This window comes from Wenxinia saemankumensis (assembly GCF_900141735.1).
In the GTDB taxonomy this organism is placed as follows: domain Bacteria; phylum Pseudomonadota; class Alphaproteobacteria; order Rhodobacterales; family Rhodobacteraceae; genus Wenxinia; species Wenxinia saemankumensis.
Window position 1 is genome coordinate 608497 of record NZ_FQYO01000002.1, and the last position, 112791, is coordinate 721287.

Annotated in this window: 103 protein-coding genes and 1 pseudogene (2 of these 104 cut by a window edge); 51 read left to right on the forward strand and 53 right to left on the reverse strand. The window is 70.8% G+C overall.

Annotated elements, in window-relative coordinates; genetic code table 11:
* A protein-coding gene (locus BUE30_RS06740; protein WP_073327785.1) for a TrkH family potassium uptake protein crosses the window boundary here: on the forward strand, positions 1–1018 show its 3' portion. 431 nt of this gene lie to the left of the window's left edge; only the last 1018 of its 1449 coding nucleotides appear in the window; its start codon lies off the left edge, out of view; the stop codon is at positions 1016–1018.
* A 79-nt stretch (positions 1019–1097) separates the two neighbouring features.
* Here BUE30_RS06740 and BUE30_RS06745 read toward each other — a convergent pair whose 3' ends face one another.
* The 3 genes from BUE30_RS06745 to BUE30_RS06755 are packed head-to-tail and all read right to left on the reverse strand — an operon-like array spanning position 1098 to position 3975.
* A complete protein-coding gene (locus tag BUE30_RS06745) occupies positions 1098–1541 on the reverse strand; it encodes a DUF6869 domain-containing protein (RefSeq protein ID WP_073327297.1) in 444 nt (147 codons plus the stop codon).
* A 40-nt stretch (positions 1542–1581) separates the two neighbouring features.
* A complete protein-coding gene (locus tag BUE30_RS06750) occupies positions 1582–2304 on the reverse strand; it encodes an endonuclease NucS domain-containing protein (protein WP_073327300.1) in 723 nt (240 codons plus the stop codon).
* A gap of 57 nt (positions 2305–2361) precedes the next feature.
* On the reverse strand, positions 2362–3975 hold the full coding sequence (locus BUE30_RS06755) for a peptide chain release factor 3 (protein ID WP_073327788.1): 1614 nt from the start codon (positions 3973–3975) through the stop codon (positions 2362–2364).
* Between the two features lie 172 nt (positions 3976–4147).
* Here BUE30_RS06755 and BUE30_RS06760 point away from each other — a divergent pair, with 172 nt between their 5' ends.
* Together BUE30_RS06760 and BUE30_RS06765 are read left to right on the forward strand one after the other, a co-directional pair.
* A complete protein-coding gene (locus BUE30_RS06760; RefSeq protein WP_073327303.1) occupies positions 4148–4780 on the forward strand; it encodes a HupA family protein in 633 nt (210 codons plus the stop codon).
* 75 nt (positions 4781–4855) lie between these two features.
* The gene (locus tag BUE30_RS06765) at positions 4856–5116 is read left to right on the forward strand and encodes a DUF7218 family protein (protein ID WP_073327306.1); all 261 of its coding nucleotides are present in this window, start codon (positions 4856–4858) and stop codon (positions 5114–5116) included.
* A 282-nt stretch (positions 5117–5398) separates the two neighbouring features.
* Here BUE30_RS06765 and BUE30_RS06770 read toward each other — a convergent pair whose 3' ends face one another.
* On the reverse strand, positions 5399–6430 hold the full coding sequence (locus BUE30_RS06770) for a Hint domain-containing protein (protein WP_073327309.1): 1032 nt from the start codon (positions 6428–6430) through the stop codon (positions 5399–5401).
* A gap of 124 nt (positions 6431–6554) precedes the next feature.
* On the opposite strand from BUE30_RS06770, the gene BUE30_RS06775 reads away from it, so the two are divergent.
* The 5 genes from BUE30_RS06775 (at position 6555) to BUE30_RS06795 (ending at position 10616) form a co-directional block, all read left to right on the forward strand.
* On the forward strand, positions 6555–7331 hold the full coding sequence (locus BUE30_RS06775) for an SDR family oxidoreductase (RefSeq protein ID WP_073327312.1): 777 nt from the start codon (positions 6555–6557) through the stop codon (positions 7329–7331).
* A 289-nt stretch (positions 7332–7620) separates the two neighbouring features.
* Complete coding sequence (locus BUE30_RS06780; protein ID WP_212590708.1) at positions 7621–8067, forward strand: c-type cytochrome; 447 nt, start codon at positions 7621–7623, stop codon at positions 8065–8067.
* A gap of 59 nt (positions 8068–8126) precedes the next feature.
* Entirely contained in the window at positions 8127–9116 is a 990-nt protein-coding gene (locus BUE30_RS06785; protein WP_073327315.1) for an ABC transporter substrate-binding protein, read from the forward strand.
* The gene (locus BUE30_RS06790; protein ID WP_083601198.1) at positions 9106–9924 is read left to right on the forward strand and encodes an ABC transporter permease; all 819 of its coding nucleotides are present in this window, start codon (positions 9106–9108) and stop codon (positions 9922–9924) included. Before BUE30_RS06785 ends, BUE30_RS06790 begins: the two co-directional genes overlap by 11 nt.
* Complete coding sequence (locus BUE30_RS06795) at positions 9903–10616, forward strand: ABC transporter ATP-binding protein (protein WP_073327320.1); 714 nt, start codon at positions 9903–9905, stop codon at positions 10614–10616. Before BUE30_RS06790 ends, BUE30_RS06795 begins: the two co-directional genes overlap by 22 nt.
* Here the strand turns inward: BUE30_RS06795 and BUE30_RS06800 are convergent, their stop codons facing one another.
* From BUE30_RS06800 to BUE30_RS06865, 14 genes are all read right to left on the reverse strand, one after another.
* A complete protein-coding gene (locus BUE30_RS06800; RefSeq protein ID WP_073327322.1) occupies positions 10617–11660 on the reverse strand; it encodes an ABC transporter ATP-binding protein in 1044 nt (347 codons plus the stop codon).
* A 4-nt stretch (positions 11661–11664) separates the two neighbouring features.
* The gene (locus tag BUE30_RS06805; protein ID WP_073327325.1) at positions 11665–12501 is read right to left on the reverse strand and encodes a carbohydrate ABC transporter permease; all 837 of its coding nucleotides are present in this window, start codon (positions 12499–12501) and stop codon (positions 11665–11667) included.
* On the reverse strand, positions 12498–13433 hold the full coding sequence (locus BUE30_RS06810; RefSeq protein ID WP_244526288.1) for a carbohydrate ABC transporter permease: 936 nt from the start codon (positions 13431–13433) through the stop codon (positions 12498–12500). The genes BUE30_RS06805 and BUE30_RS06810 overlap by 4 nt, the downstream gene beginning before the upstream one ends.
* A 4-nt stretch (positions 13434–13437) precedes the next feature.
* A complete protein-coding gene (locus BUE30_RS06815; protein ID WP_073327331.1) occupies positions 13438–14712 on the reverse strand; it encodes an ABC transporter substrate-binding protein in 1275 nt (424 codons plus the stop codon).
* 83 nt (positions 14713–14795) lie between these two features.
* On the reverse strand, positions 14796–15944 hold the full coding sequence (locus BUE30_RS06820) for an aminotransferase class I/II-fold pyridoxal phosphate-dependent enzyme (RefSeq protein WP_073327334.1): 1149 nt from the start codon (positions 15942–15944) through the stop codon (positions 14796–14798).
* Complete coding sequence (locus BUE30_RS06825; RefSeq protein ID WP_139300499.1) at positions 15941–16600, reverse strand: FadR/GntR family transcriptional regulator; 660 nt, start codon at positions 16598–16600, stop codon at positions 15941–15943. Before BUE30_RS06825 ends, BUE30_RS06820 begins: the two co-directional genes overlap by 4 nt.
* A 322-nt stretch (positions 16601–16922) precedes the next feature.
* Positions 16923–17921, reverse strand: coding sequence for an ABC transporter ATP-binding protein (locus BUE30_RS06830; protein WP_073327340.1), 999 nt, complete (start codon positions 17919–17921; stop codon positions 16923–16925).
* On the reverse strand, positions 17918–18898 hold the full coding sequence (locus BUE30_RS06835; RefSeq protein WP_073327343.1) for an ABC transporter ATP-binding protein: 981 nt from the start codon (positions 18896–18898) through the stop codon (positions 17918–17920). Before BUE30_RS06835 ends, BUE30_RS06830 begins: the two co-directional genes overlap by 4 nt.
* Positions 18895–19158, reverse strand: a complete 264-nt coding sequence (locus BUE30_RS06840; RefSeq protein ID WP_073327346.1) for a BrnA antitoxin family protein — start codon at positions 19156–19158, stop codon at positions 18895–18897. Before BUE30_RS06840 ends, BUE30_RS06835 begins: the two co-directional genes overlap by 4 nt.
* Positions 19118–19390, reverse strand: a complete 273-nt coding sequence (locus BUE30_RS06845) for a BrnT family toxin (protein ID WP_073327349.1) — start codon at positions 19388–19390, stop codon at positions 19118–19120. The genes BUE30_RS06840 and BUE30_RS06845 overlap by 41 nt, the downstream gene beginning before the upstream one ends.
* A gap of 41 nt (positions 19391–19431) precedes the next feature.
* On the reverse strand, positions 19432–20340 hold the full coding sequence (locus tag BUE30_RS06850) for an ABC transporter permease subunit (RefSeq protein ID WP_073327351.1): 909 nt from the start codon (positions 20338–20340) through the stop codon (positions 19432–19434).
* A gap of 1 nt (position 20341) precedes the next feature.
* Positions 20342–21349: an ABC transporter permease subunit gene (locus BUE30_RS06855; protein WP_073327354.1), complete on the reverse strand. Its 1008-nt coding sequence runs from the start codon at positions 21347–21349 to the stop codon at positions 20342–20344.
* Positions 21349–22443 (reverse strand): M24 family metallopeptidase, encoded by a 1095-nt coding sequence (locus tag BUE30_RS06860; protein WP_073327357.1) that lies wholly within the window; start codon positions 22441–22443, stop codon positions 21349–21351. The genes BUE30_RS06855 and BUE30_RS06860 overlap by 1 nt, the downstream gene beginning before the upstream one ends.
* A gap of 74 nt (positions 22444–22517) precedes the next feature.
* On the reverse strand, positions 22518–24083 hold the full coding sequence (locus BUE30_RS06865) for an ABC transporter substrate-binding protein (RefSeq protein WP_073327360.1): 1566 nt from the start codon (positions 24081–24083) through the stop codon (positions 22518–22520).
* Between the two features lie 486 nt (positions 24084–24569).
* Here BUE30_RS06865 and BUE30_RS06870 point away from each other — a divergent pair, with 486 nt between their 5' ends.
* Positions 24570–25442 (forward strand): amidohydrolase family protein, encoded by an 873-nt coding sequence (locus BUE30_RS06870; protein WP_073327363.1) that lies wholly within the window; start codon positions 24570–24572, stop codon positions 25440–25442.
* Positions 25443–25455: 13 nt separating this feature from the next.
* On the opposite strand, the gene BUE30_RS06875 is transcribed toward BUE30_RS06870, so the two are convergent.
* Together BUE30_RS06875 and BUE30_RS06880 are read right to left on the reverse strand one after the other, a co-directional pair.
* Positions 25456–26520, reverse strand: a complete 1065-nt coding sequence (locus BUE30_RS06875) for an FAD-binding oxidoreductase (protein ID WP_073327366.1) — start codon at positions 26518–26520, stop codon at positions 25456–25458.
* 8 nt (positions 26521–26528) lie between these two features.
* Positions 26529–27758, reverse strand: a complete 1230-nt coding sequence (locus tag BUE30_RS06880) for an aromatic ring-hydroxylating oxygenase subunit alpha (protein ID WP_073327369.1) — start codon at positions 27756–27758, stop codon at positions 26529–26531.
* A 321-nt stretch (positions 27759–28079) separates the two neighbouring features.
* On the opposite strand from BUE30_RS06880, the gene BUE30_RS06885 reads away from it, so the two are divergent.
* Entirely contained in the window at positions 28080–30119 is a 2040-nt protein-coding gene (locus BUE30_RS06885; RefSeq protein ID WP_073327372.1) for an NADH:flavin oxidoreductase, read from the forward strand.
* Positions 30120–30132: 13 nt separating this feature from the next.
* Here BUE30_RS06885 and BUE30_RS06890 read toward each other — a convergent pair whose 3' ends face one another.
* From BUE30_RS06890 to osmF, 4 genes are read right to left on the reverse strand one after another with little or no spacing between them, the layout of a single operon-like run.
* Positions 30133–30867 carry an ABC transporter permease gene (locus BUE30_RS06890; protein WP_170865620.1) on the reverse strand — a complete coding sequence of 245 codons (735 nt, stop codon included), beginning with the start codon at positions 30865–30867 and terminating at the stop codon, positions 30133–30135.
* Positions 30864–31799, reverse strand: coding sequence for an ABC transporter ATP-binding protein (locus BUE30_RS06895; protein ID WP_073327375.1), 936 nt, complete (start codon positions 31797–31799; stop codon positions 30864–30866). Before BUE30_RS06895 ends, BUE30_RS06890 begins: the two co-directional genes overlap by 4 nt.
* Entirely contained in the window at positions 31799–32980 is a 1182-nt protein-coding gene (locus tag BUE30_RS06900; RefSeq protein ID WP_073327377.1) for an ABC transporter permease, read from the reverse strand. Before BUE30_RS06900 ends, BUE30_RS06895 begins: the two co-directional genes overlap by 1 nt.
* 11 nt (positions 32981–32991) lie before the next feature.
* Positions 32992–33897 carry a glycine betaine ABC transporter substrate-binding protein OsmF gene (gene osmF / locus BUE30_RS06905; RefSeq protein WP_073327380.1) on the reverse strand — a complete coding sequence of 302 codons (906 nt, stop codon included), beginning with the start codon at positions 33895–33897 and terminating at the stop codon, positions 32992–32994.
* 312 nt (positions 33898–34209) lie between these two features.
* Between osmF and BUE30_RS06910 the strand changes: the two genes are divergently transcribed.
* Genes BUE30_RS06910 through glgB form a run of 3 tightly spaced genes read left to right on the forward strand, consistent with a single transcriptional unit; the run spans position 34210 to position 41682 of the window.
* The gene (locus BUE30_RS06910; RefSeq protein WP_073327382.1) at positions 34210–36177 is read left to right on the forward strand and encodes an alpha-1,4-glucan--maltose-1-phosphate maltosyltransferase; all 1968 of its coding nucleotides are present in this window, start codon (positions 34210–34212) and stop codon (positions 36175–36177) included.
* On the forward strand, positions 36174–39461 hold the full coding sequence (treS, locus tag BUE30_RS06915; protein ID WP_073327385.1) for a maltose alpha-D-glucosyltransferase: 3288 nt from the start codon (positions 36174–36176) through the stop codon (positions 39459–39461). Before BUE30_RS06910 ends, treS begins: the two co-directional genes overlap by 4 nt.
* Before the next feature lie 7 nt (positions 39462–39468).
* Entirely contained in the window at positions 39469–41682 is a 2214-nt protein-coding gene (gene glgB, locus BUE30_RS06920; protein WP_073327388.1) for a 1,4-alpha-glucan branching protein GlgB, read from the forward strand.
* 105 nt (positions 41683–41787) lie between these two features.
* Here the strand turns inward: glgB and BUE30_RS06925 are convergent, their stop codons facing one another.
* The 4 genes from BUE30_RS06925 to BUE30_RS06940 form a co-directional block, all read right to left on the reverse strand.
* The gene (locus tag BUE30_RS06925) at positions 41788–43341 is read right to left on the reverse strand and encodes an ABC transporter substrate-binding protein (RefSeq protein WP_073327390.1); all 1554 of its coding nucleotides are present in this window, start codon (positions 43339–43341) and stop codon (positions 41788–41790) included.
* A 115-nt stretch (positions 43342–43456) separates the two neighbouring features.
* Positions 43457–44143, reverse strand: a complete 687-nt coding sequence (locus BUE30_RS06930; protein WP_073327393.1) for a GntR family transcriptional regulator — start codon at positions 44141–44143, stop codon at positions 43457–43459.
* A 231-nt stretch (positions 44144–44374) separates the two neighbouring features.
* Positions 44375–45358 (reverse strand): ABC transporter ATP-binding protein, encoded by a 984-nt coding sequence (locus BUE30_RS06935; protein ID WP_212590709.1) that lies wholly within the window; start codon positions 45356–45358, stop codon positions 44375–44377.
* Positions 45359–45360: 2 nt separating this feature from the next.
* The gene (locus BUE30_RS06940; protein ID WP_139300513.1) at positions 45361–46407 is read right to left on the reverse strand and encodes an ABC transporter ATP-binding protein; all 1047 of its coding nucleotides are present in this window, start codon (positions 46405–46407) and stop codon (positions 45361–45363) included.
* A gap of 259 nt (positions 46408–46666) precedes the next feature.
* Here BUE30_RS06940 and BUE30_RS06945 point away from each other — a divergent pair, with 259 nt between their 5' ends.
* Both BUE30_RS06945 and BUE30_RS06950 read left to right on the forward strand, forming a co-directional pair.
* A complete protein-coding gene (locus BUE30_RS06945) occupies positions 46667–47641 on the forward strand; it encodes an ABC transporter permease (RefSeq protein ID WP_073327399.1) in 975 nt (324 codons plus the stop codon).
* 13 nt (positions 47642–47654) lie between these two features.
* A complete protein-coding gene (locus BUE30_RS06950) occupies positions 47655–48587 on the forward strand; it encodes an ABC transporter permease (protein ID WP_212590710.1) in 933 nt (310 codons plus the stop codon).
* 411 nt (positions 48588–48998) lie between these two features.
* Here the strand turns inward: BUE30_RS06950 and BUE30_RS06955 are convergent, their stop codons facing one another.
* The 8 genes from BUE30_RS06955 to BUE30_RS06990 are packed head-to-tail and all read right to left on the reverse strand — an operon-like array spanning position 48999 to position 58212.
* A complete protein-coding gene (locus tag BUE30_RS06955) occupies positions 48999–50372 on the reverse strand; it encodes a dihydroorotase (RefSeq protein ID WP_073327402.1) in 1374 nt (457 codons plus the stop codon).
* A complete protein-coding gene (locus BUE30_RS06960) occupies positions 50369–51799 on the reverse strand; it encodes a hypothetical protein (RefSeq protein WP_073327406.1) in 1431 nt (476 codons plus the stop codon). The genes BUE30_RS06955 and BUE30_RS06960 overlap by 4 nt, the downstream gene beginning before the upstream one ends.
* Positions 51799–52977, reverse strand: a complete 1179-nt coding sequence (locus tag BUE30_RS06965; RefSeq protein ID WP_073327407.1) for a pyridoxal phosphate-dependent aminotransferase — start codon at positions 52975–52977, stop codon at positions 51799–51801. The genes BUE30_RS06960 and BUE30_RS06965 overlap by 1 nt, the downstream gene beginning before the upstream one ends.
* The gene (locus BUE30_RS06970; protein ID WP_073327408.1) at positions 52977–54200 is read right to left on the reverse strand and encodes a metal-dependent hydrolase family protein; all 1224 of its coding nucleotides are present in this window, start codon (positions 54198–54200) and stop codon (positions 52977–52979) included. The genes BUE30_RS06965 and BUE30_RS06970 overlap by 1 nt, the downstream gene beginning before the upstream one ends.
* 10 nt (positions 54201–54210) lie before the next feature.
* Positions 54211–55368: a M24 family metallopeptidase gene (locus BUE30_RS06975; RefSeq protein WP_083601202.1), complete on the reverse strand. Its 1158-nt coding sequence runs from the start codon at positions 55366–55368 to the stop codon at positions 54211–54213.
* Positions 55365–56471, reverse strand: coding sequence for an Ldh family oxidoreductase (locus tag BUE30_RS06980; RefSeq protein WP_170865621.1), 1107 nt, complete (start codon positions 56469–56471; stop codon positions 55365–55367). Before BUE30_RS06980 ends, BUE30_RS06975 begins: the two co-directional genes overlap by 4 nt.
* Positions 56468–57346, reverse strand: coding sequence for a DUF4438 domain-containing protein (locus BUE30_RS06985; RefSeq protein ID WP_073327410.1), 879 nt, complete (start codon positions 57344–57346; stop codon positions 56468–56470). The genes BUE30_RS06980 and BUE30_RS06985 overlap by 4 nt, the downstream gene beginning before the upstream one ends.
* Complete coding sequence (locus BUE30_RS06990) at positions 57343–58212, reverse strand: DUF4438 domain-containing protein (RefSeq protein WP_073327413.1); 870 nt, start codon at positions 58210–58212, stop codon at positions 57343–57345. Before BUE30_RS06990 ends, BUE30_RS06985 begins: the two co-directional genes overlap by 4 nt.
* Before the next feature lie 185 nt (positions 58213–58397).
* On the opposite strand from BUE30_RS06990, the gene BUE30_RS06995 reads away from it, so the two are divergent.
* The 17 genes from BUE30_RS06995 to mmsB all read left to right on the forward strand — a co-directional run bounded on the left by BUE30_RS06995 (position 58398) and on the right by mmsB (position 74843).
* Positions 58398–59927 (forward strand): carboxypeptidase M32, encoded by a 1530-nt coding sequence (locus BUE30_RS06995; protein ID WP_073327415.1) that lies wholly within the window; start codon positions 58398–58400, stop codon positions 59925–59927.
* 22 nt (positions 59928–59949) lie between these two features.
* Entirely contained in the window at positions 59950–61170 is a 1221-nt protein-coding gene (locus tag BUE30_RS07000; protein ID WP_073327417.1) for a pyridoxal phosphate-dependent aminotransferase, read from the forward strand.
* A gap of 23 nt (positions 61171–61193) precedes the next feature.
* A complete protein-coding gene (locus tag BUE30_RS07005; RefSeq protein ID WP_073327419.1) occupies positions 61194–61679 on the forward strand; it encodes a VOC family protein in 486 nt (161 codons plus the stop codon).
* Complete coding sequence (locus BUE30_RS07010; protein ID WP_073327422.1) at positions 61676–62674, forward strand: succinylglutamate desuccinylase/aspartoacylase family protein; 999 nt, start codon at positions 61676–61678, stop codon at positions 62672–62674. The genes BUE30_RS07005 and BUE30_RS07010 overlap by 4 nt, the downstream gene beginning before the upstream one ends.
* 69 nt (positions 62675–62743) lie before the next feature.
* Positions 62744–63694 (forward strand): polysaccharide deacetylase family protein, encoded by a 951-nt coding sequence (locus BUE30_RS07015; protein ID WP_073327425.1) that lies wholly within the window; start codon positions 62744–62746, stop codon positions 63692–63694.
* A complete protein-coding gene (locus tag BUE30_RS07020; RefSeq protein WP_083601204.1) occupies positions 63691–64245 on the forward strand; it encodes an ureidoglycolate lyase in 555 nt (184 codons plus the stop codon). Before BUE30_RS07015 ends, BUE30_RS07020 begins: the two co-directional genes overlap by 4 nt.
* Entirely contained in the window at positions 64242–65126 is an 885-nt protein-coding gene (locus tag BUE30_RS07025) for a dihydrodipicolinate synthase family protein (protein WP_073327431.1), read from the forward strand. The genes BUE30_RS07020 and BUE30_RS07025 overlap by 4 nt, the downstream gene beginning before the upstream one ends.
* Positions 65126–66019: an NAD-dependent epimerase/dehydratase family protein gene (locus BUE30_RS07030; protein ID WP_073327434.1), complete on the forward strand. Its 894-nt coding sequence runs from the start codon at positions 65126–65128 to the stop codon at positions 66017–66019. Before BUE30_RS07025 ends, BUE30_RS07030 begins: the two co-directional genes overlap by 1 nt.
* Positions 66016–67059: a Gfo/Idh/MocA family protein gene (locus BUE30_RS07035; RefSeq protein WP_244526289.1), complete on the forward strand. Its 1044-nt coding sequence runs from the start codon at positions 66016–66018 to the stop codon at positions 67057–67059. Before BUE30_RS07030 ends, BUE30_RS07035 begins: the two co-directional genes overlap by 4 nt.
* A complete protein-coding gene (locus tag BUE30_RS07040) occupies positions 67056–68138 on the forward strand; it encodes a Gfo/Idh/MocA family protein (RefSeq protein ID WP_073327436.1) in 1083 nt (360 codons plus the stop codon). Before BUE30_RS07035 ends, BUE30_RS07040 begins: the two co-directional genes overlap by 4 nt.
* A complete protein-coding gene (locus BUE30_RS07045) occupies positions 68135–68854 on the forward strand; it encodes an SDR family NAD(P)-dependent oxidoreductase (RefSeq protein ID WP_244526290.1) in 720 nt (239 codons plus the stop codon). Before BUE30_RS07040 ends, BUE30_RS07045 begins: the two co-directional genes overlap by 4 nt.
* A complete protein-coding gene (locus BUE30_RS07050; RefSeq protein ID WP_073327438.1) occupies positions 68851–70245 on the forward strand; it encodes a M20/M25/M40 family metallo-hydrolase in 1395 nt (464 codons plus the stop codon). Before BUE30_RS07045 ends, BUE30_RS07050 begins: the two co-directional genes overlap by 4 nt.
* Before the next feature lie 94 nt (positions 70246–70339).
* The gene (locus BUE30_RS07055) at positions 70340–70804 is read left to right on the forward strand and encodes a MaoC family dehydratase (protein WP_073327441.1); all 465 of its coding nucleotides are present in this window, start codon (positions 70340–70342) and stop codon (positions 70802–70804) included.
* Positions 70801–71688, forward strand: coding sequence for an HpcH/HpaI aldolase/citrate lyase family protein (locus BUE30_RS07060; RefSeq protein WP_073327444.1), 888 nt, complete (start codon positions 70801–70803; stop codon positions 71686–71688). Before BUE30_RS07055 ends, BUE30_RS07060 begins: the two co-directional genes overlap by 4 nt.
* Before the next feature lie 88 nt (positions 71689–71776).
* The gene (locus BUE30_RS07065; protein WP_073327447.1) at positions 71777–72919 is read left to right on the forward strand and encodes an acyl-CoA dehydrogenase family protein; all 1143 of its coding nucleotides are present in this window, start codon (positions 71777–71779) and stop codon (positions 72917–72919) included.
* Complete coding sequence (locus BUE30_RS07070) at positions 72916–73974, forward strand: 3-hydroxyisobutyryl-CoA hydrolase (protein ID WP_073327450.1); 1059 nt, start codon at positions 72916–72918, stop codon at positions 73972–73974. Before BUE30_RS07065 ends, BUE30_RS07070 begins: the two co-directional genes overlap by 4 nt.
* Complete coding sequence (gene mmsB / locus BUE30_RS07075; protein WP_073327453.1) at positions 73971–74843, forward strand: 3-hydroxyisobutyrate dehydrogenase; 873 nt, start codon at positions 73971–73973, stop codon at positions 74841–74843. The genes BUE30_RS07070 and mmsB overlap by 4 nt, the downstream gene beginning before the upstream one ends.
* Here the strand turns inward: mmsB and hpnE are convergent.
* The 3 genes from hpnE to BUE30_RS07090 are packed head-to-tail and all read right to left on the reverse strand — an operon-like array spanning position 74840 to position 77795.
* The gene (gene hpnE / locus BUE30_RS07080) at positions 74840–76084 is read right to left on the reverse strand and encodes a hydroxysqualene dehydroxylase HpnE (RefSeq protein ID WP_083601206.1); all 1245 of its coding nucleotides are present in this window, start codon (positions 76082–76084) and stop codon (positions 74840–74842) included. The two genes, mmsB and hpnE, sit on opposite strands and share 4 nt — an antisense overlap.
* On the reverse strand, positions 76081–76935 hold the full coding sequence (locus tag BUE30_RS07085; protein ID WP_244526291.1) for a squalene/phytoene synthase family protein: 855 nt from the start codon (positions 76933–76935) through the stop codon (positions 76081–76083). Before BUE30_RS07085 ends, hpnE begins: the two co-directional genes overlap by 4 nt.
* Positions 76932–77795 (reverse strand): squalene/phytoene synthase family protein, encoded by an 864-nt coding sequence (locus tag BUE30_RS07090; RefSeq protein WP_073327456.1) that lies wholly within the window; start codon positions 77793–77795, stop codon positions 76932–76934. The genes BUE30_RS07085 and BUE30_RS07090 overlap by 4 nt, the downstream gene beginning before the upstream one ends.
* A gap of 190 nt (positions 77796–77985) precedes the next feature.
* On the opposite strand from BUE30_RS07090, the gene crtI reads away from it, so the two are divergent.
* From crtI to BUE30_RS07110, 4 genes are read left to right on the forward strand one after another with little or no spacing between them, the layout of a single operon-like run.
* Complete coding sequence (gene crtI / locus BUE30_RS07095) at positions 77986–79557, forward strand: phytoene desaturase family protein (protein ID WP_073327820.1); 1572 nt, start codon at positions 77986–77988, stop codon at positions 79555–79557.
* Positions 79554–81089: a phytoene desaturase family protein gene (locus tag BUE30_RS07100; protein ID WP_073327459.1), complete on the forward strand. Its 1536-nt coding sequence runs from the start codon at positions 79554–79556 to the stop codon at positions 81087–81089. The genes crtI and BUE30_RS07100 overlap by 4 nt, the downstream gene beginning before the upstream one ends.
* Positions 81086–81859, forward strand: coding sequence for a lysophospholipid acyltransferase family protein (locus BUE30_RS07105; RefSeq protein ID WP_073327462.1), 774 nt, complete (start codon positions 81086–81088; stop codon positions 81857–81859). Before BUE30_RS07100 ends, BUE30_RS07105 begins: the two co-directional genes overlap by 4 nt.
* Positions 81856–82989: a glycosyltransferase family 2 protein gene (locus BUE30_RS07110; RefSeq protein ID WP_073327465.1), complete on the forward strand. Its 1134-nt coding sequence runs from the start codon at positions 81856–81858 to the stop codon at positions 82987–82989. Before BUE30_RS07105 ends, BUE30_RS07110 begins: the two co-directional genes overlap by 4 nt.
* Before the next feature lie 22 nt (positions 82990–83011).
* Here the strand turns inward: BUE30_RS07110 and BUE30_RS18240 are convergent, their stop codons facing one another.
* The 5 genes and pseudogenes from BUE30_RS18240 to pyrC form a co-directional block, all read right to left on the reverse strand.
* Entirely contained in the window at positions 83012–83479 is a 468-nt protein-coding gene (locus BUE30_RS18240; RefSeq protein WP_244526301.1) for a GNAT family N-acetyltransferase, read from the reverse strand.
* Positions 83477–83860 (reverse strand): annotated as a pseudogene (locus BUE30_RS18245) (VOC family protein); the annotation flags it as partial. The gene BUE30_RS18240 and the pseudogene BUE30_RS18245, both read right to left, overlap by 3 nt.
* A gap of 138 nt (positions 83861–83998) precedes the next feature.
* Positions 83999–85498: a replicative DNA helicase gene (locus BUE30_RS07125; RefSeq protein WP_073327468.1), complete on the reverse strand. Its 1500-nt coding sequence runs from the start codon at positions 85496–85498 to the stop codon at positions 83999–84001.
* A 305-nt stretch (positions 85499–85803) separates the two neighbouring features.
* Positions 85804–86478, reverse strand: a complete 675-nt coding sequence (locus tag BUE30_RS07130; protein ID WP_073327471.1) for an orotate phosphoribosyltransferase — start codon at positions 86476–86478, stop codon at positions 85804–85806.
* Positions 86479–86688: 210 nt separating this feature from the next.
* On the reverse strand, positions 86689–87741 hold the full coding sequence (gene pyrC, locus BUE30_RS07135; protein WP_073327822.1) for a dihydroorotase: 1053 nt from the start codon (positions 87739–87741) through the stop codon (positions 86689–86691).
* Positions 87742–87900: 159 nt separating this feature from the next.
* On the opposite strand from pyrC, the gene BUE30_RS07140 reads away from it, so the two are divergent.
* A complete protein-coding gene (locus tag BUE30_RS07140) occupies positions 87901–88518 on the forward strand; it encodes a hypothetical protein (RefSeq protein ID WP_073327474.1) in 618 nt (205 codons plus the stop codon).
* 27 nt (positions 88519–88545) lie between these two features.
* Here BUE30_RS07140 and BUE30_RS07145 read toward each other — a convergent pair whose 3' ends face one another.
* Positions 88546–89526, reverse strand: a complete 981-nt coding sequence (locus tag BUE30_RS07145; protein WP_073327477.1) for a hypothetical protein — start codon at positions 89524–89526, stop codon at positions 88546–88548.
* Positions 89527–89601: 75 nt separating this feature from the next.
* Entirely contained in the window at positions 89602–90810 is a 1209-nt protein-coding gene (locus tag BUE30_RS07150; RefSeq protein WP_073327480.1) for an acyl-CoA dehydrogenase, read from the reverse strand.
* A gap of 220 nt (positions 90811–91030) precedes the next feature.
* Between BUE30_RS07150 and BUE30_RS07155 the strand changes: the two genes are divergently transcribed.
* The 3 genes from BUE30_RS07155 (at position 91031) to BUE30_RS07165 (ending at position 93953) form a co-directional block, all read left to right on the forward strand.
* A complete protein-coding gene (locus BUE30_RS07155; RefSeq protein ID WP_073327483.1) occupies positions 91031–91924 on the forward strand; it encodes an AAA family ATPase in 894 nt (297 codons plus the stop codon).
* Between the two features lie 204 nt (positions 91925–92128).
* A complete protein-coding gene (locus tag BUE30_RS07160) occupies positions 92129–92596 on the forward strand; it encodes a peptidase S1 (RefSeq protein ID WP_073327486.1) in 468 nt (155 codons plus the stop codon).
* A 16-nt stretch (positions 92597–92612) separates the two neighbouring features.
* Positions 92613–93953, forward strand: a complete 1341-nt coding sequence (locus tag BUE30_RS07165) for a vWA domain-containing protein (RefSeq protein ID WP_083601209.1) — start codon at positions 92613–92615, stop codon at positions 93951–93953.
* 48 nt (positions 93954–94001) lie between these two features.
* Here BUE30_RS07165 and BUE30_RS07170 read toward each other — a convergent pair whose 3' ends face one another.
* A complete protein-coding gene (locus BUE30_RS07170; RefSeq protein WP_073327488.1) occupies positions 94002–95345 on the reverse strand; it encodes an alpha/beta hydrolase family protein in 1344 nt (447 codons plus the stop codon).
* Between the two features lie 183 nt (positions 95346–95528).
* Between BUE30_RS07170 and BUE30_RS07175 the strand changes: the two genes are divergently transcribed.
* Positions 95529–96416, forward strand: coding sequence for an NAD-dependent epimerase/dehydratase family protein (locus tag BUE30_RS07175; protein ID WP_073327489.1), 888 nt, complete (start codon positions 95529–95531; stop codon positions 96414–96416).
* A gap of 79 nt (positions 96417–96495) precedes the next feature.
* Here the strand turns inward: BUE30_RS07175 and tkt are convergent, their stop codons facing one another.
* Positions 96496–98514, reverse strand: a complete 2019-nt coding sequence (gene tkt / locus BUE30_RS07180; RefSeq protein ID WP_073327491.1) for a transketolase — start codon at positions 98512–98514, stop codon at positions 96496–96498.
* A 200-nt stretch (positions 98515–98714) separates the two neighbouring features.
* Here tkt and BUE30_RS07185 point away from each other — a divergent pair, with 200 nt between their 5' ends.
* Genes BUE30_RS07185 through BUE30_RS07195 form a run of 3 tightly spaced genes read left to right on the forward strand, consistent with a single transcriptional unit; the run spans position 98715 to position 99951 of the window.
* On the forward strand, positions 98715–99224 hold the full coding sequence (locus tag BUE30_RS07185; RefSeq protein WP_073327493.1) for a hypothetical protein: 510 nt from the start codon (positions 98715–98717) through the stop codon (positions 99222–99224).
* Positions 99224–99625: a cell division protein ZapA gene (locus BUE30_RS07190; protein WP_073327825.1), complete on the forward strand. Its 402-nt coding sequence runs from the start codon at positions 99224–99226 to the stop codon at positions 99623–99625. Before BUE30_RS07185 ends, BUE30_RS07190 begins: the two co-directional genes overlap by 1 nt.
* Positions 99622–99951, forward strand: coding sequence for an MliC family protein (locus BUE30_RS07195; RefSeq protein WP_083601210.1), 330 nt, complete (start codon positions 99622–99624; stop codon positions 99949–99951). Before BUE30_RS07190 ends, BUE30_RS07195 begins: the two co-directional genes overlap by 4 nt.
* Positions 99952–99972: 21 nt before the next feature.
* On the opposite strand, the gene grxD is transcribed toward BUE30_RS07195, so the two are convergent.
* The 5 genes from grxD to BUE30_RS07220 form a co-directional block, all read right to left on the reverse strand.
* Positions 99973–100347, reverse strand: coding sequence for a Grx4 family monothiol glutaredoxin (grxD, locus tag BUE30_RS07200; RefSeq protein ID WP_073327495.1), 375 nt, complete (start codon positions 100345–100347; stop codon positions 99973–99975).
* Positions 100348–100432: 85 nt separating this feature from the next.
* Positions 100433–100669: a BolA/IbaG family iron-sulfur metabolism protein gene (locus BUE30_RS07205; protein WP_073327496.1), complete on the reverse strand. Its 237-nt coding sequence runs from the start codon at positions 100667–100669 to the stop codon at positions 100433–100435.
* Between the two features lie 52 nt (positions 100670–100721).
* Positions 100722–101159, reverse strand: coding sequence for an SRPBCC family protein (locus BUE30_RS07210; protein ID WP_073327497.1), 438 nt, complete (start codon positions 101157–101159; stop codon positions 100722–100724).
* Positions 101160–101163: 4 nt separating this feature from the next.
* A complete protein-coding gene (purL, locus tag BUE30_RS07215; protein ID WP_073327499.1) occupies positions 101164–103335 on the reverse strand; it encodes a phosphoribosylformylglycinamidine synthase subunit PurL in 2172 nt (723 codons plus the stop codon).
* A gap of 376 nt (positions 103336–103711) precedes the next feature.
* Entirely contained in the window at positions 103712–104620 is a 909-nt protein-coding gene (locus BUE30_RS07220; protein ID WP_073327501.1) for a LysR family transcriptional regulator, read from the reverse strand.
* Between the two features lie 151 nt (positions 104621–104771).
* On the opposite strand from BUE30_RS07220, the gene BUE30_RS07225 reads away from it, so the two are divergent.
* The 7 genes from BUE30_RS07225 to BUE30_RS07255 all read left to right on the forward strand — a co-directional run.
* Complete coding sequence (locus BUE30_RS07225; RefSeq protein ID WP_073327831.1) at positions 104772–108191, forward strand: indolepyruvate ferredoxin oxidoreductase family protein; 3420 nt, start codon at positions 104772–104774, stop codon at positions 108189–108191.
* 136 nt (positions 108192–108327) lie between these two features.
* Positions 108328–109140 carry a glutamate racemase gene (locus BUE30_RS07230; RefSeq protein ID WP_073327511.1) on the forward strand — a complete coding sequence of 271 codons (813 nt, stop codon included), beginning with the start codon at positions 108328–108330 and terminating at the stop codon, positions 109138–109140.
* A 26-nt stretch (positions 109141–109166) separates the two neighbouring features.
* Positions 109167–110192, forward strand: coding sequence for an N-acetyl-gamma-glutamyl-phosphate reductase (argC, locus tag BUE30_RS07235; protein WP_073327513.1), 1026 nt, complete (start codon positions 109167–109169; stop codon positions 110190–110192).
* Positions 110193–110317: 125 nt separating this feature from the next.
* On the forward strand, positions 110318–110785 hold the full coding sequence (ccmE, locus tag BUE30_RS07240; protein ID WP_073327515.1) for a cytochrome c maturation protein CcmE: 468 nt from the start codon (positions 110318–110320) through the stop codon (positions 110783–110785).
* A gap of 45 nt (positions 110786–110830) precedes the next feature.
* A complete protein-coding gene (locus tag BUE30_RS07245; RefSeq protein ID WP_073327833.1) occupies positions 110831–111442 on the forward strand; it encodes a holin-associated N-acetylmuramidase in 612 nt (203 codons plus the stop codon).
* A gap of 1 nt (position 111443) precedes the next feature.
* Positions 111444–112034 (forward strand): holin family protein, encoded by a 591-nt coding sequence (locus tag BUE30_RS07250; protein ID WP_073327518.1) that lies wholly within the window; start codon positions 111444–111446, stop codon positions 112032–112034.
* A 131-nt stretch (positions 112035–112165) separates the two neighbouring features.
* Positions 112166–112791, forward strand: the start of a protein-coding gene (locus BUE30_RS07255; protein WP_073327520.1) for a heme lyase CcmF/NrfE family subunit. It continues 1336 nt past the right edge of the window; 626 of the gene's 1962 nt are visible here — the first part of the coding sequence; its start codon is at positions 112166–112168; its stop codon lies beyond the right edge, outside the window.

The window sequence follows — 112791 nt, forward strand, 5'->3', positions numbered from 1 at the left end:
GATCGTGGCGATGCTGTTCCTGCCGGTGATGCGGGTGGGCGGCATGCAGTTCTTCGCGGCCGAGGGCTTCGACACGCAGGGCAAGATCCTGCCCCGCGCCTTCGACATCGCCTGGGCGCTGATGTACATCTACATCGCGCTGACCATGGCGACCTTCCTCGCCTACTGGCTGCTCGGCATGCCGGCCTTCGACGCGGCCTGCCATGCCTTCGCCACCGTCGCCACCGGCGGGTTCTCCACCACCGACGCCTCCTTCGCCGCCTATCCGGGGCTGGAGCAATATGCGGCGGTGCTGGGCATGATCCTCGCCTCGGTCCCCTTCGTGCGGTTGCTGCAGCTGGCGCGGGGCGAGCCGAAGAGCTTCTTCCGCGACACCCAGATCCGGGCCTACCTCACCTGGATCCTCATCGCGACGCTGCTAATCTTCGCCTACCGGGCACTCCGGCTGGGGCAGCTGGACGAGGACACGTTCCGCAACACGCTCTTCAACACCGTGTCGATCTTCTCGGGCACGGGGTTCGGCGACGGCGACATCGCCGCCTGGGGCGCCTTTCCGATGGTGGTCTTCTTCTGCGTCGGCGCGATCGGGGGCTGCACCTCCTCGACCGGGTGCTCGATCAAGGTGTTCCGCTACCAGATCCTGTTCCGCGCCATCGGCGCGCAGATCCGGCGGTTCCATTCGGCGCATCGCGTCGTGACGATCCGGCTCGACGGGCGGACCGTCCCCGAGGGGGTGGTGGATTCGGTGATCCTGCTCTTCACCCTGTTCATCCTGTCGCTCGGCCTGCTCACGGTGGCGCTGTCGCTGACCGAGCTCAGCTTCTACGCCAGCGTCACCGGCGCCTGGACCGCGATCTTCAACATCGGGCCCGCCTTCGGACCGGAGGTCGCGTCGAGCGGGGCGATCACCGGGTTCCCCGACACGGCCAAGTGGCTGATGATCGTTGGCATGCTGGTCGGCCGGCTGGAGATCATCGCGGTGATCGTCCTGCTGCTGCCGCGCTTCTGGCGCGGCTAGGCGCACGGGCGGGAATGGGGGCCCGGGTCGCTGGCTGGCGGGCCCCGGGGGCCGGCGAATGTCTACCGGGCCGAGAGCGTCACGTGGCGGAGGCGAGCGCCGCGATCCTGGGCCAGACGGCCGGGTCGCGCTCGTGCGGGGGGATGTCGAGCAGGGCGAGCGCGGCGCGCATCGCCGGGTCCGCCCCCGCCTCGAGATCGTCGATCACCGCCGCGCCGTCCGCGAGGACCAGCTCCTCCAGCGCGCCCCCCGCGAGGGCCGCCACCTCCGCTTCGTCCCGTGCACCGGCAAGGATCGCGCGGATCGCCGCGAGCGCCAGCGCGGGATCCGAGGCGATGAGCTGGCCCATCACCGCGTCGGTCCATTGCTCGGGATGGCCCTCGGCCTCCTCCTGCGCCAGGGCGGCGAGGAAGGCGCCGTAATGCTCGGCATAGCGGGGCAGGGGCAGGTCGCCCTCCGGCAGCGCGGCCTCGGGCATGCCGGTCGCCTCCGAGACGAGGGCGCGGGGGATGGTACGGGTCATGGGACGAGGGTAGCCCGATCGGACCCGGCCGCCAATCGGGCTAGAGGAACTCGAACCGGTAGCTGTAGCTTCGAAGCGCGAGGTTCGGGACGGCCTTCGCCGCGAACCGGACCCGGGTGGAATGGCCCGCCCCGACGAGGATGCCCCGCACGTCGGTTCCCTCTTCCTCGCCGATGCAGGCCATGTATCCGAGGATCTGGCTGACCGCCTCCGGCCGGGTCGTCCCGGCCTTCAACTCGATGACGACGGGGAGCCCGTTCGCGTCACGGGCGAGGATGTCGATGAACCCCGCCTCGACCCTGCGCTGATGTCCCCCATCGGCCGGCGTCAGGCCCGGCTCGAGCTGGTCGAGGCTTCCGCGCAGGGCGGTCTCGAGATCCGCCTCGAGCCCGAAGACCGCGCCGTCGCCGGACGCGTCGTCATCCCTCCCGCCCGCGATGTCCGCGGCGGTCGCATCGCCGCCATCCAAGCACTGACGAAAGTTCCGGTAGCTGTTCAGATGGCTTCTGTACCAGGCCAGCTGCGTGCGGATCTCGCCGGAGCCCATGTTCAGCTTCGACGGGTTCGACCGGCCGCGCCGGGCATCCTCGGTGGAGTAGGACAGCGAGTCCATCAGCGCGTCGAGACCATCGGAGTCGTAGGCCTCGTCCAGATCGATGGTGTAGGCTCTCTCCACACGGCGAAGGGCATTGACCCCCATGAATCTTGTCGTGTCGGCCAGGTCCTGCGTGGTCAGCCAGGCGGCAAAGGCATCGTCGCGCATGTCATCAATCTCCCTCCCCCATGGGAGGGCAGAATGCTTAACAAAACCTTGCCGACTTCACACCATCATCTCCTTCGTCGCGCTCAGGCGCACGTCGGGATAGTCGCGTTCGACCCGGTCGATGTCCCATTGCAGGCGGGTGAGGAAGACGATGTCGTCGTCGTTGTCGCGGGCGATGTGCTGCTTGTTGGCGTTGGCGAAGGCCTCGACCTTGTCCTTGGGGCCGTGGACCCAGCGGGCGGAGGTGAACTGCGTCGGCTCCAGCCGGACCGGCAGGCCGTATTCCTGTTCGATCCGGCTCGCCAGCACCTCGAACTGCAGCTGGCCGACCACGCCGACGATGAAGCCCGAGCCGAAGGTCGGCTTGAAGACCTTGGCCGCGCCTTCCTCGGCGAACTGCATCAGCGCCTTCTCCAGATGCTTGGCCTTCATCGGGTCCCCGGCGCGGGCCGATTGCAGCAGCTCGGGCGCGAAGGAGGGGATGCCGGTGACCTTGAGCGCCTCGCCCTCGGTCAGCGTGTCGCCGATGCGCAGCTGCCCGTGGTTCGGAATCCCGATGATGTCGCCGGCCCAGGCCTCTTCGGCCAGCTCGCGGTCGGAGGCGAGGAAGAGGACGGGGTTGGACACCGCCATCGGCTTCTTCGACCGGACATGCTGCAGCTTCATGCCCCGCTCGAAATGGCCCGATGCCAGCCGCACGAAGGCCACCCGGTCGCGGTGCTTGGGATCCATGTTGGCCTGCACCTTGAAGACGAAGCCCGCGACCTTGTCCTCCTCCGGCGCGATCTGGCGCGGCTCGGCCGATTGCGGCTGCGGCTCGGGGGCGTAGGCGCCGATCCCGTCCATCAGCTCGCGCACGCCGAAGGAGTTGATGGCGCTGCCGAACCAGATCGGCGTCATCGTCCCCTCGAGCACGCGGGCTGGATCGAGCGCGGGCAGAAGCTCGCGCGCCATCTCCACCTCCTCGCGCAGCTTGGCCAGCAGATCCGGCGGCACGTGCTGCTCCATCTTCGGATCGTCCAGCCCGTCGATCCGGACCGTCTGCGCGACGCGGTTGCGGTCGGCGCGGTCCATCAGCTCCAGCCGGTCGTTGATGAGGTCGTAGCAGCCGAGGAAGTCGCGCCCGACGCCGATCGGCCAGCTTGCCGGGGTCACGTCGATGGCGAGGTTCTCCTGGATCTCGTCCACGATCTCGAAGACGTCGCGGCTTTCGCGGTCCATCTTGTTGCAGAAGGTCAGGATCGGCAGGTCGCGCAGGCGGCAGACCTCGAACAGCTTGCGGGTCTGGCTCTCGACCCCCTTGGCGCCGTCGATCACCATGACGGCCGCGTCCACGGCCGTCAGCGTGCGGTAGGTGTCCTCGGAGAAATCCGAGTGGCCGGGCGTGTCGACGAGGTTGAACCGGAAGCTGCGGCCGTTGCTGGCGAAGTCGAAGGACATGGCCGAGGCCGAGACCGAGATGCCGCGATCCTTCTCCATCTGCATGAAGTCCGACCGCGTGCGGCGCGCCTCGCCCTTGGCGCGGACCTGGCCGGCCATCTGGATCGCCCCGCCGAAGAGCAGGAACTTCTCGGTCAGCGTCGTCTTGCCCGCATCGGGGTGGCTGATGATCGCGAAGGTGCGGCGACGCGCGATCTCGGGCGGAAGGGCGGGGCGGTTGGTCTGGCTCATGCGCCCGGACATAAGAGGGGGCGGTGCCGGGCGCAATCGAGGCCGGCGGAGGCAGGGCCGCCATGTGCCGCGGTGCGCGCACGGATCGCTGCGGAACAAGATGCTTGCCGCACCTCCGCCCGCACCGCAGAGAGGCGGGGCGGGGCCGTGGGGCCCCATTCGGGGAATCACCATGCGTCTCGTCGTCGTCACCATCCTGTCCGGTCTTCCCTTCCTGTCCGCCTGCGGGGGAGGCGGCGGCGCGGGCAGCGCGCCGCCCTCGGATACCGCGCTCTTCGACGCGCGCGTGGCGGATCTGCGGGCCTTCGAAACCGGCATCGGCGCGCGCCTGCCGACCACGATGGCCAATCTGCCCGAGAGCGGCGCCGCCACCTATACGGGCACCGCGCTGCTGGGCCTGGACAGGGACGGGACCCAGCCCGCCTATCTGGGGCGCGCCGCGGTCACCGCGGATTTCGCCGCCGGCGTCCTGTCGGGCCGGGTGGACGATTACGTCTATGCCGCCGACAGCGACGATGACGGCGCGATCGGCCCCGTCCGGCCGGTGGAGGGCGCGCTGACCCTGACGGGCGGCAATTTCGCGCCGGGTCCGGCCGGGCCGGGCGGCGCACGGCCCGCCGGGTTCGACGCCAATGTCGCGGGCACGCTGACCGGCGGGGCGCAGGCGGTGGTGGTCGACCAGGACCTGATCGGATCGTTCCTCGGCAATCCCGGGCCGGTCGGCATCGCCGCCGCGGGCGCGGGGACGGCGGTCGTGAACGGCGTCGAGGAGCAATCCGTCTTCGCCCTCGGTCTGCGCCGCTGAGCCTGCACGGGCGGCAGCCCGGAACCCGGCGGCCTGCCGGCGGGTTCCGGAAGCAGTCAGACGGGAGAAAGAGCCATGACCAAGGATCACGGATCGAGCATCAAGGACGACAAGCTCTACGAGGACCTGCGCGACGAGGGGTACGACAAGGGCAAGGCGGCGGCGATCGCGAACGCCAAGGCCAATCCCGACCAGCATCCCAGCGAGAAGGGCGGCAAGTCCCCGCCCTACGAGGACTGGACGAAGGACGAGCTCTACGAGCGGGCGCAGGAGCTCGACATCGAGGGGCGGTCCGACATGGACAAGGACGAGCTCATCCGGGCGCTCCGGGGCTGATCCACCGGACGGGCGCCAGGTCTGCGCGATCCGGTCGCGTGTCACGGCGACGTGAGCCGAGGCCGGGTATGCGATCGAAGGGGGCGCGACCAGCCGGGCGCCACCCACAAGCCCGGTCGAAGGGCGGCCCGACCGATCCGGGAGAGCATCGTGCCCGGTGTTCAGGCCTCTGCTGACACGGTGGATCTCAGCGACGCCTTGGGTCGGCGACGGTGCGCCCTGAGAGAGCGTTTCGACTCATTCGCAGCGGCCCCACCAGGAGCCGCCCATGCCGCGCCCGCTTCAGCCCGAGGTCGCGCGGCGGAGGAGGGCGGCGGGGTCCGTGCTCGCCTCGAGCTGGGCCTTGCGCAACTCGTAATCGTGGTGCCGGCGGCGGGCATGAATGCGGGCGCCCGCCTCGGGTGGGAGCGCTGCGCGCGTGCGCGGGTCGATCAGCAGGCTCTCGGCGGCGATCCCCTCGGCATAGATGATCTGATGCTCGTCGAAGAGCAGCTGGAAGTAGTCGACGAACCCGCCCTCCCGCTGCACGACGCTCGTGCCGTTCACGAGATGGCGCACCTTGACCAGCACCTCGGCGCGGCCGGCGCCGAGCGTATCCTGCCGCTGCCAGACGAAGATCCTGTGATCGGGGCTGACGACGAGATCGTTCTCGTTGTGCAGCGTGCCCTTGCGGATCACGATGGGCGAGAAGTCCCCGACCGCGCGCAGCGTGGTCTGGCCGATCCAGCGGATCGCCTGCGGGCCGTCGTCCCGGGTCAGGACCTTGTCGCCGACCCGCAGGTCCTCGATCGGGCGCTGCTCGCCGCTGGCCATGGTGATGTGGGTGCCGCGGGTGAAGGACACGCAGGCCACCTCGGCGAGGCGTGTCACCGCGCTGTCCCGGTCCGCGCCCACCAGTCGGTAATCGGCCCCCGGCGCCAGCGGGGCGAGGGGCAGCAGATGGATGTCGGCCACCCCGCCGTCCTCGACCTCGACGAGGACCAGCGCCTCGAGCGTGGTGCCGTCCGGCGCCATGAGCGTCAGGCAGCAATCGAGATGCACGGCACGGCCGGCGGCGCCGCGGCGGGAGCCCTCGGCCACGACGAAGCTTCCGGGCCCGCCCCCCGCGCCTGCGCCGTCCGCCGCGGCGAGAAGCGTCAGGGGGTGCCGGACCGCGCCCTGCCGCAGCTGGTACACGTCGTCCATCACCAGCTCGTCCGCGAAGGAGATCGCGTCCCCCTCGGCCACGCCTTCCACCGCGAAGAAATCCTCGCCCGCATGCACGGCGAGGGTCTGGCGCGTGGCGGCCTGGTCGGGCAGGGTCGGGTCGGACATCGAGGAACAGGTCCCGGGGCGGGCGGTATCGCGACGCTTGTCGGCCGGGAATGCGGCGGGGGCAAGGCGACGATCCGGCAGCCGCCGGACGATTGTTTCCCGGACGCGAGGGAAAGGACGAAGCATGGATCTGGGTATCGCAGGCAGGCGGGCGCTCGTGACGGCGGCCTCGAAGGGGCTCGGCCGGGGCTGCGCCCTGGCCCTGGCGGAGGCGGGGGTCCACCTGACGATCAACGCCCGCACGAAGGGCCCGCTGGAGGAGACGGCGCAGGCGCTGCGGGACATGGGGGTCGAGGTGACGGCCGTCGCCGCCGACATCACCACCGAATCCGGCCGGGCCGAGGTCCTGGACGCGGCAGGGGCGGTCGACATCCTGGTCACCAATGCGGGCGGCCCGCCCCCCGGCCTGTGGTCGGAGTGGAGCCGGGACGACTTCATCGCCGCGCTCGACGCCAACATGCTGACGCCCGTCGCGCTGATGCAGGCCTGCCTGCCGGGGATGATGGAGCGGGGCTGGGGTCGGGTGGTCAACATCACCTCGCAATCCGTGCGCGCGCCGATCCCGCAGCTCGGCCTGTCGAACGCGGCGCGGACCGGCCTGACCGGCTTCGTCGCCGGAACGGCGCGGCAGGTCGCGCCGAAGGGCGTGACGATCAACAACCTGCTGCCCGGCATCCACGACACCGACCGCGCGGTTTCGCTCGACGGCGGCGCGGCCAAGGCCGAGGGCATCACCCCCGAGGAGGCGCGAACCCGCCGCGAGGGCACGATCCCCGCGCGCCGCTACGGCACGGCCGAGGAATTCGGGCGGACCTGCGCCTTCCTCTGCTCGGTCCATGCCGGCTTCATCGTCGGGCAGAACCTGCTCGCCGATGGCGGGGCGACGAACCTGACGATGTGAGGGCCGGGATGCTTGCCTGCCGCCCGAAGGCGGGCCGGCATCCTGGCCCGCCCGGTCCCGTGCCGGGCGCCTGCCGGGCCGGAACGGTCGCCCGCCCCGCAGCGGGGCTCCGCCGCCGGATCGGGGCGGCCGGGAGCGGTGCCCTCCGCGCGCCGGCCGGGCCGCGCCGTCCGCGCCGCCCCGTCCGCGCCGCCCGGCCGGCCGCCGACGCTACCCCCGGCAGGACGCGCATCCTCTGCGTCCTGATTGCCCCGAAGCCCGTTCGCCCGAAACAGGAGGTCCGCACCCCGTGATCCCGATCCGCCATGCCGCCGCCGCGCTTCTCTCCGCGTTCCTCCTTCCCGCCGTCGCCGGGGCCCAGTCCGGCGCAGGAGGCGAGGCCGCCGCCGACCCGGCACAGGTCGAGGCCGGCGAGGCCGTCTTCCGCCGCTGCGCCGCCTGCCACATGGTCGGGGCGGGGGCGGAGCCCCGCGTCGGGCCGGCGCTGAACGGCATCCTCGGCCGGCGGGCCGGCACGCAGGCCTTCCGCTATTCCCCCGCGCTCGTCGCGGCGGGGGCGGACGGGCTGGTCTGGACGGTGGGGGCGTTGGACGCGTATCTCGAGGACCCGAGGGGCTACCTGCCCGGCACCCGGATGACCTTCGCCGGCCTGGACCGGGCGGAGGACAGGGCGGCGGTGATCGCCTATCTGGCGTCCTTTCAGGCCGGGGAGGGGGACGCGGAGCCCGAAGACTAGCGAACGCGGCGGCGCCCCGATCCGGCGCGGACCGCCCGCCCGAACCGACAGGACAGACGATGAGATTCCCCACCCAGATCCGAGCCGCCGTCGCGGCTATCCTGACGGCCCTCTCCGCCCCGGTGGCGGCGCAGGACCTGCCCGAGATCCGGGTCGGCATCCTCGCCTACGGCACCGCCCAGTGGGAGATGGCGGTGATCGAGTCCCGCGGTCTCGATACCCGAAACGGCGTCGATCTGGTGGTACGCGACCTCGGCAACGACCAGGCGGGGGACATCGCGCTGCTGTCGGGCGCGGTCGACTTAATCCTGTCGGATCTGCTCTGGGTGTCCGCGCAACGGGCGGCGGGCAATCCGGTGACCATGGTGCCCCATTCGCGCGCCGTCGGCGGGCTGATGGTGAACCCGGCCGCCGGGATCGGTGCGCTCGGGGACCTGCCGGGCCATCGCCTCGGCGTCGCGGGCGGCCCGACGGACAAGAGCTGGATCCTGCTGCAGGCCCTCTGGGCCGAAACGCAGGCGACGGCGCTGGACGAGGCGGTCGAGACGCGCTTCGCCGCGCCGCCGCTGGCGAACGAGCTGCTCGTCTCGGGCGAGCTCGATGCCGCGTTGAACTACTGGCACTGGAACGCCCGCGCCCGGGCGGCGGGCATGGTCGAGCTCGTCTCGGTCGTGGACATGCTGGCCGAGCTGGGGATCGAGGACCCGGTCCCGCTGCTCGGCTGGACCTTCCGCGAGGAAACGGCGGCGGACAGGGGTGCGGCGCTGCAGGGCTTCCTCGACGCCTCCGCCGAGGCGAAGCGGCTGCTGCTGGAGGACGACGCGGTGTGGGAGGACCTGCGCGGCCCGATGGGGGCCGAGGGGGACGACGCGCTCTTCGCCGCCTTGCGGGACGATTATCGCGCCGGGATCATCGCCGCCCCGGACCCGGCGCAGCGCCGCGCGGCCGAGGCGCTGTTCGCGCTGCTCGCCGGGCAGGGCGGAGCCGACCTGGTGGGCGGGGCCGAGGCGCTGTCCGAGGGGACGATCCGGGACGGCCATGACGGATAGGACGGCCCCGGGGGGCGGTGCGCCCCCCGGACGGGCGGCGACGGACGGCGTGGCGGGGCGCCTGCGGGGCCGGACGGACCTCGCCTCGCTGCCGCTGCTGCTGGCGATCTGGGCGGCCCTCGCCTGGATTGCGGACGACCGGCTGCTGCCCGGACCCGGGGCGGTCGGGGCCGAGCTGGTCGAGCTGGCCCTGCGCGGCCCGCTCCTCGCCGATTTCGCCCGGACCCTGGCGCGGGTCGCGATCGCCTTCGCGGTGGCGATGGCGCTCGGCACCGCGATCGGGGTCGCGCTGGGCCGGTGGCGCGCGGCGGACGGGCTCTTCTCCGCCTGGGTGGTGATCGGCCTCAACATTCCCGCCCTGGTGACGGCCATCGCCTGCTACATCTGGATCGGCCTGACCGAGACCGCGCTGATCGTCGCCGTCGTCATCAACAAGACGCCGCTGGTCGCCACCACGATGCGCGAGGGGGTGCGGGCGCTTTCGCCCGATTACGCCGAGCTGGCGGCGGCCTACCGGATGGGCCCGGCGCGGCGGCTGCGGCTGATCGCACTGCCGCAGCTCATGCCCTACCTTCTGACCGCGGCGCGGACCGGCCTCAGCCTGATCTGGAAGATCGTGCTCGTCTTCGAGGTGCTGGGCAGCGATGGCGGGGTCGGGTTCCGCTTCGGCATCTTCTTCGGCTTCTTCGACATGACGGCGATCCTCGCCTACACGCTGGCCTTCGTGGCGGTGGTGCTGACGGTGGAATACGGCGCGATGCGCCCGCTGGAGCGGAGGGTGCTAGGATGGCGCGCAGCGCGGGGGTGAGGCTGGCGGGGCTGGGCAAGGCCTATACCGGGGGCCCGCTGTTCCACGACCTGACGCTGGATGTCGTGCCCGGAACGGTGGTCGCCCTTACCGGCCCGTCGGGCGTGGGCAAGTCGACGCTGCTGCGGATCGTCGCCGGGATCGAGCCGGCGGAGGGCGTGGTGCAGGTCGGGGGACGGCCGGCCGGCCGCGCCCCGGCGCCCGGCATGGTCTTCCAGGATCCCCGCTTGCTGCCTTGGCTCGGCGCGCGGGCCAACCTGATGGCCGTGGCGCCCGGGCTGGACGCCGAAGGGGCCGAGGCGCTGCTGGCCGAGGTGGGGCTGGCGGGGCAGGGGGAGGCGCGTCCGGGCGCGCTGTCGGGCGGGATGCAGCGGCGCGTGGCGCTGGCCCGGGCGATGGCGGCGCGGCCGGGGCTGCTGCTGCTGGACGAGCCCTTCGTCTCGCTCGACGCGGATCTCGCCACCGGGATGCGCGCCCTGCTGCTGCGGCTGATCGCGCGGGACCGGCCGACGGTCCTTCTGGTGACGCATGACGGGATCGACGCGGCAACGCTCGCCGACCGGATCGTCCGGCTGGAGGGGCGGCCGGCGCGGATCGTGGGGGACCTGGTTCCGGACGTGCCGCCGGCCGCGCGCGGGGCGGCCGACATCGCCGGGATCGCCCGGCGGATCGCGCCCCGGGACGACGGCTGATCAGCCGCCGGTCCGGACGCCCTGCGCGTCGAACGGGTGCAGCCGGTCCGGCCGGGGCGACAGAGACAGGGGCGCCCCGGCAGAGAGGTCGACATTGCCCGGCACCCGCGCGAGGACCGTGCCGATGCCCGGCACCTCGCAGAAGAGGTTGGTATCCGATCCGAGCCGTTCGATCACGGTCAGCTCCGCCTCCAGCGGGGGCAGGCCGGTCGGCTCGAGCGACAGGTGCTCGGGCCGGATGCCGAGCGTCGTCGTCCCCGGCGGGGCCGGCCAGACGGCCGAGCCGATCCGCAGCCCGCCCTCCGCCGGCGTCCCGTCCAGCAGGTTCATCTTCGGCGAGCCGATGAACCCCGCGACGAAGGCGTTGGCGGGCCGGTCGTAGAGTTCCATCGGGGTGCCGACCTGCTGGATGAGGCCGCCTTCCATCACCACGATGCGGTCGGCCATGGTCATCGCCTCCACCTGGTCGTGGGTGACGTAGACTGTGGTCGTGCCGAGCCGCTTGCGCAGGCGCGCGATCTCGAGCCGCATCTCGACGCGCAGCGCCGCGTCGAGGTTCGACAGCGGCTCGTCGAAGAGGAAGGCGACGGGGTCGCGCACGATGGCGCGGCCCATCGCGACGCGCTGGCGCTGCCCGCCCGACAGGGCGCGGGGCAGGCGGTCCAGCAGCTTCGTCAGGCCCAGCGTCTCGGCCGCGCCGCGGACCGGGCCTTCGCGCTCGGCCTTCGGGGCCTTCGCGATCTCCATCGGAAAGCCCATGTTCCGCTCGACGCTCATATGGGGGTAGAGCGCGTAGGACTGGAACACCATCGCGATGTCCCGGTCGCGGGGGCGCACGTCGTTCATCAGCTGGCCCCCGATGCGGAACTCGCCCGTCGAGATCGGCTCGAGCCCCGCGATCATCCGCAGGAGGGTGGACTTGCCGCAGCCCGAGGGGCCCACCAGCACGACGAACTCGCCGTCCGCCACGTCGAGGTTCACGTCCCGCAGCACCTCGGTCCGGCCGAAGCTCTTGCCCACGTCGCGGAATGTCATGTCTGCCATGGGATCAGCCCTTCACGGCGCCGCTGGTGAGCCCCTGCACCAGATAGCGCTGAATGAATGCGAAGAAGAGGCAGGAGGGGATCAGGGCCAGCACCCCCGCGGCCATCATCTGCCCCCAGTCGACCGAGAACTTCGATACGAAGGAGAGCAGGCCCACCGGGAAGGTCATCCGGTCGTCCGCGCGGATCAGCATGAGCGCGAACAGGATCTCCGACCAGGCGGCGGTGAAGACGAAGCCCAGCGTCGCGCCGAGGCCGGGCAGGGTGAGCGGCAGGATCACCTTGCGCAGGGCCTGAAGGCGCGTGCAGCCGTCGATCATCGCGGCCTCTTCCAGATCCTTGGGGATCCCGTCGAAGAAGCTCTGCATCAGGAAGGTGGCGAAGGCGACGTTGAAGGCGGTGTAGACGACGATCAGCGAGGTCAGCGTGTTGAGCAGGCCGAGCGCGGCGACGATCCGGTAGATCGGCGCGATGATCATCAGGAGCGGGAACATCTGCGTCAGCAGCAGAAGGGCCATGACCCAACGCTTCCCCCGGAAGGCGAAGCGCGAGAAGCAATAGCCCGCCGCCGCCGCGACGAGGGCGGTTGCGACCGCGGTCGAGAGCGAGACGATCACCGAGTTGCGGAAGAACAGCATGAAGTCGCTGCTCAGGACTGCCGCGAAGTTGTCCCAGGTCGCGGCGGAGGGCCACATCCGCGTGCCCTCGGAATAGATCAGCCGCTCCGGCGTCACCGCGATCTTGACCAGCCAGTAGAGCGGGAACAGCGCGAAGACGACGTAGAACGCGACGGCCGCGTATTTCAGCACGCCGAGGACGGGATTGCGGGCCCGGACGCTCATGTCTTCACCAGTCTGCTGCGGATGGTCAGCAGGATCGCCGAATAGATCATCAGAAGGATCAGCAGAGCGACCGCGATGGCCGAGGCATGCCCGAAATCGAGCTGTCGGAAGGCGGTGGTGAAGATGTAGCTGGACAGGATCTGCGTGGAATTGGCCGGCCCGCCGCCGGTCATCACGTAGATGAGGTCCGCGAAGTTCGCGATCCAGATGGCGCGCAGCATGACGGTGATCGCGATCATGGGCCCGAGGAAGGGCAGGGTGATCTTGACGAAGGCCTGCCAGGGCGAGGCGCCGTCGATCTCGGCCGCCTCGTAGAGCTCGCCCGGAATCGACGAGAGGGCGGCCAGCAGCGTGATCGCGAAGAACGGCACGCCGTACCAGACATTCGCGAGAACGGGGCCGTAGAGCGCCGTGTCGGGATTGCCGAGGATGTTGTAGGGCTCCTCGATCATTCCCAGCGCATACATCCAGTGCGGCAGCGGCCCGATGATCGGATTGAAGAGCCACTGGAAGTTGAGGCCGATCAGGAAGGTCGGCACCGCCCAGGGAAGGAAGACGACCGCCTGCACGACGCGCCGCCCCCTGAAGCCGTTGTTCAGCAGCAGCGCGAGGCCGAGACCGAGGAAGAACTGGAAGAACAGGCTCACGCCGGTCCAGACGAAGGTGTTCTTCAGCGTCCGCCAGAACTTCGCATCGCCCCAGATGTCGCGGTAGTTCTCGAAGCCCACCCATTCCGCGGCGCCCGGCCGCAGCAGCGTGAATTCGCGGAAGGAATAGCCGATCCCGATCGCCAGCGGCACCAGGATGACGAGGCCGACGAGCAGCAGCGCGGGCAGCAGGTAGAGCCAGGGCTCGGCCACCATCCGGGCATAGCCGCCCGAGAGCCGCCCCCGGATCGCTCCGGGGGCGGGGATTTCATGGTTCGCGGTCACCCCGTCACTGCGCCTGCGCGGCCTGATAGGCGGCGTATTCGTCCGTCAGGTACTGCGCCCATTGATCGGCCAGCTCCTCTGCGGTGAGGTCGCCCAGCAGCGCCTCCTGCCCGGTCTCGATCGACAGGCTGTCGGCGAAATAGCCGTAGCCTTCGAGATAGGCGGGCGGCAGCAGCGGGATGTAGGTGTCCGGGTTGTTCAGGGTCTCGAACCAGCCGGCGAACTGCTCGGTCTGGAAATAGGGATCCTGGTCGGCCCCCTCGTGGATCGGGATCACGCCGACGAACTGCGCCCAGGTGGCGTTGTTCTCGGGGTTGGACAGATGCCCGACGAGGTCCATCGCCGCCTCGGGCGACTCGGTCGTGTTGAAGACCGACCAGCCGGCGAAGCCGATGGTCGGGTAGGCGTGGCCGCCGGGTCCGACGGGCATCGGCATGACGGCGAAGCTCTCGGCGTCCATCCGGTCGCTGATGCCGATCAGCGCGTCGGGATCCTGGTCGAGGAAGGCACAGGTGCCCGAGTAGAAGCCGGCGACGATCTCGTTGAAGCCCCAGTTGACGCTGTCGCGGGGTGCGGCGCCCGACTGGTAGAGGTCGATCATCATCTGCAGGCCCGCGACCGATCCCTCGGAATCCATCGTCGAGTTGCCCTCGGCGTCGAAGAACTCGGCGCTGTCGTTCATCGCGGCCGCGAACATCAGCCAGCCGCCGGTCCCGCCGGGTCCGCCGCGCAGGCAGTAGCCGGACTTGCCCTCGAGCTCGCTGACGGCCTGGGCCGCGGCCACGAACTCCTCCATCGTGCCGGGGGGCGTGTCGATGCCCGCCTCGGCCAGCAGGTCCTTGTTGTAGAACATGGCCCGCAGGTAGAAGCCGTAGGGGATCATCTCGAGCCGGCCGCCGGCCGACATCGAGCCCATGTTGACCGTCTGCTCGGTCAGGGTGCCGTAATCCTCCCAGCTGTCCTGCAGCGGGGCGAGATCCATCAGCTGGCCCGCGCCGGAATAGAGCGCCATCCAGCGCTCGGGCATCTCGACGATGTCGGGGATGTCGCCGCCCGCCACCATCGTGGCCAGCGTCTCGAAGGCCTGGCCCCAGGGCAGGCTCACGATCTCGACATTGTGGCCGGTCTCCTCCTCCCAGGCGGAGACGATGCCTTCCAGCACCTCGGTCCGCTCGGGCGAGGTGATGACCTCGACCAGGGTCAGATCGTCGGCGGCCGCGCCGCCCGCGATCAGCGCCAGCGCCGAGGCGCCGGCCAGGGTTGTCAGTCTGCGTGTCATGGTCACTCCCTTTCGCTTGGTGATGCGGCCTCTTGGCGGGCCTTGGTGATCCGGTGCGGCGCCGTGCGGGCGCCGATCGTGTCTCAGCCGGTGGCGGCGGCCAGCGCCCCCTCGAAATCGGTCCAGAGCTCCTCGGCGTCCTCCAGCCCCAGCGACAGTCGGACGAGCCGGGGGGAGACGCCGAAGCGCTGGGCGGCGTTCTTCTCGCCCGATTGCCTCAGGCTGATCGAGGCGGGCACGATCAGGCTCTCGAAGCCGCCCCAGCTGACGCCGAGGCGGAAATGCCTCAAGCCGTCGGCGAGGCGGGGGATGTCGACCCCGTCCGCCAGTTCGATCGAGAGCAGGCCGGACCGGCCGGTGATCCCCGGCACGACGTTCGGCCCCGGGGAGCGCACCCGCGTCACCTGCCGCAGCCCGGCCAGGCGGTCGACGAAGAGGTTCGCCGTCGCCTCGTGCATCCGCATCCGGGGCACCAGCGTGCGCAGACCCCGGATCAGCAGCCAGGCCTCGAACGGGGCCAGCTTGGCGCCCAGCATCGGCAGGGTCAGGTCGCGCAGCTTCGCCACCAGCGAGGCGGAGGCGACGACCACACCGGCCACGGTGTCCGAATGGCCCGAGATGTATTTCGACGCCGAATGCACCACGACATCGATCCCCAGCTCCAGCGGGCGCTGATGCAGCGGGGTGGCCCAGGAATTGTCGTGGATCGTGAGGCAGCCCGCCGCCTTGGCCACGCGGGCGATGGCGCCCAGATCCGCGACATCCAGCGTCATCGAGGTCGGGCTTTCCAGATAAGCCACGTCGTAGCCATCCAGCGCACCGGGTTCCGTCATCGCGTCGACGGGCATGTACTCGACCGTCACCCCGGCGGGGGCCATCATCCGCTCGAGCAGGCGGTAGGCGTCGGGATAGACATGCTCGACGCAGGCCACCCGCATGCCGGGTCGGATCAGCGCCATGATCGCGGCCGAGATCGCGCCCATGCCGGAGGCGAAGGCGACGGCCGCCTCGCCCCCTTCGAGATCCGCCATCATCCGCTCGAACTCGGAGACGGTGGGGTTCTGCACGCGGGTATAGAGGGGCTCGTCCGTCTCGCCCGCCATCCGCGCCTCGAAGGCGGCGTAATCGTCGAAGGTGAAGAGCGAGGTCTGGTGGATCGGCGGCGTCACCGGGCCGGAGGGGGACCCCCAAGGCCGGGCGAGGCGCGTCGCGACGGAGGGGCGGTCGGTCATGTCAGGCTCTCCACCACGGCGCGCGCGGCGCGCCGGGTCTCGTCGAGGATGCGGGTGATCGCCGCGACACCGCCCTCCGCATCGCCGGAGGCGACGGCCTCGGCGAGATCGCGGTGCAGCGGGATCGTGTCCGAGCCGAGCTGCGGCATGCCGAAGGGGGCCGAATAGACCTCCTCGAAGGTGCGCTGGAGCTGCTGGATCAGCTGCCCGAAGAGCGGGTTGCCGGTCGCGTCGTGGATCGCGGCATGAAAGGCGTGGTCCGCCCCGCGCCAGTCCTCGCCGGCCTCGTAGCTTTCCATCAGGGCCAGCATCCGGGCGCGGATCCGGTCGCGCGCCTCGGGCGTGGCGTCGCGGGCGGCGAGGCGTACGGCCTCGATCTCGAGCGGGCGGCGCACGGCCAGCATCCGCAGCAGGCTCTCGGCCTCGAGGCTGATGGCGAGCGGAATCGCCATGGTGCGGCCCGCTACCGGCGCGGTGAGGATGGTGCCGCCGCCGCGGTTGCGGCGGACGATGCCCATCCGGCTCCACGCCGTCATCGCCTCGCGCAGCTTGGCGCGGCTGACGCCGAGCCGGCGGGCGATCTCCACCTCCGGCGGCAGGCGGTCGCCGGGGGAGAGGCCCGCCTCGACGACCAGTTCCGCCAGATCGTCGGCCACGTCCCGGGTCCGGGGGGCCGGGCCGGCGGCGGGGCGCGGGGAAGTCGCATGAACGGGCATGACGCGATGGAAGCCTCAATGTCAGACAAAGTCAATCGCTTTGTCCGACATTGCGGCGGATCGCGAGGCGGCCAGCGCGAAGGCACCCGGAAGGCCCGCCGCTGCCGGCATCCTACTGGGGGTATCCGGGATCCGTGCGAAGGGGATGGCGGGTGGCGCCGTGCCCCGCGGCGCCGCTGCGCGGCGGGCGCCGCGGGGGGCCGGGGGCGGTGCCGTCCCGAACGGACCTTCCGCGCGCGGGGGCGCGGCGGGCGGCGGCGCCTCAGGCGGTCGCGGGCTCGGCGCGGCCGGCGGCGCCCGGCTGGGGCGCCTCGGGGAAGTGGCAGGCCACGGGTTGGGGGCCCCCGTCCAGCCGGGGCCGGTCGCGGCGGCACTTGTCCTCGGCCTTCCAGCAGCGCGGCGCGAAGGGGCAGCCGGGCGGCACGTTCAGCGGCGAGGGCAGCTCGCCCGACAGGCGGATGCGGCCACGCTCCGCCCGGGGATCGGCCTTCGGCGTCGCCGAGAGGAGGGCGCGGGTATAGGGGTGGCGCGGGGCGGTGAAGACGTCGTCCTTGCTCCCCTTCTCGACCATCCGGCCGAGATACATCACCGCGACGTCGTCCGCGACGTGGCGCACCACGGACAGGTCGTGGCTGATGAAGAGATAGGCCAGGTCGAGCCGCTCCTGCAGATCCAGCAGCAGGTTCAGGATCTGGCTCTGGATCGACAGGTCCAGCGCCGAGACCGGCTCGTCCAGCACCAGCAGCTTCGGCTCGAGCATCAGCGCGCGGCCGACCGCGATCCGCTGGCGCTGCCCGCCGGAGAACATGTGCGGGTAGCGGTCGATGTATTCCTCGCGCAGGCCGACGAGGCGCATCATCTCGCGCGCCTTCTCGCGCCGCTCCTTCGCGCCGATCTCCGGTCGGTTGATCTTCAGCGGCTCCTCCAGGATCTGGCCGACGCGCTGGCGCAGGTTGAGCGATCCGTAGGGGTCCTGGAAGACGATCTGGATGTCGGTGCGCAGGTCGGACCACTTCTCCGGCGTCACCTCCGTCCCGGCGAGAGTGAACGAGCCGCCGGTCGGCGCCTCGATCATGGTGACCAGCCGGGCGAGGGTGGACTTGCCGCAGCCGCTCTCGCCGACGACGGCGAGCGTCTTTCCGGCCTGCACCTCGAAGGACACGTCGGCGACGGCGCGCACGATGCCGGGCTTGGAGAACAGGCCCCCGCCCACCTCGTAGTCGCGGGAGAGATCCGTGGCCTTCAGGACGGTCTGGTTCATGCGGTCTCCTCCCCGGCGGGCACGGCGAGCGGGTAGTGGCAGCGGGCGAGGCCGATCGCGGGCGGCTGGACGGGCGGCGGCACGGTGCGGCAGCGTTCGTCCGCGAACTTGCAGCGCGGCGAGAAGAGGCAGCCCTCGGGCCGGTCGTGCAGGCCGGGCACGACGCCCGGAATGGTCGGCAGGCGCCGCTCGGTCGCCCGTTCGGGCAGGGCGGCGAGCAGGGCGGCGGTATAGGGATGGTGCGGCGTCTCGAAGAGCTGCGCGACCTGCTGCTCCTCGACCTTCTGGCCGGCATACTGCACGGCGACGCGCTCCGCCGTCTCGGCCACGACGCCCATGTCGTGGGTGATGAGGATGAGGCCCATCCCCGTCTCCTTCTGCAGCCCCGTCAGCAGGTCGAGGATCTGCGCCTGGATCGTCACGTCGAGCGCGGTCGTCGGCTCGTCCGCGATCAGCAGACGCGGCCGGCAGGCGATGGCCATGGCGATCATCGCCCGCTGGTTCATCCCCCCCGAGAGCTGGTGGGGAAACGCGCCGAGCCGGCGTTCGGGGTCGGGGATGCCGACCATCTCGAACAGCTCGATGCAGCGGGCGTGCCGGCCCTTGCGGTCGAGGTCGGTATGCTGGCGCAGCGCCTCGCGGATCTGCATCCCCACGGTGAAGCAGGGATTGAGCGAGGACATCGGTTCCTGGAAGATCATCGAGATGTCCTTGCCGATGATCCGGCGCCGGGCGCGGGCGGACATCGACCGCAGGTCCTGCCCGTCGAAGCTCATCTCGTCGGCGGTGATCCCGGCCGTCCAGGGCAGCAGGCCCATCACGGCGAGCATCGAGACCGACTTGCCGGACCCGCTCTCGCCCACGATTGCGAGGATCTCGCCGGGTTCCACGGACACGTCGACGCCGTCCACGGCGCGCAGCAACCCGCCGCCGGTCTGGAAGGTCACGGAGAGATTGCGGACGTTGAGGAGACTCATAGACCCGCCGCCTTGCGCAGGGCGTCGTTCATCCGGGTCTGCCAACCGGGACCGTCCGCCTTGAAGCTGTCGACCACCTCCGGATCAAGACGCAGGGTCGTCTGTACCTTGGGACTGGCCGCGCGGGGGCGGCCCCGGCGCAGGGGGGCGGCGTCGAAACGGCTGGCCCAGGGCTCATCCGCCAGGTCGGGAATGATCTCGTCATCCCTGTCCAAGCCGTCAGCAGAGACGCGGGCCGAAGCGGTTCTGTTCTCGGTCATTCGCCTTCCTCATCGAGATGACGCGGCGCCGGGCGCCGCGCATGGTCCATATGAGGACCACCATTCTTCCATCGAGCAGTCCGATCGTGATCGTCCTGAACTCGCCGTAGTCGCGCCGGTCGTCCGGCTGGCTGATCGTCGGGCCGTCGAACACCTCGCCCGCCCTCGCCATGTCCGGGCCGCGCGCCTTCCGGGACGCCTGCCGCTTCTCCTCGTCATACTCGACCGCCATTTTATGTAGTTACGGAAAATCGGCCGGTCAACGCTCCACAATCAACTCCGCCGCAGCTTCGGATCCAGCGCGTCGCGCAGCCCGTCGCCCATCAGGTTGATCGCCAGCACCGTGACGAGGATGCACAGGCCCGGCAGGGTCACGACCCACCAGGCGCGCAGGATGAACTCGCGGCTGTCGGCGAGCATCGTGCCCCATTCCGGGGTCGGGGGCTGCGCGCCCATGCCGAGGAAGCCGAGCGCCGCGGCGTCGAGGATCGCGGTCGAGAAGGACAGCGCCGCCTGCACGATGATCGGCCCCAGGCAGTTCGGCAGGACGGTCACGAACATCTGCCGCGGCCATTTGGCCCCCGCGACCCGGGCGGCGATGACGTAGTCCTTCGTCCGCTCGTTCAGCACGCTGGCCCGGGTCAGGCGCACGTAATGGGGCTGCAGCACCAGCGCGATGGCGATCATCGCGTTCAGCAGCGACGGGCCCAGGATCGCCACCAGCACCAACGCGAGCAGGAGGGAGGGGAAGGCGAGGATGATGTCCATCAGCCGCATGATGAGGGTGTCGAGCCATTTCGGCGCGAAACCCGCGATCAGGCCGATCACGATGCCGCCCGTCGCGGCGATCACCACGACGACGATCCCGACGAAGAACGAGTAGCGCGCGCCGTGCAGCAGTCGGCTCAGCATGTCGCGCCCCACCGCGTCGGTACCGAGCGGGAACTGCCACTGACCGCCCTCCTGCCAGGCGGGGGGCTGGAGCGTGTTGCCCCGGAACTGGACCGTGGGATCGTAGGGCGCGATCAGGGGGGCGAAGATCGCGATCAGCACGAAGACCGCGAAGACCCACAGGCCCATCACGGCGCCGCGGTTCTCCTTGAAGTAGCCCCAGAACTCCTTCAGGCGGCCGGGGCGGCCCGTGGGGACCGAGCGGGCGGTCGCGGAGGAGGCGTCGGACATCTCAGCGGCTCCGGATCTTGGGGTTGATGAGGCCGTAGAGCACGTCGACGGTCAGGTTCACGAGCATGACGATCACCGCGATCAGCAGCAGGGCGCCCTGCACGACGGGGTAGTCGCGGCGGAAGATCGAATCGACCATCCATTTGCCGATGCCCGGCCAGGAGAAGATCGTCTCGGTCAGGATGGCGCCGGCGAGCAGCGTGCCGACGCTGAGGCCGATCACCGTGACCACCGGGATGAGCGCGTTGCGCAGCGCGTGCACGCCGTTGACCCGGCGCGGGCCGAGGCCCTTGGCGCGGGCGGTGCGGATGTAGTCCTCGCTCAGCACCTCGAGCATGGCCGAGCGGGTCTGCCGGGCGATGACCGCCAGCGGGATCGTCCCCAGCACGATCGTCGGCAGGATCAGGTGGCTGAGGGCGCTGGCGAAGGCGCCGTCCTGTCCCGAGAGGAGGCTGTCGATCGTCATGAAGCCGGTCACGTCGTCGAAGAAGTACATCAGCCCGATCCGCCCCGAGACCGGCGTCCAGCCCAGCCATCCCGAAACCACGACGATCAGCAGCAGCGCCCACCAGAAGATCGGCATCGAATAACCGATCAGCGCGCCCGACATCAGGAACCGGTCGAAGAACTTGCCCCGGTTCACCGCCGCGATGACGCCGGCCGGCAGGCCGATGGCGACGGCGAAGATGATGGCGCAGAGCGAAAGCTCCAGCGTCGCGGGGAAGAGGGTGAAGAATTCGTCCCAGACCGGGCGGTTGGTGACGAAGCTGTTGCCGAGATCGCCCTGGAAGATGCCCGTCAGGTAGTCCCAGAACTGGACGTAGATCGGCCGGTCGAAGCCGAACTGCTGCTGGAGGGCAGCATAGCGCTCCTCGCTGAGGCCCCGCTCGCCGGCCATGACGACGATCGGGTCGCCCGGCAGGACGCGAATGAAGCCGAAGGAGATGACCGCCACGCCGATGAAGGTCGGGATGAAGGTGAACAGGCGCGAGAGCGCGAACTTGAGCATCAGCCGACCACCCTGAGATCGCGGGGAAAGGAGGTGAGGGAGCGGTTGCCGCCCTCCGTCACCAGCAGGTCGTCCTCGATCCTGACGCCGAACCTGCCGGCGATCAGGAGGGACGGCTCGTTGGTGAAGACCATCCCCGGCTCGAGCACCTGATGGTTGCCGCGCATGATGTAGGGCGCCTCGTGGACGTCGCGCCCCAGCCCGTGTCCGGTCTTGGACCCGATGTGATCCGCGTAGGGGCTGGCCTCCAGCACCTGCATCACCGCATCGTCGACATCGTGGGCGGTCGCGCCGGCCTTCGTCACCTCGTGGCCGACCGCGTTGGCGCGCCGGACCAGGTCGTAGACCTCGCGCGCCTCGTCCGTGGCGTGGCCGACGAAGAAGGTGCGGGTGATGTCGGCGTTGAGGCCCCCCCAGACCGCGCCGAAATCGACCAGCAGCGCGTCGCCGTCCTGCAGGGCGTAATCGGCCCTGGCATGGCCGTGGGCGCGGGCGGAATTGTCGGCGGCGAGGACGATCGGGCCGAAGGCGTTCCCCTCGGCCCCGTGGGCGAAGAGCGCGGCGATCAGGCGGGCGCGGATCTCGGCCTCGGTCTGGCCGATGCGCACGCCGTCCAGCACCTCGCCGAGCGCGGCCTCGGAAATCTCGTTGGCGCGGAGGAGGGCGGCAACCTCCTCTTCGGTCTTGTGCAGGCGCAGGCCCGCGATCTGCGTCTCGGCATCGACGAGGCGCAGCCCCGGATGCGCCCGGGCCAGCGCGTGATGGACGAAGACGCGCATCACCTGGCCCTCGACGGCGAGGGAGCGCAGCGGCATCGCCCGGGCGAGCGCCTCGAAGGCGCCCGTGTATCCGGTCTGGTCGCGCCAGTCGAAGACCTCGCCCTCGAAGCCGGTCAGCGCCCAGGATTGCAGTTCCAGCTGGGGGACGATCGCCGCGGGGGCGCCGTCGACCGGCACGATCACCACGAGGGGGCGTTCGTTGGTGCCGAAGGACTGGCCCATCACCCTGGTGAAGGTCGCGCCCGGCACGAGGGCCACGGCCTCGACGTCGAGGTCCCGGGCCACCTGCCGGAGCGGGGCGTAACGGTCTGTCATGGAAAGCTTCCCGGAAATGTCCGGCGGGGCCGCAAGGGGCCCCGCCGGTGTCGCGTGTCAGAGCGGGCCGCGGATCACTCCGCGAGGCCGACCTCGTGGAAGATGTGGCCGCCGAGCGGGTGCACGACGTAGTTCTCCACCTCCGGGCGCATCGGCATGAAGACGACCGAATGCGCGATGGTCGCCCACGGGGCCTGCTCCTTGAAGATGACCTGGGCCTCTTCGTAGAGCGGCGTGCGCTCTTCCTGCGTCGGCAGGGTCTTGGCCTCGTCGATCAGCTCCTGGAAGGGCTCGTGGCACCACTGGGCGCGGTTCGAGGCGCCGACGCCGTCGCAGCCCAGCAGCACGGCCAGGAAGTTGTCCGGATCGCCGTTGTCGCCGGTCCAGCCCAGCAGCACCGCGCCGTCACGGTCGACGGCCGAGGACCGCTCGAGATACTCGCCCCACTCGTAGGAGACGATCTCGACGTCGACGCCGATCTCGGAGAAATCCTCCTGGATCAGCTCGGCCATGCGGCGGGCGTTCGGGTTGTAGGGACGCTGCACCGGCATCGCCCAGATCCGCATCGACAGATCCTCGACGCCCGCATCGGCGAGCATCTGGCGCGCCGCCTCGGGATCGTAGGGGTCGTCCTCGATGCTCTCGTTGTACGACCACATGGTCGGCGGGATCGGGTTGGTCGCGGCCTGGCCGGAGCCCTGGAAGACCACGTCGATGATCGCCTGCTTGTCGATCGCCATGTTCAGCGCGCGGCGGACATCCGGATTGTCGAACGGCGCCTGCTGCGTGTTGTAGGCGAGGTAGCCGACGTTCAGGCCTTCCTGCTCCATCACGACGATGTTCTCGTCCGCCTGCATCGCCTCGACATCGGCCGGGGCGGGGTAGGGCATGACGTGGCACTCGCCGGCCTGCAGGCGCTGGTAGCGCACGGAGGCGTCGGGCGTGATCGCGAAGACCAGGTTCTCGACCCGCGGCACGCCCTCGACGAAGTAGTCCTCGTTCGCGGCGTAGCGGATCACGGCGTCGGTCTGGTAGTCGACGAATTCGAACGGCCCGGTGCCGATGGGCTGCTGGTTGACCATCTCGGGCGTGCCGGCCTCTTCCATCGCCTGGGCGTATTCGGCCGAGACGATCGAGGCGAAGTCCATCGCCATGTTGGCGATGAAGGGCGCCTCGGGGCGGGTCAGGTTGAAGACGACGGTCAGGTCGTCCGGCGCTTCCATCGATTCGATGAGATCGCCCATGCCCATGGACTGGAAGTATTCCCAGGTGCCCTCGGTATCGATCTGGCGCTGGAACGAGTAGATCACGTCCTCGGCCGTCAGGTCACGCGACGGGGTGAACATGTCGTTGGAGTGGAACTTGACCCCTTCACGCAGATTGAAGGTGTAGGTCATCCCGTCCTCCGACACCTCCCAGCTCTCGGCCAGGCCGGGGACGACGTTAGTCGTGCCGGTCTCGAACTCGACGAGGTGGTCGTAGACGGTGTGCGACGAGGCGTCGAACGTCGTGCCGGAGGTGTAGAGCGCCGGATCGAACCCCTCGGGGCTCGCCTCGGAGCAGTAGACCAGCGTCTGGGCCGAGGCGGCGCCGGCGAGGCACAGCACCGACAGCGCGGTCGTGGTGAAAAGCTTCGTCATCGAAGTCTCCCTGTGTGTCGTGGACCCCGCACCCTTGCCGGGCGTCGGGGCAGGCCGGTCCCTCGCGGAACCGCACCCGTTTGTGAACGCCACGCTAGGCGAGACATCGGGGAACCTCAAGCGCGCGCAGGGCCGGACGGGAGTGACGTGGCTGCGGGACCCCCGGCCCGCACGGGCGGCGGGGCAGGCCGGGCGCGGTCACCGGAGGGGGGCGGGGGCCTTGCCGACAGGGGCCGGGAATGCCGGCATGGGCGGGCCGGGCGGCCGCGGCCCGGGATTGGCCGCGCTCCCGGCCGGACCGGCGTGGGTCCCCCGGCCGCGGCCGTCCGCCTTTCGTCCTGCGCTGGCGACGGGCGTCTCGCCCGCGTGCGGCGGGCGGCGGGCACCGGCACGGACGCCGGCCCGCGCCCCGCCGGCCGCGCCCCTTGAGACCCCGTGCCGGACCGGAGAGACTGGATGCCAGACGAAGGAAGCAGGCAGGCACCGGTGATCGACTTCTCCAAGGTCCGCGCGATCGACATCCACACTCACGCCGAAGAGCCCTGCGGCTGCCACGCCGACGACGGCTACGACGAGCTGCAGACCACCATGGCGCGGTATTTCGGCGCGCCCTGGACCCATCCGCCGACCATTCCCGAGACCGCCGCCCATTACCGGGCGCAGAACATCGCCGCCGTGATCTTCCCCGTCGATGCCGAGCGCGAGACGGGCTACCGCCGCTACGACAACGACGAGGTGCTGGAGCTGGTGGCGCGGGAGGACGACATCCTCATCCCCTTCGTCTCGATCGACCCCTGGAAGGGCAGGATGGCCGTGCGCGAGGCGCGGCGCCTGATCGAGGAGCACGGGATCCGCGGATTCAAGTTTCACCCCACGCTGCAGGGCTTCTTCCCCAACGACCGGATGGCCTACCCGTTCTACGAGGTGCTGGCCGAGCACGGCTGCATCGGCCTGTTCCATACCGGCCAGACCGGGGTCGGATCGGGCATGCGGGGCGGCAACGGGATGCGCCTGAAATATTCGGACCCGATGCATCTCGACGACGTGGCCGTCGATTTCCCGGACATGCCGATCATCGCCGCCCATCCCAGCTTTCCCTGGCAGGAAGAGGCGCTGGCCGTCGCCCTGCACAAGCCGAACGTCTATATCGACCTCTCCGGCTGGTCGCCGAAATACTTCCCGCCGATCCTCGTGCGCTACGCCAATTCGCTGCTGCGTACCAAGATGCTGTTCGGCTCGGACTGGCCGATGATCGCGCCCGAGAAATGGCTCGACGCCTTCGGCCGGGCGGAGTTCAAGGACGAGGTCCGCCCGCTCATCCTCAAGGAGAACGCGATGCGCCTCCTCGGCGCGACGTGAGGGGTGCGCCCCCTCACGCCTCGATCACGACCCGGCCGAGCGGATTCGAGCAGCAGGCGAGGATGTAGCCCTCGGCGATGTCCTCCTCGGTGATGCCGCCGTTATGGACCATGTGGACCTGCCCCTCGGTCTTGCGGACCTTGCAGGTGCCGCAGACGCCGAAGGTGCAGCCCGAGGGGATGACCAGCCCCGCGCCCCGCGCGGCGGCCAGCAGCGTCTCGGTCTCGGCGCAGCGGATCGTCCGGCCGGAGACCGCGAACTCCACCTCGGCCTGCGCGTCCTCGTCCAGGATCACCCCCTCCGGCACGTCGCCGGTCCGGCCGACCGGGGCCTGGAAGCTCTCCTGGTGGTAGCGGTCCATGTCGTAGCCGAGGCCCGCCAGCGCCTCGCGCACGGCGGTCATGAAGGCCTCGGGCCCGCAGCAGAACACCTCGCGCTCGAGATAGTCGGGCGCGGCGAGGCCCAGCAGCAGCTGGTTGAACCGTCCCCGGTAACCGGTCCAGGGCTGGTACGGGTCGGTCTGGGCGACGACCCAGGCCAGCTCGATCCCCGTGATCCGCGAGGCCATCATCTCCATCCGCTGGCGGAAGAGGATCTCGGACGGGCGGCGGGCGCAGTTGATGAAGACGATGTCGGGATCGCGCCCCGCATCGTACATGTGGGTCACCATCGACACCATCGGCGTGATCCCGGACCCGGCCGAGATGAAGAGGTACTTCCGCGCCGGGTGGTCGAGATGCGAGAAGGTCCCGCCCGGCCCCGTCGCCTTCAGCCGCATGCCCGGCTGCAGGCGGTCCAGCATCCAGCGCGTGCCGATCGAATCCGGCTGCGCCCGGACCGTGATCGTCAGCGAGGTCGGTCGCGAGGGCGAGGAGCTGATCGTGTAGGTCCGGTGCAGCGGCCCGCCCGGCACCGGCAGCTCCAGCGTGATGAACTGGCCGGGGCGGTAGCGGAACAGCGCGCCGGACGGCGCCTGGAAGGTGAAGGTGACGGTGTTCGGCGCCTCGGGCAGGCGCGATACGCATTCCAGCGGCTCGTCGTCGGACCAGAAGGCGAGGGTCGGGGCGATCGCGTTCACGGGATCGTCTACTCCGCCGCGACGGTCTGCGGGGCGACGCGGCGGCGCATGCTCGCCAGGTACCAGTCGACGAACTGCACCACGCCGTCCTCCATCACCGGGCTGTAGGGGCCGGGCGTGTAGGCGGGCGAGTTGATGCCGAGCTGGTTGGCCTCGACGATCTCGCGATCCTCGTCGTTCGTGGCGAGCCAGACCTCGGTCAGGCGATTGAGGTCGTAATCGACGCCCTCGACCGCGTCCCGGTCGACCAGCCAGGTCGTCGTCACCTCGGTCTCGGTCGGCGAGATCGGCATGACGCGGAAGGTCAGCGAGATGTCGGGCAGGAAGTGGTTCCAGGTGCTGGGATAGTGGAACTTCAGCAGTGTGCCGGCATCGGGCAGCGCGACCCGGCCCAGCGGACGACGCGACGCGGGGGCGAGGTCCATCGTGTAGCTCAGCGCCTTGTCCTGCAGCGGCATGCGCGCCAGCCGGTACTGCCCGGCGAAGCCCCCCATGCGGAAGGCGGCGGGCGCGCCGGCCGCCTCGCAGCGGTCGAAATGGGCCTGCAGCTGCGGCGGGACGGACCCGTCCGCCGACACGCCGGCCACCGCGGGGTCGAGCGGGAAGGACCGGCAGAGCGCGGGATGGGTGCCCGCGCAGTGATAGCATTCGCGGTTGTTCTCCCAGACCAGCTTCCAGTTGCCCTTCTCCACGATGGTCGAGGAATGGGCGACCCTGGCCCGGTGCAGGTCGTGGACCTGCAGGTAGGGGAGGGCCATCGCGGCGAAGGCGTCGAAATCGGGCGGATCCTCGGCGAGGCAGATGTAGATCAGCCCGGCGAGGTCGCGCAGCGCGACGGGGCGCAGGTTGTGCTGCGCGGGGTCGAAATCCGGCCCCATGTCGCGGGCCCAGATCAGCCGCCCGTCGAGGTCGTAGGTCCACTGGTGGTAGGGGCAGACCAGCTTGGCCACCTGCCCGCCATCGGCCTTGCACAGGACCGAGCCGCGGTGCCGGCAGGAATTGTGGAAGGCCCGGATCTCGCCGTCGGCGCCGCGCACGATCACCACGTTGTAGGCCCCGACCTGCATCCGCGCATAGGCGCCGGTCTTCGTCAGCTGCGCCGCCGGGATGGCGAAGAGCCAGTCGCGGTAGAAGATCGCCTGCAGGTCGGCCTCGTAGAGGTCGGGGTCCGTATAGAACGGCCGCGCGAGCGAATGGCCGGGCCGGTGGGCGGCGAGGAGACGGGGCAGGTCGGTCATGGGCGGCTCTCGGGCAGGGGGGCGGCACTCGCGCCGACCTTCCGCGCGAAGGGGGCCCCCCGGTCGTCGGATCGCGCCCCTCGCCGCGCCGAAAACGACCTCGGCCCGCCGCCGCCGCGCGGGACCGCCCGTCCCTTATCTTGCCCGAAATACTCCGGGGGTCCGGGGGCGGCGCCCCCGGCCGCCGGGCCGGGCGTGCCGTCCGGGGATCCGGGCGCCCGATCCGGCCGGGGTCGCATTGGCCCGGGAACGGGTCGCCCGGGCCGTTGACGGGGCCGGCTGCCGCGTGGATCGCTGCCCCCGACCCGAAGGGAGACGTCCATGTCCGCCGATCCGCTCCTCCAGCCCTACCGGCTGAAGCATCTCGACCTGAAGAACCGGCTGATGATCACCAGCCACGAGCCGGCCTATCCCGAGGACGGCATGCCCAAGGCGCGTTACCGCGCCTATCATGTCGAACGGGCGAAGGCGGGCGTGGCCCTGACGATGACGGCGGGCTCGGCCAGCGTCTCGCGCGACAGCCCGCCGGTCTTCAACAACGTGCTGGTGTGGCGCGACGAGGTCGTCGGCTGGATGCGGGACCTGACCGACGCGTGCCACGAGCATGGCTGCGCGGTGATGATCCAGCTGACGCATCTCGGCCGGCGCACCCGCTGGGACAAGGCCGACTGGCTGCCCGTCGTCTCGGCCGGACACGCCCGCGAGGTGGCGCACCGCGCCTTTCCCAAGAAGGCCGAGGACTGGGACATCGCCCGCATCATCGCCGATTACGCGGACGCGGCGGAGCGGATGCAGGCGGCCGGCCTCGACGGGATCGAGCTCGAGGCCTACGGTCACCTGATGGAGCAGTTCGTCTCGCCGCTGACGAACGAGCTGGACGGGCCCTACGGCGCGGGCAGCCTCGACACCCGGCTGCGCTTCATGACGGACACGCTGGCCGCGATCCGCGAGCGGGTGGGCGCCGACTTCATCGTCGGCGTGCGCTACGCGGGCGACGAGATGCAGGCCGGCGGCATCGACAAGGCCGAGGGGATGGAGATCTCGCGCCGCCTGCGCGACAGCGGCCATGTCGATTTCCTGAACGTGGTGAAGGGGCATATCGACACCGATCCCGGCCTGACCGACCTCATCCCGGTCCAGGGCATGGCGAGCGCGCCGCATCTCGACTTCGCGGGCGAGATCCGGGCGGCGACGAACTTCCCCACCTTCCACGCGGCCAAGATCCAGGATGTCGCCACCGCGCGCCATGCGATCGCGTCGGGCAAGCTCGACATGGTCGGCATGACCCGCGCCCACATGGCCGATCCCCATATCGTGGCCAAGATCCTCCGCGGCGAGGAGGATCGCATCCGGCCCTGCATCGGCGCCAACTACTGCCTCGACCGGATCTACCAGGGGGGCATGGCGCTCTGCCTGCACAACCCGGCCACGGGGCGCGAGCTGGAGCAGCCGCACGTCATCCCGAAGGCCGTCGAGCGGCGGAAGGTCGTGATCGTCGGCGCGGGCCCCGCGGGGATCGAGGCGGCGCGGGTCTGCGCCGAGCGCGGCCACGAGGTGATCGTCCACGAGGCGGCGGACGCGCCCGGCGGACAGGTCCGCCTGACCGCGCTCACGCCCCGCCGGGCGGAGATGATGCAGCTGATCCAGTGGCGCCAGGCCGAATGCGAGCGGCTGGGCGTCACCTTCCGCTACAATTCCTTCGCCGGGGTCGAGGAGGTCCTGGCCGACGCCCCCGACGTGGTGGTGATCGCGACGGGCGGCCTGCCCCATTCCGAGGTGCTGGAGGAGGGGAACGAGCTCGTCGTCTCGGCCTGGGACATCCTGTCGGGGGATGCGCGGCCGGGGACCGACGTCCTCGTCTACGACGATGCCGGCGACTACGCGGCGCTGCAGGCCGCCGAGGCGCTGGCCGCGACCGGCGCGAAGGTCGAGGTGATGACCCGCGACAGGACCTTCGCGCCCGAGGTGATGGCGATGTCGCTGACCCCCTCGATGCGCGAGCTGCAGAAGCGCGACGTGACCTTCACCGTGACGTGGAAGCTGGACGCCGTTCGCCGCGACGGCAACGCGCTCAGCGCCCTGGTCGGCAGCGATTACGGCGGCGTCCGGCGCGAGCGGCGGGTCGATCAGGTGGTGGTGAATCACGGCACGCGGCCGCTCGACGATCTCTATTTCGAGCTGCGGGAGGGCTCGGCCAATCTCGGCGAGGTCGATTACGGCGCCTTCATCGACGGCCGCGCGCAGGAGGTCGTGCGGAACCCGGACGGGGCCTACCGCCTCTACCGGATCGGCGACGCCGTCGCGGCGCGCAATACCCATGCGGCGATCTACGACGCGCTGCGGCTGTGCAAGGCGGTGTGAGGCGGCGGCGGGCTCAGGACGAGGTCTGGCGCGATAGCCGCTTTTCCAGCTGGACGAGGGCGTCGTAGATCAGCACGGCGAAGAGGCCGACGATCAGCCCGCCCTGCAGGACGTAGGCCGTGTTGCTGGTCAGGAGGCCCGCGATGATGACCTCGCCCAGCGTGCGCGCCGCGACGGTGGAGCCGATCGTCGCGGTGCCGAGCGAGATCACCGCCGAGAGGCGGATGCCGGTCAGCATCACCGGCAGGGCCAGCGGCAGCTCGACCTGCCAGAGGCGCTGCCGGCGGTTCAGGCCCATGCCGCGCGCCGCCTCCATCGTGGCGGGCGGCAGCGAGGTGAGCGCGGCGACCGAATTCTCGAAGATCGGCAGGAGGCCGTAGAGGAACAGCGCCACCAGCGTCGGCCCCGCGCCAAAGCCGAGCGCGGGCACGGCGAGGGCCAGCACCGCGACGGGCGGAAAGGTCTGGCCCATGTTGGTGATCGTGCGCGAGAGCGGCCGGAACGCCGCCCCGGCCGGGCGCGTCACGAGGATCGCCAGCGAGACCGCGATCAGGGTCGCGGCCGCCGTCGCTGCCGCGACGAGGCCGAGATGGCTGAGCGAGAGCGACAGAAGCGAGCTGCGCGCATAGATCACCGGCCCCCCGACGGGGGCGAGCGGGGCGAAGAGCGGCACGAACCAGTCCGGCCGCAGCACCAGCGCCAGCAGCAGCAGGACCAGGGCGGGTCGCAGGAAGGTGCCGATCCTCACTCCGGCAGCTCCGCGCGGGCGCGGATCGCGGCCAGCGTGGCGCGGCCCGGTCCGCCCTCCTCGCGCTGCACCGGCACCGCCTCGCGGCCGGTCCGCAGGCAGGCCGACAGCGCGTCGCGCAGGCTGGCATTCCGGGGCAGGGCCTCGCCTTCGGCCGCGCCGTCCTCGGCCACCTCGGCGGCGGGGATCAGCGACAGCAGGCGCAGCGGCCGGTCCACGTCGCCCACCATGTCGGCGACGAACGGGGTGGCGGGCCGGGCCACGATCTCGGCCGGGGGGGCGTATTGCACCAGCCGGCCGCCATCCATCACCGCGACATGGTCGCCGAGGCGGATCGCCTCCTCCATGTCGTGGGTCACGAGCATGATCGTCGAGCCGAGCGTGCGCTGGATGCGCCGCAGATCGTCCTGCGCGCGGGCCCGGATGATCGGGTCGAGCGCGCCGAAGGGTTCGTCCATCAGCAGCAGGTCGGGCCGCGAGGCCAGCGCGCGCGCCACGCCGACCCGCTGCTGCTGGCCGCCCGACAATTCGGCCGGGTAGCGGTCGCGGAACTCGGCGGGATCGAGCGAGAAGAGGTCCAGCAGCTCGTCCACGCGGGCGCGGATCTTCTCGCGCGGCCAGCCCAGGAGGCGCGGGACCGCCCCGATGTTGCGTCCCACCGTGTGATGGGGGAACAGCCCGTGCCCCTGGATCGCGTAGCCGATCCGGCGCCGCAGCACGTAGGGCTTCACGTCCGTCGTCGTCTCGCCGTTGATCCGGACCTCGCCCGAGGTCGGCTCCTCGAGCCGGTTGATCATCCGCAGGAGCGTCGTCTTGCCCGAGCCGGACGTGCCGACGATCGCGGTGATCGTCCCGCTCTGCGCCGTCAGGGTCACGTCGTCGACCGCGGTTGCGCTGCCGTAGACCTTGGTCAGGTGGTCGATCTCGATCATCAGGCGCTTCCTTGCGCGGGGCTGGCCAGCTCGACGAGGATGTCCATCGCGATGGCCGAGGCCAGGGCGAGCGCCACGGTCGGCAGCGCGCCCAGAAGGATGAGGTCGGTCGCGGTCTGGTTCAGCCCCTGGAAGACGAAGGTCCCGTAGCCGCCGCCGCCGATCAGTCCCGCCACGACGGCGAGGCCGATATTCTGCACCAGCACGATCCGCAGGCCCGTGAGGATGACCGGCAGGCCGAGCGGCATCTCCACCCGCCAGAGGCGCTGGGCCGGGGTCATGCCCATGCCCCGGGCCGCCTCGACCGCGGCGGGTGGCGCGGCGTCGAGGCCGGCGACCGTGTTCCCCACGACCGGCAGCAGCGAGTAGAGGACGAGCGCCAGGAACGCGGGGGCGAAGCCGATCCCCGCGATGCCGATGGCCTGCGCGCCGGGGACCGAGGTGCCGACCCAGGCGAGGATCGGGATCATCAGGCCGAACATCGCTAGCGACGGGATCGTCTGGAGGAAGCTGAGGACGGGCAGGGTGGTGCCGCGCAGGCCCGCTCGGCGGTGGCAGGCGATGCCGAGGGGGAAACCGATCGCCACCGCCACCGCCACCGATCCGAAGGCGAGGCCGAGATGCCGGATCGTGGCATCGGCGAAGGCATCGGCGCGGCTGGAATATTCCTGCATCACCGACAGCCGATCGAGCGCGCCGGACCACAGGATCGCCCCGAGGGCGGCGGCGACGGCCGCCAGCAGCGCCGCCCGCGCGCCGGCACCGGGCGTCCGCTCGGCCAGCGCATCGGCCAGCAGCAGCGACAGGATCACCAGCAGGCACCAGAACCCGGCGGCGGGCGAGACGCGGGCGTAATCACCTGCTCCGTCCAGCAGGGCCGGCGCCCCGCGCACCAGCAGCCAGAGCAGGGCGGACAGGCCGAGCAGCGCCCCCGCCATCCGGGCGAAGGGGCGCCCGGCGGGCACGCCGAGCGCGAGACCCGCGATGAGGGCGGCGAGACCCGGACCCCAGGTCGCGGGGCCGGCCAGGACCCAGACCGCGATGCCGTCTCCCGCGACGATGCGGTTCGCGGCGATGGTCATGAAGGGCATCGCCAGTGCCGCCGCGCCCAGCACCGCAAAGAGCAGGCCGGGCGGATGGAGGCCCGTGAGGGGCCCGGGAACGACCCGGCCGGCCTGCATGGTCCCGGCGATCAGTCCAGGATTCCGGCTTCGGTGAGGTAGTCGCGGGCCACCGCCTCGGCCGGCTCGCCGCCGACCTGGATGCGGCCGTTCAGCTCCTGCAGGGTCTGCATGTCGAGCTCGGCGAAGATCGGGTTCAGCACGTCGGGGATCGAGGGATATTCCTCGAGCACCTCGGCCCGGACGATGGGGGCGGGCTCGTAGACCGGCTGTACGCCCTGGTCGTCCTCCATCACGACGAGGCCGGTCGCGCCGACGCCGCCATCGGTGCCGTAGACCATCGCCGCGTTCACGCCGGACGTGCCGCGCGCCGCCGCCTGGATCGTCGCGGCGGTATCGCCGCCGGACAGGATCACCAGCTGGTCGTCGGCCATCTCGAAGCCGTAGGTCTCCTGCATGGCGGGCAGGACGGCGGGGGAGGAGACGAATTCGGTCGAGGCGGCAAGGGTCACGTCGCCGCCGCCCGCGACCCACTCACCGAAATCGGACATGGTGACGAGGCCGTTCTCCTCGGCGACCGGGCCGGTGACGGCGATCGCCCAGGTGTTGTTCGCCGGCGCGCTGTCGAGCCAGACGATGTCGTTCGCCTCGAGGTCCAGCTCTGCCGCGCGGGCCTGCGCCGCCTCGGCATCCTTCCAGGTGTCGGCCTCGGCCTCGTTGAAGAAGAAGGCCGCGTTGCCCGTGTATTCGGGGTAGATGTCGATCTGGTCGGCGATGATCGCCTCGCGCACGACCTGCGTGCCGCCGAGTTGCAGGCGCCGCTCGACCGGCAGACCCGACTCCTCGAGCGCGAGGGCGATGATGTTGCCCAGCAGGCCGCCTTCGGTGTCGATCTTGGACGAGACGACGATGTCGGCCTGCGCGGCGGTGGCGAGGGTGCCGGCGATCGCGGCGGCGAGGGAAAGGGAGGCTCTCATGGCGTATGGGCTCCTGTTGGGCGTGAACGTGGGGTTCGGATCTTCGGCTCGGGGAGGGATGTAAGGGGGGGTGCCCCTTCGCCAAGGCATTTTCCCCGTTTTCCTCTCCCGGGCGCCCGCAATCGGTTCCCCAGCGTCACCGGCGGGCGCCGTGCCGCGATCCGTGCGCCCTGCCGGCGTCCCCGGGCCCGCGAGGGGCTGCAAGGGGCCGCCGACACGATTCGAGGGGACCGGGGAGGGACCCGATACGGACCCGGCGTGTTATGGATCGAACGCCCCTGCCATCGCGCACCCTGAAAGTCGGGAGACGTCATGAGAGCAGCCAAGAAGAAGACAGCCCCCTCGCGGATCGAAGGCCTCGCCGCCTCGCGTCTCGCGATCGAGAACATCTCGCACGAGATCGACGGCGGCCGCTTCGCCGCCAAGGCGGTGGCCGGCAAGCCGCTGCGCATCGAGGCCGACCTCTACGGCGACGGGCACGAGACCTTCGGCGCCGCGCTCGTCCTGCCGGACGGGACGGAGGCGCCGATGAGCCGCGTCGCCAACGACCGATGGGCGGCCGAGCTGGTCTTCGAGGAGGCGGGGCCGACATCCTTCGGCGTGATCGCCTGGCGCGATCTCTGGCGGACCTGGTCGCGCGACACCGCCAAGAAGCGCGATGCCGGGCAGGACCTGTCGGTCGAACTGCAGGAGGGGCGCCTTCTCCTCGACCGCGTGTCGCCGGGGAAGGGCGACGCGGCGGCGGTCAAGGCGCTGGCGAAGGCGGCCGAGAAGGGCGACATCGACCGCCTGCTGTCCGACGAGGCCGGCGCCCTGATGGCGCGGATCGGGCCGCGGGGCGACCAGACCCGCTATCCCCGCGACATCCCGCTCTGGGTCGACCGCGAGCGGGCCGCGTTCTCCGCCTGGTACGAGCTATTCCCCCGGTCCATGGGCGAGCCGGGGCGGCACGGCACGTTCCGGGACGTGATCGCGCATCTGCCCTATGTGCGCGACCTGGGCTTCGATGTTCTCTATTTCCCGCCGATCCACCCCATCGGGCGCACCAACCGGAAGGGGAAGAACAATTCGCTGACCGCCGGCCCGGACGACGTGGGCTCGCCCTACGCCATCGGCTCGCCCGAGGGCGGAATGGATGCGGTGCATCCCGAACTCGGCACGATGGCGGATTTCGATGCGCTCGTCGCGGCGGCCAGGGAGCACGACCTGGAGATCGCGCTCGACATCGCGCTCAATGCCTCTCCCGACCATCCGTGGATCACCGAGCATCCCGACTGGTTCGAGCGGCGGCCGGACGGCACCATTAAGTATGCCGAGAATCCGCCGAAGAAGTACGAGGATATCGTCAACTTCCGCTACTACCTCGGCAACGGCGAGGCCAATGCCCCCTTCTGGGAGGCGATCCGCGACCTGTTTCTGTTCTGGGCGGATCACGGGGTGAAATGTTTCCGCGTCGACAACCCGCACACAAAGCCATTCCCCTTCTGGGAGTGGATCATCGACGAGGTGCGGGCAAGCCATCCGGACGCGATCTTCCTGTCCGAAGCCTTCACCCGGCCCAAGATCATGAAACGGCTCGCCAAGCTCGGCTTCAACCAGAGCTACACATACTACACCTGGCGCAACACGGCGGGCGAGTTGACGGAGTACCTGACCGAGCTGACGACCGAGGAATGCCGGCTCTACATGCGGCCGAACTTTTTCACCAACACGCCGGACATCAATCCGTACTTCAACCACGACAGCGGGCGTCCGGGCTTCCGCACGCGGGCGATCATGGCCGGCTCGCTCTCGGGGAACTGGGGCATGTATTCTGGGTTCGAGCTGTGCGAGGCGGACTGGCTGCCGCCCAAGGACGAATACCTGAACAGCGAGAAATACGAGCTGAAGCACCGGGACTTCGACAGCCCGGCCAGCATCGCCTCGGACATCCGGCTCATCAACCACATCCGCCGCGACAATCCCGCGATGAAGGACTTCACCAATCTGAAATTCTTCCGCGTGCATGACGAGCGGGTGCTCTATTACGGGCGCTTCGATGCCGAGAGCCGGAACTACCTGCTCTTCCATGTCCTGATCGACCCGCACAGCCCCTCGGAATTCGGCTTCGAGGTGCCGCTCTGGGAGTTCGGCCTGCCCGACGACGCCTCGATCGAGGTGGAGGACGCGATCCACGGGAACAGGTTCACCTGGCACGGCAAGGACCACCGGCTCTCGCTCGATCCGCATCAGCGGCCCTACGCCATTTGGAAACTGCACCCGCCGGGAGGGGCGCGATGACCCTGCAAGACAAGACCATGCTCGCGGCCGATCCGGCGGTGACCCCGCCGGACTGGTACAAGGACGCGATCATCTACCAGATCCACGTCAAGGCCTACCAGGACAGCAACGGCGACGGAATCGGCGATTTCGCCGGCCTGATGCAGCGGCTCGACCACGTGCAGGAACTGGGCGCGACGGCGGTCTGGCTGCTGCCCTTCTATCCCTCGCCGCTGCGCGACGACGGCTACGACATCGGCGAGTACAAGGCGATCAACCCGTCCTACGGCGACATGGACGACTTCCAGGCCTTCGTGGACGAGGCGCACCGCCGGGGCCTGAAGGTCATCACCGAGCTGGTCATCAACCACACCAGCGACCAGCACGAATGGTTCCAGCGCGCGCGCCGCGCCCCGAAGGGCAGCCCCGAACGCGACTTCTACGTCTGGTCGGACGACCCGACCAAGTGGATGGACAAGACGCGCGTCATCTTCAACGACACCCATGACAGCAACTGGTCCTGGGACCCGGTGGCCGAGCAGTTCTACTGGCACCGCTTCTTCGATCACCAGCCGGACCTGAACTTCGACAATCCCGAAGTGCTGAAGGAAGTGCTCGACGTGATGCACTTCTGGCTCGACAAGGGCGTGGACGGCCTTCGGCTCGACGCGATCCCCTACCTGGTGGAACGGGACGGAACCAACAACGAGAACCTGCCCGAGACCCACGAGGTGCTGAAGGCGATCCGCGCCGATCTCGACAGGCACTATACCGGCAAGATGCTTCTGGCCGAGGCCAACCAGTGGCCCGAGGACACGCGCCCCTATTTCGGCGAGGAAGGCGAGGAATGCCACATGGGCTTCCACTTCCCGCTGATGCCACGGATGTACATGGCCGTGGCGCAGGAGGATCGCTACCCGATCACCGACATCATCCGCCAGACCCCCGCGATCCCCGAGCAGTCGCAATGGGCGATCTTCCTGCGCAACCATGACGAGCTGACGCTGGAAATGGTGACGGACCGCGAGCGGGACTACCTGTGGAACTTCTACGCCAGCGACAAGCGGGCGCGGATCAACATGGGGATCCGCCGCCGGCTCGCGCCGCTGCTGCAGAACGACCGGCGCAAGATCGAGCTGCTGAATTCGCTGCTCTTCTCGATGCCGGGCACGCCGGTCGTCTATTACGGCGACGAGATCGGGATGGGCGACAATTACTACCTCGGCGACCGCGACGGGGTGCGCACCCCGATGCAATGGTCCGCCGACCGCAATGCCGGCTTCTCCCGCGCCAATCCGCAGGCGCTCTACCTTCCGACGATCCAGGATCCGGTCCACGGCTACGAGGCGATCAACGTCGAGGCGCAGCTCCATTCGCCCTCGTCCCTGCTGAACTGGATGAAGCGGATGATCGCGGTGCGGCAGCGGCACGACGTCTTCGGCCGCGGCGAGATCGAGATCCTCTATCCCCGCAACCGCAAGGTGCTGGCCTTCCTCCGCCGGAACGAGCGCGAGACGATCCTCTGCGTCGCCAATGTCAGCCGGCAGGCGCAGGCGGCGGAGATCGACCTCTCCGCCTTTGCCGGTAGGGTGCCGATCGAGCTGACGGGGCAATCCCCCTTTCCGCCGGTGGGCGAACTGCCCTACCTGCTGACGCTGCCCGCCTACGGCTTCTACTGGTTCCTGCTCGCCGACGAGGAGGAGGCGCCCGCATGGCATACCCCCTACACCCAGATGCTGCCTGACTTCATCACGCTGACGACCCGCGACGGCAGCCTTGCCTCGGCGCTGGGCGACCGCTCGGCCGCGCAGTTCGAGAGCCAGACCCTGCGGGACTACCTGCCGCTGCAACGCTGGTTCGGTGCCAAGGACAGCCGCATCGACCGGATCGGGCTGCGGCGTCTGGGCGATTTCGGCGACGGCCGGCACATGCTGTCGGTCGTGGACGTCACCGTCGCCGGGTCGGAGCAGAGCTACTTCCTGCCGCTTTCCGCCGTGTGGGGCGAGGACGCCCTGACGCTGGGGCCGCGCCTGCCCGCGACGCTGGCGAAGCTGCGGCGCGCCAATCAGGTCGGCGCGGTGCTCGACGGCGCGGTCGACGAGCACATGGCCCAGGCCATGCTCGCCGCGCTGCGCGAGGGCGCGACCATCGAGGGGCAGGGCGGACGGATCGAGTTCCGCCCGCTTTCCGGCCTTGCCGGCATCCCCGACGAGACGGGCGAGCCGCGCCTTCTCTCGGCGGAGCAGTCGAACGCCTCGATCGCCTTCGGCGACACCGTGATCCTCAAGATCTACCGCCGCCTCAACGCCGGGGTTCAGCCCGACATCGAAGTCGGCCGGTTCCTCACCGAGGAGACGGAGTTCGAGGCGACGCCCGACCTGCTGGGCACGATCGACTGGGTGGCCGAGGACGGGACCGTCACCACGCTCGCCGCCGCGTCCGAGTTCGTCCGCAACCAGGGCGATGCCTGGACCTACGTGACCGAGGCGCTCGACCGCGACATGGAGCGCCTCTCGATGGCCGAGGGCGCCGAGGAGGACGAGCCCGTCATGGGCGGTCCGCTCGATCTCGGGCGGGTTCTGGGGCAGCGCACGGCGCAGATGCACCGCGCCCTCGCGTCGGGCGGGGCCGATAGCGGCTTTGCCGAGGCCCCGATGACCGGCGAGGACCTCGCGGGTCTGATCGACACGGTCGAGGCCGAGCTGTCGGATCAGCTGGACCGGCTCGCCGCTCGCATGGACGGTCTGGACGGCGACGCGCTGGCCCTTGCCCGCGACGTGCTGGACCGGCGCGATGCGCTGGAACGGCGACTCGGATCGCTGCGGGGGCGCAAGCCCTCGGGCGGGCAGAGCCGGATCCACGGCGACTACCATCTCGGCCAGGTCCTCGTCGTGCAGACCGACGTGATGATCATCGACTTCGAGGGCGAGCCCGCCCGTCCGCTGGCCGAGCGGGTCGCCCGCACCTCGCCGCTCCGCGACGTGGCGGGGATGCTGCGCAGCTTCGACTACGCGCTGTGGTCGACGATGCGGCGCCGCGTCGATCTCGGCGCGGATGCCGAGCGCACGATGGCCGGGGTCGAGGATTGGCGGCAGGCGACGCAGACCGCGTTCCTCGACGCCTACCGCGAGACCATGGCCGGCAGCAGCGTCCACCCGGACGACCGCGCCTTCGAGGACGACCTGCTGACGCTCTTCCTCATTCACAAGGCCGCTTACGAGCTCGGCTACGAGCTGGCGATGCGTCCCGACTGGGTCGACATTCCGCTGCGCGGCCTCCTCGCCCTGACCGAAGGGAGCGATTGATCCGCTCATGACCACACAGACCGACATTCAGGGGACCGCCCCCCCGCATTCCGAGATCGAGGCCATCCTGCGCGGCCGCCACGGCGATCCGTTCCGGCAGCTGGGCATGCACCGGGTCGGCGAGGACGGACCGCTCGTCGTGAACGTCTTCGCGCCCGATGCCACCGAAGTGACGGTGACCGACACGAAGGGCGGCGAGATCGCCCGCCTCGAGCTGATCGACCGCGAGGGGTTCTTCCACGGCCGGGTGGGGCGCGACGCGCCCTTCGCCTACCGGCTGAAATACCGGAACCATTCGGGCCACGAATGGTCGGGCGCCGATCCCTATTCCTTCGGCCCCGTCCTCGGCGAGATGGACGAACACCTCCTCGCCGAAGGACGGCACGAGGAGCTCTACCGCCGCCTCGGCGCGCATCCGATGGTGCATGGCGGGGTCGAGGGCACGGCCTTCGCCGTATGGGCGCCGAATGCCCGGCGTGTCTCGGTGGTCGGCCATTTCAACGCCTGGGACGGCCGCCGCCATGCGATGCGCCGGCGGGGCGCCACCGGCGTGTGGGAGATCTTCGTTCCCGGGATCGGGCAGGGGGAGATCTACAAGTTCGAGATCCTTGGCGCCTACGGGCAGGTCCAGCCGCTGAAGGCGGATCCGGTCGGTTTCGCCGCCGAGGTGCCGCCGGCCCAGGCCTCGGTCGTGCACGGGCTGCCCCGGCACGAATGGACCGATGACGGCTGGATCGCGGCGCGCGGCGGCGACATGACGACGAAGCCCGTCTCGGTCTACGAGGTGCATCTGGCCAGCTGGCGGCGCACGCTCGAGAACGGGATGCTGGATTACGGCGAGATCGCCCGCCAGCTGATCGACTACGTCACCGAGATGGGCTTCACCCATGTCGAGTTCCTGCCGGTGACGGAGCATCCGTTCTCGGGCTCGTGGGGCTACCAGCCCGTCGGCATGTTCGCCCCCACCTCGCGCTTCGGCTCGCCCGAGGATTTCGCGGGGCTGGTCGACAGCCTGCACGGGGCGGGGATCGGGGTCATCGTCGACTGGGTGCCCGCGCATTTCCCGACCGACGCGCACGGCCTCGGCCAGTTCGACGGCACCGCCCTCTACGAACATGCCGATCCCCGGCAGGGCTTCCACAAGGACTGGAACACGCTGATCTACAACTTCGGCCGGGCGGAGGTCGCGAACTTCCTGCGCGCCTCGGCGACCTACTGGCTGAAGGAGTTCCACGTCGACGCGCTGCGGGTCGATGCGGTCGCCTCGATGCTCTACCTCGACTATTCGCGCAATGACGGGGAGTGGATCCCGAACCGCTATGGCGGGCGCGAGAATCTCGACGCGATCGAGTTCCTCAAGCGGACCAACCAGGTGGCCCGCGACTACGCGCCCGGCGCCCTGACGATCGCCGAGGAGAGCACCGCCTGGCCGGGCGTGAGCCGGCCGGTGGACGAGGGCGGGCTCGGCTTCGACTTCAAGTGGAACATGGGCTGGATGAACGACACCCTCCGCTACATGGCCGAGGATCCGATCAACCGGAAATACCACCACGACAAGATGACGTTCGGCCTGCACTACGCCTTCAGCGAGAATTTCATCCTGCCGATCAGCCATGACGAGGTCGTTCACGGCAAGGGATCGATGCTGGGCAAGATGCCGGGCGACGACTGGCAGCGCTTCGCCAACCTGCGGGCCTATTACGGCTTCATGTGGGGGCACCCCGGCAAGAAGCTGCTCTTCATGGGGTCCGAGTTCGGCCAGGGCCGTGAGTGGAACCATGACCAGTCCCTCGACTGGCACCTGCTGGACGATGCCCGGCACGAGGGGGTGCGGGCGCTGGTGCGCGATCTCAACGCGCTCTACCGGGATCTGCCCGCGCTGCATCAGCGCGACTGCCGCCCCGACGGCTTCCGCTGGATCGAGGGCGGGGATGCCGAGGGCAGCGTCTTCTCGTTCCTGCGGATGGGCGAGGACGGAACGCCCCCGGTCGCGGTCATCAGCAACATGACCCCCGTCGTGCGCGAGCGCTTCCGCCTCGGCCTGCCGCAGGCGGGAAGCTGGCAGGAGCGGCTGAACAGCGACGCGGCCGTCTATGGCGGGTCGGGCGTGACGAACGAGGGCGGAATCGAGGCGGACGAGAGCCAGCCAATGCACGGGCTGCCTGCCTCGGCCGAGATCGACCTGCCGCCGCTGGCGACGGTGTTCCTGACCCCGGCCTGAGATGCGGGGCGAGGCCGGGATTTTTCCCCCGGCCCCGTTTCCCCTGTCAGCAAAAGAAACGGGGGCCGGATCGCCGGCCCCCGTCCTCGTTCCGGTCTGCGCGGATCACTCGGCGAGCGTCGCGTTCCAGAGATAGACCTTCTCGTCGGCACGGGGCTGCCAGTCGACGCGGTTCGACACGCCGTAGAAGTCGGGCTGGAAGTAGAGATGCAGCCAGGGGCCGTCGTCGTAGAAGACCTGCAGCATCTCGTCGATGATCACGCGGCGCTCTTCCTCGGTTTCGGCCGCGTTGATGTCGTCCCAGCGGTCGAACCAGCGCGGATCGTCCCAATGGGTGTAGTTCGTGCCCGCATCCACGGCCGACAGGTCCGCCATGTCGTAGAGCGGCGACCACAGCGCCCCGCCCGAGCCGATGAAGTAGAGCGGGCCGGCATTCCGCTCGCGGATGAGCGGGATGTAGACGCTCGCCCATTCCATCGTGTCGAGTTCCACGTCGAGGCCGACATCGCCGAGATACTGCGCGATCGCCTGGATGACCGAGGCGTCGTTCAGATAGCGGCCCGGACCGGCCTGGAACCGGATCGGGAAGCGGGTGCCGTCCTCGCCGCGGGGCCAGCCGGCCTCGTCCAGCATCTGCTCGGCCATCTCGGGATCGTAGGGATAGGGCTCGAGGCTCTGGTTCGCGTTGGGCGGGTTCACCAGGCCGGTCATCCGCTCGCATTCGAACTGCAGCAGCTGGGCGCAGATCGTCGGCACGTCGACGGCGTATTGCAGCGCGCGGCGCACCATCGGATCCTGGATCGCCTCGCCGCCCGGCTCCTGCGCCATCTCGTCGGACAGGTTGAAGCCGACATACATCCGGCGCGTGCCCTGGATCGGCTCCACCATCGCGTTACCGCGCGAGTTGATGGCCTCCATCTGGTCGGGCGCGACGTTGGTGATGATGTCCACGTTGCCCGCGATCAGCTCGGCCGAGCGGGTCGAGGCCTCGGGGATGATCCGCCAGACGATCGTCTCGAACCCGGCCTCGGGATCGACGCGGTTCAGCACGATCTCGGAGCCGCGGGTCCATTCCGCCATCTCGTAGGGGCCCGAGCCGATCGGGTTGGCGCTGGCCTCGTCGAGGGTCATCGCCTCGTAGCTGTCCATGCAGTGGATGAACACCTCGTCGATCAGGCCGAAGGCGATCGGGTTGGGGCTGCCGAGATTGATGTCGACCGTCAGCTCGTCCACGGCTTCCGCATCCTGGAAGTCGATCGAGGAGAAGACGAAGCCGGGCGTGTTGCCGGTGAAACCGTTCTCGGGATCGGCCGCGCGGTTGAAGGAATAGGCCACGTCCTCGGCCGTCAGAGCCTCGCCGTCATGGCAGGTCAGGCCCTCCTGAAGGGTGTAGGTGTAGGTCATCCCGTCCTCGGACACCTCGTAGGAGGTGGCGAGGTCCGGCTGTTCGACGCCGTCGCCGTCGATGCTGAAGAGCGTGCCGAAGATGTGCCGCGCGACGTTCGAATTATCGCGCGAGGAGATCGCGGCGGGGTCCATCGTCGTGATGTCGGCGGAGAGACCGACGACGATCGTGTCGTCCGCCGGCTGCGCCAGCGCGGTGGAACCGAGCAGCGCGGCGGCGGCGCCGATCCCGGCAAGTCGTGTGATGGCAGGCATGGTGGTCGTTCCCTTGTCCTGTTGGGGTTGGGTGAGCCGCCCCGTTGTTGCTCTTGTCGGGCGGCGGTACGGACCGGCGCCTGCCACGCGGAAGAAGGCGCGACCGGGCCGGGCGTCAGGTGTCCGCGATGGTCTGCGGGTCGATCTCTTCGAGGTTGCGGGTGTGGTCCGAGATCAGCTTCACCGCCCGGTCCATGTCCCGCGCGACCAGCGCGTCGACGATGGGCGGATGGTTGGCGGCGATCTGCGGCAGTTCGGGGCGGCGGCGCATGCGCAGCGCCATGATCTGGTGGATGCGCAGGTAGAGGCTCCGCCAGGAGGCGAGCAGCAGGTCGTGGTCCGCGATCTGGATCAGCGTCCGGTGGAACGCCTCGTCGGCGGCGGTCAGCGCCTCGAGATCGTCGGCCGCGGCGGCGCGGTTCATGTCCTCGCACGGGCCGCGCAGCGGAGAGGCATCGGCACCGCGCTCGATGATGCGGCGCACGGCCATCACCTCGTAGGCCTCGCGCAGGGAATAGATCTCCTCGACCTCGCGGGCGGTCAGCGGCTTCACCCGCTTGCCCTTGTAGGCGATGGTCTCGACGAGGCCGTCATTCTCGAGGATCTGGATCGCCTCGCGGATCGGGGCCCGGCTGACTGTCATCTGTTCGGCCAGGGCGGTCTCGACCAGCGGCTCGCCCGGTTTCAGCCGGCCCGACAGGATCGCGGTGCGGATGCGGTCGGCCACCTGCACGCGCAGCGGCACGTTCTCGATCGGGCCCATGCCGTCGGACGGGACGGCGGTCATCCCCGAAGGGGTCATACGTTCTCTCCTCACCAATACGCGCTGCCGCCGCGTCAGCGGCACCGATCGCGTCGTCTTACACCCACGCGGCGTCCGGCGAGCAAGGACATTCGACTGTCTTATTGCCGATTGCAGACAATCCGCCAGAACGTCATCCGGCCGTCGGTTGTAATCTGCATGTTGTCGACAATCCATAAGGTGACAATGGGCAAGCGGGAAGCGCGCTGTCAAGTCAAAGCTGCATCCGTGTCAGGTGGTCTTGATGCAGGCGCTGAAATGGCCGGCACCGACCCGCGCGAGCGGCGGCACGATCTCGGCGCATTCGGCGCTCGCCATCGGGCAGCGGCTGCGGAAGACGCAGCCCGAGGGCGGGTCGATGGGGGAGGGGATGTCCCCCTTCAGCAGGATGCGGTCGCGCCGGCGGCCGGGTTTCGGCTTCGGCACGGCGGAGAGAAGCGCCTGCGTGTAGGGGTGGTTCGGCCGGGCATAGAGGTCCTCGGACCGGCCCGTCTCGACGATCCGGCCGAGATACATCACGATCACCCGGTCGCAGAAATGCTCCACAACGCCGAGGTCGTGGGCGATGAACAGCATCGTCAGGCCGAGATCGTCGCAGAGGTCGTCCAGCAGATTGATGACCTGCGCCTGGATCGACACGTCGAGCGCGCTGACGGGCTCGTCCGCGACGATGAAATCGGGCTCCACCGCCAGCGCGCGGGCGATCCCGATCCGCTGTCGCTGCCCGCCCGAGAATTCGTGCGGAAACCGGTCGAGGCTGTCGCGCCCGAGGCCGACCTTCTCGAGCAGCTCCGCCGCGCGGTCGGGCCGGTCGGAGGCCGTGCCGATCCCGTGCAGGCGCAGCGGATGGGTCAGGATCTCGCGCACCTTCTCGCGCGGGTTGAGGCTCGCGAAGGGGTCCTGGAAGATGATCTGCATCCGCCGCCGCATCCGCCGCATCCCGTCCGCACTCAGCGTGGTGAGGTCGGTGCCGTCGAACCGGATCTCGCCCGAGGTCGGCTCCTCCAGACGCAGCAGGGTGCGGCCGGCCGTGGTCTTGCCCGATCCCGATTCCCCGACGAGGCCGACCACCTCGCCCCGGCCGATCTCGAAGGAGATGTCGTTGACCGCCTTCACCTCGGCCAGCACCCGGCCGAGCAGGCCGCCGCGGATCCCGAAGGACTTGCGCAGGTTGCGGACCTGCAGGAGGGGCTCGGGCGAAATCGTGTCGCGCATGGTCATTCGGTCCCCATCAGGTCGAGCGTGATGTCCCGCCAGCGGGCGCAGCGCACGAGGTGGCCGGGCCCGGCCTCCTCCAGCACGGGCGGCGCGGCGCGGCAGATGTCGGTGGCGTGGTCGCAGCGCGGGTTGAACCGGCACCCGGCGGGGAGTTCGGTCAGCGGCGGGACGGTGCCCCGGATCGCCTTGAGCCGCTGGCCCCGATGCGCCCCGTCGAGACGGGGGATCGAGTTCATGAGCCCGCCCGTATAGGGCATCCGCGGCGCCTCGAAGATCTGGTGGACGGTCCCGCTCTCGACGACCTGGCCGGCATACATCACGACAACGCGGTCCGCGACCTCGGCCACCACGCCCAGATCGTGGGTGATGAAGACGATCGCCATGCCCATCCGGTCCTGCAGATCCTGCATCAGTTCCAGCATCTGCGCCTGGATCGTCACGTCGAGCGCGGTGGTCGGCTCGTCCGCGATCAGGATGCGCGGCTCGCAGGACAGGGCCATCGCGATCATCGCGCGCTGGCGCATCCCGCCGGAAAGCTGGTGCGGGTAGTTCCGCGCGCGGCGCCTGGGCTCGGGGATGCCGACGAGGTCCAGCATCTCGACCGCGCGGTCCATCGCGGCGCGCTTCGACAGGCCGCGGTGACGGATCACCATCTCGGAGATCTGCTTCCCGACCGTGTGGACCGGGTTGAGCGAGGTCATCGGCTCCTGGAAGATCATGCCGATCTGCTGGCCGCGGATGTCGCGCATCGCCGCCTCCGGCAGGTCGCGCAGCTCGCGCCCCTCGAGTCGCATCGAGCCGCCCGTGACGCGGCCCGATTCCCTCGGCAGCAGACCCATCAGCGAAAGCGAGGTGACCGACTTGCCGGACCCGCTCTCGCCCACGATGGCCAGCGTCTCGCCGGGGCCGAGGTCGAAGCTGACCCCGTCCACCGCCCGGACGCTGCCGCCACCGCCCGTCCGGAACGAGGTCTGCAGGTCACGCACCACGAGCAGCGGATGGCGGGAGGCAGGGGCGGTCTCGCCCTGCGGCAGCTCTTGCATCATCGTCACGGGGGCCCCTCGGAACTCTTGTCTGGGCGGGGCCGCGACCGGCCCCCCTTCGCTTCGGCACTTGACGGCAAGTCGACCCGGGTGGTCTATTGTCGACAGTATGCGACTGACCCTCCCGCCGGACGACGCCGTTGTCAAGCGCCGCGGCGCGGAGGGAAAGAGACCGGCTCCGCAGAGGAAGGGAATTCCGCCCGTGATCGACCCGAACGCCCGCCGATCCATCGCCGCCGCCTCCGGACGGGGCTGACGCGCGATGTGGACCTTCCTGATCCGCCGACTCTGGCAGAGCCTCATCGTCATCATCGGGGTGACGCTGATCAGCTTCATCTCGCTCCAGATGGGGGGCGATCCGACCTATCTCTTCGTCTCCGAGAACGCGAGCGCGGAGGAGATCCAGCGCGCCCGCGAGGCGCTGGGCTTCGACGCGCCGCTGCACATCCAGTACCTGACCTACATCTGGAACGCCGCGCATCTCGATTTCGGCAATTCGCTCAGCTACCGGCAGCCCGCGATGGGGGTCGTGCTCGAGGCGATGCCCGCGACGATCGAGCTGACCTTCTTCTCGCTGGTCCTCGCGATCGCGCTGTCGATCCCACTCGGCATCTACTCGGCGCTGAAGCGGGGCACGCCGGCGGATGGCGCGATCATGACCTTCGCCATGCTGGGCCAGTCGATTCCCAACTTCTGGATGGGGATCATGATGATCATGTTCTTCGGCCTCTATCTGGGCTGGCTGCCGATCTCGGGCCACGTGCCCTTCCTCGAGCCGCTCTTCGAGGGCAACTTCGCCGAGGCCTTCGGCAACCTGCCCGGCAGCCTCTACTACATGATCATGCCCGCCATCGCCGTGGGCTCGTACACGCTGGCCCGGAACGCCCGCCTGATCCGGTCCTCGATGCTCGAGGTGCTGAGCCAGGATTTCGTGCGGACCGCCCGGTCCAAGGGCATCCGCGAGCGGCAGGTGATCGTGCATCACGCGCTGCGCAACGCGTGGCTTCCGGTGGTGACGATGATTGGTCTGGAATTCGGCTTCCTGCTCGGCGGGGTCGTCGTGGTCGAGACGGTCTTCTCCTATCCCGGGATCGGGCGGCTGGTCTTCAACGCGATCAACCAGCGCGACATTCCCGTCGTGCAGGCCTCGGTGATCCTGCTGGCGCTCGTCTTCATCGCGCTGAACCTGATCGTCGACCTGATCTACTCGCGGCTCGATCCGCGCGTGAAACTCTGAAGGACGCCCCGACATGGCAAACATCGACAGCGACGCGCGGCTCGACCTGCAGACGCCCGTGCCGGCCCCGAGCTATCGCCGGCGCGAGGCCGCCCGCGCGATGCGCAGCCTGGTGGCGAGCCGCTGGGCGCTGGTGGGCCTGATCGTCCTGCTCGTGGCCGTCTTCGTCGCGGTGTTCGGGCCGTGGCTGGCGCCCTTCGACCCCAACCGGCAGAACATCATGGCCCGCCTGCTGCCGCCGGGGGCCGAGGGGCAGGGCGGGGCGGTCTACTGGCTGGGCAGCGACCACCTGGGCCGCGACGTGCTGAGCCGCCTGCTCTACGGGGCGCGGGTCTCGCTCACCGTGGGGATCGCCTCGATCCTCGTCGGCGGGACGATCGGCACGCTGCTGGGATTGGTCTCGGGCTATTTCCGGGGCTGGGTCGACGACGTCATCATGCGGCTCGGGGACATCCAGCTGGCCTTTCCGTTCATCCTGCTGGCGATCATGTTCCTCGTCGTGCTGGGGCCGGGGCTGATGAACATCATCCTCGTCCTCGGGATCGGACAGTGGATCACCTATGCGCGGATCGTGCGGGCGCAGACCCTGTCGCTGCGCGAGAAGGAATATGTCGAGGCGGCCCGCGCGATGGGCGACGGCACGGCGTCGATCCTGTTCCGCACGATCCTGCCCAACATCGTGGCGCCGCTGACCGTCATCGCCTCGTTCAACGTGGCCAGCGTGATCCTGTCCGAGGCGGCGCTGTCCTTCCTCGGCCTCGGCGTGCCGCCGGACGTGCCGACCTGGGGCTCGATGCTGTCCGAGAGCCGCGACCACCTGCTGAGCAACAAGTGGTGGATGGCCGTCTTTCCCGGCCTCGCCATCGTTTTCGTGGTGCTGGCCTTCAACATCATTGGCGACTGGCTGCGCGACTTCCTCGATCCCCGGCTGAAGGAGCGGGGGTAGGCGGCGAGCCGGCGAACCAACCTCGGTCCGCGGAGGTCCGGCAAGGTCAGACGACGGGCTGACCCACGCAGCGGACGGCATGATCCCCACGAAAGGCGCATCGGCGGCGCGCGCGGCGGCGATCCATCCGGCGAGCCTGGCGCTTTGACCCTGCCAGAACCGGATGACCCCCGAGCCGAGCGCCGACATTCCCCGGATCGCCGCCGCGTAGGGGCGCGCCGGCGCTGCGCGGGAGGCCCTGCGGCCCCTGTTCCGCGCGGGGCGGGATCGGATGGGGGATCCTCGAGGTGGCGGGGGACCCCCTCTTGGCCTGAGAGGCCCGCAGGCGTGCCGAGGCAGGGAGAGGGCGCCGCAATCGGCGACCCACCGGATCGCGGACCCACGCCGTGAGCGGAGGCGCGCGGTTCCGGCTCAGGGCCGGACGAACCGGCCCGCGCCCTCCGCGCCCGTCACCTCGGCCCCGTCCCAGACGGTCCTCCCGGCCAGCAGGGTCCGCGCGACCCGGCCCCGGAACACGCGTCCGTCCCACAGGTGCGCGACGTCCCGGGCGTGGCTGACCAGCCCGCCGCGCCGTACCTGCGTCTCGCCCGCAAGGTCCACCAGCGCCATGTCGGCATCCGCACCGGGGAGCAGCGTGCCCTTGCGGGGCGCCAGGCCGTAGAGCCGCGCGCCGTTCGCGCAGCACAGGTCGTGCGCCTGTTTCAGCGTCAGCCGGGCCGCCGCCACGGCGTCCAGCATGGCGGGCAGCAGGGTCTCGATCCCGGGACTGCCGGGGGGCGCGGCGAAGAAGTCGCCCGCGGCCGCGTTCTTCTCGTCGAAGGCGAAGGGGGCGTGGTCGGTCGTGACATGGGTGATGATCCCGTCCGCGATGGCCTGCCAGAGCGCGTCCTGATCCGTCCGCGTCCGGATCGGCGGGTTCACCTTGGCGAAGACACCTGCGCGGTCCACGTCGTCTTCCGTGGCGAAGAGGTATTGCGGGCAGGTCTCGGCCGTGAAGTCCGACGTCCCTGCGAAGGCGCGAAGGACGGCGACGGTCTCGGCGCTGGTGACATGGGCGATGTGCAGCTTCGCCCCGGCCCGGATGTTCATGGCGAGCAGCTTCGCCACGGCGACGCTCTCGCAGACCGCCGGGCGGGCGGCGTTGTGGGTGTAGCCCGAGGCGGGGTCGCGCGTGGCGCGGGCCGCCGCCTCGAAATGCGCCAGCAACGACGCGCTCTCGGCGTGGACGACTACGGGCCGCCCGGTGCCCGCCAGCAGTTCCAGCGCGCGAAGCTGGTCGGCCTCGCCCGGAAAGGCGAGGCCGTCGAATTCGTCGCCCCGGCCCGGCGGGGCCGGGGTGGTGAAGATCTTGAAGGCGATGGCGCCCAGGTCGAGGAAGCGGTCGCGCGTCGCCTCGGTCATGTCGCCGGGCGCGGCGTAGAGGCCGAAATCGACCACCGCGTGCTCGGCGAAATGGGCGCGCCTGTCCTCGAAGATCCCGGGCGTGGCGCAGCAGGGCTTGGAAATCGGCATCTCGAACAGCGTGGTGACCCCGCCGGCCGCCGCCGCCCGCGTCTCGGACAGGACCGTGCCGCGCTCGGGGTAGGCGGGGGCGCGGACGTGGAAGTGGATGTCGACGATGCCGGGCAGGACGGTGAGGCCGGTGGCGTTCACCGTCTCGGGCGCGGGGGGCGCGGTGCCGGGGGCGTGCAGGCCCTGCACCCGGCCGCCCGCGACCGAGACATCGACCCACGCGGGTCCGTCCGGCAACAGCACCTCGCCCCCGGTGACGACGAGGTCGGTCATTTGAGGCCCAGCTCTTCCAACGCCGTCGCGACGCCGTCGAGATTGGTCAGCTTCATCGAGGCGTAGTTGGGCGACAGAACGACCCCGTGCCCGCCCGCGCGGTAGGTCGCCATGACCGAGCGGTAGGCGATGTCGGGCGTGCAGACCGCCTGGTCCTCGCGGACCCGCGGCGCGTCGATGCCGAGACCCATGTAGACCTTGGCCCCTCCATGCACGCCGCGCAGCGCGTCGGCACATTGCCCGCCGACATAGGTATCGGGGTCCATCCCCTCCTGCACCGCGCTGGCGAGCGGCGGCGCGCCGAGGCCGAGCATCCTCGATAGGACGGCGGCGGCCTCGCCCGCGTCGAAGTCGCGCAGGATCGACTTGTGCAGGAAGCCGAACTCCTTGTGCCAGATCTCGCCCGACTGGTGCTGGTAGGTGATCGGCTTGACCCAGTCGGCATACATCGTCTGCTCGGCCCAGGGCCATTGCGCGCGGCGGAAGATGTTGAAGTGGTTGCGGTTCCAGACGTTCAGCCCGAAGGACAGGCCCGGCTTGCACCACTTGACCAGCCCGTGGATCTCGCGGTCGAGATCCTTGTTCCGCTCCAGCCAGAACCGCTCCCAGATCAGGATCTCGGGGTGGCGCATCAGGGTGCGCAGGAACTCGATGAAGGCGCCGTCGTCGAACGCCTCGCCCGCCCTGGCGGACGTGCAGAATTCGTGCAGCGCGATCATCGCGCGGCGGCAGCCTTCCGTATCCACGCCCCGGCGCCGCGCCTCGTCCAGCGTCGCCTCCGAGAAGTCGCCCGGCGCCTGGCCCTGGATGCACTGGTCCAGAGGCGAGTTGCGCTCGTTGCACCACATCAGCCCGTCGATGTCGTAGCGCCGCACCTGATCCTCGATCATCGAGAGCATCCAGCGCCGGTAATCGGGATTGGAGGTCGAGGGCTCGTCCTTCAGCCGGCCGTAACAGTCGGTCTCCATCACCTGCGGCAGGTTCGGCACCTCGATCGTGTTGGCGCTCCCGTGACCCGCATACTTGAAGAAGGGCTCCATCAGTTCGGGGAACACCTTCATCCCCCGCTCGTGCGCGGCCGGAATGACGAGGTCGAGGATGTCGATCCCCGCCATTTCGGGATCCGTCGCGCGGAAGTCCTTGATCATCGTGTTGGCATAGAAGCGCGGGTCCGGCTCGAAATAGGCGCCGCCCTTCATGGTGAAGGGCTCGGGCACGCCGTGATCGGGCCAGCCGTCCAGCTTGTGGCTGATCGAGCGGCCGGTCTTCAGCCCCAGCCAGGACACGGTGCCCAGCATCAGGACATTGACGCCCACGCGGTCCTTCAGCGTGTCGAGGACGGTGTCCACCCCCTCGTCGATGAAGGAGATGGGAGAGACCTGGATGCCGACGAACTTCTCGGACGGGTCGGGTTTCGCGAAATCCATCACGCCGCCTCCTTCCGCCTGGCCACGAAGCCCGCGATGCGGTCCATCGCCTCGCGGATCAGGGGCAGGGGTTGCAGGTACGAGATGCGGATGAAGTCGCTGTCGGGCTCTCCGAACATGTCGCCGGGAAAGACCATCACGCCGGTCTCGCGCAGCAGCGCCTCGCAGAACGGCTTCGCCTTCATGCCCGTCGAGGAGATGTCGGTATAGACGTAGAACGCGCCCCCCGGCGCGCCGTAGCGCAGCCCGGCGTCGTCCAGCGCGCCGGTCAGCCAGTCGCGGCGTTCGGCGTAATCGGCGAACATGCGCTCCATCTCGTCCTGCGGGCCGGTCAGCGCGGCGAGGGCCGCGTGCTGGCTGATCGTGCAGGTGTTGATCGACAGCGTGTGGCGCGGCTCGGTCACCTTCTCCACGAAATCCTTCGGCGCGGCCATGTAGCCGACGCGCCAGCCGGTCATGGCGTAGGTCTTGGAGAAGCCGTTCAGCGTGACCGTCCGCTCCTTCATGCCGGGCAGCGTGGCGATGGAGAGGTGCTCGTGCCCGTCGTAGATCAGCTTGGCGTAGATCTCGTCGGCGACGATGAGGATGTCGTGCCTCACCGCGAGGTCCGCGATCCGCCGGATCACGTCGGGCGGGGTCACGGCGCCGGTGGGGTTGTTCGGGCTGACGAGCACGAACATGCGGGTCCGGTCCGTGATCCGGGCCTCGATCTCGGCCGGGTCGAGCGCGAAATCGTCCTTCAGATGCGTCGGCACCGGGATCGGCGTGCCGCCGCACAGGTGCACGGCCGTGTCGTAGGTGGTGAAGCGGGGCGAGGTGATCAGCACCTCGTCGCCCGGCGCCACGAGGCCCAGCATCAGGAGCATGATGCTTTCCTGCACGCCGGCCGTGACGACGATCTCGTCCGCCGCGTAGTCGAGGCCGTATTCGGCCGCCAGGTTCGCGGCGATGGCCTCGCGCAGCTGGGGCAGGCCGGTCGGGCCGGTATAGTGGTGGGCGTTCGCGTCGAGCGCGGCCTTCGCGGCGTCGACGATGTGCTGGGGCGTGTGGAAGTCGGGATCGCCGCGGCCGAGGGCGACGACGTCGTCCATCCCGGCGGCGATGCTCAGCATCCTCGTGCGGAAGGCGCCGTCCTCCTCGACGATGCGGGGGGCGAGGCGGTCGTGAAGCAGGGACATCAGTGCATCCTCTTTCCGTCGATATAGGTCTGGGTGACCCGCTCCAGCGCGGTCAGGTCCTGGTCGGGCTTGCCGTCGACGACGATCAGGTCAGCCAGCTTGCCGGCCTCAAGAGTGCCGAGCGTGTCGCCGTAGCCGTTCAGGACGGCGGCGCGGGCGGTGATGGCCCGCAGCGCGTCGAGGTTGTCCGGGCAGACGCCGACCTCGACCATGAACTTCAGCTCCGGCACGATGCGGTCGTGCTCGACCGCCGGGGAGCCTGCATCGGTGCCGAACACGATCGGCACGCCCGCCTTCGCCGCGCGCAGCAGCCCGTCGAAGCGGGACTTGTCGGCGACCGCCTTCTGCCGCTCGGCGATCTTCCATTCGGGGATGCCGAAGGCGCGGGCGATCTCGGGATCGGCCTGGATCACCAGCGCCGAGAAGGTCGTGACGATGGGCAGCTTGCGGTCCAGCAGCAGCTGGATCGTGGCGTCGGACATCGAGCCGCCATGCTCGATGCAGTCGATCCCGAACTCGGCCACCCGGGCGATGCAGGCATCGTAGGTGGCGTGGGCGGTGATCGGCAGGCGATTGCGATGTGCCTCGTCGATGACGGCGTGCAGCTCGTCGTCGGTGAATTCCAGCGTGTCGTGGCAGGCCATGACCTTGATGAGGTCGGCGCCTCGTTTCACCTGGTCGCGGACGGCGCGGCGCATCTCGTCCGCGCCGGACGCCTCGCGGCAGACCCAGTAGGTGTGGCCCCCGGTCTGTATGATGCTCTCGCCCGAGACGAGCAGGCGGGGTCCGGGAAAGATGCCTTGCGCCACGGCCTGCTTGGTGAAGAGATTGGCGTCGTGCACGCCGAGGTCGCGCACCAGCGTGATCCCGGCGCGCAGGCTCTTCAGCATGTTGCCCGCGGCCTTGTAGGCGCGGATCTCGGGCGCGTCGTACATCGACTGCTGGCTCAGTTCGTGGATGCCGTCCCAGGACAGGTGCGCGTGGGAGTTCATCATGCCGGGCATCAGCGTGCCGCCGGTCTCGACACTGTCCGCGACGGTGGGCGCACCGGCCCGTTCGCCCACGCCCGCGATCTTGCCGCCCCGGAGATGGACGTAGCCGTCCTCGATCACCTCGTCGCCGACCGCGGTGATGACGCGCCCGAACAGCAGGCGGTCGACACCGGGTTCGTCGAACATGCGCTTGGTGATCTTCTGGTAATGCCAGGCGGCTGGTTCGGGCATGTCTCTCTCCTCAGATGGCGATGACGCGGGCGTCGATGGGGGTGTCGGACTGGAAGCGGGAGGGGATCTCGGTCGCCCCGTCCGTCGCGATCAGCGTGTTGATCGTGCGGTATCCGTCCCGGCCGGGGCGGTAGACGCCCGGCTCGGACGAGAAGACCATGCCGGACGCGGTGGGGGTGGCATCGCCGGGGGCGAGCCAGGGGGCCTCGTGCCCCTCCAGCCCCATTCCGTGCCCGATCCGGTGGCGGATGGCCTCGCCGAGACCCGCCGCGCGCAGCGCGTCCAGCGCGGCGCGGTTGACGGCGTCGCAGGGCAGGCGACGGTCCAGCGCCTCTCGCGCGGCTTCGTCGCAGGCCTCCATCGCCCGCATGATGCGGACCTGTTCCTCCGATGCCGCGCCCAGGGTCAAGGTCACGCCGCTCTCGGCATGGTAGCCGCCGAGAGAGGCGCCGATCCCGGCGATCAGCGTCTCGCCGGGCTGCGGCACGCGCGGCAGGACCGCGCCGTGGGGCAGGGCGGCGCGGGGCCCGGAATGGACGGAGGCGGTGATGCCCAGGGGCGTGCCGGCGAAGGCGTCCCGGTGCTTCGTCAGGAGAGCGCCCCGCGCATGGGCCATGGCGTCGGCCATCAGGTCCTGCTCGGTCCCGCCCTGCCGGACGATGTCCGCGCCCTCGGCGTGGAGGCGCCGCAGGAAGAGGTCGGCGAAGGACGCCGCCTCGCGGATCAGGGCCAGCTCCTCGGGGCGCTTGACCGCCCGCTCGCGCATCGCGTGGTCGGTGAGGTCGAGCGCGGCAGTCCGCTCCCGCGCCGCGTCCAGAAGCCGCGCCTCCAGCGCGTCGATCCCGATCCGGGCGGGGCCGATCTCGTCCAGCATCCACAGGATCGGCGGCACGTCGCCCGGAAACTCGTCGTAGAGGCGCAGGTCCGCGATGCCGGTGCCTTCCGCGTTCTCGCGCTCCAGCCCCGGCATGAACAGCACCGGCTCGCCCGTCACGGGCAGCCAGACGGCCATCGGGCGCTCGTTGGCCGAGAGGAACAGGCCGCTCGCGTAGGCGATGTTGGGGGCGCGCGTCAGCAGCAGCCCGTCCAGCCCCGCCGCCTCGGCCCGGGCCCGCAGGCGGTCCCGCGCTGCGGCGTGGAAAGACGCGGGCAGGGGGGCGAAGCTCACAGGATGTCGCCGCGATAGGGGCCGAGAGTGGTCAGCTCGGCACCGATCCCGAGCTCGGTCCTGAGCCGCGCGAAATCCTCGAGCACCGAATCCGCGACGGGCACGCCGTTCTCGGACTTGGCCGCCTCGCGCCGGGCCTCCTGCTCGCCCGGCACCATGATCTCGGAGAAGCCGGGCCGCAGGGCCCGGCTCTTGGCCATGTCGACGAACTCGCCCATCCGGGCGGCGTAATCGGCCGGGTCCATGAACCACGCGATGTCGATGGCGGTGAACATGTGGCTCACGTCCATCTTCGCGGGATCGGCATAGGGAACCAGCCCGAAGCCGCCGCCCGAGAGCACGCCGGTCAGCGCCTCGGTCATGAAGGCGAGGCCGTAGCCCTTGTGCCCGCCGATCGCGAGAAGGGGCCCCTTCATCGCCGCCGCCGGATCGTCCGTCTCCTCGCCGTCGGGGGTCAGAGCCCAGTCGCGGGGCATCTTCTTCCCCTCCTTGAGGTACCAGTTCATCATCCCCTTGCCGGCGGTGGTCAGGGCGATGTCGAGCACGGTGGGAAAGCCCTTGTCCGAGGGCGCGGCGATCGACCAGGGATTGGTCCCGGTGACCCCCTCGCGTCCGCCCCAGGGGGCCATCTCGGGCCCGGCATTGGTGAAGGCGATGCCGATGCAGCCCTGCTCCAGCGCCTGGCAGGCATGGACCGCGCTCGACCCGTAATGCGTCGAGTTCCGCACGACGACCGTGCCGATCCCGTTCTTCTTGGCCTTACTCACCGCCAGGCGCATGGCCTTGGCCGCCGCGACGGTGCCGATGCCGTTATGGGCGTCGACCAGCGCGAGGCTGGGCGCCTCCTTAACGACGGTCCAGTCCGCGCGGGGATCGACCTCGCCGTTGCCGATCCGCTCGGCGTAGCGGCGCAGGCGCATGACCCCCTGGCCCTGTCCGGGGTGGAAGCGCAGTTCGGAGAAGATCAGCGCCCCGGCGAAGATCGCGGCGTCCTCGGCCGTCAGGCCCAGCTTCTCGAACCCCTCGGTCACGAAGGCGCGCAGGCTCTCCTTCTCGACATTGGTCATCGCGGTGGCGCGGGCGGGTGTGGTCTCGGTGGTCATGCGCGCAACTCCAGGATGTCGGCGATATTGGTGCCGGGCGCGTCGAAGGCGCCGAGCGCCCCTCCCGGGGCGGTCATCACGATCGTCATGCCGGGGCCGTAGCCTGCGCGCGGCCCGTCGGTCTGGCCGACGATGCCGATGGACATCGCGCCCCGCAGGTAGCCGTGATTGTAGCGGCTGTCGGTGTCCTGAATGGCGATCACGTCGCCGAGGCGCAGCCGGTCCAGCCCGTGGGCCGCCAGCTCCGCCCGGTCGGTCGATTGCATGTGCAGCGAGCCGCCCTCGGATGTCAGGCCCGCGCCCGCGCCGACCATGTGGGGCGGGACGGTTGCGACGACGCCGATCCTCAGCACGCCGTCCTCGACCCGCTTGGGCAGCGCATCGAAGAGGGACGGGGAAAGCGACTTGATCGCGACGGCAGGATGATCGGGCAGGGCGAGGCCGACGCCCTCGGCCATGACCGTCACCGCGTCGTCGACGGCCATCGCCTCGCGTGTGGCCATGTCGAAATGCACGATCACCTGGTCGGAGAAGCGGCCGGACTTGCCGGTGACCGTTCCGGTCGCGCCCTTTGCCGCGCCGCTCGTCACCATCGCGCGGTTGCCCACGCAGGCAAAGACGTTGAGACCCCGGTTCTTGTTCGCGTCCGGATGGGCGATGCTGACCGCAGGGTGGACGCAATCGCCCGACCAGCCGAAGGCGCTGTCGCCGACGCTGACGTTGTAGACGATGCCGCCGAAGGTCGGCCACAGGAAGGCCTTCCCGTCCGCGTCCAGGCGGTACGGCTCGGCCGGCAGGCCCGAGAAGGCGGGATTGGCGACGCGGCCCTGGCACGAGACGGCGACGATGTCGGCGGCGTTGGTGGCGACGCTCATTGGGCGGCTCCGAGGTTCAGAAGGTCCGAGAGGTTGGCGGCGGGGTCGATCGTGAAGTCGATCTCTCCCTGCCGCGCGGTGATGAGGGTCAGGATCCCGGGCCCGTGCCCGGTCATGATCGAATCGCCGTGGATGCAGAGCGCGATGCTGACCGCGCCCTCGCGGTAGGACCGGCCGAAATGGTGGTCGGCATGGCGGATCGCGATCAGGTCGCCGAGGCGCATCCGGTCGATGCCGAGATCGGCCATCAGCGGGCGGTCGCCGCTCATCAGGTCCTGGTCGACATATTCGGCGTTCAGCTCGGCCCCGGAGCCCATGATGCGGATCGGCAGTTCCATCGCGACCCGCACCTGCAGCCGGCCGTCCTCGACGCGCAGCCCCATCGCCTCGAAGAGGCGGGGCGACATCTTCTTCATCTCGATGCCCGGAAGATCGGCGAAGGCGAGGCCGCGCCCCTCGGTCAGCACCTGGATGCGGTCGCCGGGGGCGATGAGGCGGTGCGTCTCGTCGTCGAACTGGCAGAGGATGCGGGCATGTTCGCCGATCACCACCCCCCGCGCCCCCGCCGCCATGCCGGAGGTCACGACGCAGTCGTTGCCGATGCAGGTCAGGTAATGCAGCGCGTGGTGGCGCCCGCCATCCGCGTCGTCGTCGATGGAAACGCCCGGCTCGACATGGTCGCCCGCCCAGCCGAAGGCGCGGTCGCCGCAGCGCACGTTGTAGGTGACGCCGAACATGCCCGGCAGCACCGCCGCCCGCCCGTTCGGATGGGGGATGTACTGGCCGGGTCGGACCGACGGCGTGGTCACCGAGCCCGCCACGGCCATCCGCACGAGGCTGCTCCTGTTCGTTGCTGGTTCTGCCATGATCGGGCGGTCCCTCCGGCGCCGGTTTCGCCCGGCTTTGCGGTTGACAAGCTTCCGGGACATTGCAACCAGTAGATTGTCGACATTCTGCGAGGAATGGGAACCACGCCCGGTCCGGCCTGTCAAGCGCCGCCGCCGGACGCCCCCCGCAGGACCGGCACGGGAACGAAGACAGGAGCCGCCCCATGAGCCTCGACCGGATGCTGACCCTCGCGGGCCAGGTGAACGACCTGCTGAACGCCAGCTCGGTGCTGTCCTGGGACGCGCGTACGATGATGCCCCATGGCGGCAGCGCGACGCGGGCCAAGCAGATGGCGACCCTGACCGTCGCGGCCCGCGACCTGCTCTGCTCGGACGAGATGAAGCGCGCGCTGGACGGCGCCGCGGGCGAGGTGCAGGGCCGCGCGGACGACGACCCCGAGGCGCGGATGGTGTCGCAGGTGCGCGAGGCCATCGACTACCACGAGCGCATCCCGTCCGAGCTGCTGCGCCGCAAGACCGAGCTCAGCGGCATCGGCCACGACAGCTGGGCCGAGGCGCGGGAGAAGGCCGATTTCTCGATCTTCGCCCCCGCGCTCAAGGACATCGTCGCCGTCAGCCGCGAGATGGCCGAGGCGATCGGTTACGAGGATCACCCCTACGACGCGCTGATGTACCGGTTCGAGCCGGGCACCACGACGAAGGAGCTGATCCCGCTCTTCGCGCGCCTGCGCGAGGGGATGCAGCCGCTGGTCGACAGGATCGCGCAGGCCGAGCAGCCACGCGCGGACTTCATAACGCGCGAATACCCGGCCGACACCCAGATGGCCTTTGCCCTGAAGATGGCCGAGCGGGTGGGCTACGACCTGCATCGGGGCCGGCTCGACACCACGGTGCACCCGTTCGAGATCAGCTTCACCCGCAACGACGTGCGCATCACGACGCGGGTCAATCCGCGCTACATGCCGATGTCGCTGTTCGGCGCGCTGCACGAGGCGGGGCACGCGATGTACGAGCAGGGGGCCGACCCGGCCTATGTCCGCACCCCGCTCGCAACCGATCTCGTCGGGCTCTACGCCGTGTCGGGCGTCAGTTTCGGCGCGCATGAGAGCCAGTCGCGCCTGTGGGAGAACCACGTCGGCCGGTCGCGCGCCTTCTGGCGCAACCATTTCGGCGACCTGCAGGCCGCCTATCCCGGCACGCTCGACGACGTGGACGCCGAGGAATTCTACCGCGCGATCAACCGTTCGCGCCCCTCGCTGATCCGCGTCGAATCGGACGAGCTGACCTACGACTTCCACATCATGCTGCGGGTCGAGATCGAGCGTCGGATGATCGACGGATCGCTGGACGTGGACGACCTGCCGGAGGCCTGGAACGCCGAGATGAAGCGCAGCCTCGGCATCGACGTACCGGACGACGCGCAGGGCGTGCTGCAGGACGTGCACTGGTCCTCCGGCCAGATCGGCACCTTCTGCAACTACACGATCGGCAACGTCATGGCCGCGCAGCTGTTCGAGACCGCGACCTCCGAGCAGCCCGGCATCCGCGACGCGCTGGAGGCGGCCGATTACGGGCCGCTCAAGGACTGGCTGGACGAGCATGTCTGCCGCCACGGCCGCCGCTTCACCCGCGACGAACTGCTGGAGCGGGCGACGGGCCGCGCGCTCGATCCCGAGCCGTATCTGCGGCACCTGAACGCCAAGTATTCCGAGATCTACGGGCTCGCGGCCTGACCCCGCGGGAGGAGGACAAGACATGAGCAACACCAACCGCCTCGCCTCGCGCGTGAAGCTGTCGGAAGAGCATCTGATCACGCGGATGCTGAACATCGCCGACGGCCTCGACGACGTCATCAAGCTCGGCCGCGGCGATCCCGACCTCGACACGCCCGAACATATCGTCAGGGCCGGGCAGGAGGCGCTGGGCAGCGGCGCGACCCACTACACGCACCCCGCCGGTATCCTGCCGCTGCGCGAGGCGATCGCGGCGCAGATCAAGGCGCATGGCGGGGCGGACTATGCCCCCGACGAGATCCTCGTCACGCCGGGCGGCCAGCACGGCATGTTCGTCATCGCGCTGACGCTGCTGAACCCCGGCGACGAGATCATCGTGCCGTGCCCTGGCTACAATCCCTACCAGCAGGCCGCCGAACTCGCCGACGCCACAGTCGTCAAGGTGCCGATGGGGATGGAGACGAACTTCACCCTGACGGCCGAGATGATCCGTCCGCACATCACCGGGAAGTCGAAGATCCTCGTCCTCATCAACCCGAACAACCCCACCGGCACCGTCACGCCGCCCGACGAGGTGGCGAAGATCGCCGAGCTGGCGGCGGAGCACGACCTGATCGTCATCTCGGACGAGATTTATTCGCGCCTCACCTTCGGCAACAACCGCGTGCAATCGGTCGCCGCCCTGCCGGGGATGCGCGAGCGCACCATCACGCTCAGCGGCTTCTCCAAGGCCTACGCGATGACCGGCTGGCGGGTCGGCTACCTGGCGGGTCCGAAGGATCTCATCACCCCCATGACCGAGATCAACCACGCCTTCGCGATCTCCGTCGCGGGCGTCAGCCAGCACGCGGCGCTGGCCGCCGCGACCGGCCCGCAGGACTGCGTCGACGAGATGCGGGCCGAGTACGACGCCCGGCGGCGCGCCATGCTCAAGGGTCTAGACGCGATGGGCATGGCGTATGCCGAGCCGCAGGGCGGGTTCTACGTCTATGGCGACGTCGCCTCGCTGAGCCTCGGGATCGGGGCCGGCGCCTTCTGCGAACGGCTTTTGGCCGACGGCCGGGTGATGATGTATCCCGGCACGATCTACGGCGACCACACGGATGATTTCGTCCGCATGTCGATGACCCAGCCGGTTCCCCGCATCGAGGAGGCGATGGCGCGGATGCGATCCGTCGTCGAGGCCATCCGCGCCGAATCCGGGGCCGAATCCGGGGCCGAAGCGACCGCCCCCGCCCACTGACATCCGACCAGAGGACCAAACCGATGAGAAGCGACAATCCCAACGTGCAGGGTATCAAGCACATGGCCTTCGCCGTCCGCGACGCCGAGGCCGCGCTGGAGGCCTATTCCAAGTACCTGCATGTCCCCGCCGATACCGAGATCACCCATTTCCCCAAATCGGGGAACAAGGTCGCGCTCTTCTACCTCGGCGGGATCGAGTACCAGCTTTGCCAGTCCACGGCCGAGGGCGGGCGCTTCGACGCCTGGATCAAGGAGCGGGGCGCCGAGGGGCTGCACCACATCTGCTATGCGGTCGACGACATCGACGCGGCGCTGGCCCACGCCCAGGCGCAGGGCGCGTCGCTGCGGGAGTGCAAGGCCTGCAAGAAGACCGGCAGCCACGCCCATCCCGAGGGCTGGGTCGCCTTCCTCGACAACGACGCGGGCGGGATCGAGATCGAGTTCATGCAGGTCTACACCCCCGAGCAGCTCAAGGCCTGGGAAGAGGGCGGGGCGGAAGCGGTATGAGCACGGGACAGAACGAGAGCCTGACCGTCGGCACCGCGACGGCCGTCCCCGGCGAGGTCGCGCGTGGCCATATAGAGGTCGGCACGCTGGCGGGCGGGATCGAGGTGAAGATCCCCGTCATCGTCATCAACGGGGCCGGGCCTGGACGGACCTTCTGGGTCAACGGCGCGATCCACGGCGACGAGCCCGAGGGGCCGCGCGCCTGCCATCTCGCGCAGGAGCGGATCGACGCGGCCGAGCTGCAGGGCGCGGTTGTGCTGGTGCCCGTGGTGAACCCCATGGCCTTCTCGGCGATGGAGCGGGGCAATCCGCTCGACACCTTCACCTACGACATGAACCGCTGCTACCCCGGCAAGCCGGACGGCTACTACACCGACCGCGTGGCGCACGCCCACTGGACCGCGATGAAGGACGTCGCGGATCTGGAGATCTCGATCCATTCGGGCGGCGCGCATTCCTTCCTCGACAAGGCGATCTTCTGCGACGAGCGCCCCGAGAGCGTCGAGCTCGCCAAGGCGATGGGAGAGGGGTGGGGCTGCATCATGTCCAACTTCTCGACCACCGGCAGCCCGATGGCGATGCTGAACCAGACCGGCGGCACCGCGATCACGGTCGAGCTGGGCGGCCGCTCGGCCACCTCGCCCGAGAGGTTCCGCTGGGTGGCGGACGAGCTGGCCAAGTCCATCGTCAACATCTGCCGTCACTACGGGATGCTGGAGGGCGAGGCGGTCTATCCCGATCCCTGCTGGAAGGGATCGCAGCAGGCGCTGCTCGCCCCCGCCTCGGGCATCTTCCTGCCGGCCGAGGGGATCGACTTCCTCACCATGATGAAGAAGGGCGATCCCATCGCCCGGATCGTCGACGTCTGGGGCGACGAGGTCGGCACGCTGGAGGCGCCGGCCGACGGCATGTTCTTCGGCCTGCGCGCGCTCGCCAACGTGCAGGAGGGCGACTGGTGCTGCTTCTTCAACAAGGTGGAGGGCCGCCGTGACTGACCGCGTGACTGAACGGGTGACGCGGCGCAGGACCAGGCGCCTGACCGGGCGGGCCCCCGCGGGAGCGGCATGATGGAGCGCGACCTGCGCGGATACGGCAGCGCGCCCCCCGCCCACCGCTGGCCGGGCGGGGCCGGGCTGGCCGTGAACTTCGTCCTCAATGTCGAGGAGGGGTCGGAATACGCCGTCGAGCACGGCGACGGCCGATCCGAGGCCGCGCTGCTCGAGGTGCGCGCCCCGCGCGTCCCCCCGGGAGAGCGCGACCTCGCCGCCGAGAGCATGTACGAATACGGCCAGCGCGTCGGCTTCTGGCGGATCCACGACCTCTTCCGCGAGCGGGGATTGCCGCTGACGATCTTTGCCTCGGCGCAATCGCTGGAGCGATCGCCCGAGATCGCGGCCGCCATCCGCGCCGCCGGCTGGGACATCTGCGCCCATGGCTGGCGCTGGGTGGAGCATTACCGTCTGGACCGCGAGACCGAGGCCGAGCACATCGCCCGCGCCTGGGACAGCATCAAGGCGACCACCGGCCGGGCCCCGGCGGGCTGGTACTGCCGCTACGCGCCCTCGATCCACACGCGCGAGCTGGTCGTCGCGCATGGCGGTTACCGCTACGACAGCGACGCCTACAACGACGAGGTGCCCTACTGGACGAACGTCTCGGGCAAGTCCCACCTCGTCCTGCCCTATTCGCTGGTGACGAACGACGCCAAATTCTTGTCGGGCGACGTCTACCGTCCGGCCGATTTCGCCGACCTGCTGATCGACAGCTTCGACGTGCTGCGCGCCGAGTCGGCGGGCCGGGCGCGGATGATGAACGTCGGGCTGCACAGCCGCATCGTCGGCCATCCCGGGCGGCTGGCGGGTCTGACGCGCTTTCTCGACCATATCGCGGACGCGGACGGCGTGTGGGTCGCCGGACGCGAGGAGATCGCGGCCGCCTGGGCGGACATGGCGGCCGGCGATGCCCGGGGGGATGCGGGCCGGGACGCGGGCGGGTCGCGGATGGCCGCCCGATGAGCCGGACACCCCCGGCAGGCAGCTTTGCCGCGCGGGCGGAGGGCGCCGCAAAGGCGAACGGTGCCGCGCCGCGTGCAGTGCGGCTGCTGCCCCCCGACCCGGCGGCCTTCGCCCCCTACGGCGAGTTCGTCGAGCCGCCCTCGGGAGAGGATCGCCGCCGCTTCTACTCGGCCCATTTCGATCCGCCGCCCGGCCAGTCCGCGCCGGTGCTGCACACCAACCGCGTGCCCGCCGCGTCGCTGCCGCTCGTCTGCGACCTCGTCGAGCGGCACCCCCATGCCGCGCAGGTCTTCCTGCCGCTCGACGTGGCCCGCTACGCGGTGCTCGTCATGCCCGCGGACGAGGACGGCGCGCCGGTACCCTCGCGCGCCTGCGGTTTCCTGGTGCCCGGCACCCGCGGCGTCGTCTACCGCCCGGGCACCTGGCACATGGGCGCGACCGCGTTGGACCGCGACGGCCATTTCGCGGTGCTGATGTGGCGCGGCGGCCCGCGCGCCGACGACGAGTTCCGGCCCGTTCCCCCGATCACCCTGACCGAAGGCCCCCCATGACGCCCGAGCTCTACGTTCCCGCCATCACGCCCTTCGCCGCCGATCTCTCGGTCGATACCGGCCGGCTCGTCGATCATGCGCAGGCGCTGCTCGCGGCCGGGGCCCACGGTCTCGCCCCGTTCGGCACGACGAGCGAGGCAAACTCGCTGAGCGTGGAGGAGCGGATTGAGGGGCTCGAGGCGCTGCTCGGCGCGGGGATCGACCCCGCCCGCATCATTCCCGGCACCGGCTGCGCCGCGCTGCCCGACACGATCCGTCTGACGCGCCACGCGTGGGAGGCAGGCTGCAAGGGTGCGCTGATGCTGCCGCCCTTCTACTACAAGGGCGTGCCCGAGGCCGGCCTGGCCGACGCCTTCTCCCGCGCGATCGAGGGCGCGGGGGAGGGGGCCGTCTATCTCTACCACATCCCCCAGATGTCGGGCGTGCCGATCACGGCCGGCCTGATCGAGACGCTGATCGGCCGCTTCGGCGGGGCGATCGCGGGCCTCAAGGACAGTTCGGGCGACTGGGCCGGGACGGAGGCGCTGATCCGTGCCTTCCCGGGGCTCGCCATCTACTCGGCCTCGGAATCGCTGATCCCGCGCAACGTCGCGGCGGGCGGGGCGGGCTGCATCAGCGCCTCGGCCAACGTCAATCCCGAAGGGATCCGGCGCCTGATCGACGCGCTTGGCACGGCGGACGAGGGGGCGGCGCTGGAGCAGGTCTCGGCCGTGAGGCGCATCTTCGAGGGGCTGCCGCTGATCCCGTCGATCAAGGCCGCCGTCGCCGCCCAGAGGGGCGATGCGGCCTATGCACGGGTGCGTCCGCCCTTCCGTCCCGCCGATCCGGCAGGCGAGGGGGTCCGGCGCGCGGTGGCCGCCGCGGCGGGCGTGCCGGCCTGATGCCCCATGTCGCGATCACCGGTGGCGGCGGTTTCGTCTGCAGCGCGCTCGCCCGCGCCTTCGCCGCGCGCGGCTGGCAGGTGAGCGCGCTGGACCGGGCCTTCGACGCGCCGGTGGAGGGGGTCCGGCAGGTGACCTGCGACCTGCTCGACGCTGCGGGCGCGCTCGCGTCGTTGCGCCCCGACGCGGTCGTGCACGGGGCCGCGCTGACCGTCGCGCCCGAGAAGGCCGGTCTGACCCGGGCGGCGCATCTGGTCGTCAACACCGACCTCGCGACGCGCGCGCTGAGCGAGGCGCGGTCGGGCGGCGCCGGTGCCTTCCTCTTCCTCAGTTCGACGGGCGTGTTCGACCGCCTCGACGGGCTCGGTGCGGGGCGCCTCACCGAGGATGTGGTCCCGACGGGGCGGGGGCCCTACGCCGCCGCGAAGAGGGCCGGGGAGGAGATCGTCGCGGCCGCGGCCGAGCCGGGCTTCGCCACGCTGTCGGTCCGTCTGGGCAACGTCTTCGGCCCCGGCGAGGGCACGCGCCCCTCGCGTCCGCATCGCAGCCTGCCGCATCGCATGGCGGCGGAAGCGGCGGCGGGGCGCCCGCTGACCGGCGTCGAGGGCGCCCTCCGCGACTGGGCCTGGCTGCCGGACCTTGCGGCGGGGATCGTGCGCACGGTCGAGGCGCTGCCCGGCATCGGGCCCGGCACGATCCATGCGGGCGAGCCGCCGGCGATGCGGGACGAGGATCTGGCCGCGCTGGTCGCGCCCGGCGCGCCCGTCGATCTGGCCCCCGGCCCGCTGCGCCCGCCGATGGGATCGGCGCGCCCCTCCCCGATGGCGCAGATCGCCTGGACCCCGGTCGCCGAGGGGCTGGCCCGGCTCGGCCTCGCCGCGGTGACGGCGTGACGGGCCGGCTGCGGATCGCGGTGATCGGCCTCGGCGCGCGGTCGCGCACCTGGCTTAAGGTGCTGTCCGCCCATCCCGGCGTCATCGTGACCGGCCTCGCCGACCCGTCGGCCGAGGCCCGGCACGCGGCCGGGGTCCTCTTCCCCGACGCGGCAACCGCGCCGGACGCGGCGGCCCTTGCCCGGACCGCGCAGGCCGATGCCGCGATCCTCGTGACGCCGCCCGGCGGGCGCGCGGCCCAGATCGACGCCTGCCTCGCCGCCGGCTGGGACATCTTGGCGGAGAAGCCGCTCGCCGACAGCGTGGCCGAGGCCGCGCGCTTCGTCGCCCGGGCCGAGGCGGCGGGACGGCAGCTCCTGGTCGGGCTCAACTTCCGCTACCTGCCGGTGACGCGGGCCTACCGCGCCGCGCTGGACGAGGGCCGCGTCGGCGCGCCGGAATTCGGCCGTTTCCTCTACGAGCGCTGGCGCGACGGGCGGCTGCCGCATCTCAACCGCTATCCGCTGCAGATGGATCACCCGATGCTCTGGGAGCAGTCGGTCCACCATTTCGACCTGATGCGCCATGTCTACCGGCGCGAGCCGCTGCGTATCGACGCGCGCACCTGGAACCCGTCCTGGTCGATGTATCGCGGCCACGCCAACGTCTCTGCCCTGATCGAGTTCGAGGGCGGGATGCACGTGACCTACCAGGGCACCTGGGCGGGCGGGGTGGACAGGCTCGACTTCGACTGGCGGACCGATTGCACGAACGGCGTGCTGATCCAGCGCGAGATGATGGGGGGCCTCGTCGCCGCGACCCGGCAGGGGGAATTCGCCCCGGTCGAGACAGCGGCGCACGAGCCCTGGATCACCGACGCCGCCGCCCTTCTCGACATGGCCGTCCGCGCCTTCACCGGGACCGGGCCGGCGGAATGCACCGGGCGCGACCATCTCAGCTCGCTCCTCATGCTCGAGGCCTGCATCCGGTCCTCGGACCGGGGCGGCCCGGTCGAGCTGGCCGAGCTTCACGACGAGACGACATCGGAGGAACACGCATGATCCGCACCGCCATCATCGGGGCGAGCTTCGCCCGCGACGCCTACCTGCCCGCGCTGGCCCATGTGGAGGGGGCAGAGGCCGTGGCCCTCGCCTCGCACAGGTTGGAGAGCGCGAAGGCAGCGGCCGAGCCGCACGGCATCCCCCTCGTCACCGACGACTGGCGCGCGATGCTGGCCGAGGCGTCGCCCGACCTCGTCCTGATCGCGACGCCGACCGATACCCATGCCGAGATGGTGCAGGCCGCGCTGGAGGCGGGCGCCCATGTCCTGTGCGAGAAGCCGACCGCGATGAACGCGGGCGAGGCGCGGGCGATGCTGGATGCGGCGAGGGCGGCCGGAAAGCTGCACATGATCGACCACGAGCTGCGGTTCAATCCGAACCGCGCCCGCGTGCAGGAGATGATCGCCAATGGCGATCTGGGCGAGATCCGGCACGTGAACGTGACCAATATCGGCGCCTCCTGGAACGACCCCGCAGGCCGGCCGAAAGGCGACTGGTGGTCCGACGCGGCGCGCGGCGGCGGCCGGCTGGGGGCCAACGGCTCGCACCAGGTCGACATGCTGCGCTGGTGGCTGGGCGAGCCCGCCTCCGTCGTCGGTCAGGCGCTGACGATGGTGCCGGACCGGGTGGACCCGAAGACGGGCGAGAGCTGGACCGCCACGGCGGACGACCTGTCCCACCTGACGCTGCAGATGCCCTCGGGCGCGGTGGCGCAGGTCTTCATGTGCGGGGTCGCGGCGGCGAACATGGGCAACGAGACGCAGGTCTTCGGCAGCAAGGGCACGATCACCCTGTCCAATTCGGACGAGAAGCTCTGGTTCGCGCGCGGCAGGGACGGGTTCGAGGAGATCACCGTCGAGGATCCCACCAGGGATCTGCCGGGCCTCAACAAGGGGATCTGGAACGTCTCGGTCGTGAACGTCCTGCGCGAGCTCTGCGCCGCCATCGCCGAGGGGCGCGAGCTGCGGCGCGGCGCCACCTTCGTCGACGGGCTGCGCAACCAGATGGTGCTCGACGCGGTGCACCGCTCGACGGCGGAGCGGCGCTGGATCGACCTCGACCTCGGTTCCGCGTCGTGAGCCTCGAGGGACACCGCGTCGCCGTCACCGGGGCGGCGCAGGGGCTGGGCGCGGCGGTGGCGCGGGCCTTCGCCGATGCCGGTGCCCAGGTGCTCGCGCTCGACCGCGATGCGGACGGCCTCGCCCGGCTGGCGGAGGAGACGGGCGCCGCCGCGCTGCCCTGCGACCTCGCCGCCCGCGAGGGGCAGGACACGGCGGCCGGGCGGCTCGCCGCCTTCGCGCCGGCGACCCTGGTCCACAATGCCGCGATCCTGAAGCCGGCCCCCTTCGCCGAGACCGGCCCCGACCTCTGGGACGCCACGATGGGGGTGGGCATCGGCGCGGGCTACCGTCTCGCCCGCGCCTGCTGGCCCGCCATGGACGCGGCGGGAGGCGGGGCGCTGATCTTCGTATCCTCGCGGTCGGGGATCGAGGGCTTTGCCGAAGAAAGCGCCTATTGCGCGGCCAAGCACGCGCTGGAGGGGCTGTCCAAGTGCCTCGCCCTGGAAGGGGCGGACAGGGGCATCCTGTCCTGCACGATCACCCCCGGCATGTACATGAGGACGCCCATGTCCGAGGCGAACTACCCGCCCGAGCTGAAGGCGAAATGGGTGGAGCCGTCGCGCCTCGCCCCCGCCTTCCTTCATATCGCCACCACCCGCGACCCGGCCCTGTCAGGCCAGCGCCTCGACGCGTGGTCCCTTTCGCAATCGCTTTCGCAGGAGATCGCCCGATGACCGAGCAGTCCGACCTTCACGCCCCCAGCCCCGAGATGCAGGCCATCTACGACTGGATCGACGCGCATGCCGACGAGTTCGTCGCCGACCTGCAGGCGTTCGTGCAGCAGCCCTCCGTCTCGGCGCAGGATATCGGACTGCGGGACTGCGCGACGCTGATCCGCGACATGATGCACCGCGACGGCCTGCCGGCCGAGTTCCACGAACTCGCCGAGGGGCCGCCCGTCGTCTTCGGGCACCTTCCCTCGAACAGCTCGAAGAAGAACCTGCTCTGCTATTCGCATTACGACGTGCAGCCGGTCGAGCCGGTGGAGGCCTGGAGCCATGGCGGCCCCTATTCGGGCGAGATCGTGGACGGGATCCTCTACGGGCGCGGGGCCACGGATAACAAGTCCGGCGTGCTCGCCTTCAACAAGGCGGCCAAGGCCTTTCTCGCCGTGCGGGGCGAGGTGCCGGTGGGGCTGAAGCTGCTGATCGAGGGCGAGGAGGAGATCGGCTCGCCCAATCTCGGCCCCTGGGCCGAGCGGAACAAGGAGCTGCTGGAAGCGGACGGGATGCATTGCCTCGACGGCTCGCTCGAGATCGGGGTCGAGGTGCCGGACGTGTCTCTCGGCCTCAAGTCCGTGCTCTTCTGCGAGCTGGTGGCGAAGGGACCGCGCACCGATGTCCATTCGCTGAACGCCCCGCTCGTGCCCAACCCGGTCTGGGACCTGATCCACTGCATGGCCACGATCATGGACCGCGACCGCAACATCCTGATCCCCGACTGGGCGGAGGGGATCTACGTCCCCGACGAGGATCACGAGGGCTTCCTCGCCGACAAGGCGGCGCGCATCGACTTCGACGCCTGGCGCGAGGAGCTGGGGGTGAAGGAATTCGCCAAGGGCCGCGACGGGATCGACGCGGTGCGCGCGCGCACCTACGAGCCGACGGCGAACATCCAGGGGATCATCGGCGGCTATACCGGCAAGGGCACCAAGACGATCGTCCCGTCCGAGGCGCGGGTGCGGATGGATTTCCGCCTGATCCCCAACATCCAGCCCGACGTTGCGGCGCGCAAGCTGCGCGAGCACGTGAAGGCGCAGGGCTTCGACAACATCGAGGTACGGACCTTCGAGCGGGCGGAGGAGCCCTACAAGATCTCGGCCAAGGAGGACATCAGCCAGGCGATCATCTCCGCCGCGCACGAGGTCTACGGCGAGCCGCCCATCGTCAACGGCGTCTCGGCCGAGGGCGCGATCCTGCGCCATGTCTGGATCCCCTGCGTGCTGACGGGCTTCGCCAATCCGGGATGCAACCTGCACGCCCCGGACGAGAACATCCACGTCGACAAGTACATCAAGGGCATCAAGTACGCCGCCGCGATCATGGAGCATTTCGGGCGGAGCTGACACCCCGGCGCCGGCCCCGATGTGCAAGCGCCGGGGTCTGCGCTAGGCTGTCCCCCAGCCGGGGGCCGTGGCCCGCGAAGGGGAGGGGACTGCAATGGCGGGGCGCTGGTTCGAGGGGTTCACGATCGGCGAGGTGATCGAGCACGAGATCCGCCGGACGGTGACCGAAGGCGACAACGTCACCTTCAGCACCGCGACGATGAATCCCGCCGCCCTGCATCTCGACTACGAGGCCTGCGCCGAAACCGAATTCGGCCGGCCGCTCGTCAACTCGATCTTCACGCTCGGCCTCGTCATCGGCCTGTCGGTGGCGGACACGACGCTCGGCACCACGATCGCCAATCTGGGGATGAGCGAGACGCGCTTTCCCGCGCCGGTCTTCTACGGCGACACGATCCGCGCCGCGACCGAGGTGATGGACAAGCGCGCCTCGCGCTCGCGCCCCGGCCAGGGCATCGTCACCTTCCGGCATCTGGGACGCAACCAGCGGGGCGAGGTGGTCTGCGACTGCACCCGCGCCGCGCTGATCCGGATGGATCCGGCGGGGGCCGGGGCATGAGCGCCCCGCCGCGCCTGACCTCGCTTCTCTTCGTCCCGGCGGATTCGCCGCGCAAGTTCGACAGGGCGCGTGGGGCGGGCGCCTCGGCGCTGATCCTCGACCTCGAGGATTCCGTCGCCCCGGCGCGCAAGGCGGAGGCGCGCGACGGGCTGGCCGCTCAGATCGCCGCGGCGGAAGGGGCGCGGGACTGGAGCCTCTGGGTGCGGGTCAATCCCTTCGGCACGGGCCTGACGGAGGCCGACCTTGCCGCCGTGATCCGCCCCGGCCTCGACGGAATCGTCCTGCCCAAGGCCGAGGGCGGCGCCGACATCGCGCGGCTCGCCGCGCTGATGGACGGGGCGGAGGCGGCGGCCGGCCTCGATCCGGGGCACCTGCGCATCCTCGCCATCGCGACCGAGACGCCGGCCGCGATGTTCGCCCTCGGCAGCTACGCCCCCGCCCATCCGCGCCTCGCCGCGCTGACCTGGGGGGCGGAGGATCTGTCGGCCGAGCTCGGCGCCACGACGAACCGCGACGCCGAGGGGGGCTGGACCGACCCCTACCGTCTCGCCCGGTCGCTCTGCCTCTATGCCGCGGCGCATGCCGGAGTGGCGGCGATCGAGACGCTGCACGCCGATTACCGCGACGCGGCGGGGCTGGCCGCCACCAGCCGCGCGGCGCGGCGCGACGGCTTCGCCGGGCGGCTCGCGATCCATCCGGCGCAGGTCGCGCCGATCGAGGACGCCTTTGCCCCGACCGGGGACGAGCTCGCCGAGGCGCGCGCCATCGTCGCCGCCTTCGAGGCCGATCCGGGGCTGGGGACGGTCGGGATCGAGGGGCGGATGGTCGACATCCCGCATCTGCGCCGCGCCCGCCGGATCCTCGCGTCGCGGCCGGAGGAATAGGCGCGGGCGGGTGTTGCGCAGCAGCGCGCGGGGGGCCACGCTGGGCCCCGGATCCCCGCACAAGGCGGGGCAGGAAGGGGGACGCCGCATGGATTTCGCGCTGGGCGAGGAAAGCCGGGCCATCCTCGACATGGCCCGCGCCATCGGCGAGACCGAGATCGCGCCCCATGCCCGCGACTGGGAGGCCGAGGGCACGATCCCGCGCGCGCTCTGGCCGAAGCTGGCGGAGCTGGGTTTCGGCGGGCTCTACGTCCGGGAGGAGGCGGGGGGATCGGGGCTGAGCCGCCTCGACGGAACGCTCGTCTTCGAGGCGCTGTCGCGCTCCTGCGCCTCGGTCGCGGCCTTCCTCTCCATCCACAACATGTGCGCCCGGATGATCGACCAGTCCGGATCGGACGAGCTGCGGGGGCGCGTCCTGCCGGGCGCGCTGCGGATGGAGACGATCCTCTCCTATTGCCTGACCGAGCCGGGATCGGGCTCGGACGCCGCGGCCCTGCGCACCCGCGCCGTCCGCGACGGGGCGGACTGGGTGCTGGACGGGACCAAGGCCTTCATCTCGGGCGCCGGCTATTCGGACTCCTATGTCGTGATGGCCCGCACGGGGGGCGAAGGCCCCTCCGGCATCTCGGCCCTCGTCGTCGAGGACGGCACGCCGGGCCTGTCCTTCGGTGCGCTCGAGGACAAGATGGGCTGGCGCTCGCAGCCGACGCGGCAGGTGCAGCTCGACGGCTGCCGGGTGCCGGCCGGCAACCTGCTGGGCGAGGAGGGGCAGGGCTTCCGCTACGCGATGGCGGGGCTCGACGGGGGGCGACTGAACATCGCGGCCTGCTCTCTCGGGGCGGCGCAGGCCGCGCTCGACGCGACGCTGGGCTACATGGCCGGGCGGACGGCCTTCGGCCGCAGCCTCGACAGCTTCCAGGCGCTCCAGTTCCGCTTGGCCGAGATGGAGATCGAGCTCTCGGCCGCGCGCGTCTTCCTGAGGCAGGCGGCCTGGACGCTCGACCAGGGGGGGCCGGGCGCGACGACGGCCTGCGCGATGGCCAAGGCCTTCGTCACCGAGGCCGGCTTGCGGGTCGCGGACGAGTGCCTCCAGATGCATGGCGGCTACGGCTATCTCGCCGATTACGGGATCGAGAAGATCGTCCGCGACCTGCGCGTCCACCGCATCCTCGAGGGCACGAACGAGATCATGCGCCTGATCGTGGCGCGGCAGATGCTGACCGGGGCATGAGCAGCGCGGCCGGGGACGAGGTGCTGATCCGCCGCGAGGGGCGTGCGGGCCGGATCACGCTGAACCGCCCTGGCGCGCTGAACGCGTTGACACATGACATGGTCCGGCGGATCGACACCGCCCTCGTCGACTGGGCCGGCGATCCCGCCGTCGAGCTGGTCCTGATCGACGCGGCGGGGGCGAAGGCGTTCTGCGCGGGGGGCGACATCGCCGAGCTCTACCGCGCGGGCCGCACCGGCGATTTCGGGACCGGACGGCGATTCTGGCGCGACGAGTACCGGATGAACGCCCGGCTGGCGGAATTCCCGAAACCCGTCATCGCTTTCCTGCACGGCTTCGTCATGGGTGGCGGCGTCGGGGTGGGCTGCCACGCCTCGCACCGGATCGTGGGCGAGAGCGCGCGGATCGCGATGCCCGAATGCGGCATCGGCCTCGTCCCCGACGTGGGCGGCTCGTGGCTGCTGGCGCGGGCGCCGGGGCGGCTGGGGGCCTGGCTGGCGCTGACGACGGCCCGGATGACCGATGCCGACGCGATCCTCTGCGGCTTCGCCGATCACGCCGTGCCCGAAGCGGCGTGGGACGCGCTCAAGGCAGAGCTTGTGCGGACCGGGCAGGCCGGGGTGGTGGCGCGCGCCGCGCTGCCGGCCCCGCAGGCGCCGCTGGCGGAGATGCGGGGCGGGATCGACCGGCTCTTCGCCCCCGGGACACTGGCCGATCTGGTGGACCGGCTGGAGGCCGAGGAGGGCGAGGTCGCCCGCACCGCCCTGTCGCGGCTGCGCCGCAACGATCCCCTCGCCATGGCGGTCACGCTGGAGCTGCTGCGCCGGCAGGCCGGGGCGCCGGACATCCGCGCCGCGCTGGAACTGGAATACCGCGCCACGTCGCGCGCGATGGAGCGGGGCAACTTCCTCGAGGGGATCCGCGCCGCGATCATCGACCGCGACGGCGCGCCGGACTGGCCCCTCGGCCTGCGCGAGGTTCCGCCGGAGGCGGTCGAGGCGATGCTCGCCCCGCCGGGGGACGCGGAACTGACCTTCGAGGGGAGAGAGACATGAGGATCGGGTTCGTCGGGCTGGGCAACATGGGGGCGCCGATGGCGGCGAACCTCGTCCGGGCCGGTCACGAGGTCGCGGGGTTCGACCTGGCCGGGCCGTGGGTCGAGGGCGTGACCCCGGCGGGCAGCGCCGCCGCCGCGGCCGAGGGGGCCGAGGTGGTGGTCACCATGCTTCCGGGCGGCGCGATCCTGCGCGAGGTCGCGTCCGCGGTGCTGCCGTCGATGGGGCGGGGGGCGATCCTGCTCGACTGTTCGACCGTCGAGGTGGCGGCGGCGCGGGAGGTCGCCGCGCAGGCGGCAGCGGCCGGGATCGGCTGTCTCGACGCGCCGGTCTCGGGCGGGACCGGCGGGGCGGCTGCGGGCACGCTCACCTTCATGGTCGGCGGCGACGAGGACGCCTTCGCCACCTGCCGCCCGCTCTTCGATGCGATGGGCGCCCGGGCGGTGCATTGCGGTGCGGCGGGGAACGGACAGGCGGCGAAGATCTGCAACAACATGATCCTCGGGGTGACGATGCTCGCCACCTGCGAGGCCTTCGCCCTCGCCGACCGGCTGGGCCTGTCGCGCGAGGCGATGTTCGACGTCGTCTCGACCTCCTCGGGGCAGAGCTGGTCGCTCACCACCTATTGCCCCGCGCCCGGGATCGGGCCGTCCAGCCCGGCGGATGACGGGTACCGCCCCGGCTTCGCGGCCGAGCTGATGCTCAAGGATCTGCGCCTCGCGCAGCAGGCGGCCGAGGGGGCGGGCGCCGACACGCCGATGGGGCAGCGGGCCGCGGCCCTCTACGAGACCTTCGTCGAGCGGGAGGGCGGACGCGGCCGGGACTTCTCGGCCGTGCTCCCCTGGCTCGCGGAGCGCGGCCGGGGCTAGATCGCCCGCGCCGCCGCCCGGCCGGAGCGCAGCGCGCCCTCGATCGTCGCGGGCAGGGGACCGGCGACGTGATCGCCGGCAAGGACGACGTTCGGCCAGCGGGTCCGCATCGGCAGTCGGGCCGCCATCGCGGCGGGCGTGGCGGCGAAGGTCGCCGCGTGCTCGGTCAGCAGGCGGGCGGCGACCGGCGCGAGGGGCGCGCCGAGCGCGGTCTCCACCTCGCCCCGCAGCTGTGCCAGCACCTCGCCCGGCGGGCGGGCCGCCGCCGCATCGGCGGCCGAGACCGTCACCGACAGCACGTCGCCGCGCCTGAAGACCCACTGCGCGAGCCCGCCCGTCAGGCCGAGGATCGGCGGGGAGAGGGACGCGGCCTCCGCCGGCAGGCGGAAATGGGCGTTGAGGATCGGCCTTCCCGCGCCCGGTCCGGGTCCGCCCAGGATCCGGGCCGCCGCCTCTGCGGGCAGGGCGAGGATCGCCGCGTCCCCGGGGGCGATCGGCACCTCGCCCCCCCGGAAGACCAGCGCCTCGGCCGGGCGACCGGGATCGCCGCGCAGGCCGGTCAGCCGCCGGCCCGTCCGCAGAGCCGCCCCGCGCCGCTGCAGCAGGTCCCGCGCCGGATCCACCAGCGTCGGGCCGAGACCGGAGGGCATGGTCACCGGCCGCGATGCCCTGCCCCCGCGCAGGGCCGAGCGCAGCAGCACGGCCCGCAGGGCGGCGGCGGCCCCCTCGCCCGGCGGGGCGTTGAGGACGGCGAGGCTCAGCGGCTCCCACAGCAGGCGCATGGCGGGGTGGTCGGGCGCGCGGCCCAGCGCCCGCGCCACGGTCGCCGCCCGACCCGCGGCCAGCAGCCGGGCCAGGTCGCGGGCAAGGCCCGCGCCCGTCCCCGGCGGCACCGCCCATGTCCCGGCGAAGAGGTCGGCCGGCCCGTCCGGCAGGCGCAGCGTCCAGCGCGCGCCGGTGGCGAGATCGACGAAGGGCAGGGCAGCCGTTTCCGCCAGCTCGAGCAGGTCGACCGTCCCGATCCGCCGCGCATGGTCGAACACGGCCCGGTTGCCGGAGAGGACGAGGTGATTGCCGTTGTCGACCAGCGTGCCGAGGCGGCGATCCTCGAAGCTTCGGACCCGCCCCCCGGCGCGCGAGGTCGCCTCGTGCAGCTGAACCGACAGGTCCGGGCGCTCGACGAGGTCCAGCGCGGCGGCGAGCCCGGCCAGTCCCATCCCGACGACGTGGACGCGCCTCACCGGCCGGACTTTCCACCCCGGAGGATGCAGGCGATCCCGTCCGCCGCCTTGGCCCAGCGCGGCCGGGCCCGCGGCGGGCGGGTCGGGTCGGCCTCGATCGCCGCGAGCAGGCGGTCATAGGGGCCCATCATCATCAGCGCGGGGGCGATCCGCAGCCGCGGCAGGCGGCGCGCGGCCTCGGCCGCCGCGCGGAACTCGGCCCGCGCCTCGGCCGCGAGGGTCCGGCGCAGGGCCGGCAGGCCGGGCGCGGCGGGCAGGGTCGCCGGATCGTCGGCGATGCCGTGCGCGCGGAGGAGGTCGGCGGGAAGGTAGATCCGCCCGATCGCCGCGTCCTCCTCGACGTCGCGCAGGATGTTCGTCAGCTGCAGCGCGCGGGCCAGGGCGAGCGCGAACCTCTCGGACCGGGGGCCGCGCCAGGCGCCGAAGATCCGGATCGAGAGCAGCCCGACCGCCCCGGCGACCCTGCGGATATAGGCGTCGAGCGTGTCGCGGTCCGGTGCGCGTACGCCCGACACGTCCATCCGCATCCCCTCGATCACCAGCAGGAACTCGTCCAGCGGCAGGTCGTGGCGCGTCATCGCCCGGGCGAGGTCGCGCCCGACCGGCGTCCGGGCGTCGCCGGTGGCGGCGAGCCGGATCTCGGCCTCCCAGGCGTCGAGGGCCCGGGCCTTGGCCGGGGCGGGGCCGGGCTCGTCCGCGATGTCGTCCACCGCCCGGCAGAAGGCGTAGAGCGCGAGGATCGCCTCGCGGCGCCCGCGCGGCAGGAGCCGCATTCCCGCGCGGAAGCTGCTGCCGGCCCCTTCCACGATGATGCGGGCGGGCAGGTGCATGGCGGGATCGTAGGCGTTCACGGGCGCCGCCGCGGCGCGGCGAGCGCCGTCAGCCCCGCGAGGGCGGCCCGGGCCCGGTCCCCGCGCCCCGGCGCGACGCGCCCGGCCAGCGGGTCCTGCCGCCGCAGCCGCCGTGCCAGCGCGCGGGCGAGCAGGTGAATCGCCCGCGCCTCGGCCGCGAGGCGGCGCGAGCGCAGCAGGGACGGCAGGACCGCGGCGCGCGCCAGCCGCGCCTCGGCGAGGTCCAGCGCCCGGTCCACCGCCCGCCGCAGCCCCGGGGACAGGCGGGGCGCCCCGAGATCCGCGCGCGCGGCGCCGGCCTCCGCGATCCAGTCCAGAGGCAAGTAGAGCCGGCCGAGGTCGCGGTGATCCTCGCCGAGATCCTGCAGATGATTCAGGATCTGCAACGCGGTTGAGAGCGCGTCCGCCGCCTGTCCCGCCGCTTCGGCGTCCTCGCCGTGGAGGTCGAGCAGGAACCGCCCGACCGGATCGGCCGAGAGCCGGCAGGAGGCGATCAGATCCGCCTCGTCCCGGCAGAGGGTTCCCGCCGCGTCCGCCGCGAAGGCCCGCATCATTGTCCGGGCGTGCCGCAGGGCGGCGGGCCGTCCGATCGCGGCCAGTTCCCGGGCGAGATCCGCCGCGAGCGGATGCGTCCCGGCCCCGGCGAGCGCCGCGTCGAGCGCGGCGATTTGACGCGCCTTCGCCGCAGCCGGCAGGTCCGGGGAATCCGCGATGTCGTCGGCCGCCCGCACCACGCGGTAGAAGGCCATGACGGCGGGCCGCAGCCGCGCCGCGACGAGGCGCGAGGCGACGGGAAAGTTCTCGGCCTCCGGCCCGCGCGGGCGCGGGGCGCCGGGGCGACCGGCGTCCTCCGGAGGCATCGCGAGATTTTTAATGGCCTCGGCCAAGGTCGGACTACCTACCGTTTCGAACACGCCGATCCATAACGCATCGGTGCTGGATCGGGACGATGGTAGGGACCGCGCGCGCCATGACAATCAGGAACCGGACACGCCGTTGCGACGGCGCCACGAAAGCGGCGGGGGGCAGGCGATGAAGGATGGCAGCTTCGTGAGCGACGCCGCGCCCCTCGTCCCGCAATCCCGGCGCGGTGCCGCCGGGCGCCGCGTGGTCGTGGTCGGCGCCGGCCCGGGCGGGCTCGCCTCGGCCATGCTGCTGGCCGCCGCGGGCGCCGACGTGACCCTGATCGAGAAGGAGGACCGGGTCGGCGGCCGGACCGGCGCGATCGCCGAGGACGGCTTCACCTTCGACATCGGCCCGACCTTCTTTCTCTATCCCGAGGTGCTGCGCGAGATCTTCGCCGCCTGCGGCCGCGAGTTGGACGATTACGTCGAGCTGCGCCGGCTCGACCCGATGTACCGCCTGCAGTTCGAGGATGGCCGCCGGATCGACGCGACCCACGATCCCGAGCGCCTCGCCGCCGAGGTGGCGAGGATCGACGCGGGCGACGCGGGGCGCATCCAGGCCTATCTCGACGAGAACCGGCGCAAGTTCGACAGCTTCCGCCCGATCCTGCAACGCCCCTTCCTGGGTCCACGGGACCTGACGCGCGGCGACATGCTGAAGGCGCTGCCGAAGCTGCGGCCCTGGGCGACCGTCGATACCGAGCTCGGCCGCTGGTTCCGGAACCCGGACGTGCGGGTCGCCTTCTCGTTCCAGTCGAAATACCTCGGCATGTCGCCGTTCAAATGCCCGTCGCTCTACACGATCATCGCGCATATCGAGTACGGCTTCGGCGTCTGGCACCCGGTGGGGGGCTGCAACGCCCTGACGGGCGCGATGGCGCGCGCCGCGCGCGAGATGGGGGTCGAGATCCGCCTCTCCGAACCCGTCACCCGCGTGATGCTGGACGGCCGCCGCGCGACCGGGGTCGAGACGGCCGAAGGCCGCTACGAGGCCGATGCCGTGGTGATGAACGCCGACTTCGCCCACGCGATGCGGCATCTCGTTCCCGATGGCGCGCGCCGCCGCTGGACCGACAGGAAGATCGCCGCCAAGAGCTATTCCTGTTCGACCTTCATGCTGTGGCTGGGCATCGAGGGGCGGCTCGATCACATGGCCCATCACACGATCGGTTTCTCGGGCGATTACCAGCGCAACGTGGCCGAGATCGATGCCGGGCAGGCGCCGGAAGATCCCACCATCTACGTCCAGAATGCCGGCATCACCGACGACACGCTGGCGCCCGAGGGGCATTCGACGCTCTACGTCCTCGCCCCCGTCGGCAACCTGACGGGCGGGGTGGACTGGGCCGACCTGGCGCCGTCCTACCGCGAGAAGGTGCTGGACCGGCTGTCCCGCCTCGCCGGCGAGGACATCCGTCCCCGCATCCGCTACGAGAAGATGTTCACCCCGAACGACTGGGAGACGAAGATGGCGGTGCACGAGGGCGCGACCTTCAACCTCGCCCACAACCTGGGACAGATGCTGCACCGCCGGCCGCGCAACCGGTTCGAGGATCTCGACGGCGTCTACCTGACGGGGGGCGGCACGCATCCCGGATCGGGCCTGCCGACCATCTTCGAGAGCGCGCGCATCTCGTCCCGGCTGCTGGCCGAGGATCTGGGCCTGCCCGGGGCGGGACATCTTGGAACCGAACTGGCGCAGGAGGCCGCGGAATGAGCGACACGGTCATCATCGGGGGCGGCCTCGGCGGGCTCGCCGCCGCGGTCACGCTGGCGGCGCGGGGCCACAAGGTCACGCTGCTGGAGAAGAACGACTGGCTCGGCGGCAAGGCCGCCGTGCTGGAGGAGGGCGGCTACCGCTTCGACATGGGGCCGACGATCCTGACCATGCCGCGCGTGCTCGAGCGCATCTTCGGCGAGGCGGGGCGGGACCTGCATGCCGAGCTCGACCTGCGCCGGCTCGACCCGCAATGGCGCTGCTTCTACGACGACGGCTCCGTCCTTGACCTCGCGGACGATCCGGCCAGGGCCGCAGAGGCGATCGGCCGCCTCTCGCCCCCCGACCGGGAGGGATTCGAGAAGTTCATGGAGGTGGCGAAGCGCCTCTCCGACGTGTCCGACCGGTTCTTCTTCTGGAAGAGCGTCGAGGATCTGAAGGATACGATGGACCTCAAGGGGTCGTTCAACCTGTCCACCCTGTCCGACGTGATGTCGCTGCGGATGCACCGCACCGTGGCCGGGCAGATCAAGCGCGACGTGCAGGATCACCGGGTCCGGCAGATGCTGGAGCATTTCATCCAGTATGTCGGCTCGTCCCCGCTCGCCTCGCCCGCCGTGCTCTGCGGCATCGCGCAGATGCAGCAGGGCGAGGGCGTCTGGTACCCGATGGGCGGCACCCGCGCCGTGCCGACGGCTCTCGAGCGGCTGGCCGGGCAGCTCGGCGTCGACATCCGCACCGGCACGGGCGTGTCGAAGATCGTGGTCGAGAACGGGCGGGCGACCGGCGTGGTGACCGATACCGGCGAGCGGATCGCGGCCGGAACGGTCGTCTCGAACATGGACAGCGTGCGCACCTACCGCGAGCTGGTGGGCGGCGCCGAGGGCGCGGCCTTCGAGAAGGGGCGCAAGCGCGAGGCGGCCTGTTCGGGCGTCGTGCTCTATCTCGGCCTGCGCGAGGCCTACGAGCACATCGCCCACCACAACTTCGTCTTCTCGCGCGACCCCGAGGAGGAATTCGCCGCGATCTACGACCGGGGCGAGCCGGCGCCGGACCCGACCGCCTACATCGCCGCCCCCGCGCGGACCGAGCCGGGCGTCGCGCCCGAGGGGGGCGAAGCGCTCTACATCCTCGTCCACACGCCGTATCTGCGGCCCGGCCAGGACTGGACGAAGATGCTGCCGGGCTACCGCCGGACGATCCTGGAAAAGCTCGCCCGCACGGCCGGGATGGGCGACATCGAGGAGAGGATCGCGGTGGAGCGCACGTTGACCCCGCAGGACATCCACGAGCGCTATAACGTGCTGAACGGCGCGATCTACGGTCTCGCCAGCCACGGCAAGGTGCTGGGCGCGTTCAAGCCGGGCAACCGGTCGCGCCAGGTGAAGGGGCTCTACCTCGCCGGCGGCTCGGCCCATCCGGGGCCGGGCATGCCGATGGCGCTGATGTCGGGCTGGATCGCCGCCGACGCGCTCGACGGCGATGCCGGCGGCGTGGCGATGCCCCGGGCGGAGGAGATCGCCGCCGAATGAGCGGCGGCGCCGGTCCCGATGACGATCCGGCCGCCCTGCGGTCGGAAGCCGCGTGCCGCTTCTTCGCGGCGGTGATGCGGCGCGAGCTGCGGCGCGGCTTCCGCGCCGTCCGCCTGGCCCGGCCGGGGCTGCCGGACCTGCCCCCGGACCGCCCGGTCATGGTGCTTTCGACCCATCCCTCCTGGTGGGATCCCGCGCTCTTCATCGCGCTGCACGACCGGTTCTTTCCCGGGCGCATCGGCTTCGGCCCGATGGATGCCCGTATGGTCCGGAAGTTCCGCTTCATGGCCCGGATCGGGGTCTTCGGCGTGCCGCAGGACGCGGGTGCCCGGGGCGCGGCGGTATTCCTCCGGCGTGCGCGGCCCATTCTCTCGGCCCCCGACCGGGTCCTCTGGATCACGCCGCAGGGCCGGTTCGTCGATCCGCGCGAACGCCCGCTCGGCCTCCGGCCGGGGGCGGCGCATCTGCTGGTCAGGATGCCGCAGGTCCTCGCCCTGCCGCTGGCCCTCGACTACCCGTTCTGGGACGAGAAGCGGCCGGAGGCGCTGATGGCCTTCGGCGCCCCCGTCGAGGCGCGACCGGGGGAGGGCGCGGCGGCGCTGAACGACAGGCTGGAGGCGGCGCTGGCGGACACGGCGGACAGGCTCGCCGCGCGAGCCGTCGCTCGCGATCCCGCCCCCTTCGAGACGCTGCTCGGCGGAGCGGAGGGGACGGGCGGCATCTACGGGGTCTGGCAGCGGCTGCGCGGGCGGGGCAGGGTGCCGGCATGATCCTCGACCTCTCGATCCTGGGCCTCGCCCTCGCCGCGCTCTTCGCCCTCATGGTTATGGCCAACCTCATCGCCCTGCAGCCGCCCCCCCGGCCCGGCGGCCGGCTGCCCGGCGTCTCGATCCTGATCCCGGCCCGGGACGAGGCGGGCAATATCGGCGCGGCCCTCGACGCGGCCCTTGGCCAGCAGGGGGTGGAGGCAGAGGTCATCGTGCTCGACGACGGCTCGACCGACGGCACCGACCGCGTCGTGGCCGAGCGGGCGGCCGACGATCCGCGGCTGCGCCTGATCCGGGGGGCGGACCTTCCGGCGGGCTGGATCGGCAAGACCCATGCCTGCGCCCAGCTCGGCCGGGCGGCGACGCGGCCGGTGCTGCTCTTCGTCGATGCCGACGTACGGCTGACCCCCGATGCCGCCGCGCGCCTCCTCGCGGCGATGGAAGCTGGCTGGCTCGACCTCGTCTCGGGGTTTCCGCGCCAGATCACCGGAACGTTCTGGGAAAAGGTGGCGATCCCGCAGATCTTCACCACGCTGCTCGGCTACCTGCCGATCCCGATGTCGCGGCTGCGGCCCGAACCCGCCTTCGGCGCCGGCTGCGGTCAGCTGCTTGCCGTGCGACGTGCTGCCTATGACGCGGCGGGGGGGCATGCCGCCTTTGCCGGGCAGATGCATGACGGGATCCTGCTGCCCCGGAACGTCCGCGCGAGCGGCGGGCGGACGGACCTGATCGACGCGACCGCGATCGCCGCGACGCGGATGTACGACAGCCTGCCGAAGATCTGGAGCGGCTTTCTCAAGAACGCGGCCGAGGGGATGGCCACCCCCCGCGCCCTGCCGATCTGGACGCTGCTGCTGTTCGGCGGACACGTCCTGCCCTGGCTGACGCTGGCCGCGGCGCTGGGGGCCGGGTCCGCCGGGGCGGCGCAGCTGTCGGCATTGGCCATCGCGTTGGTCACGGCGGCCCGCGCCGCGATGGCCCTCCGGCTGCGCGGCACCGCGCTCGGCGTCGCGCTGCACCCCGTCGGCATCCTGCTCCTGCTCGCGATCCAGTACACCGCCCTCTGGCGCAGCCTGCGGGGCCGCCCGGCGACATGGCGGGGGCGCAGCTACCTCGCCGGGGGCGGCGACTGAAGGGGCGGGGCTCGGTCGGGGCTCAGTCCAGGCGTTTGCGAAAGCTCGGATCCCCGGCCCGCTCCTCGTAGCCGAGCGCGCGGTAGAGCGCGTGGGCGAGGACGTTGGACCGCGCCGCCCCGATCCGCACGTAGCAGCCCCCCTCCTGCCGCGCCCGCGCCTCGACCGCGGCGACCAGCGCCCGGCCCAGCCCGTGGCCCCGTGCCCCGGGCGCGACGAAGAGGTGATGCAGGTCGAGCCCGCGTCGCCCGGACTGCGCCTGTCCCGCCGGCAGGGCGAGCGCATAGCCCGCGACCGCGCCGCCGTGGCAGGCCACCCAGGCCCGGTAGAGCGGGGCGGGGTCGAAGATGTCGCGCTCCAGCGCCGCCGCATCCGCCACAGCCGGATCGCCATGATGCGCGGCGAGGCCCCCGACGAGGGCGGCGAGGGCGGGCAGGTCCTCCGGTCGCGCGCGCCGCACGGGGCCGTCCTCGTCCCCGATCACCCGCACGCCGCCCTCGGGACGCGCCCGGTAATGCGCGAGCCGGTGCTCGATCCCGCCGCGATGCAGCTCGAGCCGGTGCCCGTCCGGGTCGAGCACGTAGACCGACGCGCCCTCGGAGCGGTTCTCCTGCCAGGACGGCGCGCCCTTGCGCAGCCGCTCGGCAAGGGCCTCGAACGCCCCCTCGGCGGCCGAGAGGGCGACATGTGTATAATCCTGCCGCTGCGTCACCGGCCCGACCGAGAGGCAGAGCCAGAGCGTGCCCAGCTCGAGATAGGCACCCCGGTCCCAGATGGCCCGGACCCGGCCACCGAGCAGGCCCTCGTAGAAGGCGAGCGCGCGGTCCAGATCGGACACGGCAAGGGTCAGGTGATTGATCCCGCTGATCATTTCCGTCTCCGCGCGGCGCCTTGCCCAGGCCCCGCGATGGCCCGCGATCCCGGTCCGGTCCCGTGCGAGCCGCCGCTCCGGCCCGCCGGATCCCGACGGGGAGGGCGCTGGGGATAAGTCCGGGGACAGTCGCCCCGGCTAGAACGAGTCCTCGCCGCCCTGCTGCCAGGGCTTCACGAGGTTGCCGAACCGGGTGAATCGCCCTTCGAAGCTCAGGTCGACCGTGCCGATCGGCCCATGCCGCTGCTTGCCGATGATGACCTCGGCCTTGGCGTGGAGGCGTTCCATCTCCTCCTGCCAGGCGGCCATCTTCTCCATCTCGTGCTCGCCCGGCTTCTCGCGCTCCTTATAGTATTCTTCGCGGAACACGAACATCACCACGTCGGCGTCCTGCTCGATCGAGCCCGATTCCCGCAGGTCCGACAGCTGCGGCCGCTTGTCCTCGCGGTTCTCCACCTGGCGCGAGAGCTGCGAGAGCGCGACGACCGGGATCTCGAGCTCCTTTGCGATGGCCTTCAGGCCCATCGAGATCTCGGCGATCTCGTTCACCCGGTTGTCGGTCTTGCCGGTCCCCCGCACGAGCTGGAGGTAATCGACGAACAGCGCGTCGAGCCCGTGCGTCCGCTTCAGCCGCCGCGCGCGGGCGGCGAGCTGGCTGATCGGCAGGGCCGGCGTGTCGTCGATGTAGAGCGGGCAGGCCTCCAGCGCCTTGGCCGCCTCGACGAAGCGGCGGAACTCGGCCTCGGTCATGTCGCCGCGGCGGATCTGTTCGCTCGGCACCTCCGAGGCCTCGGACAGGATCCGCGCCGCCAGCTGCTCGGCGCTCATCTCGAGGGAGTAGAAGCCCACGACCCCGCCATTCACCGCACCTTCCGAGCCGTCGGGCAGGGTGCCGCGCTTGTAGGCCTTGGCGATGTTGAAGGCGATGTTGGTGGCGAGCGACGTCTTCCCCATCGACGGGCGCCCGGCCAGGATCAGCAGGTCCGACTTGTGCAGGCCTCCCAGCTTCTTGTCGAGATCGACGAGTCCCGTGGACACGCCCGCCAGCCCCCCGTCCCGCTGATAGGCCGCGTTCGCCACCTGCACGGCCGAGATCGTCGCCTGCAGGAAGGACTGGAAGCCGCTTTCGGTCTGGCCCTGCTCGGCCAGCTTGTAGAGCGCCTGCTCGGCCTCGACGATCTGCTCCTTCGGCTCGGAGGCGACGTCGACCTTGCGCGCCTTGGCCGCGATGTCCTCGCCAAGGCGCATCAGCTCGCGCCGGATGGCAAGGTCGTAGATGATCTGCGCGTAGTCCCGCGCGGCGAAGGCGCTGATCGCGGCCCCCGCGAGCCGGACCAGATAGGCCGGGCCGCCCAGCTCCTTCAGCCCCTCGTCCTCCTCGAGGAAGGCCTTGAGCGTGACCGGCGAGGCGAGCGCGTTCTTGGCGATGCGCGCGCCGGCAGTCTCGAAGATCCGGGCATGGACGGGCTCGTAGAAATGCTGCGGCTTCAGCAGCATCGAAACGCGGTCGAACACCTCGTTGTTGGTCAGGATCGCGCCGAGCAGCTGCTGCTCGGCCTCGATCGAATGGGGCAGTCGGTCCGACCCGCCGGTCTCGGCCGGCGTGCCGTTCGGATTGAAGACGCTGAGATCGTTCATCGTGACTGCTCCCCGTTGATCTGGCCTGCCCGCGGATCCTGCGCGCCCGCGGCTTCGCGGCCGATGGCCGGCGCGGGCGATCTCGCCCGCATCCACCCCGCGCCCCGACCCCGTCCTAGCCGCTCGCCGCCCGCCGCGCAAAGCCGCCGGCGGGGAAGGATCGGGGGATAAGTCGGGGGCAATCCCGGCCGCGCCGCCGATCCTCCCGCAGGGACAGGGACTTCGCCGCCGATCGGCGACAAGTCGCCTGCCGTGGCGTCAGCGGCGCGCGGGGGGCGCCCCGCGCTTCTGCAGGCGAGGGCGGGTCACGCGCCTTTCGGCCGCCACTCCGACGGCGCGCGCAGGAAGCGGTCGACCTCGTCCAGAGTCGCCGCGTCGAAGGCGCCGGTCTCGCGCGCCGCGGCCAGCACGTCCCACCAGGTGCAGAGGGAATGGAGCGTGACGCCCTCGGCGCCCAGGCTGTCCTCCACGCCCTCGTGGATCCCGTAATAGAAGATCACCGCCGTATGGGCGCAGCTGGCCCCGGTCTCGCGGATCGCCTGCACGAAGGACAGTTTCGAGCCGCCATCGGTCGTCAGGTCCTCGACCAGCAGCACCCGCTGCCCCTCGGACATCGCGCCCTCGATCCGGGCATTGCGCCCGTAGCCCTTGGGCTTCTTGCGCACGTAGCTCATCGGGAGCGCCATGCGCTCGGCCACGAAGGCGGCGAAGGGGATCCCGGCCGTCTCCCCGCCCGCGACGTTGTCGAAGGCCTCGACCCCCGCGCCGCGCATCACCGTCACGCAGAGGAAATCCATCAGCACCGAGCGGATCCGGGGATACGAGATCAGCCGCCGGCAATCGACATAGGTCGGCGCCTTCTTCCCGCTGGCATGGGTGAAGGGCTGCTCGGCGTTGAAGGACACCGCCCCCACCTCCAGCAGCATCCGGGCGGTGAGGCGCGCGATCTCGTCGGCGGGCGGAAAGGCGGAGGGGATCATGGCGGGCTCCTGTCGGGACATCGCGCGAGCCATGCCGCAATCCCTGCCGGAGGGGAAGGCCGCGCGCCCGGCCCCGGCCCTTCCGGCCCCCATCCCGGACCCGCCCCCCGCCGGGGAAGGGGCGCCGCGCCGCCCCCTTCGCAGGGGATCAAATACCGCGGGGTCCGGGGCAGCGCCCCGGGGGGCGGGGCCGGGCGACCCGCCGGGCGGTCAGACCACCCGCCAGTGCAGCCTGAATCCTGGATCGAAGACGGTGATCGGCCCGTCCCCGCTCTCGATCCGCGCGGGATGATCGACGGGCCCGCCCTTCTCGAGCGTGATGCGTTCCTCGTTCGGGGGAAGGCGGTAGTATTGCGGCCCGTTCAGGGACGCGAAAGCCTCGAGCTGGCGCAGCGCGCCCGCCGCGTCGAAGACCTCGGCCAGGATCGACATCGTGTTGGTGGCGGTGAAGATCCCGGCGCAACCGCAGGGCTCGAGCTTGCGGGCGTCGACATGGGGCGCGCTGTCGGTGCCGAGGAAGAAGCGCCTGTCCCCCGAGACCGCGGCCTGGACCAGCGCGACGCGGTGCTTCTCGCGCTTGGCCACCGGCAGGCAGTAATTGTGCGGCCGGATGCCGCCCGCGAGGATCGCGTTCCGGTTGATGACGAGGTGATGGGTGGTGATCGTCGCGGCGAGGTTGCGCGGCGTGTCGCGGACATAGTCGACCGCGTCCGAGGTGGTGACGTGCTCCATCACGATCCTGAGGTCCGGCACCTTCTTTCGCAGCGGCTTCAGCACCTTGTCGATGAAGACCGCCTCGCGGTCGAAGATGTCGACGGACGGGTCCGTCACCTCGCCGTGGACGCAGAGCGGCATGCCGATCTCGGCCATCCGCTCCAGCACCGGGCGCACCCTGTCGAAATCCCGCACCCCGGAGGCGGAATTGGTGGTCGCGCCGGCGGGGTAGAGCTTGACCGCCGTCGCGATCCCCTCCGCATGGGCGCGGGCGACGTCGTCCGGATCGGTCTCCTCGGTGAGGTAGAGCGTCATCAGCGGCGTGAACCGCGCCCCTTCCGGAAGGGCCGCGAGGATCCGGTCGCGATAGGCGGCGGCCTCGGCCCCCGTCACCACGGGGGGCACGAGGTTCGGCATGACGATGGCCCGGGCGAAGTGACGGGCGGTCTCGGGCAGGACGGCCCGCAGCACCGCGCCGTCGCGCAGGTGCAGGTGCCAGTCGTCGGGGCGGCGGAGCGTCAGGCGCGTCGTGTCGGGGCGTTGGGGCATGGCGCGACATTGCCGCATCGCCGCGCCGAGGGCCAGCGGCAAGCGCCGCCGCGTGGCAGTCGGGCGAGGCCGGGGGCGCCGGGGGGAAACCTGTCCTTGCGGAAACCCGGCCTCGCCGGGCAGGATCGCGGCAGGTCGACAGGAGGAGGGAATCCGTTCATGACATTCGCCAGAGCCGCCGCGCTGACCGGCCTCGTCGCGCTGGCCCCGGGATGGGCCGCCGCCCAGTGCTACACCGCAGCGGATCTCGCGCGCGGGATCGAGGTGGAATTCGAGGGCGGGGACGTGACCTCGCATCGCCGTCTCGGCGACGGCTCGATCGAGGTGATCGAGCGCTTCGCCGACGGCAGCGACCCGATCGAGTTCCGCGCCAACCGGGGAGTCTACTTCACCTCCGAATGGTCGATCGATCCGTCCGGTGCGCCGATCCCGGACTCGCGTCTGGACATCGAGTTTCCGGTCGACCCCGCGCGCCTTCCCGAACCCGTGCCGGGGGCGAGCTGGACCGGCCGGACGGTGAACGCCTTCGAGGACGGCACCCGAAGGGAAGAGACGACGAGCGTCGAATTCGCAGAGGCGCCGCCGACCACGCTGTCGGGCTGCGACTACGAGACGGTCGAGGCGCGGATCCGCTACGATTGGGGCGACGAGGGCGGGCTGAGCCTCGTCTACGACTACCTGCCGGCCCTCGGCACGGCGATCCTGCGATCGAACCAGTTCGACGGCGACACGCTCAACGAGACCGCGCCGGTCGCCATCGCGCCGATGACGAAATAGGGCGGTCGCGGGCGGTCCGGTGGGGCCTCAGGCCGGTTCGGGCCGGGCCGCCGACGCGCCGGCACGGGGCGGGGCGAGATCGACGCCCAGGGCCCGCGCCCGCGCGGCATAGAGCGGCGCGTCCCGCGTCGTCAGGCCGAAGCGGCAGGTTCGCGCCACGAGGGCGGGGCGCCCGGCCGCCTCGGCGCGTTTCAGCACCAGCCGCGGGAAGGTCAGCGTTTCGCGCCGAGCCCTCCAGAGCCGGCCCCAATCCGCAGGGGTCAGGCTTCCCCGCGCTGCGGCGCGGAGCAGCGGCATCAGCGTGCCGGTCTGTTCCAGCATCGGCAGCAGCCGCGTGCCCGCCATCGGGGCGCGCAGGCCGATCGTCTGGGGCCGGCGGAAGAGCGCGGCATGCATCGCGTCCAGCGGGTGGAGCGGATCGCTCACCGTCCAGACCCGGCGGGCGGCGTCGGTCATGTCGGGGCCGAAACCGTAGCGCGAGGCGAAGTCGAGCCGCCGCGCCCCCATCGCCCGTCGGTCCCAGGACGCGACCGCGGGGTCGAGGCTGGCCACCGGGCGCAGCAGCAGCACGTTGCAGCCCGGCGCGCAGACGGAATAGGCGGCCGCCCCGTAGGCGCCCATATGGTGCCCGAAGAACAGGACCCGGTCGAAATCCTCGAAGAAACCGTCATCGACCTGTCGGTCGAAGAAGGCGGTCACGGCCGGGCTGCGGAACCAGGTCTCGCCCTCGGCCAGCAGCGTGAGGACCGACCAGCCCTCCGACGCCGCGAGGTCGAGCCCGACCGGGCGGCCGCGGGGGCGGGCCATTGCCTCCTCCACCGTCTCGAAGGTAACGAGAAGCGTGCGCCCCGCATCGACGAACAGCGCCGAATGGTCCGCGCCGACGGGCAGGAAATAACCGTGTTCCTCGCCGAGCGCGTCGATCCGGTCGCGCCAGGCTTCGGGCGTCAGCCCGCCGAGATCGGCGTCGAGCCGTGCCGCAGTCCCGCCGAGGCCGTCGTCGAGCATTCCCGCCCTCCTCTCGCGCGGCCCCGGGAGACCCCGGGCCGGAGGGTCCGGGGCCGGCCGCGCGGGAGCGCCGGTTCAGAAGAACGCCTGGAGGCCCGTTTGCGCCCGGCCGAGGATCAGCGCGTGCACGTCGTGGGTGCCCTCGTAGGTGTTCACCGTCTCGAGATTAATCATGTGCCGGATCACTTGGAAATCCTCGGCAATCCCATTTCCGCCAAACATGTCCCTCGATTCGCGTGCAATCTGCAGCGCTTTGCCGCAATTGTTTCGTTTTACGAGACTGATCGCCTCCGGCGCCGCCGTCCCCGCGTCGAGCATCCGTCCGACGGCCAGCGATCCTTGCAACCCAAGGGCGATCTCGGTCTGCATGTCTGCAAGTTTACGTTGAAATAGCTGGGTTTGCGCGAGCGGGCGCCCGAACTGCCTGCGGTCGAGCCCGTATTGTCGGGCAGCGTGCCAGCAGGCCTCCGCCGCGCCCATCACCCCCCAGGAAATGCCGTAGCGGGCCCGGTTGAGGCAGCCGAAGGGGCCCTTCATCCCGGAAACATGTGGCAGGATTGCGTCCTCGCCCACTTCGACGTCCTGCATCACGATCTGACCCGTGACCGAGGCGCGAAGGCTGAGCTTGCCCTCGATCTTCGGCGCGCTCAGGCCCTTCGTTCCCTTCTCGAGGACGAAGCCGCGGACCTTGCCGCCATCCTCGTCGGACTTCGCCCAGACGACGAAGACATCGGCGATCGGCGCGTTAGAGATCCAGGTCTTCGTCCCGTTCAGGACGTAGCCGGTCGCGGTCCGGCGGGCGGTGGTCTTCATGCCGCCGGGATCGGACCCGGCATCGGGTTCGGTCAGGCCGAAGCAGCCGACCCATTCCCCGGTCGAGAGCTTCGGCAGGTATTTCGCGCGCTGCGTCTCGGACCCGTAGGCATGGATCGGATACATCACGAGGGAGGACTGCACGCTCATCTTCGAGCGGTAGCCGCTGTCCACCCGCTCCACCTCGCGGGCGATCAGGCCGTAGGTGACGTAGCCCTGGCCGAGCCCGCCGTATTCCTCGGGGATCGTCGCACCGAGAAGGCCGGCCTCGCCCATCAGGGGGAAGAGGTCGCGGTCGACCTTCTCCTCGCGGTAGGCGGCGGTGACGCGCGGCTGCATCACCGATTGCGCGAAGTCGCGGGCGGCGTCGCGCAGCATCCGCTCGTCCTCGGTCAGCTGGTCCTCCAGCCGGAAGGGATCGGCCCAGTCGAAGGCGGCGAGGTCCGGCCCGTGGCCGTCGAGGTCTTTCATGGCGGGATTCCCTGTTCCGGTTGCGCCCCGCAAGATAGGCCCCCCGGAATGGCGGCGGAAGGGCGCCGCGCCGGCAGCCCCCCGGCCCCCGCGGGCGGGGAAGGAACGGCCGCCGGGGCCGAGCGGCCGGATCGGGGCGCCGGTCCCAAGGCGCGACCTTCGTCCCCTTGACCGCCGCGCGTGGCGCCTGTCCCTTCCATCGGCAAGGGAGGACCGGCGAATGGACATCCAAAGCATCGACGAGGTGCAGCGCCTGCTCGCGGCAGAGGATTACGTCTGCGACCGCGCGCTCGGCACGGTCGCCTTCCTGTCGCTGCGGCTGGGCAGGCCGCTCTTCCTCGAGGGCGAGGCGGGCACCGGCAAGACCGAGATCGCCAAGGCGCTCGCCGCCGCGCTGGGCCGGCGGCTGATCCGGCTGCAATGCTACGAGGGGCTGGGCGCCGCCGAGGCGGTGGCCGAGTGGAACTTCGCCGCCCAGATGGTCGAGATCCGCGCGGCCGAGGGCCGGGGCGGCGCCGCGCGGTCGGACCTCTTCTCGGAGGAGTTCCTCATCGAACGCCCCCTGCTGGCGGCCATGCGCCCGCAGCCGGGCGGCGCGCCGGTCCTGCTGATCGACGAGGTGGACCGGACCGACGAGCCGTTCGAGGCCTTCCTCCTCGAGGCGCTGTCCGATTTCCAGGTGACGATCCCCGAGCTCGGCACGATCCGGGCGCCCGAGCCGCCGATCGTCGTGCTGACCTCGAACCGCACGCGCGAGGTGCACGACGCGCTGAAGCGCCGCTGCATTTATCACTGGGTCGATTACCCCGCCTTCGACCGCGAGATGGCGATCCTGCGCGCCCGCGTGCCGGAAGCGGCCGAAACGCTCAGCCGCGAGGTCGTGGCCTTCGTGCAGCAGCTCCGGACGGAGGACCTGTTCAAGCGCCCCGGAGTCGCCGAGACGATCGACTGGGCGAAGTGCCTGCTGGCGCTCGACGTCGTCGCGCTGTCGCCCGAGGTGATCTCGGACACGCTCGGCGCGATCCTGAAATACCAGGACGACATCCAGCGGATCGAGGGGGAGGCGGCGGCCCGGGTGCTGGAAGAGGCGCGGGTCCGCGCGGGCAACGGCTGACCGGCTTCCGCCCGCCCGCCCGCGGGAAGGGCGGCAGCAGACCGGACGGGGCGCAACATTCGCGGTCCGGGATCGGATTTCCCCTCTCCTAATCGTGACCTGATACGTGCTAGCGTCTTTCCCATGCGGAACCCCGGTCCCTTGCCGGCTCCGCCACAGCGATCGCGGCCGGGGAAGGGCCGCGCAGAACGGGAGAGACTTCGTATGTTCCTCAAGACCTTGATCGCCGCCGCCGGGGTCGCGGCAGCCCTCGCCGCGCCGGCGGCCGCCTGCCCCGACTGGCGGGGCGCGCCCTATTTCGGGCAGATCCAGCTCAGCGCCGGCTTCCAGCCCGATCCCTATGTCCGCAACATCACCGCCGGCGGGACCAACACGCTGACCGGATGTCTCGGCCAGAACTGGGCCGGCTTCGTCACCACCCGCCCGGATTTCGACCTGTACTGGAACGGCACTTCCTCGCAGCTGACGATCGCGGTGGAATCCTACGCCGATGCCGTCCTGCTGGTGAACGCGCCGGACGGGACGTGGTTCTACAACGACGATTACCGGGGCACGAACCCGGCGATCACGATCCGCAATCCCCAGCAGGGGCTCTACGACATCTGGATCGGCAGCTACGACGGCTCGCGCCGCAATCCGGGCCGGCTTATCTTCACCGAATACAATTACTGACCTATCCTGGGGCGGCATGGAGACCCTGCCGCCCCTCGACATCCCCGAAGACGGCCGACTGGCCGAGAACGTCGTCTGGTTCGCCCGCGCCCTGCGCAAGGCCGGCCTTCCGATCGGGCCCGGTCGAACCGCCGAGGCGATCCGCGCGCTGGAGGCGGTGGGCTTCACCTCGCGCACCGATTTCTACTGGACGCTGCACGCCCTCTTCGTCAGCCGGCCCGAGCACCGGGCCGTCTTCGCGCAGGTCTTCCGGCTGTTCTGGCGCGATCCCCGCTATCTCGAGCACATGATGTCGATGCTGCTGCCCAGCGTGCGCGGCACGCAGGACGAGCGGCCCGCCCGTGCGGCCGAGAGGCGCGCGGCAGAGGCGCTGCTGGAGGACCGCCCTCCGCCCGAACCGCAGGAGAGCCCGCAAGAGGACGAGGTGCGGATCGAGGTCGACGCCTCGCGGACCATGGCCGAGGAGGAACGGCTCCGCAGCCTCGATTTCGAGCAGATGTCCGCCGCCGAGATGGCCGAGGCGCGGCGCCTGCTCGCGCGGATCGAGCTGCCGGTGCCCCCCATGCGGACCCGCCGCCGGTCGCCCGGGGCGGGCCGGCACGTCGATGCCCGCCGGACGCTGCGCGCCTCGCTGCGCACCGGGGGCGAGACCCTGTCGCTTGCCACGCGCGCACCCGGCACGCGGCACCCGAACCTCGTCGTGCTCTGCGACATATCGGGGTCGATGTCGGCCTACAGCCGCGCGGTGCTGCATTTCATCCACTCGATCGCGAACCGGCCCCCGCGGGAGGGCGGGCAGGCCTGGGGACGGGTCCATGCCTTCACCTTCGGCACGCGCCTGACCAACATCACCCGGCACATGGCCGCCCGCGACGTGGACGCCGCGCTCGCCGCCGCGGGGGCCGAGGCGCAGGACTGGTCCGGCGGCACCCGCATCGCGGGGGCGCTGCGCGCCTTCAACCGGGACTGGTCGCGCCGGGTGCTGGGGCAGGGGGCGGTCGTGCTCCTGATCACCGACGGGCTCGACCGCGATCCGGGCGAATCGCTCGGTCGCGAGATGGAGCGGCTGCGCCTCTCGGCCCGGTCGGTGATCTGGCTGAACCCGCTGCTGCGCTGGGACGGTTTCACGCCGAAGGCCAGGGGCGTGCTGCAGATCCTGCCGCACGTGACGCATCTGCGGGCCGGCAATTCGGTCGCCTCGCTCGCCGGGCTGGCACAGGCCCTGTCCGATCCCCGTTCGGGCGGCGATCTTGCGCGGATCCGCGCGCTGCTCGACGTGCCGGAGGATGCGCCGCCCGCGCGGATCCGCAGCGCGGCGCTGGCCGCGCCCGCGCTTCGCGGGACGCGGCGGGGCTAGGGGCTGGCCGGCCGAAGGGGCCGACGCCTCCCCGGCCGTCATCCGGGTCTATTCGCCCGCCGCCCGCGTCTCGAAGCGCAGGCCTGCCGCCGTGCGCTCGGGGAAGCCCAGCCAGTAGGTATGCGCCCCGGTCCTGAGCCCGTCCTCGGTCACCGACCACACGCCGTCCGCGGCGACCGGGACGAGGTCGAGATAGAGGTCCGTCTCGGCCCCCTTCAGCTCGCGGTCGAGGAAGGCGCTGACGAAATGCGCCGCGATGTTGTTCATCCGCACGCTGTCCCAGACCGGGTCGGCGTAATGCTCGAACGGGGGCCAGCCGAGCGTCTCGGACCAGGCCCAGCTCTCGGCCGGGGCGGGCATCGGGGCGCCGGCATTGTGGTTGGCGTTCTCGAAGGTGAGCAGCGCGCGGTCCGTCCCCGTCGTGGAATCGAAGATGCCGCGGATCGCCTCGTAGCCCGAGACGTCGTCGGCGCTGCCGGCGATCAGCAGGAGCGGGATGTCGATTCCGGCCAGCCCCTCCGCATCGAAGAAGCCGGCATTGTTGCCCCAGGGGGCGAAGGCGACGGCCGCCTTCAGTCGCGGATCGTCGAGCTCGGCCCGTGCCTCGGTCCCTGCCTGGTTGGCGGCGAGCAGGCCGCCCGGCGGCGCGTAGTCGAACGTGGTGCTCGCCTCGGTCACTCCGGCCCCGGCGAAGATCAGCGCGCCGTAGCCGCCCATCGAGTAGCCGACGACGGCGGCGGTATCGCCGTCGGTGATCTCGCCGATCCCGTCCGAGAGACCCGCCATCGCGTCCAGCACGAAGAGCTGGTCCCGCGGGCGGTTCAGCAGCGTGGAGCCGAAGGCGCCCTGGTCGGAATAGGTGCTGTCGGTATGGTCGATCGAGGCGACGACGTAGCCCCGGGAGGCGAGCGTCTCGGCCAGCGGCGACATCAGGAAGCGGTTGCCCGGATAGCCGTGGCTGACGATGACGAGGGGGAACGTCTCGCCGCCCATCGGCGCGGCCTCGCGCACCGCGCTGCCGGAGAGCGTGACCGGCGTCTCGCCGTCGCGCAGGACCGTCTCGTAGGTGCCGCCGCCCGTGGTGCCGTCGGCGGCTGGATACCAGACCTCGACCGTCAGGGGCCGGTCGTAGGTCGGCTGGGATGTCGCGGTCGCGCGCCGCACGTCCGGCACGCCGCTGCGCACGAAGTCCATCGTCGTGACGCCCACGGCATAGGGCCCGGGATGGGCGAGCTCCGGCGCGTCGGGCCGGACGAGGTCGATCGGGTTGGGGCGCCGCACCTCCTGCGGGGAGGAGGTGTCCTGGGCGAGGACCGGCGTCGCGGCGAGGGCCGCGGCCAGCGCGGCGCGCGCCGCGGGGCGGGTGGGGCGGATGGTCGGGCGGCGGGTCATCTGGCTCCTCCTGTCGGTCCGGCTGCAACCTAGCGTGGTGCGGCCGGGGGCAAGCGGGTCGGGCGGGGCATGGGGCCTCGCCCGGGCGGCCCCGCCGGCGCCTGCGGGGGCTGGACAGCCCCGCCCGCCGGGCCACATCGAGGGCGCGACGACTTCAGGACGACAACGGGGAGGAGACAGACCATGCGCATCTTTCTGACGGGCGGGGCCGGCAAGGCGGGGCGGCATGTCGCCCGCTACCTGATCGAGCAGGGCCACAGGATCACCAACGCGGATCTCAAGCCGCTCGAGATGGAGGGCGTCCACAACATCCGCATCGACCTGACCGATGGGGGACAGGTCGCCTCGGCGCTGCAGATGCGGGCGGGCTACGACGAGCTCGATGGCGACGACTATCCCGGCTACGACGCGGTCGTGCACCTCGCGGCGATCCCGGCGATCCTGATCACGCCCGATCAGGAATGCTACCGGATCAACACCCTCTCCACCTACAACGTGATGGAGGCGGCCCTGTCCCTCGGGATCCGCAAGATCGTCTTCGCCAGTTCCGAGACGACCTACGGCGTGTGCTTCGCGCAGGGCGAAGTGACGCCCGATTACGTGCCCGTCGACGAGGATCATCCGACGGTGCCCCATGACAGCTACGCCATGTCCAAGGTCTGCAACGAGGTGACGGGCCGGTCCTTCCAGGCGCGCACGGGCGCCGACATCTACGGGCTGCGGATCAACAACGTCATCGAACCCGATGAATACGCGAAGAATTTCCCCGCTTTCATGGAGGATCCCTCGCTGCGCCGGCGCAACATCTTCGCCTATATCGACGCGCGCGACCTCGGCCACATGATCGATTGCTGCCTCAGGACGGACGGGCTGGGTTACGAGGTGTTCAACGTCAGCAACGACGACATGAGCGTGAACATTCCCGCCTCGGAGGTGATCGAGCGGTTCTACAAGGGGGTCGAGGTCCGCAAGGAGATGGGCGAGACCGAGACCTTCTACTCGAACGAGAAAGCCAAGCGGATGCTGGGCTTCCAGCCGAAGCATTCCTGGCGCGACGTGCTGGAGGGCTGATCGCTCGCCTTGCGCGGTCGACACGAGAACGGCCGGCCCCGGTGGGCCGGCCGTTTCCGTTCGGTCGGTACGTGTCCGCTCAGCCCAGCAATTCGCGGGCCTTGGCGGCGGCCGCCTCGCCGGTGATCCCGAATTTCTCGTAGAGCACCTCGGCCGGGGCGGAGGCGCCGAAGCGGTCCATCCCGACGAAGCCGGCCTTGGCCTCTCGGCCGCGCTCGCCGAGAAGCAGCCAGTCCCAGGGCTGGCGCACGCCGGCCTCGATCGCGATGCGCACCGGCCCAGAGGGCAGGACGCGCTTGCGATAGCGCTCCTCCTGCTGGCGGAACAGCTCCATCGACGGGACCGAGACGACGCGGGTGCCGATGCCCGCGCCCTCGAGGATGTCGCGCGCCGCCAGCGCGACCGCGACTTCCGAGCCCGAGGCCATCAGGATGACTTCGCGCTTGCGGTCGGTATCGACCAGCACGTAGGCGCCCTGCGCGACGAGGTTCTTGTTGCTGTGGGTCTTGCGGACCGGCGGCAGGTTCTGCCGCGACAGCGCCAGGACCGAAGGCGTGCTCTTCTGGTTCAGCGCGATCTCCCACGCCTCCGCCGTCTCGACGGTGTCGGCGGGGCGGAAGGTCAGCAGGCCGGGCGTCGCGCGCAGCATCGCCATGTGCTCGATCGGCTGATGGGTCGGGCCGTCCTCGCCGAGGCCGATGCTGTCATGGGTCATCACGTAGACGACCGGCACCCCCATCAGCGAGGACAGCCGCATCGCGCCGCGCGCGTAGTCGGTGAAGCACATGAAGGTGCCGCCATAGGGGCGCACGCCCCCGTGCAGCGCCATGCCGTTCATCGCCGCGGCCATGCCGTGCTCGCGCACGCCGTAATGGATGTAGCGGCCCTTGCGGTTCGACGGGTCGAACACGCCGAGATCGGAGGTGAGCGTGTTGTTCGAGCCGGTCAGGTCGGCCGAGCCGCCGATCGTCTCCTTCATGGCCGGGTTCACGACCTCGAGCACCATCTCCGAGGACTTGCGCGTCGCCACCTCGTGGCCCGCTTCCACGGCCTGCTTCTTGAGCGCGCGGATCCGGCCGGCCAGCGCCTTGGGCGGCTCGCCGTGGAAGATGCGCTCGACCTCCTTGCGGCGGCTGTCGCTGAGGGCCTGCAGACGCTCGTGCCATTCGGCATGCGCCTGCGTGCCGCGCTCGCCGAAACCCTCCCAGGTCTTCTTGACGTCGTCCGGCACCTCGAACGGGCCGCCGGTCCAGCCATAGGCGTCCTTGGCGGCCTGCAGCTGCTCCATGTCCGTCAGCGCGCCGTGCCCTTTGGCGGTGTCCTGCGCCTTGTGGCCAAGGGCGATATGCGTCCTGCAGGCGATGAAGGACGGGCGCGGGTCGGCCTTGGCGGCTTCGATCGCAGCATCGATCGCCTCGGGATCGTGGCCGTCGATCGACTGGGTGTGCCAGCCATAGGCCTCGAACCGTTCGATCTGGTTCGTCTTGTCGGCGAGGTCGGTCGTGCCGTCGATGGTGATCCGGTTGTCGTCGAAGAACACCGTCAGGTGGCCGAGCTGCTGCATCCCCGCCAGCGCGCAGGCCTCGTGGCTGACGCCCTCCATCAGGCAGCCGTCGCCGGCGAAGACCCAGGTGCGGTGATCCATGACCTTGGGCCCGAAGCGGGCGCGCAGATGCTCTTCGGCGATGGCGAAGCCGACGGACATCGAGATGCCCTGGCCGAGCGGGCCGGTCGTGGCCTCGACCCCCTCCATCTCCTCGTATTCGGGATGGCCGGCGGTGCGGTAGCCCCACTGGCGGAAGTTCTTCAGCTCCTCGAGCGAGGCCTGCTCGTAGCCCGTCAGGTGCAGCACCGAGTAGAGCAGCATCGAGCCGTGGCCGTTCGACAGGATGAACCGGTCGCGGTCGGGCCAGTGCGGCTGTTTCGGCGCGAATTTCAGGTGCTTGCCGAAGAGGACCGTCGCGACATCGGCCATGCCCATCGGCATGCCGGAATGGCCGGACTTGGCGGCGGCCACGGCATCGAGCGCCAGCGCGCGGATCGCGGCAGCGGTCTTCCAGTGCTCGGGATGGGCCTCGCGCAGGGCGGTGATGTCCATGGGCCGTCTCTCCTCGCCATGAGAACCAGTAGGGGTCCGCAGCGGCTTACCCACCGGGCCAACGCGTTGCAAGGCGGCCGGGCGGTGGCAGCGCCCCGCCGGCGGCGTTTGCGCCGGGGGCGCCGGTTTTCTATCGTCGCCGCAACAATGACGATTCGCGCGCAGGTCCGGGGCGCCGCGCGGGGGCAGAAAGGCAGCACATGAGCCAGATCGACGAGTCGCAGCATCGCCTGACGGCCGCGCTGGGGCGAATCCGCGACCTCGCCGCCGCCCTCGAGGCAGAGGCGCGGGCCCGCGCGGCGGAGGAGACGGGCGGCCCCAGCCGCGCCGAGCTCGCCGCCGCGCTCGAGGACGAGCGGATCGCGAACGCGCAGCTTGAGGAGAGGGTGAAGGCGCTGAAATCCCGGGAGAAGGGCCGGCTGACCAGGCTCGAGGACCAGCTCGCGGCCGAGCGCGCCCGCACGGTGCGGCTCGATGCCGAGCTGACGGCGCTGCGCCAGTCTGCGGCCGACCTGTCGGACGTGACCGAGCAGTTGCGCGCGGCGCTGGCGGACGAATTGCCGGACGAGGCCCTGGTCAACCGCGCGGTGATCGCCGAGCTGGAGGCGCTGAAGGCGCAGCGCGACGCCGACCGCGCCGAGATGATCGAGATCGCCGAGGCGCTGCGTCCCGTCCTCGCGGCGGAACCCGAATCCGAGGAGGCGGAATGATGCCGCATGTCGACGTGGAGATCGGTGGCCGCACCTTCGAGGTGGCCTGCCAGGACGGCGAGGAGCCCTATCTGCGCGCCGCCGCCGCGATGCTGGACACCGAGGCGCAGGTGCTGCTGGCCCAGACCGGCCGCGTCCCCGAGGCGCGGATGCTGTTGATGGCGGGGCTGATGCTCGCCGACCGCACGGCGGGGGTGGACGACCAGCTGCGCGAGGCGTCCGACCGGATGGCCGCGCTGCAGGCCAGGATCGACGAGCTGGAGGCGCGCCCGGATCCCGAGCCGGAACGGATCGAGGTCGAGGTGATGCCCGCGGGGCTGGAGGAGGCGATGGCCGCCCTCGCCGACGAGGCCGAGGCGGTGGCCGGCGCGCTCGAGGATGCGCGGGGGGGCGCCGCGTGAGGGGGGCAGCCCTGCTTGCGGCGCTGCTGGCCCCCGGCGTCGCCGCGGCCGAGCTTCGGACGATGCGCTATGTCTGCGAGCGCGGGGTCGAGGTGCCGGTGGTCTACGTCCCCGATGCCGAGCCGGCCGCGGCCGTGATCGGTGTCGAGGGCGGCATGTACGCGCTGGAGGCGGAGCAGGCGGCCTCGGGCGTGCGCTACGGCTGGCCCTCGGACGGCTCGCATTACGTCTGGTGGACGCGGGGGACGGAGGAGGCGATGCTCCTCTGGTCCGACGGCGAGACCGGCGAGGAGGTCACGCTGCTGGCGGAGTGCCGGGCGGGCTGACCCGCCCGGACGCGCGGCGCCTCAGGCGTTCGCTTCGCGGATCTTGTCCGCCGCGTCCTTGTCGAAGGCGATCCCCTTGTCGGCGAAGAGCTGATCCAGCTCGCCCGACAGGGTCATCTCGGTGACGATGTCGCAGCCGCCCACGAATTCGCCCTTGACGTAGAGCTGGGGGATCGTCGGCCAGTCGGAATAATCCTTGATCCCCTGCCGGATGTCGGCATCGGCGAGAACGTTCACGTCGGTATAGTCCACGCCCATGAAGTTCAGCACGCCCGCCACGCGGGAGGAGAAGCCGCATTGCGGCATCGCCTTGGTGCCCTTCATGTAGAGGACGACGTCGTTCGCCTTCACGGTCTCGGCGATGCGATCGGCGGCGGGGGCGGTGGTGTCGGCCATGTCGGGGACTCCTGCGGGATATGAGGTCGGCTTTCGCCGTCGGGGCCGAACCTATGCCCGGCCCGGCGGGATTTCCAGCCTGCGCCTAGTCGGGCGCCTTCGTCGTCAGGGCGAGGGCGTGGAGCGCGCCGTTCGGCCCGTCCATCCGTCCCTTCAGCGCGGCGTAGACGGCGCGCTGCTGCTGCACGCGGTTCTGGCCGCGGAAGCTTTCGTCCTCGACATGGGCCGCGAAATGCTGGCCGTCATCGCCCTCGACCCGGACCTTGCCGTCGGGAAAGGCTTCGCGGATCAGATCCTCGATGTCCTGGGCGGTGATGGCCATGGGTCGGCTCCTTGCTGCTGAGATCCGAGGATAGGTCCGGGGCAGGGCGCGTTCAACCGCCCGTCAGGAGGGCGCGCCGCCGGCGGGCCCGCAGCCGGTAGAGCAGGCGGGCCCAGAGCGCCATGAGCGGGGTGGCGGCGCCGGCCTCGATCTCGATGCTCTCCTCGATCCGTGCGCCCGCCCCGTCCGGCAGGACGGCGAGCCGGTGGGTCCAGCGGCGCACGCCGGCGCCGCTCTCCTCGCTGCGGAAGGTCATGGCGGAATCGTCGAGCTCGGCCACTTCCATCCGGTAATCCTGCGGGGGCAGGCGGCCGAACAGGCGCACGCCGGTGACGTAGACGTCGCCCTGCCGGATGCGGCCCGTCCGGGGCACGCGGTCGTCGAACGCGACGAGGCCGGCGCAGACCGCGCGCAGATGGCCGAGGTCGGTCGCGCTGGCCCAGACCCGCGCGGGCGGGGCGTCGAAGCGGTGGGTCAGCGCGACCCGCATGACCTCAGCCGAAGAGGGCGGGGTAGACTGCGGACCAGGCGGCGACCAGCTCGGCCATCGGGGCGCTCGCGCCGCCGAGCGAGAGGGTCTCGCCGCCGAACGTCCCGACGCGCGCGACCGGCACACCGGCCTCGCGCGCGGCGGTCTCGATCGCGGCGGCATCGCCTTCGGTCGCGGCGATCAGGTAGCGGGCCTGGTCCTCGCCGAACAGCGTCCCCAGATCGTCCGATTCGAGCGCGACGCCCGTTCCGCCCGCCCGGGCCAGCTCGAACGCGGCGAGGGCGAGGCCCCCGTCCGACAGGTCGGTGCATCCGCCGATGCGGGCGGCCTGCGCGCGGACGAAGTCGCCGTGGCGCCGCTCGGCCGCCAGGTCCACCGGCGGCGCGTCCCCGGCATCGAGGGAGGCGACCTCCCACAGCAGGGCGGACTGGCCGAGATGGCCGCGCGTCTCGCCGATCAGCAGCGCCACGTCGCCCGCGCGCGCGGCGGCGCCGATCAGGGCCGAGGCGTCGGGGATCAGACCGACCGCGCCGATGGTCGGGGTCGGCAGGATGCCGGTGCCGTCCGTCTCGTTGTAGAGGCTGACATTGCCCGACACGATCGGCATGTCGAGCGCCGTGCAGGCCGCACCGATCCCGCGGATGGCGCCGACGAACTGGCCCATGATCTCGGGCTTCTGCGGATTGCCGAAATTGAGGTTGTCGGTCGCGGCGAGCGGCCGCGCCCCCACCGCGCAGAGGTTGCGGAATGCCTCCGCCACCGCCTGCTTGCCGCCCTCCTCCGGATTGGCGGCGACGTAGCGGGGCGTCACGTCCGAGGTGAAGGCGAGCAGCTTGTCCGTGCCGTGCACCCGGACGATCCCCGCGCCGAGGCCGGGGCCCCGCGCCGTGTCGCCCATCACCTGGCTGTCGTACTGCTGGGTGATCCAGGACTTGGCCGCGTAGTTGGGCGAGCCGATCAGCGCCCGCAGCGCGTCCAGCGGGGCCACGTCGGGCACCGGGGCGTGGTCGGTGCGGCCGGTGGGCGCCTCCCACGGGCGGTCGTATTCGGGGGCGGAGGAGGACAGCCGCGACAGCGGCAGGTCGGCCATCGTCTCGCCCCGGTGGACGATCAGGAAGCGGTCCTCGGGGATCGTCTCGCCCACGATCGCGAAGTCGAGGTCCCACTTGTCGAAGATCGCCCGCGCCTCTGCCTCCATCTCGGGCTTCAGTACCATGAGCATCCGCTCCTGGCTCTCGGACAGCATCATCTCGTAGGCGGTCATCGCCGCCTCGCGCTGCGGCACCGCGTCGAGATCGAGCCGGATGCCGAGGCCGCCCTTGTCGCCCATCTCGACCGCCGAGCAGGTGAGGCCCGCGGCCCCCATGTCCTGGATCGAGATCACCGCGCCCGAGGCCATCAGCTCGAGACAGGCTTCCATCAGGCGCTTCTCGGTGAAGGGGTCGCCGACCTGCACCGTGGGGCGCTTCTCCTCGATCGTGTCGTCGAACTCGGCCGACGCCATGGTCGCGCCGCCGACCCCGTCGCGGCCCGTCTTGGCGCCCAGATAGACCACCGGCATGCCGACGCCGGACGCCGCGGAGTAGAAGATGGCATCGGTGTCGGCGAGGCCGGCGGCGAAGGCGTTCACCAGGCAATTGCCATTGTAGGACGGGTGGAACCGCACCTCGCCGCCCACGGTCGGCACGCCGAAGGCGTTGCCGTAGGCGCCGATCCCCTCGACCACGCCGTTCACGATGTGGCGGGTGCGGGGATGGTCCGGCATCCCGAAGCTGAGCGCGTTCATCGCCGCAATGGGCCGCGCGCCCATCGTGAAGACGTCGCGCAGGATGCCGCCGACGCCGGTCGCCGCGCCCTGGTGCGGCTCGATGTAGGAGGGATGGTTGTGGCTCTCCATCTTGAAGATGACGGCCTGGCCGTCGCCGATATCGACGACGCCCGCATTCTCGCCCGGGCCGCAGATGACCTGCGGGCCGGTGGTCGGCAGGGTCCGCAGCCATTTCTTCGACGACTTGTAGGAGCAGTGCTCGTTCCACATCGCGCTGAAGATGCCGAGCTCGGTGAAGGTCGGCTCGCGGTTCAGGATCCGAAGCACTTCCTGGTACTCGCCCTCGGTGAAGCCGTGGGCGGCGATCATCTCGGGGGTGATCCGAGGCGTGGAATCAGGCGCGGCCATCGGGCGTTCCCCTCTCGCGTGGTCCTTTGCGCCGGTCCCTAAGGGGACGGCGGGGAAAGGGGAAGGGGGCGCCGCGGCGGGCCCCCGGGGGGCGTGTGTCTGCAATTCCCCGGCGCAAAGTGCAAGGCCCGGGAATTCCGCAGAAAAAAAGCCGGGCGCAAGCGCCCGGCCTAAGTCCAACAGGGAGGTATGAGGGGGATGAGCGTTTCAGCTGCGTCGCCCTCGATTGACCAAATAGGCGGCAGGGAATGTACGATCAAGCGAAAGCACTGCGCGCCCCGGACATTGTGGACATGCGTTGCACGCATGGCTCACTCGACGAAGGTCGCGGTGCGATTGCGTTCCGCCGGCCGGGGGGCAGGCCCGGCCGACAGGATCAAGCGGCCGTTTCCAGTTCCTTCTGGCGGCGCCGATGGGCGATCACCTCGTCCTGGATGAAATCGCGGAAGGCGGCGATCCGCTTCGACTGACGCAACTCTTCCGGGTAGGCGAGGAAGACCGGAACCTCGTTTGATTCGATATCCGGCAGGACGCGCACGACGTCGTCGAAATCCTCGGTCACGTAATCGGGCAGGACCCCGATGCCCAGATCGCCGCGCACGGCCTGCAGCACGCCGAAGTAGTTGTTGACGTTCAGGGTCTTCTGCACGTCGTAGGTCAGCAGATGCTCGACCAGGCTGCGCCCGGCGGACACCTGGAAGGCGTTCGTGGATTGCGAGATCAGCCGGTGCTGCGCCAGATCCTCGAGCACCTGGGGCCGTCCGTGATGGTCGATGTAGCCCCGGCTGGCATAGAGCCGCATCCGGATCCCCATCAGCCGCTTGCGGATCAGATCGGCCTGGGACGGCTCCTTCATCCGGATGGCGACATCGGCCTCGCGCATGGGCAGGTCGAGAACCCGCTCCTCGAGCATGAGGTCGATCTTCAGGTCGGGATACTTCTCGTAGAGCTTGTCCAGTCGCGGCGCGACCCAGAGCGTGCCGAAGGCGGTGGTGGTCGTCACCCGCAGCTCGCCGAACACCTCCTCCTCGCTGTCGCGGATGCGGGCGGCCGCGGCCTCCAGCCGGCGGTTCATCGAGCGGGTCGCCTCGAACAGCAGCTCGCCCTGTTCGGTCAGGATCAGGCCGCGGGCGTGCCGGTGGAAGAGCGTGCTTCCCAGCGTCTCCTCCAGCGCGCGGATCTGCCGGCTGACGGCGGATTGCGACAGGTGGAGCGAATCGCCGGCATGGGTCAGCGACCCTGCATCCGCAACGGCATGGAAGATTCTGAGCTTGTCCCAATCCATCCCGGGGGCCCCTGATGAGAATGTCGCGGTCGCCCTGCTATATGCGCCCTACGTCCGAAATGTGAACGCCAAGTGAGCCAACACATTTGTTAGCGACGCCCCTCCGCCCTAGGCTGATCACAAATGCGGCCACGGCGTTGGGAGGCGCATGATGAGCAGGCAGGACGTTACCCTACACGACAAGTACGATCTGGCCAAATCGCCCGTGCTGCTGAACGGCACGCAGGCGCTGGTCCGGCTGATGCTGATGCAGAAGGCGCGTGACGTGGCGTCCGGCCTGAACACGGCCGGCTACGTCACGGGCTATCGCGGCTCGCCCCTCGGCGGGGTCGATCTGAACATGGCGGCGGCGGAGAAGGACCTGAAGGCCGCCGACATCCTCTTCCAGCCGGGGCTGAACGAGGATCTTGCCGCGACCGCGCTCTGGGGCAGCCAGCAGGCCGAACTGCGGGGCGAGGGTAGGTACGACGGCGTCTTCGGCCTCTGGTACGGCAAGGGTCCCGGGGTGGACCGGTCCGGCGACGTGATGCGCCATGCCAACATGGCCGGCACCTCGCGTCATGGCGGCGTCGTGATGGCGATGGGCGACGACCATACCGGCGAATCCTCGACCGTCTGCCATCAGTCGGACTGGGCGATGGTCGATGCCTACATGCCCGTCCTCAGCCCGGCCGGCGTGCAGGAGATCCTGGATTTCGGCCTCTACGGCTTCGCGCTGAGCCGCTTCGCCGGTGTCTGGGCAGGCCTCAAGACGATGAAGGACACGGTCGAGGTCACCTCCGTCGTGGACGGGCGGCCGGACCGGATGTCGTTCGTCATGCCCGAGGATTTCCCGATGCCGGAGGGCGGGCTCAACATCCGGCTCGGCGATCACTGGATCCCGCAGGAAGCGCGGATGATCGACCACAAGCGCTACGCGGCCGAGGCGTTCAGCCGCGCCAACCGCATGGACCGGCGAATCTGGGGCCGGCCCGGCGCCACGATCGGCTTCGCCGCCGCGGGCAAGAACTGGCTCGACCTCGTCCATGCGCTCTCGCTCCTCGGCATCGACGAGGCGGCAGCGGAGCGGATGGGGATCACCACCTACAAGATCGCCCAGACCTTCCCGCTCGACATGACCAGCTTCCACGACTGGGCCGAGGGGCTCGACCTGATCGTGATCGTCGAGGAGAAGCGCAAGCTGACCGAGGTGCAGGTCAAGGAGGCCCTCTTCGACGACCGCCGCGGCCGCCGCGTCTACGGCTGGTACAGGGGCGGCGCGGGCGGCATGCACGAGGAGGAGCTCTTTCCCACCCGCATGGCGCTCGACCCGGTGATGATCGCCGAGAAGATCGGCGGCATCCTCATCGAGGAGGGGCGGACCTCGGAGAATCTCGGCTCCGCCGTCGAGAAGGTGCGGGAGGCGCAGCGGAGCGAGAACGCCGAGGAGATCGCGACGCGCACGCCCTATTTCTGCGCGGGATGCCCGCACAACACCTCGACGAAGGTGCCGGACGGATCGCGCGCCGGCGCCGGGATCGGCTGCCACATCATGGCGCTCTGGATGGACCGCGAGACGTCCGGCTACACCCATATGGGGGCGGAAGGGGTGAACTGGGTCGGCGAGGCGCCCTTCAGCACCCGGCCCCACGTCTTCCAGAACCTCGGCGACGGCACCTACAACCATTCAGGCATCCTCGCGATCCGCGCCGCGCTCGCCGCCGGGACGAACATCACCTACAAGATCCTGTACAACGACGCGGTCGCCATGACCGGCGGGCAGACCAACGAGGGCGGGCTGAAGCCCGACCGGATCTGCAAGGAACTGCTCGCGATGGGGGTGGGGCGCATCGCCCTCGTCTACGATCCCAAGGAGGATTTCGACCGTCGCACGATCCCCGCCCGGGTGAAGCAGCACGAGCGGGACGAGATGCCCAGGGTGATGGACGAGATGGCGGCCACGAAGGGCGTCACCGCCATCGTCTACGTCCAGACCTGCGCCGCCGAGAAGCGCCGCCGCCGCAAGCGCGGATCGTTCCCGAAGATGGACCGCCGCGTCTGGATCAATACCGAGGTCTGCGAGGGCTGCGGCGATTGCGGCGTGCAGTCCAACTGCGTCGCCCTCGTGCCGGTCGAGACGGAATTCGGCCGCAAGCGCGCGGTCGACCAATCGACCTGCAATCTCGACATGTCCTGCCTCAAGGGCTTCTGCCCGTCCTTCGTCACGCTCGAAGGGGCGCGGCCGCGCAAGCGCGAGGGGCAGGCGATCGACCTTCCGGACCTGCCCGAGCCCGACCTGCCGCCGCTGACCGGCACCCACAACGTCGTCATCACCGGCGTGGGCGGCACCGGCGTCGTCACGATCGGCGCGATCCTCGCCATGGCCGCGCATCTCGACGGCAAGGGCGCCGGCATGATGGAGATGGCGGGCCTCGCGCAGAAGGGCGGGGCGGTCCACATCCATTGCCGCATCGGCGAGAGCCCCGGGGCGATCAGCGCGATCCGCCTCGCCGCCGGAGAGGCCGACACCCTGATCGGGGGCGATCTGGTCGTCAGCGCGGGGGCGAAGACCCTGGGCCTGACATCGACCGGCCGCACCCGCGGCGTGGTCAACACCCACGAGATCGTCACCGGCGACTTCACCCGCGACACGGAGTTCCGCCTCCCGACCGAGCGGCTGACGCTGGCACTGGAACGCCGGCTGCGCGACGGGCTGCGGATGTTCGACGCCAGCGAGCTCGCCGGCCGGCTGATGGGGGATTCCATCTATTCCAACATGATCCTGATGGGCGCCGCCTGGCAGATGGGCGGCCTCCCCGTGGCGGGGGAGGCGATCCGCGACGCGATCCGCCTCAACGGCGCCGCAATCGAGGGCAACCTGCGCGCCTTCGAGATCGGGCGCTGGGCGGTGGAGCATCCGGGCGCGGCCGCCGAGGCGCTGCGGGACGCCGCGCCGTCGGAAAGAACCCTTGCCGAGCGCATCGCCGAGCGCGAGGACCACATCCGCGCCCATAGCGGCGAGGACACGGTCCTGCGCTACCGCCGCCTCCTCGACCGGGTGGAGGACGAGGCCCTGCGCGAGGCGGTCGCAAAGGGCTACCACAAGCTGCTCACCTATAAGGACGAATACGAGGTCGCGCGCCTTCACCTGCGGACCGCCGCCCGGACGGAGGAGCTGTTCGAGGGGACCGGGCGCCGGGTCTACCACCTCGCCCCGCCCGGGATCGCGCGGAAAGGGCCGGACGGTCGCCCGAGGAAGATCGCCGTCGGCCCCTGGATCGAACCGGCCTTCCGCCTGCTGGCGCGGCTCAAGCGGCTGCGGGGCACCGCGCTCGACCCGTTCGGCCGCACCGAGGAGCGGCGGATGGAACGCGCCCTGATCGCCCAATACGAGCGCGACATGGAGGAGGTGCTGCCGAAGGCGGGTCCGGCGGCGAGGGACGCGGCGATCGCCCTCGCCGAACTGCCGCTCTCGATCCGGGGCTTCGGCCCGGTGAAGAAGGGCAATGCCGAGGCCGCGGCCAGGCGGCGGGAGGAATTGCTGGCGGTGATCCGCGACGGCGGCGACAGCCTGCGCGCGGCGGCGGAATAGGCGCCGCGATCTCCGCGGACCGTCTCGCGTCGAGAGGCCGGCCGGGCCCCGATGGACCTTCGCCGCCGCCGGGCCTATGAGTGGGGCCGAGGGCCCGGCCGCGACCGGGCGGGCAGGGCGAGCGAGGCGCAGGGCGATGGCAGTCGGAATCTTCGACAGCGGATTGGGCGGCCTGACGGTCCTCGACGCCGTGACGCGGCGTCTGCCGGACCTGCCGGTCGTCTATCTCGGCGACAACGCGCATACCCCCTACGGCACCCGTACCGCCGAGGACATCTACCAGCTGACCACTGCCGGCGTGCAGCGCCTCTTCGACGAGGGCTGCGATCTCGTCATCCTCGCCTGCAACACCGCCAGCGCCGCCGCGCTGCGCCGCATGCAGGAGGGGTGGATCCCCCCCGGCAAGCGCGTGCTCGGCGTCTTCGTGCCCCTGATCGAGGCGCTGACCGAGCGCAACTGGGGCGACAATTCCCCGCCGCGCGAGGTGGGGGTCAAGCATGTCGCCCTCTTCGCCACGCCCGCGACGGTGCGCTCGCGCGCCTTCAGCCGCGAGCTGGCCTTCCGCGCCATCGGCGTCGACACCGAGGCGCAGGCCTGCGGCGGCGTGGTCGACGCGATCGAGGAGGGCGACATGATCCTCGCCGAGGCGCTGGTGCGGTCCCATGTCGACGCGCTGCTGCGCAAGATGCCCGAACCCGACGCCGCGATCCTGGGCTGCACTCACTACCCGCTGGTCGAGGAGGTCTTCGCCGACGCGCTCGGCCCCGGCGTGAAGGTCTATTCCCAGCCGCAGATCGTGGCGGCCAGCCTCGCCGACTACCTCGCCCGCCGGCCGGAGATGGTCGGGGCCGGCACGGAGAGCCGCTTCCTCACGACGGGCGATCCCCGCCGCGTCTCGTCCAAGGCCACGCAGTTCCTCAGGCGGCAGATCGCCTTCGAGGCCGCCTGATCCCGCAATTCCCCCGGAGGTCCCCCATGACCCACAACGTCGCCATCCTCGGCGCGTCCGGCTATACCGGCGCCGAGCTCGTGCGGATCATCGCCACGCACCCGTCCCTGCGGATCGCCGCGCTCGCCGCCGACCGCAAGGCCGGCCAGCCGATGGCCTCCGTCTTCCCGCATCTGCGGCATCTCGATCTGCCCGACCTCGTCCAGGCAGGAGAGATCGACTATTCGGGGATCGACCTCGTCTTCGCCGCGCTGCCCCACGGCCTAAGCCAGGCCCTGGTCGCCACGCTGCCGCGCGGGATCAGGGTCGTCGATCTCGGCGCCGATTTCCGCCTGACGCCGGACGGCTACCGGACGTGGTACGGCGCCGACCACGTCGCGCCCGAGCTCCAGGGCGAGGCCGTCTACGGCCTGACCGAGTTCAACCGCGACGCGATCCGCGGCGCCCGCCTCGTCGCGGGGACCGGCTGCAACGCCGCCACCGTCCAGTTCGCGCTGACGCCGCTGATCGGCTCGGGGCTGATCGACCTCGACGACATCATCTGCGACCTCAAGAACGGCGTCTCGGGCGCGGGCCGCAGCCTGAAGGAGACCATGCTCTTCGCCGAACGCGCGAACGACGTGGCGGGCTATTCGCAGGGCGGCCGGCACCGCCATCTCGGCGAGTTCGACGAGCAGTTCAGCCGCATCGCCGGCCGCGACGTGCGGATCCAGTTCACCCCGCATCTCGTCCCCGTCAATCGCGGCATCCTCGCCTCCTGCTACCTCAAGGGCGAGGCGTGGGCCGTCCACGACGCGCTCGCCGCCGCCTATGCGGACGAGCCCTTCCTGCAGGTCCTGCCCCTCGGCGAGCTGCCGCAGATGGCCCATGTCCAGGGCTCGAACTTCTGCCATGTCGGTGTCACGGGCGACCGCATCTCGGGTCGCACGCTCGTCGTCTCCACCCTCGACAACCTCTGCAAGGGCTCGTCGGGGCAGGCGGTGCAGAACGCGAACCTGATGCTGGGCGAGGACGAGAGCGCGGGCCTGATGCTCGCGCCGCTCTTTCCCTGACGCCGCCGGCTGCGGCATCCCGCGCGCTTCCCTCCGCGGCGCCCTGCTCTTATCTTGCCAGAAATACTCCGGGGGTCCGGGGGCGGAGCCCCCGGCCTCCCCACCCCACGCCACGCCGGGATCCCATGCGCTCGCTGAAGAAGAAACGCCGCATCCAGGTCATCGCCCTCGCCGCGGGGGCCTTGGTCCTGTCGACCGGGATCATCGGTTACGCGATGCGGGACGGGATCAACCTGTTCCGCTCGCCGAGCCAGGTGGTCGAGGCGCCGCCCGGCCCGTCCGAGACCTTCCGCATCGGCGGACTCGTCGAGGAAGGCAGCCTGGTGCGCGGTCGGGGCGAGGCGATCACCTTCCGCGTGACCGACGGCAACGCCGCCGTGCCCGTCACCTATGCCGGCATCCTGCCCGACCTCTTCGGCGAGGGGCAGGGCATGGTCGGGACGGGCCGTTACGTGGACGGCACCTTCGAGGCGACCGAGATCCTGGCCAAGCACGACGAGAGCTACATGCCAGCCGAGGTGATCGACGCGCTCGAGGCGCAGGGCGTCTATGTCGACCCGGACGCAACGGCCGGAAGCTCCGCCGGGAATTAAGCCCGCGCGACGATGATCGACCCCGCCGGACAGGAGGGGGCCGCCATGCGCAGCGTTCAGGACATCGCCGAGGAGATCGTCGCCCGCGAGGGGGGCTACGTGGACGATCCCGACGATCCGGGCGGGGCGACGAAGTTCGGCGTGACGATCCACACGATGCGGCGGCTCGGGCTCGATCTCGACCGGGACGGCGACGTGGACAGGTCGGACGTGCGCGCCCTGACGCGGTCGCAGGCCGCCGCGATCATGATGCGCCACTACTACGAGCGCCCCCGCCTCGGCGAGCTGCCCGAGCCGATCCAGGCCAGCCTCTTTGACATGTACGTCAATTCGGGCGCCAATGCCGTCCGGATCCTGCAGCGGCTGCTGAACGACATGCGCATCCCCGTCGCGGTCGACGGGGTGATCGGCCCGCAGACCATCGCCGCGGCCGCCCGCGCGCAGGCGGCCGCGCCGGATCATTTCGCCGATGCCTACGGGATCGCGCGGCGCAACTGGTACTACGCGCTGGCCGACCGCCGCCCGGCCAGCCGGAAATACGCCCGCCGCCGCGATGGCGGCAAGGGCGGCTGGATAACCCGGGCCGAGCTCTTCATCTCGCCCCGGTTCCATCTCAGCGACGCGGAGCACCGCGCCCGCACGGCCGGGTGGGCCTGACATGTCGTTCCTGGGAAGCCTCCTGTCGCTGCTCTTCGGCTCGGGCCGCAACGTCGTGGCCGAGACGGTGGAGCTGTTCCGCGAGAATGCCGAGGCGGCGGGCCAGCGCGAGGCGGACGGCCGGGCCGCCGCGCTCGGCCAGCTGGCCGCCGAGTTCGCCCGCGGCGCGAGATCGCCCTTCGACCGGGCCATCGACGGGCTGAACCGGCTGCCACGCCCGCTGATGGCCTACGGGATCCTCGGCCTGTTCGTCGTGGCGATGGTCGATCCGGTCTGGTTCGCCGCCCGGATGGCCGGCCTCGCCGTCGTGCCGGAACCGCTCTGGTGGCTGATGGGGGCGATCGTCAGCTTCTATTTCGGGGCCCGCACGCAGGCCCACGGGCAGGACTTCCAGCGCTCCATCGCCGAGACGCTGGCCCGCGTGCCGCAGGTCGCGCGCGAGGTCGACGCGCTGGCCCGGATCGAGGGGGAGGGCGGCGAGCCCGCGAAGGAGGGCGACGCGGCCCCGCCGGGCGCGGTGCTGGTCAAGTCGGGGCGCCCGGACATGACGGCCGAGAACCCGGCCCTCGCGGACTGGCAGGCGGGGCGCTGAACCCGCCCCGCCCGCTGCGCACCGGCGGGCGGGACGCCGGTCCCCGCCTGCGACATCGCGCCCGCCCCCGGATCACGCCGCCCTGACCCCGCGGCCATTGGCGCGGGGGCCCTGTCTTCGTATGAAGGGGCATGATCGTCGAACTCGGACAATTCTGCCTCATCCTCGCCTTCGCTCTGGCGATCCTGCAGACGCTCGTGCCGCTCGTCGGGGCGGGCCGGGGCTGGCGCGGCTGGATGGCCTTTGCCGAGCCGGCGGCCCTGGCGCAGTTCCTGCTGCTGGGGGTATCCTTCGTCGCGCTGGTGCGGGCCTTCGTCGTCTCGGACTTCTCGGTCCGGATCGTCGTCGAGAACTCCCATTCGCTGAAGCCGATGCTCTACAAGGTCACCGGCACCTGGGGGAACCACGAGGGCTCGATGCTGCTCTGGGTGCTGATCCTCGCCCTCTTCGGCGCGGCGGCGGCCTGGTTCGGGGGCAACCTGCCCGCGACCCTGCGGGCGCGGGTGCTGGCGGTGCAGGGCAGCATCGGGGCGGCCTTCCTCGGCTTCGTCATCTTCACCTCGAACCCGTTCGACCGGGTGGCCTTTCCGCCGCTGGACGGGCGCGACCTCAACCCGCTGCTGCAGGATCCCGGCCTCGCCTTCCATCCGCCCTTCCTCTATCTGGGCTATGTCGGCCTCTCGATGGCCTTCTCCTTCGCCATCGCCGCGCTGATCGAGGGGCGGGTCGATGCCGCCTGGGGCCGCTGGGTGCGGCC

Bases quoted from the DNA above. Each gene is read 5' to 3' on its own strand.
- BUE30_RS06745 (WP_073327297.1), bottom strand. From the start codon at position 1,541: ATGACCCGTACCATCCCCCGCGCCCTCGTCTCGGAGGCGACCGGCATG.
- BUE30_RS06750 (WP_073327300.1), bottom strand. From the start codon at position 2,304: ATGCGCGACGATGCCTTTGCCGCCTGGCTGACCACGCAGGACCTGGCC.
- BUE30_RS06755 (WP_073327788.1), bottom strand. From the start codon at position 3,975: ATGAGCCAGACCAACCGCCCCGCCCTTCCGCCCGAGATCGCGCGTCGC.
- BUE30_RS06760 (WP_073327303.1), top strand. From the start codon at position 4,148: ATGCGTCTCGTCGTCGTCACCATCCTGTCCGGTCTTCCCTTCCTGTCC.
- BUE30_RS06765 (WP_073327306.1), top strand. From the start codon at position 4,856: ATGACCAAGGATCACGGATCGAGCATCAAGGACGACAAGCTCTACGAG.
- BUE30_RS06770 (WP_073327309.1), bottom strand. From the start codon at position 6,430: ATGTCCGACCCGACCCTGCCCGACCAGGCCGCCACGCGCCAGACCCTC.
- BUE30_RS06775 (WP_073327312.1), top strand. From the start codon at position 6,555: ATGGATCTGGGTATCGCAGGCAGGCGGGCGCTCGTGACGGCGGCCTCG.
- BUE30_RS06785 (WP_073327315.1), top strand. From the start codon at position 8,127: ATGAGATTCCCCACCCAGATCCGAGCCGCCGTCGCGGCTATCCTGACG.
- BUE30_RS06790 (WP_083601198.1), top strand. From the start codon at position 9,106: ATGACGGATAGGACGGCCCCGGGGGGCGGTGCGCCCCCCGGACGGGCG.
- BUE30_RS06795 (WP_073327320.1), top strand. From the start codon at position 9,903: ATGGCGCGCAGCGCGGGGGTGAGGCTGGCGGGGCTGGGCAAGGCCTAT.
- BUE30_RS06800 (WP_073327322.1), bottom strand. From the start codon at position 11,660: ATGGCAGACATGACATTCCGCGACGTGGGCAAGAGCTTCGGCCGGACC.
- BUE30_RS06805 (WP_073327325.1), bottom strand. From the start codon at position 12,501: ATGAGCGTCCGGGCCCGCAATCCCGTCCTCGGCGTGCTGAAATACGCG.
- BUE30_RS06815 (WP_073327331.1), bottom strand. From the start codon at position 14,712: ATGACACGCAGACTGACAACCCTGGCCGGCGCCTCGGCGCTGGCGCTG.
- BUE30_RS06820 (WP_073327334.1), bottom strand. From the start codon at position 15,944: ATGACCGACCGCCCCTCCGTCGCGACGCGCCTCGCCCGGCCTTGGGGG.
- BUE30_RS06830 (WP_073327340.1), bottom strand. From the start codon at position 17,921: ATGAACCAGACCGTCCTGAAGGCCACGGATCTCTCCCGCGACTACGAG.
- BUE30_RS06835 (WP_073327343.1), bottom strand. From the start codon at position 18,898: ATGAGTCTCCTCAACGTCCGCAATCTCTCCGTGACCTTCCAGACCGGC.
- BUE30_RS06840 (WP_073327346.1), bottom strand. From the start codon at position 19,158: ATGACCGAGAACAGAACCGCTTCGGCCCGCGTCTCTGCTGACGGCTTG.
- BUE30_RS06845 (WP_073327349.1), bottom strand. From the start codon at position 19,390: ATGGCGGTCGAGTATGACGAGGAGAAGCGGCAGGCGTCCCGGAAGGCG.
- BUE30_RS06850 (WP_073327351.1), bottom strand. From the start codon at position 20,340: ATGTCCGACGCCTCCTCCGCGACCGCCCGCTCGGTCCCCACGGGCCGC.
- BUE30_RS06855 (WP_073327354.1), bottom strand. From the start codon at position 21,349: ATGCTCAAGTTCGCGCTCTCGCGCCTGTTCACCTTCATCCCGACCTTC.
- BUE30_RS06860 (WP_073327357.1), bottom strand. From the start codon at position 22,443: ATGACAGACCGTTACGCCCCGCTCCGGCAGGTGGCCCGGGACCTCGAC.
- BUE30_RS06865 (WP_073327360.1), bottom strand. From the start codon at position 24,083: ATGACGAAGCTTTTCACCACGACCGCGCTGTCGGTGCTGTGCCTCGCC.
- BUE30_RS06880 (WP_073327369.1), bottom strand. From the start codon at position 27,758: ATGACCGACCTGCCCCGTCTCCTCGCCGCCCACCGGCCCGGCCATTCG.
- BUE30_RS06885 (WP_073327372.1), top strand. From the start codon at position 28,080: ATGTCCGCCGATCCGCTCCTCCAGCCCTACCGGCTGAAGCATCTCGAC.
- BUE30_RS06895 (WP_073327375.1), bottom strand. From the start codon at position 31,799: ATGATCGAGATCGACCACCTGACCAAGGTCTACGGCAGCGCAACCGCG.
- BUE30_RS06900 (WP_073327377.1), bottom strand. From the start codon at position 32,980: ATGCAGGCCGGCCGGGTCGTTCCCGGGCCCCTCACGGGCCTCCATCCG.
- osmF (WP_073327380.1), bottom strand. From the start codon at position 33,897: ATGAGAGCCTCCCTTTCCCTCGCCGCCGCGATCGCCGGCACCCTCGCC.
- BUE30_RS06910 (WP_073327382.1), top strand. From the start codon at position 34,210: ATGAGAGCAGCCAAGAAGAAGACAGCCCCCTCGCGGATCGAAGGCCTC.
- treS (WP_073327385.1), top strand. From the start codon at position 36,174: ATGACCCTGCAAGACAAGACCATGCTCGCGGCCGATCCGGCGGTGACC.
- glgB (WP_073327388.1), top strand. From the start codon at position 39,469: ATGACCACACAGACCGACATTCAGGGGACCGCCCCCCCGCATTCCGAG.
- BUE30_RS06925 (WP_073327390.1), bottom strand. From the start codon at position 43,341: ATGCCTGCCATCACACGACTTGCCGGGATCGGCGCCGCCGCCGCGCTG.
- BUE30_RS06930 (WP_073327393.1), bottom strand. From the start codon at position 44,143: ATGACCCCTTCGGGGATGACCGCCGTCCCGTCCGACGGCATGGGCCCG.
- BUE30_RS06935 (WP_212590709.1), bottom strand. From the start codon at position 45,358: ATGCGCGACACGATTTCGCCCGAGCCCCTCCTGCAGGTCCGCAACCTG.
- BUE30_RS06940 (WP_139300513.1), bottom strand. From the start codon at position 46,407: ATGATGCAAGAGCTGCCGCAGGGCGAGACCGCCCCTGCCTCCCGCCAT.
- BUE30_RS06945 (WP_073327399.1), top strand. From the start codon at position 46,667: ATGTGGACCTTCCTGATCCGCCGACTCTGGCAGAGCCTCATCGTCATC.
- BUE30_RS06950 (WP_212590710.1), top strand. From the start codon at position 47,655: ATGGCAAACATCGACAGCGACGCGCGGCTCGACCTGCAGACGCCCGTG.
- BUE30_RS06955 (WP_073327402.1), bottom strand. From the start codon at position 50,372: ATGACCGACCTCGTCGTCACCGGGGGCGAGGTGCTGTTGCCGGACGGA.
- BUE30_RS06960 (WP_073327406.1), bottom strand. From the start codon at position 51,799: ATGGATTTCGCGAAACCCGACCCGTCCGAGAAGTTCGTCGGCATCCAG.
- BUE30_RS06965 (WP_073327407.1), bottom strand. From the start codon at position 52,977: ATGTCCCTGCTTCACGACCGCCTCGCCCCCCGCATCGTCGAGGAGGAC.
- BUE30_RS06970 (WP_073327408.1), bottom strand. From the start codon at position 54,200: ATGCCCGAACCAGCCGCCTGGCATTACCAGAAGATCACCAAGCGCATG.
- BUE30_RS06980 (WP_170865621.1), bottom strand. From the start codon at position 56,471: ATGACCACCGAGACCACACCCGCCCGCGCCACCGCGATGACCAATGTC.
- BUE30_RS06985 (WP_073327410.1), bottom strand. From the start codon at position 57,346: ATGAGCGTCGCCACCAACGCCGCCGACATCGTCGCCGTCTCGTGCCAG.
- BUE30_RS06990 (WP_073327413.1), bottom strand. From the start codon at position 58,212: ATGGCAGAACCAGCAACGAACAGGAGCAGCCTCGTGCGGATGGCCGTG.
- BUE30_RS06995 (WP_073327415.1), top strand. From the start codon at position 58,398: ATGAGCCTCGACCGGATGCTGACCCTCGCGGGCCAGGTGAACGACCTG.
- BUE30_RS07000 (WP_073327417.1), top strand. From the start codon at position 59,950: ATGAGCAACACCAACCGCCTCGCCTCGCGCGTGAAGCTGTCGGAAGAG.
- BUE30_RS07005 (WP_073327419.1), top strand. From the start codon at position 61,194: ATGAGAAGCGACAATCCCAACGTGCAGGGTATCAAGCACATGGCCTTC.
- BUE30_RS07010 (WP_073327422.1), top strand. From the start codon at position 61,676: ATGAGCACGGGACAGAACGAGAGCCTGACCGTCGGCACCGCGACGGCC.
- BUE30_RS07015 (WP_073327425.1), top strand. From the start codon at position 62,744: ATGATGGAGCGCGACCTGCGCGGATACGGCAGCGCGCCCCCCGCCCAC.
- BUE30_RS07020 (WP_083601204.1), top strand. From the start codon at position 63,691: ATGAGCCGGACACCCCCGGCAGGCAGCTTTGCCGCGCGGGCGGAGGGC.
- BUE30_RS07025 (WP_073327431.1), top strand. From the start codon at position 64,242: ATGACGCCCGAGCTCTACGTTCCCGCCATCACGCCCTTCGCCGCCGAT.
- BUE30_RS07030 (WP_073327434.1), top strand. From the start codon at position 65,126: ATGCCCCATGTCGCGATCACCGGTGGCGGCGGTTTCGTCTGCAGCGCG.
- BUE30_RS07040 (WP_073327436.1), top strand. From the start codon at position 67,056: ATGATCCGCACCGCCATCATCGGGGCGAGCTTCGCCCGCGACGCCTAC.
- BUE30_RS07050 (WP_073327438.1), top strand. From the start codon at position 68,851: ATGACCGAGCAGTCCGACCTTCACGCCCCCAGCCCCGAGATGCAGGCC.
- BUE30_RS07055 (WP_073327441.1), top strand. From the start codon at position 70,340: ATGGCGGGGCGCTGGTTCGAGGGGTTCACGATCGGCGAGGTGATCGAG.
- BUE30_RS07060 (WP_073327444.1), top strand. From the start codon at position 70,801: ATGAGCGCCCCGCCGCGCCTGACCTCGCTTCTCTTCGTCCCGGCGGAT.
- BUE30_RS07065 (WP_073327447.1), top strand. From the start codon at position 71,777: ATGGATTTCGCGCTGGGCGAGGAAAGCCGGGCCATCCTCGACATGGCC.
- BUE30_RS07070 (WP_073327450.1), top strand. From the start codon at position 72,916: ATGAGCAGCGCGGCCGGGGACGAGGTGCTGATCCGCCGCGAGGGGCGT.
- mmsB (WP_073327453.1), top strand. From the start codon at position 73,971: ATGAGGATCGGGTTCGTCGGGCTGGGCAACATGGGGGCGCCGATGGCG.
- BUE30_RS07090 (WP_073327456.1), bottom strand. From the start codon at position 77,795: ATGCCTCCGGAGGACGCCGGTCGCCCCGGCGCCCCGCGCCCGCGCGGG.
- BUE30_RS07100 (WP_073327459.1), top strand. From the start codon at position 79,554: ATGAGCGACACGGTCATCATCGGGGGCGGCCTCGGCGGGCTCGCCGCC.
- BUE30_RS07105 (WP_073327462.1), top strand. From the start codon at position 81,086: ATGAGCGGCGGCGCCGGTCCCGATGACGATCCGGCCGCCCTGCGGTCG.
- BUE30_RS07110 (WP_073327465.1), top strand. From the start codon at position 81,856: ATGATCCTCGACCTCTCGATCCTGGGCCTCGCCCTCGCCGCGCTCTTC.
- BUE30_RS07125 (WP_073327468.1), bottom strand. From the start codon at position 85,498: ATGAACGATCTCAGCGTCTTCAATCCGAACGGCACGCCGGCCGAGACC.
- BUE30_RS07130 (WP_073327471.1), bottom strand. From the start codon at position 86,478: ATGATCCCCTCCGCCTTTCCGCCCGCCGACGAGATCGCGCGCCTCACC.
- pyrC (WP_073327822.1), bottom strand. From the start codon at position 87,741: ATGCCCCAACGCCCCGACACGACGCGCCTGACGCTCCGCCGCCCCGAC.
- BUE30_RS07140 (WP_073327474.1), top strand. From the start codon at position 87,901: ATGACATTCGCCAGAGCCGCCGCGCTGACCGGCCTCGTCGCGCTGGCC.
- BUE30_RS07145 (WP_073327477.1), bottom strand. From the start codon at position 89,526: ATGCTCGACGACGGCCTCGGCGGGACTGCGGCACGGCTCGACGCCGAT.
- BUE30_RS07150 (WP_073327480.1), bottom strand. From the start codon at position 90,810: ATGAAAGACCTCGACGGCCACGGGCCGGACCTCGCCGCCTTCGACTGG.
- BUE30_RS07155 (WP_073327483.1), top strand. From the start codon at position 91,031: ATGGACATCCAAAGCATCGACGAGGTGCAGCGCCTGCTCGCGGCAGAG.
- BUE30_RS07160 (WP_073327486.1), top strand. From the start codon at position 92,129: ATGTTCCTCAAGACCTTGATCGCCGCCGCCGGGGTCGCGGCAGCCCTC.
- BUE30_RS07165 (WP_083601209.1), top strand. From the start codon at position 92,613: ATGGAGACCCTGCCGCCCCTCGACATCCCCGAAGACGGCCGACTGGCC.
- BUE30_RS07170 (WP_073327488.1), bottom strand. From the start codon at position 95,345: ATGACCCGCCGCCCGACCATCCGCCCCACCCGCCCCGCGGCGCGCGCC.
- BUE30_RS07175 (WP_073327489.1), top strand. From the start codon at position 95,529: ATGCGCATCTTTCTGACGGGCGGGGCCGGCAAGGCGGGGCGGCATGTC.
- tkt (WP_073327491.1), bottom strand. From the start codon at position 98,514: ATGGACATCACCGCCCTGCGCGAGGCCCATCCCGAGCACTGGAAGACC.
- BUE30_RS07185 (WP_073327493.1), top strand. From the start codon at position 98,715: ATGAGCCAGATCGACGAGTCGCAGCATCGCCTGACGGCCGCGCTGGGG.
- BUE30_RS07190 (WP_073327825.1), top strand. From the start codon at position 99,224: ATGCCGCATGTCGACGTGGAGATCGGTGGCCGCACCTTCGAGGTGGCC.
- grxD (WP_073327495.1), bottom strand. From the start codon at position 100,347: ATGGCCGACACCACCGCCCCCGCCGCCGATCGCATCGCCGAGACCGTG.
- BUE30_RS07205 (WP_073327496.1), bottom strand. From the start codon at position 100,669: ATGGCCATCACCGCCCAGGACATCGAGGATCTGATCCGCGAAGCCTTT.
- BUE30_RS07210 (WP_073327497.1), bottom strand. From the start codon at position 101,159: ATGCGGGTCGCGCTGACCCACCGCTTCGACGCCCCGCCCGCGCGGGTC.
- purL (WP_073327499.1), bottom strand. From the start codon at position 103,335: ATGGCCGCGCCTGATTCCACGCCTCGGATCACCCCCGAGATGATCGCC.
- BUE30_RS07220 (WP_073327501.1), bottom strand. From the start codon at position 104,620: ATGGATTGGGACAAGCTCAGAATCTTCCATGCCGTTGCGGATGCAGGG.
- BUE30_RS07225 (WP_073327831.1), top strand. From the start codon at position 104,772: ATGAGCAGGCAGGACGTTACCCTACACGACAAGTACGATCTGGCCAAA.
- BUE30_RS07230 (WP_073327511.1), top strand. From the start codon at position 108,328: ATGGCAGTCGGAATCTTCGACAGCGGATTGGGCGGCCTGACGGTCCTC.
- argC (WP_073327513.1), top strand. From the start codon at position 109,167: ATGACCCACAACGTCGCCATCCTCGGCGCGTCCGGCTATACCGGCGCC.
- ccmE (WP_073327515.1), top strand. From the start codon at position 110,318: ATGCGCTCGCTGAAGAAGAAACGCCGCATCCAGGTCATCGCCCTCGCC.
- BUE30_RS07245 (WP_073327833.1), top strand. From the start codon at position 110,831: ATGCGCAGCGTTCAGGACATCGCCGAGGAGATCGTCGCCCGCGAGGGG.
- BUE30_RS07250 (WP_073327518.1), top strand. From the start codon at position 111,444: ATGTCGTTCCTGGGAAGCCTCCTGTCGCTGCTCTTCGGCTCGGGCCGC.